The organism is uncultured Roseobacter sp. (assembly GCF_947496515.1).
Taxonomy (GTDB): domain Bacteria; phylum Pseudomonadota; class Alphaproteobacteria; order Rhodobacterales; family Rhodobacteraceae; genus Roseobacter.
On the sequence record NZ_CANMDB010000002.1, the window covers coordinates 623,649 to 735,377 of the forward strand.

Below are 111,729 nucleotides of genomic sequence, written 5' to 3' on the forward strand. Positions count from 1 at the left end.
TAATATATAGCCATGCGCGCCCGCTTGCCAGTTCTACTGTGGTTGGGCGCTCAAGGTGTTTTGCGCCCGGGGCGTCTCGGGGCCGTCTGGGGGGGCCGCGCACGGCGCTTGCGCTGGGGTTTGCCGGGCGGTTTGGGGGCTCTGTCCCCGGGGCTTTCAAGCCCCAGCTGGTCGCGCATCACCCGCGGGCGCACTTCCTCGACGGCGCCCGATTTCAGCTCGCCCAGCTGGAAGGGGCCGTAGCTGATGCGAATGAGGCGGTTCACGCTCAGCCCGATGTCGCCGAGGGCGCGACGAATCTCGCGGTTCTTGCCTTCGCGCAGCCCGATGGTCAGCCAGGCGTTGGCACCTTGCTGGCGGTCCAGCGTCACGGTCATGGGCTGAAAGTGGTCGCCCTCGACCGTCAGCCCGCTGCGCAGGGGGTCCAGTTGCGGATCCGTTGGCCGTCCGTTGACCCGCACCCGGTAGCGGCGCAGCCAGCCGGTCGAGGGCAGTTCCAGCTTGCGCTTGATGCCGCCATCGTTGGTGAGCAGCAAGAGCCCCTCGGAGTTCAGATCGAGCCGCCCGACGCTCATCACCCGGGGCATGTCCTCGGGCAGGGCGGAATAGATCGTGGACCGGCCCTTTTCATCCCGGTCGGTACTGACGAGGCCGGTGGGTTTGTGGAACAGCCACAGGCGTGCGGGATCGCGTGCCGCCAGCGGCTTGCCATCGACGGTGATGCTGTCGGCCTCCGTCACGTTGAGCGCGGGCGAGGTGATCTGCTGGCCGTTCACCGTGACGCGGCCCGCCTCGATCATGCGCTCCGCCTCCCGCCTGCTGGCGACACCGGCGCGGGCAAGCAGTTTGGCGATGCGGTCGCCCTTGGGCGTGGCGGGATCAGGCTTGGACATAGGCCCGCCATAGCTCGTTTGCGGGGCTTGCGAAAGGGCGGGCTTTGCGGGCAACTAGCGGGATGGAATTCAACACCCACATGCAGGCGGCGCTGAGCGAGGCGCGGGCGGCTGCCAAGCGCGGCGAAGTGCCGGTGGGGGCCGTTGTGGTTTCACCCGAGGGCCAGGTGACGGCAAGCGCGGGCAACCGCACCCGGGAATTGTCGGATCCCACCGCCCACGCCGAGATCCTGGCGATCCGCGCTGCCTGCGCTGCCCTGGGCTCGGAACGGTTGACGGGCCACGCGCTCTACGTGACGCTGGAGCCCTGTGCGATGTGCGCTGCCGCCATTTCCGCGGCCCGGATTGCACGGCTTTATTACGGGGCGAGTGATCCCAAATCGGGTGGCGTGGCGCAGGGCGCGCGGGTTTTCGCGCATCCGCAGTGTCATCACGCGCCGGAGGTCTTTGATGGCATCGCCGCCGCGGAATCAGAGGCCTATCTGCGCGCGTTTTTTACAGCACGCCGGTAGAGCAGGTCCCGTGGCAGCTTGGTCAAGCGTGGATCTGGCAGTGGTGCTGCTGGTGCTTTGGGGAGCCTCCCCTCTCGGCGGTGTCAACACTGCCTGCCGGGCGAGGGGCTTGAGTTTTTTTGGCAAAGTGAGGGAGCATTCCGTTGGACTGGATGAGGACGATTGACGGCTATTGCGAGCGGCTGAGCCCGGATTACTGGGCGGAGCCGGTGAACGCGGTTACGAACCTTGCCTTTATCGTCGCGGCGCTCCTCATGTGGCGCCACTGCCGCGGTGACCGGCTGGGCCAGCTGCTCTGTGCGGTGGTCTTTGCCATCGGGGTGGGAAGTTACCTCTTTCATACCCATGCGCAGGTCTGGTCTGCGATGGCCGATGTGATCCCCATCGCGCTTTTTATCCTGATCTACATCTACGCGATGAACCGCGTTGGCTGGGGCCTGCGCCCCTGGCCCGCCGCAGGGCTTGCGGCGCTCTTCATTCCCTATGCCGCCGCGACTGTGCCGCTCTTTCAGATGGTCCCGGGTCTGGGGTCGTCTGCGGGCTACGCGCCGGTCCCGCTGCTCATCCTGATCTACGCGGTGCTGTTGCGCACCCGCGCGCCGCAGCTTGCCCGCGGTCTGGCTATCGGGGCGCTCATATTGATCGTCTCGCTCACCTTCCGCACCATCGATCTGCCGCTGTGTGACGGCTTCCCGCTGGGCACCCATTTCATGTGGCACCTGCTGAACGGGCTGATGCTGGGCTGGATGATCTGGGTTTACCGCACGGGGCGGCTTGGCAAGGCGCCCGCGGCCCGCTAAATGCGAACCCCAGCAGATGAGGAAACCTATGTCCATCGACGAGACCACCGCCGCCCGCGTGGCCAAACTCTCCCGCATCGAGGTCGCCCCCGAGGCGCTGCCCGCGCTGGCCGAAGATTTCAACCGGATCCTGGGCTTTATCGAGCAACTGGGGGAAGTGGATATCGAGGGTGTCGAGCCCATGACCTCCGTCACACCGCAGGTGCTCAAACGCCGGGCGGACGCGGTTACCGATGGCGATCAGCAGGGCAAGGTGCTGGCCAATGCCCCCGACGCGCGCGAAGGCTTCTTTGCGGTACCCAAGGTGGTTGAGTGATGGTGAAACTGAACGAATTGGGTCTGAGTGCGGCCCGCGACGCGCTGCGCAAGGGCGAGACGACCTCAAAGGATCTGACAGAAGCCTGCCTGAGCGCCATTGAAGGTGCCGGGGCGCTCAACGCCTTTGTTCACCACACGCCGGAGCTTGCGCTGGCGCGCGCTGAGGCCGCAGACGCGCGGCTGGCCGCGGGCGATGCCCCCGCCATGTGCGGTTTGCCGATCGGGATCAAGGACCTCTTCTGCACCAAGGGCGTGCCCAGCCAGGCCGGATCGCGGATCCTCGAAGGCTTCCTGCCCGAATACGAATCCACCATCAGCCAGAACCTCGCGGACGCAGGGGCCGTGATGCTGGGCAAGCTCAACATGGACGAATTCGCCATGGGGAGCAGCAACGAGACCTCCGCCTACGGCAATGCCGTGAACCCCTGGCGGCGCGGCAATGACGACGCAGCGCTGACGCCGGGCGGCTCTTCGGGGGGATCGGCCTCCGCCGTCGCGGCAGACCTCTGCCTTGCCGCCACCGGCACCGACACCGGCGGCTCCATCCGGCAACCGGCGGCCTTCACGGGCACCGTGGGCATCAAACCGACCTACGGGCGCTGCTCCCGCTGGGGGATCGTGGCGTTCGCCTCCTCGCTGGATCAGGCAGGCCCGATGACCAAATCGGTGCGCGACGCGGCAATCATGCTGGAGGCGATGTGCGGCCATGACCCCAAGGACAGCACGTCGGCCGATCTGCCCGTGCCTGACTTCGAGGCTGCGCTGACCGGCGACATCCGCGGCAAGACCATCGGCATCCCCCGCGAATACCGCATGGACGGCATGCCAGACGAGATCGAGACGCTCTGGCAGGACGGCATTGCCATGATGAAGGACGCAGGCGCCATCATCACCGATATTTCGCTGCCCCATACCAAATACGCGCTGCCCGCCTATTACGTGATCGCGCCCGCCGAGGCCTCCTCCAACCTCGCGCGCTATGACGGTGTGCGCTACGGCCACCGCGCGAAACTGGCACAGGGCGATGGCATCACCGAGATGTACGAGAAGACCCGCGCCGAAGGTTTTGGGCCGGAGGTCAAACGCCGGGTGATGATCGGCACCTACGTCCTGTCGGCAGGTTTCTATGATGCCTATTACAACCGCGCGCGCCGCGTGCGTGCCCTGATCAAGCGCGATTTCGAGCAGGTCTTCGCCGCAGGTGTCGACGCGATCCTGACCCCTGCCACCCCGTCGGCGGCCTTCGGCCTGGGCGAGATGACGGATGCGGATCCCGTTGCCATGTATCTCAACGATATCTTCACAGTCACGGTGAACCTCGCGGGGCTGCCGGGCATCGCCGTGCCTGCGGGTCTCGACAAGCAGGGGCTTCCGCTGGGATTGCAACTCATCGGACAACCCTGGGCCGAGGCCGATCTGCTGAACTCCGCACAAGTGCTTGAGGAGGCGGCTGGCTTTGTGGCCAAGCCGGGCAAATGGTGGTAACTGACGCCCGCTGACAAAAAATGCGCAAGGGGCCCCCATGACTGCACGACTTTTCCTCTCGGCCACGCTGCTCGCGGCGGTTGGCGCCTGCACAACCCCGATCCCGCTGAGCGGGCCCGACACGGGCTTTGACAACTCCGCCCAGACCCAACAGCAACGCGACGCCGCCCTAAATGGTCTGCAATCCACATTGCCCGTGGGCAGTCCGCTCGATCCGGCCTCGCCCGAGGCGACGGCGGCAGAGACCACGCGCATTCTGGCCGAAACACGCAGCCCCGCGGCCCCCGATCTCGGCCAGCCCCCGATCGAGGCGAGCCCTGCGAACCCCGCACCCGTGACGCTCAACAACCCCGGTATCTCGGATGAGAATGACTTCGACGCGGTCGCCGAGCGCGAGAGCATCGAAAGCGACGCCGCCCGGATCGCCAATAACCGCGCGCAGTACGAAGTGGTGACACCCGAAGCACTGCCCGCGCGGCCCAGCGACGACCAGCCCAACATCGTGGCCTTCGCGCTGTCGACGTCTCATCCCAAAGGTCAAAGCGTCTACGCCCGCGCAGGCTTCGGCGGCTCTACCCGGGCAGAGCGGAACTGCGCGGACTACAGATCCGCCGATCAGGCACAGATCGACTTTCTGGCCCGGGGTGGTCCGACCCGGGATCGCCGCGGCATTGACCCCGACGGCGACGGCTATGCCTGTGGCTGGGATCCCGCGCCCTACCGCGCGGCCTCCGACGGCTGAGACCCATGCGCTGGCAGGCCTCGCCCAACCACGGGCCGCGCCGCGACGGGCTGACGCCCACGATCATCGTGATCCACTACACCGCCATGGCCTCCGCACAGGCGGCCATCACGCGGCTTTGTGACCCTGCAGCAGAGGTTTCCGCGCATTACGTCATCTGCCGCACGGGTGCCGCGACACAACTCATTGCCGAAGAAAGCCGCGCCTGGCACGCGGGGCAGGGCGAATGGCACGGCCAACCGGATATCAACTCGCGATCCATCGGCATCGAACTCGACAACGCAGGCACCCATCCCTTTCCAGAGTCGCAAATGAGCGCCCTTGAAACCCTTCTGCGGGACATCCGCACCCGCTGGCCCATCGCGCCGCACAACATCATCGGCCACTCGGACATGGCTCCGGGCCGCAAATCCGATCCCGGCCCGCGCTTCGACTGGACGCGCCTCGCACGCCAGGGCCTGGCAGCGCGCGCCGGTCAGCACGACGCAGCGCCCGCCACCCCGGCCAGCTTCCGCCGGGCGGCGCGCAGCGCGGGCTTCACCGCCACCGCCGATGACGCCACCCTGCTGGCCGCGGTGCGCCTGCGCTTCCGGCCCCATGCCACGGGCCCGCTCCAGCCGCAGGACATCTCCGCCCTCCCGCGTGTCGACTGACGCGCCGACCTGCTCTTTCATCTTGCCAAATAAACTCATTCCGCAGCGGTGCCCCCATTGACCCCGCCCGCATTTGCACGCACACCCGCACCGCGCGGAAGGTCGGATGACCGCTGCGCCGGGGCGACCCGGCGGGGAGGAAAGTCCGGACTCCGGAAATCAACGGTGCCGGGTAACGCCCGGGCGAGGTAACTCGACGGAAAGCGCCACAGAAATGAAACCACCGCGCCCCGGCGCGGCAAGGGTGAAACGGTGGGGTAAGAGCCCACCGCGCCGGTGGCAACACCGGCGGCATGGCAAGCCCCACCGGGAGCAATGCCAAATAGGGACCGCGCGTCGCAAGACAGGGCCGTTTTCGCCCGAGCAGGTCCGGGTTGGCAGCTAGAGCCCCCCTGGCAACAGCGGGGCAAGAGGAATGGTCATCGAACCGGCAGCAGTGCCGGGGAACAGAATCCGGCTTACAGACCTTCCGCGCACGCCACTCCCAGATGATGGCATTTCCAGTTGACAGTGCCCGCGATCCCGTTAAAAGCCGGGCTTCAGGATTATTTCGGCCTCCGCTCCGCGCGCAGGCACCGCAGGAGACATGACCCATGGCCAAGCCAACCACCATCAAGATCCGCCTGAACTCCTCCGCGGGAACAGGCCATTTCTACGTCACCAAGAAAAACGCCCGTACCATGACCGAAAAGATGGTCGTGCGGAAATATGACCCCGTCGCGCGCAAGCACGTTGAATATAAAGAAGGCAAGATCAAGTAGGATCTGGCCTCACGATCGGGCATACCGGGCCTCGCACTCTGCGCGGCCTTTTTCATCTCTGAGGGAACGCCGTGCAGCGGGTGATGATCCTTGGCGGCCCGGGCTCGGGCAAAAGCACGCTGGCGCGGCGGATGGGCGTGCGCACGGGGCTGCCCGTGCACCACATGGATCATATCCACTGGCTGCCGGGCTGGGCGGAGCGTCCAAAACCCGAAAAGATCGCGATGGCACAGCGCATCGAACGCAGCCCTGCGTGGATATTCGAGGGCGGCCTGTCGGCGACCTATGACCACCGCGCCAGCCGCGCCGATACGCTGGTCTGGCTCGACTTGCCCGTGGGCCTGCGCATGTGGCGCGTGACGTGGCGGCTGATGCGCAATTACGGTCAGCGCAGACCCGATATGGCAGAGGGCTGCCTCGAGACGGTCCACCGCGAGACTTTACCCTTCTACGTCTATATCTGGAGGACGCGTCGCACCCACAGGTCCCGGATCCAGCGCCTGATCGACGCGCATCCGCGGCTCTCGGTGCATCAACTGACATCGCGCGGTGCAGTGGCGCGGTTCATCGCAGGGCTCGGTACCGCTCCCGTCGGCTGAAACGAAAAAGGCCGGCCCCTCTCAGGACCGGCCCCAAACCGTCGATGTAAAAGCGTTATTCGCGATTGCCGAAGAGCGACAGCAGCATCATGAACATGTTGATGAAGTTCAGATAGAGGCTCAGCGCGCCCATGATACCGGACTTCTGCAACCACTCCTGATCGCCATGGTGGGCGTGTGCCAGGTATGTGTTCTTGATGTTCTGCGTGTCATAAGCGGTCAGACCGGCAAAGATCAGAACACCGATGGCCGAAATCGCGAACATGATCGCGGGCGACCCCAGGAAGATGTTGACAATCGACGCAACGACGAGGCCGATCACGCCCATGATCAGGAAGCTACCCCAGCCGGAGATGTCTTTCTTGGTGGTGTATCCCCACAGCGACAGGCCCGCGAAGGCGATCGATGTGATCAGAAAGATCTGGGCAATCGACATGCCCGTGAAGGCCACGAAGATCCACGATATCGACAGACCCATCACCGCCGCAAAGGCGTAGAAGAACGTCTGCGCCGCGGCCGCGGAGAATTTGTTGATCATGGCACTGAAGCCAAAGACCATCGCCAGCGGCGCGAACATCACGATCCAGCCCAGGATATTCGGCTGCAGCGTTACCGGATCACGGAAAATCGCCATCAGTTCCGGCGCTGTGCCCACGGCCCAGGCCACGGCAAAAGTGATCAGCATGCCTATGGACATTGTGCCATAGACTTTATTCATATGGGTACGCAGCCCCTCATCAATCTGGGCGGCGCGGGATCCGGCTGTGGACCGGATTGTATTCACGTCAGCCATTAAAGACCTCCACTCGGCTATTATGCGCGTCAGACGTCCTGCGCGCTCTCTGCGCTGAATATCGGCAGCGCAGAGGGTCTTTTCAAGGTCTTTTGGTCAGCAATGGCCGTCAGAGACGCGATTTCGGCGCATAAATTTGCAGCGAGGACAAAAGCGGCAGCCCCCGGCCTTCAACGCCGAACCCATGTGTCCGGCACATCCCACGCGGGCCGCCGCGCTTCGGCCTGGGCTGCTTCACTGCAAATGCCGATATCCTCCAGCGCGCGGGCATCCAGTCTGGCGAGCGTCTGCCGCGACCGATAAAGGGTCAGATACGTGCGAAAACCGGTGCGAGAGCGGTGCAGGCGCCGCGAAAGCTGTGCGCCCAGAAACTCGGTGAGAACCATGGCTCAATCTCCTTCGTGATATTTGAGTGATCTTTCATCAACGTACTTGATCTATATGCTCAAGCCTGTCTTATATTGAAAACGAATGTTTTTGATCTGATCCATCAGGAGGTGTGATATGCGAAATCTGGACATCACCGTGCTGCGCTCTTTTGTCGCCGTGGCAGACAGCGGCGGCGTCACCCGGGCGGCGGGTTTTCTGCATCTGACGCAATCTGCCGTCTCCATGCAGCTTAAGCGGCTGGAAGAGTTGCTGGATGTCGACCTGCTCGACCGCACCGGGCGCACCATCGCGCTGACCGCGGCGGGAGAGCAGCTGCTGGTCTACGCCCGCCGGATGGTGGCGCTGAACGATGAGGTGGTGGGCCGGCTGACCGACCGACCTTTCGAGGGAGAGATCGTGCTGGGCGTGCCCCATGACATCGTCTACCCGGCCATCCCGCAGGTGCTGAAACAGTTCAATGCCGCCTTTCCGGGGGTGCGCGTACGCCTTGTGTCCTCCTACACCCGCGCGCTGAAGGAGATGTTTGCCCGCGGCGACTGTGATCTGATCCTGACGACCGAGAAAGCGGTGGACCCGGGCGGCGACACGCTGAGCCGCAAGCCGCTGCTGTGGGTCGGGGCGCCCGGCGGCGCGGCCTGGCGGCAGCGGCCCCTGCGGCTGGCCTTTGGCAGCAGCTGCACCTTTCGCCCGCATGTGGTCGAGGCGCTGGATGAGGCGGGTATCCCCTGGGACATTATCGTTGAAACCGAAAGCGACCGGACCATCGAGGCCACGGTCAGCGCCGATCTCGCCGTGCACACCATGATTGAGGGAACCGAGCCGCCGCATCTGGAGCGGATCGAGCATGCAGGCGCGCTGCCACCGCTCTCGCATCAGCTCATCAACCTTTACGGCGCGCGGGTGACCCAGAACGACGTGCATGAAACGCTGGCGCGTTTTTTGTGCCGCGCCTTTTCCGGCGAAGAGGCGCGCCCGCTCAAGATTGCCTGATGTCGCCTCCGGCTGCGGGCAGGAGGGCGCTCATTGGACACCCTCACCGCCCACCGGCGGCTATCCGCCGGTTTCGGTCCCGATCGGCGGATTTCACCTCACGCCGGACACACCGGACGGATCTGCACCTTTTTTGTGGTGATCGTAGCCGGTCGGCGCATGTCATAGGACATAAATCGGGCGCGGGAGCCGCGAGAATCAACTGTAGATTGAGGAAACCAGCCAAAATTTGACCAAATACAAAAAATTTTAACTGAATGGTGATCTCTGAAACAATGTATCAAAAGCACCTGATTTTACAGGGAAAGACGAATGCTGCCGTGCTTTCCGGCACGTCGGTCGTCAGCCTGTTGGTGTTATAATGATTGATCGGGTCCCGTTTTTCACTATTGTTCGGCGGCAAGACGGCGCCGTGCAAATCGCGGCTAGGTTGTATCGCAAACAATCCGACCGCGAGGTCGCCAGCTCTTGATATAGGTACGAGGTAAAAGCAGATGGTCCATGTCGTCGATGTTCACGTAGGCAAGCGGATCCGGCAGCGGCGCTGGCTGGTTGGTATGACACAGCAGAAACTGGCCGAATGCGTCGGGATCAAGTTCCAGCAGATCCAGAAGTATGAGACCGGTGCAAACCGCGTCAGCGCGTCCCGGCTCTGGGACATTGCCGATGCGCTGGAGGTTGATGTGGCGTTCTTCTTCGAAGGGCTCAAGACGGAACCGTCGGCAGAGCCTGCGCAGGACGCCGTTCCAGCGGATATGCTGGGCGACAAGGAAGCGATGGATCTGGTCCGCTCCTATTACGCGATCCCGGAAAATCAGCGCCGTCGGCTTTTTGAGCTGGCGCGGGTGCTCAGCGACGTCGCCTGAGGTCACTTTTCGTCGCATCGTGAGTGGCAGTGCTCTTGCATCCGCTTGAGACGACTGCCACCACACGGTCATGACTCCACGTACTGATCCAACCGGTTGCGCTGCCATTCATCAGGTCGCGCAACAGCTGGCCGATGCGGCCCGCGCCGCCATCCTGCCCTATTTCCGGCAGGCGGGGCTGGCGGCGGAGAACAAGCACAAAGACGGATTCGATCCGGTCACCGAGGCTGACCGCGCGGCGGAGCGTGCCATGCGGGCGATCCTGACCGAGCAGCGCCCGGATGACGCCATCCTGGGCGAGGAATACGGGGCCCGGGCGGGCAGCAGCGGGCTGACCTGGGTGCTCGATCCCATCGATGGCACGCGCGCTTTCATCAGCGGAACACCCACCTGGGGTGTGCTGATCGCGGTCTCCGATGACGATGGGCCGTTCTACGGGATGATCGACCAGCCCTACACGGCGGAACGGTTCGTGGGGTTTGAGCGCCACGCGCGCATGACGGGGCCCTTGGGTGACCGCGATCTGGGCACGCGGAACACCGCACGGCTGGCCGATGCGGTCCTCTTCACCACCTTCCCCGGGGTTGGCACCGGGGCCGAGCGTGCGGCGTTCGAGGCTGTCTCGCAGCGTACCAAACTGACCCGCTACGGGATGGATTGCTACGCCTATGCGTTGCTCGCCTCGGGTCAGATCGATCTGGTGATCGAGGCCGGGCTGCAGGCCTACGACATTCAGGCGCCTATCGCGCTGATCCAGGCCGCCGGCGGCGTGGTAACCAATTGGGAGGGCGGCCCTGCCCATGGGGGAGGGCGCGCGCTCGCCGCCGCCAACCCGGAGATCCACGGCGCAGCGCTTGAGGTGCTGCGCGAGAGCCTGGGATGAGCGCGCTGCTGCTGCGCGGGGCGGACCATCTGGTCACCATGGACGATGCAGACCGGGTGCTGCGCGATGCGGATGTGCTGGTGGAGAACGGCCGGATCGCGGCCATCGGCGCCGATCTCGCGAGCAACGCGCCCGACCTGCCCGTGCTGGACGTTCACGGCTGCCTTGTCACCCCCGGTCTGGTCAACACGCACCACCACCTCTTTCAGTCGCTGACCCGTGCGGTACCTGCCGCACAGGACGCCTTGCTGTTTGACTGGCTGCAAACGCTCTACCCGATCTGGGCGCGGCTGACGCCGGAGCATATCTACACCTCGGCGCAGGTCGGACTGGCGGAGCTTGCGCTGTCGGGCTGCACGCTCAGCAGCGATCACCTCTATCTCTTTCCCAACGGCGCCCGTCTGGATGACACCATCGCGGCGGCGGCGGAACTGGGCCTGCGGTTTCAGCCGACCCGCGGGGCCATGAGCATCGGGCGGTCGCAGGGCGGCCTGCCGCCCGATGATCTGGTGGAGCGGGAGGCGGATATTCTGGAAGACTGCCTGCGCGTCATCGACCGCTTTCACGATGCCGGTGCGGGGTCCATGTGCCGGGTCGGTGTGGCGCCCTGTTCGCCTTTCTCCGTCAGCCGGGAGCTCATGCGCGACGCGGCTCTGCTGGCGCGGGACAAGGGTGTGATGCTGCACACCCATCTGGCCGAGAACGAGGAGGATATCGCCTATTCGCTGGAAACCTTCGGCTGCCGTCCCGGCCAATACGCGCAGGATCTGGGCTGGGTGGGGCGGGATGTCTGGCACGCCCATTGCGTCAAGCTCGATCCGGCCGAGATCGATCTTTTCGCCGCCACAGGTACCGGTGTCGCCCATTGCCCCTGCTCCAACTGCCGTCTGGGCAGCGGCATCGCGCCCGTCACCGCCATGCGTGCGGCAGGGGTGCCGGTGGGCCTAGGCGTGGATGGTTCGGCCAGCAATGACGCGGGCAATCTCGTGGCCGAGGCCCGGCAGGCGATGCTGCTGCAACGCGCCGCCCAGGGCGCCCGCGCCATGCGCCCCATGGCCGCGCTCGAGCTGGCGACCCGCGGTGGCGCGGATGTGCTGGGCAGACCCGAATGCGGGCGCATCGCGGTGGGCTGCCGTGCGGATCTGGCCGTCTGGGACGTGTCGGGCATCGAGACCGCGGGGAGCTGGGACCCGGCGGCGCTTTTGCTTGCCGGACCCACGACCGTGCGCGACCTGATCGTGGAAGGTCGCCAGATCGTGCGGGACGGTCAGCTGACGACGCTCGACATGGGCGCGCTGATCGCCCGGCAAAACCGCATGGTGCAGGCGTTGCGCGCGGCGCTTTAGTACCGGCAGTCACACGCTTTTCTACCAATCGGGCAGAGGGCGACGGCGCCGGAAAGGCCTTCGAAGGCCTTTCGCCTCCGGCAGGTGCTGCGCAGCAGATCAGCCGTCGCGCTGGCGTCGGGTCCCGGCAATCCACACATCGGCAATGGCGCGGTCATCGCCCATCATCAGCGTCGGAAAGACCGCCTCCCAGATCGTCTCCGCCTCCGCCGCTCGCTGCGCGATGGCGGGGGTGGAGGCCAGATCCAGCACCGTCAGATCCGCTTCCATGCCCGGGGCGAGCGTGCCGATACGGTCGTGCAGATGCAGGCTCCGCGCGGAGCCTGTGGTCGCCAGCCAGAGCAGTTGCGCGGGATGCAGGGGCGTGCCGCGCAGCTGGGCGATCTCATAGGCCGCGGCCATGGTCCGCAACATGGAAAACGACGACCCGCCCCCGGTGTCCGTCGCCAGCCCCACCGGGATGCCGCGCGCCGCAACACCCGCCAGATCCATCAGACCCGATCCGATAAAGCTGTTGGAGGTCGGGCAATGGGCCAACGCCGCGCCGGTCTCGGCCAGCCGGTCGATCTCCCGCGGGGTCAGGTGGATAGAGTGGCCGTAAAGCCCGCGCGCCCCCAGCAGCCCGTGCGCCTCATAGGTGTCGAGGTAGTCGCGCGCCTGCGGAAACAGCGTCTCGACCCAGGCGACCTCCGCGCGCTGCTCGCTCAGATGGGTCTGCATCAGACAGCCTGGATGCTCCGACCAGAGCGCGCCCATGGCACTCAGCTGCGCGGGGCTCGAGGTCGGCGAAAACCGCGGTGTGATGGCGTAGCCCGCGCGCCCCCGACCATGCCAGCGCGCGATCAGCGTCTTGCTGTCGTCATAGGCCGATTGCGGCGTATCCAGCAGGCCAGCGGGCGCGTTCCGGTCCATACAGACCTTGCCCGCCACCGTCCGCATACCCCGCGCCGCCGCTGCTTCGAAAAACGCGTCCACGCTGTGGGGGTGGGTCGTCGCAAAGGAGCACATGCTGGTGGTGCCATGATCCAGCGCCAGATCCAGATAGCGCGCGGCAATGGTGCGTGCATAGTCTGGATCCTCCAGCCGCATCTCCTCGGGAAACGTATAGGTGTTCAGCCAGTCGATGAGCTGTTTGCCCCAGCTGGCGATCATCGCGGTCTGCGGATAATGCACGTGGGCGTCGATGAAACCGGGGCAGATCAGGTTCTCCGCGTAGTCCACGACAACCGCCTGGCGGTACCGCCTGCGCAGGTCCTCAGCCGCACCGACCTCGGCGATCCGCCCTGCCTCGATCAATACGCCGCCCGATGGGGTGATGCGCACAGCCTCCTCCCAGGGACCCGTCAGCGGATCGCCCACAGCCTCGAATGTCTGACCGATCAGAAGGGTTTGCGCACTCATGCCACTTGTCTAGGCGTCCGCGCTCCGGGCCACAACGGGCAAACCGCGCAAGATTGTCACCGGAGAAGGCTGCGCCTATGGTCCGGGCAACACGAAAGAGGAGAGGCCCATGACCGAGCAGTCAGCAGAGGTGGCGCGGGACGACGAGGACGACGCCTACCTTCTGGGGCCCAAGGCGATTGCGGCGATCCTTTACGCCGTGGACATCGACGACAGTGCCAAGCTGACGGAGCTCATGGCGCCGCTGCACGCCGCCGACATCGCGGATCTGCTCGAACAGATCAATCCCTTTGACCGGTCCCGGCTCATTCGCCTCTACGGGCGGGAGTTCGACGGCGAAATCCTGTCGGAACTCGACGAAGCGATTCGCGAGGAAGTCATCGCGGTTCTGGCGCCGCAGGTTCTGAACCAGGCCATCCGCGACATGGACAGCGACGATGTGGTCGATCTGGTCGAGGATCTGGAGGACCACCAGCAGGAAGCCATCCTCAAGGCGCTCCCCGATACCGACCGGGTCGCGGTCGAACAGGCGCTCAGCTACCCGGAATACTCCGCCGGTCGCCTGATGCAGCGCGAGGTCGTCATGGCGCCCGAGCACTGGACCGTGGGCACCGCCATCGACCATCTGCGCAGCACACCGGAGGCGCAGCTGCCGGATCAGTTCTACCATATCGTGCTGGTGGACCCGCGGCTGCACCCCATTGGCAACGTCACGTTGGGCAAGCTCATGCGCTCCAAACGCGAGGTACGGCTGAAGGACATTCAGGAAGAGACCTTCCAGATCATCCCCGCCACCCAGGACGAATCGGACGTGGCCTACGCCTTCAACCAGTACCACCTGATCTCCGCCCCCGTGGTCGATGACGAAGACCGCCTGATCGGGGTGATTACCATCGACGACGCCATGGCCGTGCTCGACGAAGAGCACGAAGAAGACATCCTGCGCCTTGCCGGTGTGGGGGAAGGCTCGCTCAGCGACCGGGTGATCGAGACGACCAAGCAGCGCCTGCCGTGGCTCGCCGTCAACCTCGTCACCGCCATCGCCGCCAGCCTCGTGATCGCCCAGTTCGAGGTGGCGATCGCCCAGATCGTGGCGCTGGCGGTGCTGATGCCGATCGTCGCCTCCATGGGCGGCAATGCGGGCACCCAGTCGCTGACCGTGGCGGTGCGCGCCATCGCCACCAAGGACCTGACCGGCGCCAACGTCTGGCGGGTCATCCGGCGCGAAGTGCTGGTGGGGCTGATCAACGGTGTGATCTTTGCGGTCGTCATGGGCGTCGTGGGCCTGATCTGGTTCGGCTCGCCCGCGCTGGGCTACGTGATTGCGGCCGCCATGGTGATCAATCTCGTGGTGGCGGGGCTCGCAGGTACGGTCATCCCGGTGATCCTCGACCGGGTGGGCGTGGACCCGGCCCTTGCCTCGGGCGCCTTTGTGACCACGGTGACGGATGTGGTGGGCTTTTTCGCCTTCCTGGGCCTCGCCGTGATCGTGCTGTTGTGAGCGCAGGGTTTCATCGCGCGTTCACGCGCGTCTTTCGTCATCGCGCGCCTGTGCGCGTCTTTCGTCACAGCGCGACCACGCGTGTTTTCCGCTACTGCGCGCCCGCGCCCCTGTTTCATCATCGCGCGTTCATGAGCGTACCAACCACCTTTCGCCAGTCGGAAGGCCTTTCCGCGTGCTCCGGTGACTGATCTGGCAGAGGCCAAGGCCGCCGCCCGCAAAGCCGGTTTCGCCCGGCGCAAGGCGGCGCATGCAGCCGATCCGGGTACCGGGGCAGGGGTGCTCTCGGGCTTTCTGGCAGGGTTTCGCGGCGTGCCGCTCTCGGGCTACGTGCCCATCCGGACAGAGATTGACCCGCTGCCCGCCATGGCAGAGGCCGCCGCCCATGGCCCCGTGGGCATCCCGGTGATCGACGGCGCGGGGCAGCCCCTGCGCTTTGCCCGCTGGCAGCCCGGAATGGCGCTCATTGATGGTCCTTTTGGCGCGCAAATCCCGCAAACGCCGGACTGGATGGAACCCGAGATCCTGATCCTGCCCCTGGTGGCCTTTGATGCGCACGGTGTCCGCCTGGGCTACGGCGGTGGCTTTTACGACCGCACGCTGGACCGTCTCCGCGCCCGGCGCGCGACACTGGCGGTGGGCTTTGCCTATGCCGCACAGGAGGCCCAACGTCTGCCGCAGGAGCCCACAGACCAGCCGCTCGACTACATCGTCACAGAAGCAGGCGTGTTGGACCTGCAGCATTCCGACTGAGCGGAGACCTGCACCTCTGGCCCCTCGATGGCCCGTCGCACATGGTCTCGGTGCGGAAGGTGATCCCAAGGTCTCCTGCGCGGTTGGGCACTTTCGCCAGCGAGACGACCCCGTGCCGGGTTGACGCCACCATCGGAGAGCTTGTCTGGGCCTCATCTTCCCCCGAACCCTCGCAAAACCACCCGCCGCGCCCGGCTCGGGGCGGTGAGGTGCCCGGAGCAGGCATCGACGCGCCCGACGTCCCGGCATATTCCCGGCGGTCGTGCGGTGTCACGCTGCGCGGGCGGATGTCCGGGCCGGTTTCCTATCGGCGCGCGGTGGCGCACAGATCGTGGTCTCAACCCCGCGGGCTGCAAACAATTCTGCTCCGTTGCCCTTGCCGAGCACCGGGCCGCGCCCTACCCATCCTGAATGAAAATACTTTTCCTCGGGGACGTGATGGGTCGGGCCGGGCGTCGCGCCATCAGCGAGACGCTGCCGCGGCTGCGCAAGGACTGGCGGCTGGATTTCGTCGTGGTCAACGGCGAGAACGCCACCTCCGGCGCCGGGCTGTCGGGGGCGCATGCGCGCACGATGCTGGACGCGGGCGCCGATTGCGTGACGCTGGGCGATCACGCCTTTGATCAGCGCGACATGCTGCAGTTCATCGAGCAGGAACCCCGCGTGATCCGGCCCCTCAACTTCTCCAAGGCCGCACCGGGCAAGGGGGCCCGGCTCTTCACCGCTCGGAACGGGCGCAAGGTGCTGGTCGCGCAGGTGCTGGGGCAGGTCTTCATGAAGCGCCCCTTCGATGATCCCTTCTCGGCGCTGGAGCCGGTGCTCAAGACCCACCCTCTGGGTGGGCAGGCGGCGGCTGCGATCGTGGATGTGCACTGCGAGGCGACCTCGGAAAAGATGGCCATGGGTCATTTCTGCGATGGCCGCGCCAGCCTCGTGGTGGGCACGCATACCCACGTGCCCACGGCGGATGCGATGATCCTGCCGGGCGGCACCGGGTACCTCAGCGATGCGGGGATGTGCGGCGACTATGCCTCCGTCATCGGGATGGACAAGGCAGAGCCCCTGCGCCGCTTCATCACCGGCATGCCGCGCGACCGCTTTCAGCCCGCCACGGGGCCCGTGACCCTCTCCGGTGTCTACGTGGAGACCGACGACCGCACCGGCAAAACCACCCGCATCGAGATGGTGCGCGACGGCGGGTTGTTGCAGCAAAGCGCGCCATGACAGGGATGACACGTCCGGCGGGCGGGGCGGAGCGGCTGATGCTGACGGTGGTGCTGCTGGTGCTGGGAGCAGGCTGGGGCATCACCATGCCGCTCACCAAGATCGCCGTCTCAACAGGCTTTGGCCATTTCGGGCTCATCTTCTGGCAACTGGTGATCGGTGTGGTCTTGATGAGCCTCCTTCTCCTCTTGCGGGGGAAGGGCCTTCCAAGGCCCTTCCAGCGCGGGCCCGGACCGTGGCGCGTCTGGGCCGTGATCGCGCTGGTCGGCACGCTGGTGCCCAACACGGCCTCTTACCAGGCCGCGGTCCATCTGCCCGCAGGGATCATGGCGATCCTTCTGTCAATGATCCCCATGTTCGCCTTCCCTGTGGCGCTCGGCATGGGGCTCGACCGTTTTTCCTGGCGCCGTCTCGGCGGGCTCGTGGCCGGGCTCACCGGTGTTCTGCTCATCGTGGGCCCGGGCGCGCGCATCGCGGGCGATATCCCTGTGTTCTGGGTGGGCGTCGCCCTGATTGCCGGCATGTGCTACGCGATGGAAGGCAACATCGTCGCCAAATGGGGCACCGCCGGGATGGACCCGGTAGAGGTGCTCTGGGGCGCGTCCCTGCTGGGGGCCATCGCCGTGCTGCCGCTGACACTGCTCACGGGCCAGTTCATCCCGCCGGGGGCTCTCAACAGCACCGCCGGTCACGCGCTGATCGGGGCGGCGCTGGCGCACACGGGCGTTTACGCAGGCTACGTCTGGCTGGTGGGGCGCGCGGGCGCCGTCTTTGCGGTGCAGGTTAGCTATTTGGTCACGGGTTTCGGTGTATTCTGGGCAAAACTGATCTTGGATGAAGCTTACGTCGGCGTGATCTGGGCCGCGCTGCTGATGATGTTTGCAGGTCTCTACCTGGTGCAACCGCGCCCCAAGCCCGCGCTTGCCCCGGCCTGAGCGATGCGCAACACTCCCGCCATGCGCGAACAGACCCCAAGGTAGCACCGCACTTGCCCTTCCTGACCGAGCTTTCCCCCAACGCCCCCGCCTTCGCCACCCTCGCGGTGGTGGCGCTGATGTTCGTGATGTTCATGCGCGAAAGCTACCCGACCGAGGTCGTGGCCATTGCGGGTGCGGCGGTGATGCTCACCCTCGGCGTGCTGCCCTACGACGACGCCCTCGCGGTGCTCAGCAACCCCGCCCCCTGGACCATTGCCGCGATGTTCATCGTGATGGGGGCACTGGTGCGCACCGGCGCGCTGGAGGTGCTGACCCAGCTCGCCGAACGCTACGCCAAGACCCACCCCCGCGGCGCTGTCGCTGGCGTGATCCTGTCGGTCATGGGGGCCTCGGCCATTATGAACAATACCCCCGTTGTGGTCGTGATGATCCCGGTCGTGGTCCAGCTGAGCCAGACCCTGGGTGAAAAAGCCTCGAAGTTTCTCATCCCGCTCAGCTATGCGGCGATCATGGGCGGCTCGCTCACGCTGATCGGCACCTCCACCAACCTGCTGGTGGACGGGGTCGCCCGTACGCAAGGGCTGGCGCCCTTCACCATCTTTGAGATCCTGCCTATCGGTCTGGTGGTCTGCGTCTGGGGGCTGATCTACCTCAGCCTCTTCGCCCGCCGCCTGCTGCCCGAGCGCGACAGCATGGCCAACATGCTCTCGGACCGCTCCAAGATGAAGTTCTTCACCGAGGCGGTGATCCCGCCTGACTCAAACCTCATCGGGCGTGAGGTGCTGAGCGTGCAGCTCTTCAAACGCGAGGGTGTGCGGCTCATCGACGTCGTCCGGGGCGACGCCTCTCTGCGCCGCAACCTCCAGGGGGTCGAGCTTCAGCTGGGCGACCGCGTGGTGCTGCGGACCCAGATGACCGAACTGCTCAGCCTGCAGGCCAACAAGGAACTCAAGCGCGTCGATCAGGTCTCGGCGGTGGAAACCACCACCGTCGAAGTGCTCATCACCCCCGGCTGCCGCATGATCGGTCGCAGCCTGGGCGCGCTGCGGCTGCGGCGGCGCTACGGCGTCTATCCGCTGGCGGTGCACCGGCGCAATCAGAACATCGGGCGGCAGCTTGATGATCTGATCGTCCGGGTGGGCGACACCCTGCTGCTCGAAGGCGCGCCTGCCGATATTCAACGGCTCGCGGCAGACATGGACATGGTCGATGTCTCCCACCCTTCCGCGCGCGCCTTCCGGCGCAGCCATGCGCCCATCGCGGTGCTGGCGCTGGCTGGGATCGTCACCCTTGCCGCCTTCAACGTGGCGCCGATCCTGCTGCTGGCGATCCTTGCCGTGGCGCTGGTGCTGGTGACGGGCTGCATTGACGCGGATGAGGCGTTCTCCTTCGTGGATGGCCGCCTGCTGGCGCTCATCTTCGCGATGCTGTCGGTGGGTGCCGCGCTGCAGAACTCGGGCGCTGTCGCACTCATCGTCGATGCGGTCTCGCCCACGCTTCAGACGATGCCGCCCTGGCTGGTGGTGCTGGTCGTCTTCCTGATGACCTCCACCTTCACCGAGATCGTCTCCAACAATGCCGTGGCGGTGATCATGACACCGCTGGCCATTGGTCTGGCCGCCGCACTCGGCCTCGACCCGCGGCCTCTGGTGGTCGCTGTGATGATCGCCGCCTCCTGCGCCTTTGCCACGCCGATCGGTTACCAGACGAATACGCTGGTCTACGGCCCGGGTGGGTACCGGTTTACGGATTTCATGCGCGTGGGCATTCCGCTCAACCTCAGTATGGGGGTGATCTCCTCGCTGACCATCCCTCTGATCTGGCCGCTTTGACGCCCCCGTTGACGCTCTATGCCGCTATGCAGCAATTGCAATGCAGCATTGCCGTGTTTACGCTTGTTTCTTAGGGGTTTGTTCATATTTTCGGTCGTATCAGAACGCATGGTTCTGAGGAAAGGAGTGGCTTATGAACACTGTGATAGCACGACTGAAGGACGCGGCCGAGAAGCGGGCGCAGTTCAACCGCACCTATAACGAGCTGCGGTTCATGCCACGCGAAACGGCGATTGATCTGGGGATGTTCCCGGAAGACGCCTATCATGTGGCGTACGCCCACGTCTACGGACGCTAAGGCGATACCGGCGCAGAAACGCGCCACGAGTTTCCCAGGCCCGCGGCTGGTACCGAAAGGTTAAAACCAGTGCGCGGGCCTTTTATGTTTCGGGCCAGTGACCACGCCCTGCGCGATCCCGTGGCCCGGGCGCGCAACGGGGCAGCAGCGCGGGAAAGGCCTTCGAAGGCCTTTGGCCCAGCGGCGCGCGCCGCACCGGTTCTGGGCGTTCGCACAGCACAGGGGTCGTTAGGAAACCGCATCGTCCGCTGCGTTACCGCGGCGCCCACCGCGACAAACACCGACGTCATACCGACGCAATACCGACGTGGTACCGACACGCGGTTTCGCTTCGGAATAAGGCCCGATGCCGCGATAGGGCGATTCGCCCCGCGGCGGTCCGCCAGCCGTTGCGCGTCCGTACCGGTTACAAAGGCCACACGATCAGGATCATCGGGATGGAGACCGCGACCACGATGATTTCCAGCGGCAACCCCATGCGCCAGTAGTCGCCAAACCGGTACCCGCCGGGCCCCAGGATGAGCGTATTGTTCTTGTGCCCGATGGGCGTCAGGAAGGCCGAGGAGGCCGCCACCGCCACGGCCATCAGAAAGGGGTCCGGCGAGACCTCAAGGCTCTGCGCCATCTGGATGCCCACGGGCGCTGCGACGATGGTCGTGGCGGTATTATTGAGCACGTCCGACAGCGTCATGGTCACCACCATCAGCACCGTGAGCACCGCCCAGGCGGGCAAGCCGTCGGTCCAGCCTACCAGCGCACCCGCAATCAGCTCTGTCCCGCCGGAGCTTTCCAGCGCCGCACCCAGCGGGATCATGGAGCCCAGCAGCACCACTACCGGCCAGTTGATATGATCGTAAAGTTCCGCCAGCGGCACGATCCGGGCCAGCACATAGGCCACGACCACCAGCCCCAGAGCGATGGGCAGATAGAGCAGCCCCAGGCTCGCCGCCACCACGGCACCGGCAAAGAGCCCGATGGCCAGCCACACCTTGCGGTTCTCCGTCACCGCCAACCCCCTGTCCGCCAGCGGCAAACACCCCAGCCAGTCAGTGACGTCCGGCCCGGTGTCGCGCGGCACCAGCAACAGCAGGATATCGCCCGCCTCCACGCGCGTCTTGCGCAGGTGGTGCGTCATCCGTTTGCCCTGCCGCGAGATGCCCAGAAGAACCGTGCGCTGGCGCCAGGCAAGACCGATGGATTGCGCAGTCTTGCCGGTAATGCGAGAGACCTCCGGCACGACAACCTCAATAATTTCAACGCCTTCTCCGTCAGCGCGCAGGGCCTCCTCGCGCTTGGCCTCCGCCACGGCCAGATCCAGACTGGTGCGAAACTCATCCAGCGCATCCGGCGTGGCCTCCAGCACCAGCGCGTCGCCCGCCCGCAGAACGGTATTGCGCGACTGGCCGTAGCGCCGCTTGCCGTCGCGAATGAGACCGAGGATCGCCACATCCGCGCGTTCCGCAGGCTCGATCAGTTCGGCCACCCGTTTGCCGATCTGCTTGCTCTCTTCGGGCAAGATCAGCTCCGCGATATACTGCGCGAGATCCGCCTCCGTCACCGTTGGTGCCTCTCTCTGCGGGATCAGCCGCCAGCCGATGAGGGCCACGAAAAGCAGCCCCGCGCCTGCCGCAGCCAGACCCACCGGCGCGAAATCGAACATCGCGAACGGTGCGCCGAGAGAATCTTCACGAATGGTGGCGATGATGATGTTGGGCGGCGTGCCGATCAGCGTGGCCATGCCACCCAGAATCGTCGCGAAACTCAGCGGCATCAGGCTCAGCCCCGCGGGCCGCGCCGCCTTGCGGGCGGTCTGGATGTCCACCGGCATCAGCAGGGCGAGGGCCGCCACATTGTTCATAAAGGCCGAGAGCACACCGCCGATGGCCCCCATCAGCGCGATATGCGCGCCAAGCGAGCGGGAGGCATCCACCAGCGTCCGGGTGATCAGGAACACCGCACCCGACCGCACCAGACCGGCGGAGACCACCAGCACGAGGGCCACGACCAGCGTGGCCGGATGGCCGAAGCCCGCAAAGGCTTCCGCACTGGGGACCACGCCCAGCACCACCGCGATCATCAGCGCGGAAAACGCCACGATATCATAGCGAAACCGCCCCCAGAGCAGCAGGCCAAAGACCGCCGCAAAGAGCGTGAAGAGAATAATCTGGTCGGATGTCACTGGCTCGGTCCTCGCCCTTGATTTCGCGATGTGTTTTGCCTCAAGTGCCGTTATGTCGGATTTGAGCTTTTTAATCACCAACGGATTTTTTGTGGCTCTGGAGGCTGCGGGCAGGCTCGGCCCGCGTGCCGCCTCGCGGATGAAGCTGCGGATTTTCGGGCTCAACCGCTATCTGCGCGGGGTGGAGCATAGCTGGCGCAATCCCGACCATCTGCGGTGGAGCCATGTGGATCAGGCACGCCACACGCGGGCCGGCTATCCCCCCGCCGAATTCGGCGCTTTTTTGGCAGAGCTGGAAAAACACTTGCTGTTTCAGTCGGTTGATCGGCTCAAGGATGCGGATCCGGAGGGGTACTTCGCGCTCTTTCAGGCGCGCCGCTTCGATCTTGCCTGCGTTGTGCTCTACACGGAGGTGCCGGACAGGCGCATGGCCTTCGTGTCGGTGGGCACCCCGGCAGAAGGTGCGCGCAAGCTGGCCGGGCTGCGACAGGCCGGTGCGGCGCGCATGCTGATCGCGCAGGTGCGGGCGTTGCCCAAACCCGCGGCCTCCCGTCCGCCGCACCCTTGACAGACGGCACCTCGCCGCTTAGATGTTGCTTTGCAAGACAACAGTTTTCGATCATCGACGGTGACGACAGATCAGGAGACGCACCAATGACCGATACACAGACCAACGCAGGTGCCGCGCGGCGCGGCCGCAAAGCACCGGCCGCCCGGCGGCCCGCCCGGACCACGCAAACGGCCGCCGTGCCCATTGCCCTGGTGGAAGAGACCGGCTTTGACGCCGCGTTCGAGGCGCTGGACCCGGCGGAGAAACATGCGGTCTTTCGCGATGTGGGCGAGGAACTGGCGCGGACGCTCGGCGCCGATGTGATCGCGCGGATGCTGAACGGCTCGGACCTCAGCCTGCGGGAGATCGGCGCGCAATCGGGTTTTGACCACACCGCGCTGTCGCGGATCGCACGGGGGCAGTCCAAGACCGGACCCACCCTGTGGAAGATCTTTGCGCTGGCCGAGGCGCTCGGCTACCGGATCGAGTTGAACGCCGTCAAGAAGTGACGCTGCTTCCGCTGATCTCGGATGCGCTTATTCTGGGCCCGGCCATCTGGGCCTGTTCCTACCTGCTGCGCTCGCGCTGGTACGAGCGCGAAGCCCACCGGCTGGAACAAACCGGTGCCGATGCTCAGAGCATCCAGCTCAAGCGCGAGGAAGCGCGCTATTTCCAGGATTTCGCCCGGGTCATGCCCAACTGGATGCTGGGGGCGCTGACGCTGGGCCTGGCGCTGCGGGCCATCCTGATCGCGCGCGGTTTCCTTGCCGCATAGCCCCGAGGGGTTGAGCGCGCGCAGCCACGCGGATACATAGCTCCAAACATTACGACATGAATGGAGGATCCCCATGGCCGGGCACTCAAAATGGGCGAACATCCAGCACCGCAAGGGCCGTCAGGACGCCGTGCGCGCCAAGCTTTTTTCCAAGCTCAGCAAGGAAATAACCGTCGCCGCCAAGATGGGCGACCCCGATCCCGAAAAGAACCCGCGCCTGCGCCTCGCCGTGAAAGAGGCCAAATCGCAGTCCATGCCCAAGGACAATATCGACCGTGCCATCAGCAAGGCCACGGGGGGTGACGGGGATGACTACGAAGAGATCCGTTACGAGGGCTACGGCCCCAACGGCGTGGCGGTGATCGTCGAGGCGATGACCGACAACCGCAACCGCACCGCCTCCACCGTCCGCTCCACCTTTACCAAGAACGGCGGCAATCTGGGCGAGACCGGTTCCGTCGGGTTCATGTTCGACCGCAAGGGCGAGGTGAGCTACCCGGCCAGCGCTGGTGATGCCGATACGGTCATGATGGCCGCCATCGAGGCCGGTGCAGAAGATGTGGAAAGCGGCGAGGACGGCCATGTGATCTGGTGCGCGGACACGGATCTGAATGATGTGGCCACTGCGCTTGAGGGCGAGCTGGGCGAATCCGAGTCCACCAAGCTGGTCTGGCGTCCCACCACCACGACCGAGATGGACCTGGAGGCGATGCAAAAGCTGATGCGGCTGATCGAAGCGCTGGAAGACGATGACGATGTGCAGCGCGTCACGACAAATTTCGAGGCCAGCGACGAGGTGATGGCAGCGCTCTAGCCGCTGTCACCGATGTCGCCGCGGCTTAGCGCGGGCTGCTGCACTCCTGCCCGAAAAGGCTGCGCGCGAAACAACCCCAGCCCTGCGCACCCAAGGGATCCTTAGATTGCGTGCTGCGGTTGATGCGCTTCATCAGGTGGTTGATGTCCGTCAGCTTGCGATCGGCACCGCTGCCGCCTGCCTGACTTTGAACGGACAGGATCTTTTTCTGAGTCTGAAGCGCCGCTTCGATCAGTTCGATATCTTGGGCCGTCAAGTCGAGTTGGTGAGCATTGTTGAGCATGTCATCGCATCCCTGCTGTGTGCTACTCTATATGGGATCCGCACAGTTTTAAGCAAATGATCGGGCATGAGATTTCCGTTACCATATGTTTCTGGTTAACGGCGCCGGGAAGGGCTCTGGATGAGCCGCGCTTTCGCTGCCTCCCTGACGGCGCGGGTCAGGGGTGTCAGCGCAGCACCCATCAGACGGCTGGTCTGCCAGTAGAGCGGCACATCGAGCGGTCGGTCCGGCAGCACGGCGACCAGCCTGCCATAGGCAAGATGGTCACCGACAAGCTCGGCCGGGTTCAGCCCCCAGCCAAGGCTGGCGCAGGCGGCGTCCACAAAGGCGTGGGTGGAGGGCAGCTGATGCGCAGGCGGTGTCAGGCGGGCCCTCGTCTGGTCGGTGATCCAGCGGTGTTGCAGCGTGTCCTTGCTGTTGAATGTCAGAAGCGGCGCCCGTGCGAGCGTGTCCACAGTGACCCCGTCTGAGAACCAGCGCTCCATGAATGCCGGGCTCGCGGTCGCCACGTAACGCAGGGCACCCAAGGCAACGCAACTGCACCCCGATACCGCTTGCGGCTGGCCTGTGACCGCCGCACTGACCGCGCCGCGCCGAAGCCAGTCGGTCGAGGTGTCCTGATCGTCGATCACAAGCTCGAACAAGACGTCCGGCGTCTGGCCAAGTGCTGGCACGATCCACGTGGCCAGGCTGTCCGCATTGACCGCAACCCGCACCCGGGCAGGCTCCAGATCGCTCGCGGGGGCGAGATCGCGCAGCACCTGCGCCTCTATCAGGGTCAAGTCGTCAGCATGGCGGGCCAGCCGCGCCCCCGTATCTGTGGCCGCGCAGGGCTGACCCCGGATGATCAGCGCGGTGCCCATGCGCTCCTCCAGCGCTTTGATCCGCTGAGATACCGCCGACGCAGTCACCCCAAGATGCGCCGCCGCCAGATCAAAGCTGCCATGCCGCACGATAGCGGCCAGCGCAGCCAGCTGTGCCGGGTCAAGCTGCATCGGGGTTCCGCCTGCGGCTGGTGTGGTACTGTCCATCATGGCCGGGAGCCAACCCTGATACTGTCGCGAGGTCAGCGCCGCTGCCAGCCATCGGGGATGACCCGTCCAGTGGACATAGTCGACGGAGAGGCTGGCCGTGGAGAGGCAGCATTTGGCTGTCCTCCGGTGCATGCCTCACTCCCTTTGGCAGTAAGCCACGCTGATGGGCGGAACCCGCCATCTTGGGCCACAGAGTGCGTTTCTCCGGCGAGCCGATTGATCCTGCCGTGTCCGATCTCCTGTGTCTCTCGCCGGTTGCGTGCATTAGTACTACTTATCCAATACAAGATGTTTTAATTTGAGTAAGCCTCGGGTCTCCCCTAGTCAACGGCGCATCCCTGAAGGAGTGCGCGCGTGTTTGACGCTTTTCTGCCCGGTTTTCTGCTCAGCCTCTCGCTGATCATCGCCATCGGTGCCCAGAACGCCTTTGTCCTGCGGCAGGGGCTGCGGCGGCGTCATGTGTTCTGGGTCTGCCTGACCTGCGGTCTGTCCGACGCGCTGCTGATCGCGGGAGGCGTGGCCGGGTTCGGCGCGCTGGCGGAAAAGCTGCCGTGGTTCGAGGTCGCCATGCGCTACGGTGGGGCAGGGTTCCTGCTTTGGTACGGGTGGCGGAATGCACGCTCCGCCTGGGTGGGGGGCCAAAGCCTCGACACGGATGATACCGGGGGCAGGGCGCTTTTTCCGACACTGCTCACGCTCCTGGCGATCACCTTTCTCAACCCGCATGTATATCTTGATACGGTGGTGCTGATCGGGTCGATCTCGGCGCAATATGAGGACCGTTTGTCCTTTGGCGCAGGTGCTGTGCTGGCCAGCGTGACATTTTTCTTTGTGCTTGGATACGGGGCGCGGCTGCTGGCGCCGCTCTTTGCCCGACCGCTCAGCTGGCGCGTGCTGGATGCGCTGATCGCACTGACCATGTGGGCCATCGCCGCCGGGTTGCTGCTGGACTGAGATCCTGCTGCCCAATACCGGGATCGGTCCTGCCGGGACAAAACCGGACCCGGGGGTCCGCTGCCCCTTGCGGTCAGCAGCGAAAACCTGTGTCTATGCGCCATGGTCACCCGCACACCTCACCGCCCTGTCGCAGGCATCGCCTGGATGCTGCTGACGGGTCTGTGTTTTATCAGCGTGACGGCGTTGGTGAAATACATGGGCACGCGGATCCCGCCCGCTGAATCCGCTTTTCTGCGCTACATGATGGGGCTGGTGTTTCTGCTGCCCGCCATCGGCGCGCTGCGCGAGGCGCGGCTGACACAGCGGCAGTGGAAGATCTTTGGGCTGCGGGGCTTCATGCATGGAATTGGTGTGATCCTGTGGTTCTATGCCATGGCGCGGATCCCCATCGCGGATGTAACGGCGATGAACTATCTCGCGCCGATCTACGTCACCATCGGGGCGGCGCTCTTTCTGGGAGAGCGGCTGGCGTTTCGCCGGATCGCCGCGGTGCTTGCAGCCCTTCTGGGCGCGTTCCTGATCCTGCGCCCGGGCTTTCGCGAGGTCAGCACCGGTCATCTGGCCATGCTTGGCACCGCCATTGCCTTTGGTGGATCCTACCTGACGGCCAAGATCCTCGCCGATGAGGTGAAACCTGCGGTCGTGGTGGCGCTGCTGTCCGTCGTTGTCACCGTGGTACTGGCGCCCTTTGCTCTGATGAACTGGGTCACGCCGACGCTGCCTGAGCTTGGACTTCTTTTCGCCGTCGCCTGCTTTGCGACAGCGGGGCACTACACCATGACGCTGGCATTTGCGGCGGCCCCGCTGACCGTCACACAGCCTGTCACTCTTACACAGCTGATCTGGGCGGTGTTGCTGGGCTATCTCGTTTTTGATGAGGCGGTTGATATCTGGGTGGTTCTGGGCGGGCTGGTGATTGTCGGTTCGGTGGTCTTTATCACTCTGCGGGAAGCGGCGCTCAAGCGGGGCGAAACCACCCCGCCGGTGCACGCGACAAAGGGATGAGTTTTTATTGATTGACTGATCAATAAAAAACCGGCTACCACATGCGGCACCAGATTGAGGAGCCGCAAATGCCAAAACTCGGGATGGAACCCATTCGCCGCACCGCTCTGGTCGAGGCGACGATCGCCGAGCTGGCGAGCAAAGGCTCCCTGGATGTGACCGTCGGCCAGATAGCCAAACGCGCGGGTATGTCGAGCGCGCTGGCGCATCATTATTTCGGCGGCAAGGATCAGATCTTTCTGGCGGCCATGCGGCAGATCCTGCGTGATTTCGGGATCGAAGTGCGCCGGGGCCTGCGCACGGCGCGCACTCCGCAGGCGCGGGCAGTCGCGGTGATCGAAGCCAGTTTTTCGCCCAATTGCTTTTCGCCCGAGACCGTCAGCGCCTGGATGACACTCTATGCCCAGGCGCAGACCAATGGCGAGATGCTGCGGCTGCTGCGTCTCTACCAGCGCAGGCTGGCGTCGAACCTGCGCCACGCGCTGCGTCCGCTGACACCCGAGGCCGAAGACTGCGCCGAAACGCTGGCAGCACTCATCGACGGGCTCTATCTGCGCGCGGCGCTCTCGCGCTCTCACAGCCCCGATGCGGCACGGCGCACGGCCCTGCAAACGCTCGAAACACTACTGGAGGTGCGCCCGTGACCCGGCCCAATATCCTCATCCTGATGGTCGATCAGCTCAACGGGACGCTCTTTCCCGACGGTCCGGCCGATTGGCTGCACGCGCCCAATCTCAAGGCACTGGCCGCGCGCTCGACCCGCTTTGCCAACAGCTACACCGCCTCGCCGCTTTGCGCGCCGGGACGTGCGGCGTTCATGTCGGGTCAGCTGCCGTCGGCCACCGGGGTCTATGACAACGCGGCGGAGTTTCCCTCCTCCGTCCCCACCTATGCCCACCACCTGCGCCGCGCGGGCTATCAGACCTGCCTTGCGGGCAAGATGCATTTCGTCGGCCCCGACCAGCTGCACGGGTTCGAGGAGCGGCTGACGACCGACATCTACCCGGCGGATTTCGGGTGGACGCCCGACTACCGCAAACCGGGCGAGCGGATCGACTGGTGGTATCACAACATGGGGTCGGTCACCGGTGCGGGCGTGGCCGAGATCTCCAACCAGATGGAGTATGACGATGAGGTCGCCTACAACGCCACCCGCAAGATCTATGACCTTGCACGCGGGACCGATGCGCGGCCCTGGTGCCTGACGGTCAGCTTTACCCATCCGCATGATCCCTACGTGGCGCGGCAGAAGTACTGGGACCTCTACGAGGCGTGCGACCACCTGCTGCCTGAGGTTCCGGCGATGGCGTATGAGGATCAGGACCCGCACAGCCAGCGTATTTTCGACGCCAACGACTGGCGCAGTTTCGACATCACGGAAGAGGATATCCGCCGCTCACGCCGGGCCTATTTCGCCAACATCAGCTATCTCGATGACAAGATCGGTGAGATCCTGCGGACACTGGAGGATACCCGACAAGAGGCGATTATCCTTTTTGTCTCCGACCACGGCGACATGCTGGGCGAGCGGGGGCTCTGGTTCAAGATGTCCTTTTACGAAGGCTCCGCCCGCGTGCCCTTGATGATCTCGGCCCCGCAGATGACGCCCGGTCTGCAGACTACGCCTGTCTCTACCATCGACGTCTACCCGACGCTCTGTGATCTGGCGGGCGTATCGATGGAGGAGGTCATGCCATGGACCACCGGGCAGTCGCTGGTGCCCATGGGTCAGGGGACAGAGCGCACCGAGCCGGTGGCCATCGAATACGCGGCGGAGGCTTCTTACGCGCCCATGGTCTCGCTCCGCTACGGCAAGTGGAAGTACAACCGCTGCGCGCTGGATCCCGATCAGCTGTTCGATATGGAGGCTGATCCACACGAGCTGCGCAACCTGGCTGAGGTGCCGGATCATCAGGGGACATGCGCACAGCTGCGGGCCAAGTCAGAAGCCCGCTGGGATCTGGAGGCCTTCGATGCGGATGTGCGCAAAAGCCAAGCGCGCCGCTGGGTTGTCTACGATGCCTTGCGGCAGGGTGGGTATTACCCGTGGGACTACCAGCCGCTGCGCGATGCCTCCGAGCAGTACATGCGCAACCACATGGATCTGAACGTGCTGGAAAACAGCAAGCGCGCGCCCAAGGGCGACTGATCCTCCTTCTTTTTATCCTACGACATCTCCGCCGGAGGCTTCATGACCTATTCAACCCAACCCACCGCCAGCCATTTCATCAACGGCGCCTATGTCGAGGACACAAGCGGCACCCCCATCGACGTGATCTACCCCGCGACGGGCGACAAGATCGCGACGGTGCATGCGGCAACGCCTGCGATCATCGAACAGGCGATCGAGAGCGCGCGCGCGGCGCAGGCCGAATGGGCGGCCCTGACCGGCACCGAACGTGGTCGCATTCTGCGCCGCGCCGCCGATATGATGCGCGCGCGCAATCACGATCTGTCGGTGCTGGAGACGTTCGATACCGGTAAACCCTATAGCGAGACCAGCGTGGCTGATGCCACCAGCGGGGCCGACGCGCTGGAATATTACGGCGGCATGGCCGCGACCCTGACCGGGGAGCACATCCAGCTTGGCGAGGACTGGGTCTATACCCGGCGCGAACCGCTGGGTGTCTGTGTCGGTATCGGTGCGTGGAACTACCCCACGCAAATCGCCTGCTGGAAAGGCGCGCCCGCGTTGGCCTGCGGCAACACGATGATCTTCAAACCGTCCGAGAGCACGCCGCTTTGTGCCTTGAAAGTGGCCGAGATCCTGCATGAGGCGGGTCTGCCCGCGGGTGTCTATAACGTGGTGCAGGGTCTGGGCGAGGTAGGTTCCAGCCTTGTCACGGATGCCCGCGTCGACAAAGTGTCGCTGACGGGTTCCGTGCCTACCGGTCGCAAGGTCTACGCGGCGGCGGCGGCAGGTATGAAACACGTGACCATGGAGCTGGGCGGGAAATCCCCCCTGATCGTTTTCGAGGACGCGGATATCGAAAATGCGGTCAGCGGCGCGATCCTGGGGAATTTCTATTCCTCCGGTCAGGTCTGCTCCAACGGCACGCGGGTCTTTGTGCATGCCTCGATCAAGGAAGCCTTTCTGGATCGGCTGAGTACGCGGCTGCGTGCAGCGGTGATTGGCGATCCGATGGAGCCAGAGACGAGCTTTGGCCCCATGGTGTCGGAGCGTCAGATGCAGATCGTGCTGGACTACATCGCGAAAGGGCAGGCTGAGGGCGCGCGGCTGGTGACAGGCGGTGCCCGGCTGGATCGTCCAGGATTCTTCGTTTCGCCGACGGTTTTTGCGGATGTGACCGACGATATGGTCATCGCGCGCGAGGAGATCTTTGGTCCGGTCATGGCGGTGCTGGATTTCGAGACCGAAGCGGATGTGATGGCCCGCGCGAACGCCACGGAGTTCGGGCTGGCGGCGGGCGTCTTCACACGGGATCTTGCGCGCGCCCACCGGGTCGCGGCGGGGTTCGAGGCGGGGACCTGTTTCATCAACAGCTACAACGACGCGCCGGTGGAGGCCCCCTTTGGCGGTGTCAAAGCCTCTGGCGTGGGGCGTGAGAACGCACGAGCGGCGATCGAGCACTACAGCCAGTTGAAGTCGGTCTACGTGCGCATGGGCGATCTGGAAGCGCCATTTTAACCCATTTGATCCAAAGGAGCGCTGACGCGCACGCCATTTTTCAGGCGCGTGCCGCGCGGCGCAGCTGCAAAGGTATGTCAGAGTGATGCAAGCGGATTTCGTGATTGTCGGTGCAGGCAGTGCCGGATGTGCCATGGCCTACCGCCTCAGTGCGGCGGGGGCGTCGGTGATCGTGATCGAGTACGGCGGGACGGACGCGGGGCCTTTCATTCAGATGCCCGCGGCGCTGTCGTATCCGATGAACATGAAACGGTACGACTGGGGCTATATGTCCGAGCCGGAGCCGCATCTGAACGGGCGCCGTCTGGCCTGTCCGCGCGGCAAGGTGATTGGCGGGTCGTCTAGCATCAACGGCATGGTCTATGTGCGGGGCCATCCGATGGATTTCGATCATTGGGCAGAGCAGGGGGCGGATGGCTGGTCCTTTGCCGATGTGCTGCCTTACTTCAAGCGGATGGAGAATTGGCACGATGCCGGTCAGGGCGGCGATCCGGCCTGGCGCGGGTCGGACGGACCGCTGCACGTGAGCCGCGGGCCACGGGAGAACCCGCTGTATCACGCGTTCGTAGAGGCCGGGCGGCAGGCAGGCTACCAGACCACGCAGGACTACAACGGCGCGCAACAGGAGGGTTTTGGCCCGATGGAACAGACCGTCTGGCAGGGGCGGCGCTGGTCTGCGGCCAATGCCTACCTGCGGCCTGCGATGAAAACCGGGCGCTGCGAGATCGTGAACGGTCTCGCCACCCGCGTCATGATCGAGGACGGTCAGGCCCGCGGGGTCGAGATCCGCCGTGGTGGGCGGACGCTGATGATCCATGCCAACCGCGAAGTGGTGCTGGCTGCGTCCTCCATCAATTCGCCCAAGCTGCTGATGTTGTCAGGGATCGGGCCGGCAGCGCATCTGGCAGAGCACGGGATCGAGGTCATCGCGGACCGTCCGGGTGTCGGCCAGAACCTGCAGGATCATCTGGAGCTTTATCTGCAGATGGCCGCCAGCCAGCCGATCACGCTCTACAAGCACTGGAACCTGCTATCCAAGGCCGTCATCGGCGCGCAATGGCTGTTTCTCAAGAAGGGTTTTGGCACGTCGAACCAGTTCGAGAGTGCGGGGTTCATCCGGTCACAAGCGGGCGTGCCGTACCCGGATATCCAGTTTCACTTCCTGCCGCTGGCGGTGCGCTACGACGGCAAGGTCGCCGCAGAAGGCCACGGGTTTCAGGCGCATGTGGGGCCCATGCGCTCGCCCTCGCGGGGCGCGGTCTCGCTCGCGTCCGCTGATCCGGCCGCCGCACCGCGGATCTTTTTCAACTACATGTCCACGGAGCAGGATTGGACAGATTTCCGCCGCTGCATCCGGTTGACGCGCGAGATCTTTGCGCAAGAGGCCTTCAAGCCCTTCGTGCGGCACGAGATCCAGCCGGGGGAGGCGTTGCAGTCGGACGATGCGCTCGATGGTTTCGTCGCAGAGCATGCAGAGAGCGCCTATCACCCCTGCGGGACCTGCCGGATGGGGCGGGCGGAGGACGTCCATGCGGTGGTCGATCCTCAGGCGCGGGTGATCGGCGTGGACCGGCTGCGGGTGGCGGACAGCAGCGTGTTTCCGCGGATCACCAATGGCAACCTCAATGCGCCGTCGATCATGGTCGGTGAAAAAGTATCGGATCACCTGCTGGGTCGTGATGCGCTTGCCCCGGCCAATGATGCGCCCTGGATCCATCCGGCCTGGGCGACAGCGCAGCGTTAAAAGATCGGTAACTTTGGTTAACGAATTGCCTTGTTTGAGGGGTGAGTCTCCGTCACACCCGAACCATGCGCGTGGTGTCATTCTGGCTGAGCTTGGTGCTTTTGACCCTCGGCGGACCGGTTTGGTCCGACCCGATTGTGTCGGGTGTCGTGCGCGTCGTGGATGGTGATGGCTTCTACGTGGGCGCGGTTGAGGTCCGTCTTTTCGGGATTGACGCGCCGGAGCTTGGTCAGACCTGCACAACGGAACAGGGTGTGACGTGGCGCTGCGGGAGGTGGGTTCGCGAGCGCGTGGCGCAGCGGTTCGAAGGGCGGGTTGCCAACTGTTCGTTGGTGACCACGGACCGCTATGGACGTGCCGTCGCCCGCTGTCGCGTTGGCGGGCAGGACGTGTCGGAAACACTGGTGCTGGAAGGACTGGCATTTGCCTACCGGACGTATTCTGATGACTACGTGCTTGCGGAAAAGCGGGCCGCCGTTCGGGATGCCGGGCTCCATGCTCACCGGGTTCAGCAGCCATCATGGTATCGCGCGACACGGGCGAAAGGGCGGATCCCGCTGGACCCGGATTGCTGGATAAAGGGGAACATCTCTGCCAGCGGAGAGCATATTTTTCACGTGCCCGGCCAGCGCTTCTACGAAAGAACGGGTATCCGCCATGACAAGGGTGAGCAGTGGTTTTGCTCGGGTGAAGAGGCACGGGCCGCGGGGTGGCGCGCGGCACGGCACTAAAGGCAGGGCTTTCTTCGGCGTCCGGGCCAGTCTCGACGGCGAGTGCCAGGCGACGAACGACGTGACGAGGGAAAGCTCCGCGCTCGGGGGAGCGTCTTGGCAGCCTTTGAGGCTGCGTCACGGTTTTGGTCGGCTTACCAAGGGTGGGCACGTTTGGCATATGGCCAAGAGCATCGCTCGGGCGTCGGGTTGGGCAGGGACAGCAGGGCAGCAGTTCAGTCTGACGCGGCCCTACGCGAAAGACATGAAAAGAGGGTGAGCCACCATACCCTATCATTCAGCCATTTCAGCACGGATCAATGAGGGCCTTGCACGGTGAATTCTGTCCGTGTCCTGTCTCATTCCCGTCGATGCCCCAGAACAAACGCGCGCTGACCGACAGTGCTGATCGGGACGTCGAACCAGACCCATCTGTGAGGCCACCGATGTGTTCGGCGATTGCGGTCGGCGGGGCGTATGCCTCAGCCCACCTGATACGGCAACAGACCGCGCAGGTTGGTGTCTACATGGAGTTTGCGCTCCAGAGGGGGCAGGGCGCGCTGATGGCAATTGGCGCGCTCGCAGATGCGACAGGAGATCCCGATTGGCTCAAATGCACCGTCACGGCTCAGATCCATGCCATCCGCGTAGACGAGATCTTTGGCATGGCGGACCTCGCACCCCAGGGCGATGGCATATCGGCGCACAGGCGCACCGAAACGCCCCGATGATTTCGACACGTCGCGCGCAAGGTTGATGTAGCGCACGCCATCGGGTGTTTCGGCCAGTTGCCGCAGGAAACGTCCCGGCAGCTCAAACGCGCGGTGCACATTCCACAACGGACAGGCGCCGCCAAACCGTGCGAACTGCAGCCGGGTGGCCGAATGGCGTTTGGTGATGGTCCCCGCCTGATCGACCCGCACAAAGAAGAAGGGAATGCCCTTGGCCCCCGGTCGCTGTAGGGTAGAGAGCCGGTGCGCCACCTGTTCGATGGACGCGCCAAAGTGTCCGGCGAGCGCTTCGACATCGTGGCGGCAGGCGCGCGCTGCCGCGTGAAAGCTGGCATACGGCATCAGCGCGGCACCGGCGAAGTAGTTGGCCAGCCCGATCTTGGCGATGGCGCGGGCCTCTGAGGTATGAAAGCGCGCCAGATCCAAGGTTGCCTCCAGCAACGGATCCTGCTTGACGAGCGCGACCTGCAGCAACAACTGGAAGGTCTGGCTTTCGGGTGGAGCGCGGCGCGAGAGCACCAACTGCCGCGTGTCGGGATCAAAACGGCGCAGATCGTCCGTGTCCTCGAACGTTACAGTGACCCCGGCATTGCCGAGGGTCGAGACGGCGGCGACACGGATGTTCCGATGCCCACCCTCCTTGGTCGCGAAATGCTCCGCCGCGCGGTCCACGGCATCGATGTAGTTGTCACAGTAGTGAAAGAAATCGCGCACCTCTTCCCACGGGCTGGGTGTGGCGCGCGCATCCTCTCGACCCAGTGCCTCGTCCAGTGAGGCGAGACGTTCCTGCATCTGGCGATAGCTGCGGTGTAGCTCCAGAAATGCGTGGGCGAGGGCCGGGGCATTCGAGGCCGCGAGCCGAAGATCCGCCAGCGGCGGCAAGGCATCGGCAAACAGCGGATCGGCAATGGCCTCCCGCATGTCGCTGACCAGCCGCTCGCTGTCGCCGGTACTCAGCTCCGTCACGTCGAGCCCGAATTCCTGCGCCAGTGCCAGCACCACCGTGGTGGAGACGGGGCGGTTGTTGTTTTCCATCTGGTTGAGGTAGGGCAGCGATACGCCAAGCTTGGCGGCAAAGTCTTTTTGCGTATGCCCCAACCGGGTACGCAATTCGCGCAGCTTGGCACCGGCATAGAGTTTCTGTGTCGCCATTTGCCGTCCCGTCACCGTAGTTTGCAAATTTGCAGAATCGAAGGGATGATTTGCAAATACCGTTCTACGATGCCGCAACTGTGGTTAACAGACGGTTTGACCAAGGCAAAAAATCATATGGGGATCGGGCGAATGCGCCAGCGCGTCCCAGCGGACGCCGGCTCAGGCGCGTTCGGCGTATTCCATGGTTTCGGTGTTGACGACAATATCCTCGTCCTGCCCTACGAAAGGCGGCACCATCACCTTGATCCCGTTGTCCAGAACCGCGGGCTTGAACGAGTTTGCCGCCGTCTGGCCTTTTACCACCGGCTCGGTTTCGACGATCTTGCAGACGACCTTTTGCGGCAAGGTCGCGTTGAGCGCTTCGTCTTCGTAAAACTCCACGACGAGGGTCATGCCGTCCTGCAGAAAGGGCCGCCGCTCACCCAAAAGCTCGGCGGGCAACTGCACCTGCTCGTAGGTCTCCGTATCCATGACGATCAGCATGCCCGCGTCTTCGTACAGAAATTGCTGGTCCTTTTGCTCCAACCGAACCCGCTCAACCTTGTCAGCGCTGCGGAACCGTTCGTTCAGCTTGGAGCCGTTGCGCAGGTTTCGCATCTCTACCTGGGCAAAGGCGCCCCCTTTGCCCGGTTTCACGTGATCGACCTTTACTGCGGCCCACAGCCCACCGTTATGCTCCAGCACATTGCCGGGGCGAATTTCGTTTCCGTTGACTTTGGGCATGGGCGCCTACCGTGGCAAAAAGGTTGATGATTTCCTAACGCCCCCTATATCGTTGCCGATGGAGCGTGACAAGACAGGCAAAAACGGACCGAAACGGCGTTTCGCCATGCATTACATGCATACGAACTATGCAGTTATGGGGTATCCGAATCGTGTGAAGTCCGTCATAACGATCGCCACGCCCGAAAGACAAGAGCAAGAATAAAGGAAAGGACGACGAATGAATGACTTCGTTGACGGCACAGCCTTCAATAACGAGCAAGGCAACCGTGCACGTAAACTTTTCGCAGCCGTGGTACTGGCTGCTTTAGACGACGCCATTGCGGATGACAAGAAATACGGCAACGGCCCCGAGCAGATCGCCCGCTGGGCACGCTCGCGCGATGGGCGCGAAGTGCTAAGCTGTGCAGGCATCGACCCCAACGAGCGGGTCGTCACAGGCTTGATGGATTTCGTCGGCAAAGGGGTTCGGACCTCGGTCGCGCTGTCGCGCGAAGAATCCGAGCGTCGCAATGCCGCGCAACAGGCTGAAGCTGCCTGATACTACCCTCTTTCGATTTACAGAAAAGCATGCCCCTTGAGGCGTGCTTTTTTGTGTCAGCCGTCCACGAAGAAAAAGAGCCATTGCCTGACCACCCATAACTCAGCCATGAGCAGGATGGCTGCGGCGATGCTCAGCGTCCAGCCGAGCTGCCGGTACCAAAGGCTGATGGCTGCCAAGGAGGCAGCGATTGCCTCGACCGGACCCAGCCACATCGCGCCATGGTCCCTGTCCCAATAGCTGAGCGGGCTTTCGAAAATCCAGTCCGACAGCGGCCAGAAATGCGGGCGCCCGTCATCGTGGTGGAGCGGGAAATCCAGCGCAAGATGCAGAAGGGCTGCGCCTGTCAGGGCAATGGCCCAAGGTGCGCCGCGCCAGATGGCGATGCCGAGCAGGACCCCCCAGAGCACGAAGGAGTTGTCGATGGCAAAGACCGTTTGCCAGGCGTCCGAAAAATAGAGCTCATCAAAAACGATCTGAGGAGGTATCTGCCAGATGATCAGCGCGCCACCGGCCAGCAGGTAAAGCGACAGATCCGGCAACAGCGCGCCCGCAAAGGCCGCCCAGACCACGGCCCGGTTGGCAGGACGCGCCATGGCGGCAGCGCCGATCAGCAAATGCGCGGGTGTGTTCATCTTTGCTCCTTTTCCTCGGCGCGATCATGCGGCAGGTTGGCCCCAACAGGAAGGGAAAGCTGCCATGGCGCGCGCCATCATGATCCAGGGCACAGGCAGCAATGTGGGCAAATCCATGATTGTCGCAGGTCTTGCGCGGGCCTGCGTGCGGCGCGGGATGTCTGTGCGGCCGTTCAAGCCGCAGAACATGTCGAACAATGCCGCTGTGACGATTGATGGTGGCGAGATCGGGCGAGCGCAGGCACTGCAGGCGCGTGCGGCCGGGATTGCGCCGCATACGGATATGAACCCGGTCCTGCTCAAGCCGCAGTCCAGCACCGGTGCGCAGATCATCGTGCAGGGTCAGGTGTTCGGCCATCAGGAGGCCCGTGTCTTCGGGTCGGCCAAGGATCAGCTGATGCCCTATGTGCTGGAGAGTTTCCATCGGCTCGCCGATGGGTGTGATCTAGTGCTGGTCGAAGGCGCAGGCAGCCCGGCGGAGACCAACCTGCGCCCGCGCGACATTGCCAATATGGGGTTCGCACACGCGGCAGGCGTGCCGGTTGTGCTGATGGGAGATATCGACCGTGGTGGCGTGATTGCGCAGGTTGTGGGCACTCAGGTGGTGCTGGGTGAGTCCGATCAGGACATGATAAAAGCATTCATGATCAATAAGTTTCGAGGTGATATTAAGCTTTTTGATGAAGGGCGTGATGATATTTGCGCGCGGACGGGCTGGCCCTGTTTGGGGGTACTGCCGTGGTTTCAGCAGGCAGGCAAACTACCGGCGGAGGATATTGCAGATCTGCCTGCGCGGGCGCGTTCAGAGGGCAAGGGGGTTCGTATCGTTGTGCCGCAGCTGCCACGGCTGTCAAACTTCGATGATCTTGACCCGCTGGTGGCAGAACCCGCGGTGGAGCTGATCGTCGCACCGCCCGGTGCGCCCCTGCCACTTGCGGATGTCATCCTGCTGGGTGGCAGCAAGGCAACCCTGACTGATCTGGATGCCCTGCGCGCGCAAGGCTGGGATATCGACATTGCGGCCCATGTCCGCCGCGGCGGCCACGTCCTTGGCCTGTGCGGTGGCTACCAGATGCTGGGCCGGACCATTGCGGACCCTGACGGTTTGGAAGGGCCCGCGCGCACGGCAGCGGGGCTTGGTCATCTCGACGTCGAGACAGTGCTGGCGCCGCGCAAGACCTTGGCCTTGAGCACGGCGGTGCATGCGGCCAGCGGTGCATCGGTGGCCGGGTACGAGATCCACATGGGGCAGACCGATGGTCCGGATTGCACCAACGGGTGGTTGCAGACCTCAGCAGGCCTTGCCGGGGCGAGTGCTCTCAGCGGTCAGATCCTCGGATGTTACATGCACGGTATCTTCACCTCGGACAATTTTCGCGCCGCCTGGCTGGCAAGCCTCGGACAAGTGGCGCAGACCGCCTACGATGCCGAGGTGGAACACACGCTGGACGCGTTGACGGCCCATCTCGAAGACCACATGGACCTTGATGCGTTGCTGGCTCTGGCCACACCGGTTGGTCCGCGGGGCTGAAGGCGTAAGCGCGCGCTACTCCATGTCGCGGGTGGCCATCATGCGGCGGATTTCCTGCCGAACCAGCTTGCGCACGTTCAAAGTGATGCGATCCCCCAAGTGGCCGCGCAATTCTTCTCGGACGATCTCGGCCACCAGGTCCCGCAGGGCTGCTTCGTCAATGACGTCTTCCTCTTCGTCAGAGGCGGAGGTCTTTATGGCCATCGTATCTTCGGTCGCCGCAGAAGGCGCATCAGGCTCTGACGGCAGCGGCGCGGGCGCGCTCTCCTCGGGCTGCTGCGCTGGCACAGTTTCGGCTTCAACTGCGGTATCCGGTTCCAGGCGCAACACATCCGGCGTTTCAACACGCTGTTTTGCGGACAACAGCAGCCGGTCGCCCGCGGGGCTGACGTCGCCCGCTGCCTTTTGCTGATCGCGCTGTTCGGCCACCAGCCGCCTGACGGACGACAGGACGTCATTCACTTCCGCATCTGAGGTCGGCTTGGCCATCTGGTGAACCGTTTTCCTTGCTGGCCGCTCATGGCCCGGTGCTTGTGACCCGCGGGCCTAGTCGGCCTGCAGCGCGCGCAGCACGCGATCAAGCTTCTGGCCCTGACGGGAGATCGGCACCGGAGCATCCTTGACCAGATCGTAATAGGCGCTCGGATCATATTGCTGCACGTTCAGCGCCAGATCGCGGGTGGTCAGGCGGCCCGTGGCTTGCAAGACATCGTAGGCCGCCAGATAGAGATCCGCCTGCGCTGAAATGCGTGAGGTTTCCGCGTCCAGCAGCTCCTGCTCGGCGTCCAGCACATCCAATGTGGTCCGCGCGCCCAAGGTGGCTTCCTCGCGCACACCTTCAAAGGCGATGCGGGCCGCGCGGATCCGCTCTTCGGTCGCTTGCAGGCTGGCGCGCTGCGCGGTGAGCGCGGCGTAGGCAGCACCCACATCCTGAGAAATCCGTCGCTGCACGTTGATCAGATTGCCCCGCTGCGCATCCCGCGATGCCATGGCAGAGCGGATTGCCGAGGAGAGCGCCCCGCCGCGGTAAATCGGCCCGCTGAGCTGCAGCCCGATGTTGCCGGACCGTGTGAAATTGCTGCTGTCGAGGTTTTCGGTGTAGCTGAGCGAGCCATCGGCAGACAGCGATGGGTTCAGCGATGCCTTGGCCCGCATGATGTTCAGTTCTGCCGCGGCGACCTGGTGCTGTGCTGCGCGCAGGTCGGGGTGGCTCTGGATGGCGCGCGCGCGCGCGGTCTCGATGTTGTTGTCGAGTTGCGGCAAGCGGGGCGGGGGGGCAAGCGCACCCGGTACATTGCCGGTCACGCTGCGGTATTCCTCGACGGCGGTCATCAGATCGCCTTGGGCCGTTGCCAAACCACTGCGCGCCTCCGCCAGGCTCGCCTCCGCCTGCGAGACATCCGTGCGGGTGACTTCGCCCACTTCAAACCGGTCCTGAGCAGCGCGGAGTTCCTGGGTCAGCAGTCGCAGGTTGTTCTGACGCAGCGAGACGAATTCCCGACTGGCGACCACGTTGAGGTAGGCCAGCACCGCGCGGCGCAGCACTTCCTGCTCAAGGCTGATCAACTGCTGGCGCGTGGCAAGGACCGTTTCCTTTGCCGCATCGACGCCCAGCGACGTTGCCCCGAAATCATAGAGCAGCAGCGAGGCGGTCAACTGTGCCGTGGCGTTGGTGGATTCAAGATTGGAGGTGCTCGCCGTTCCCGTCAGCGTGCTGGTCGACCGCCTGTCACCGAAGTCCCGTTGCAGGCTGGCGCTATAGTTCAGGATGGGCCTGAGCGCTGAGACCGCGGTGGCGACATCTTCATCGGCGGCACGCAGTAGCGCACGGTTCTGTTGCAGCAGGCCGCTGGTCTTGTAGGCTGCAACCAGCGCATCGGCGAGCGTTTCGGACTGCGCCGACTGGGTCGCGAGGGCTAGCGCCAGTCCTGCGGATGCGATCAATCTGGCGGCCTTGCGCCGGGTTCGTCTGACTGTCTTCGGTAGGGCCATTTTGTTGCCTCTTTCCATGGTCGCCCTGCTCGGGCCTCTGTTCAGTTATAATTCGAAAGCGGGTTCCTCGGCAAAACCGGGGAGCACAGGCGCACCTGCGTTGAATGCCATGCGCCAGGAGATCCGGCCATCCTGTTTCAGACCGACCCGCACTTCGCCCAGTGCGCCTTGCATGAACAGGCAGGCCACGCGGCCCCCCTCCTTGATCTGTTTTTCCAAAGCCGCAGGCAGATGGTGCGCACCACCTTCGATCACCACGACATCGTAAGGACCATGCTGGGGCGCACCCTCCGTCAGCGGACCTTGATGAACGATCACGTTGTCTGCCCCGGCCTCGGCCAGTGCCTCCTGGGCATCACCTGCCAGCGCCTCGTCCTGCTCTACCGCGACGACGGCCTCTGCCATATGTGCAATCACGGCGGAGGAATAGCCGAGCGCTGCGCCCACATCGAGCACCAGTTCATCATTTCCGATATCGAGTGCATCCAGCATCTTGGCGAGCGTGCGGGGCTCCAGAATGACCCTGCCGTCGCCGATATCGAGGTTCTCACCAAGGTAGGCCGCCTCACGCTGTGCGGTGGGAACGAACTGCTCCCGCGGGACGGTGAGCATGGCGTCGATGATCGGAAACTTGGTGACGTCAGAGGGCCTGACCTGCGTATCCACCATCATCGTCCGCCGTGCGGCAAAATCGGTCATGTCGCTGAACCCGTCCGTATCGTTTTGCTAGATTACGCTGTGCCACATCCGCCCGGCCCGAGCAACGCCGATGCGCTTGAATTTGCCGCAATGTGGCACTTGCAGCACCGTTTGTAATCCGTTAGCTGTGCGGCTGGACCACAAAGGCGAGTTGGCGGAGTGGTGACGCAGCGGATTGCAAATCCGTGTACACCGGTTCGATTCCGGTACTCGCCTCCATTTAAAGTCAATGACTTAGCCCATTTTTAGCGATAGCGGCAACGCGTGTCTAAATATTCTGTTTTTGTTCCGTTCCTTCTCGCCTCGCGGAAACCGGCCTTTCTCAGCTTGATTGGCGCAAGGATTCCGCTGCGCACTCTAAAGAAAAGAAAGGGAGCGGTTCGAGCGACTTGTTGATCGAACCATTGACCGCCGTGGCTGCTCACCTGGTTGCAGCGCAGCTAAAACCAGGTGAGCGGACACGGTCTTTTCGGGGTGACGTTATCAGCGGCGGAGCCGCCAGCTTTCTGCTGTGTTCCGGGCGGCGCGCTCTTGCGCGCAGTCCGCCGCCTTATCGGCGGACTAGCCCCTCGTCGATCTTCCGTGTCGCTCACTGGTCTCAGCACGGCTTGCCATTCGCATCACGCGCTGGCCAAGAGCATAATTTCGACACAGATCGACAACACCCGACGCCGACAACCGCGTACCCCCAAGCGGCTTGTTCGGCGAGCCCACATGACCCCCCCCCTTTGGCTATTCAGCTATTTATGCATTTAGTGACAACACCTCCGGTTTTCCGGGGCCTACACCGGGCGCAAAGTGATCCAACAAAAGTTCAAAAAGGGGATTCATCCGACGGCCTACATGGGATGCATTGAAACGATGCAGTGGATGATCTCGTCGCGTAAAAACAAACTGATAGAGCGTAAAGACTGGCTCGACGGAATATGGGCCGCTGCTCAAACTCACAGCGCATTGGAGATGTGCTCAACATGCGTTGGTCGCATATCGAAGATGGGGCGTTCTTCGTCAAACAGAGCAAAACGAAGAAAGAACTCTGGGTGCCAATCCTGCCCGAGCGTCAAGCAGCACTGGATGGTGCCAGCCGTCTTTCGGTGTTTGTCCTAACGAATGAGCGCGGAACCAACTGTTGGTCCTACAGAGGCGCATCAGCGGCTGTCAGACGCATCAGAGAGCGTATCGGGGCATTGCCTACTATTCATGGCTGGCCCGACAACGCCGCCTGCGAGCTTCTGAAAGCGGGTTGCGGTGACGATCTGATTGGCGCTGTGACCGGGCAAAGCCCTGCAATGGTCCAGCACTACACCCGCAAGGTGCGTCAGCGTCTCAGAGCCGTCCAAGCACAGCAGATGCGGACTGAGCAGAACCGCCTCTGACCTCCTTGTTGAACCGCTGTATGAATTGACCAAAGCCCGCTGCGAAGCCGGTGAGTTTCATCGCGCGGTTGAAACGCTCTATGATCGGATGGATGTGCTAGCTCTCTCGTCCAGCGACTATGGCCTCCTGGGGCTGGCAACGAAAGCCCCATGCCCAAGGCCGGTTCAGATGGCAAAAGTAGGTTGCCGTGGCTAGTCCGGAGTGGTTTCGTGCAGCGCGACTGACAATACACCCAGCAGCACATCTCGATAGAGAAAGAAACCGGTTTCCAGTTCTGGCAGATTGTCGGGGAGTGACAGATCCTCTGGCACACTAAGATCAGCGGATTTCAGCAGTCGTTTCAACGTGTCGGCAAGGTCGCTTGGAACAACTTCGGGGATGTCCCCGTCCAGCATGAAGTCTTCGAATTCAAGCAGGTCAAACATCACCTGGCCGAATTTGTAGAGCGGATGCGGCTCCAGCAGTGTGAGCCACTTTTGTGCACGCACGGCATCATTGCGCCGGAACAGAACCCCGAGACGCGCCAAAGCACATGCCACACCGCGCATGCTGTCACTCAGCGGAACAAGCTTTGCGAGCAGGGCCGCGTCAGCTTTTGGAAGATCATCGAAAGAGAGCGCCATTACAAAGCCCGTGTCGTGACGTAGTTGGAGACTTGTCTCAAAACCGCCTTGCCGGGCGTTTCCGGTATCCATTTCAGATCCGCCTCGAATTTCTTCACCCCCGCATTTGCGAGCCGGTCTGCATGAGCGATGCTATAGGCGATGGAGTCCTCCTTTTGCATGGCCGCAAGCATTTCCAGCGCATAGTCAAAAGGTTTCTCAAGTCGTGGCAGGGCGTTGATCTCTGTCATGCGTTTTCGGGTGGCGTTGTCACACTCCCTGAAGAGATGGATCATCATCACCGTTCGCTTTCCTTCGAGAAGATCGCCAAGCGCTTCCTTGCCGTAGACCTCGGTCTCGCCAATGAGATTTAGAATGTCATCCTGTATTTGAAACGCGATCCCGGTCAGACGGAGGGGTTCGTTCAGGCGGTCCAGCAATGCCGGTTCCGTCACACCCGCGGCCACGGCGCCAATACGGCAGGGCGACATGCACGTGTACCAGCCGGTTTTCTTTGTGCTCATCCGCGAGTAGTCGGCGTCACGGGATGGGACAAAGTTGCGACGGATCCAGCCAAGCTCCACTGCTTGCCCCTCGACTGTCTCGCGACACATGTGCAGGATTTCATGGATGATCCCCAGGGTGCGCGCCAGACCGATGGTCGCTAGGTTGGACAGGGCCATATCCACGGCAAAAAGGTGCATCGCGTCGCCCGTGTTCACGGCCAGACCGATCCCGTGGGCTTCGTGCAGCGTTGGCAGACCGCGTCTGTGGGTGGATTCGTCGGCGATGTCATCATGGACAAGAAAGCCGTTGTGAAACATCTCCAGCGCCGAGGCCGCGCGGACGGCATCATCCAGCCGTCCCCCCAGGGCAAGGCAGGTCGCGATCACCAGCGTGGGCCGTAGCCCTTTGCCCTCGCGCTGAACATAGTCCGTCATCAACGCATAGAGGTCTTTTTGCGGCGGCTTTTTGGGAATGATGCTCAGGATGTCGTCGACGACGAGCTTTTTGCACCGGTCCATCGTGACCATCAGGTCATTGTCGAAAATGTCCCGAGTGGCCTGCCAGCTTTCAGCCTCCCGCCCGTTCCAGAGCGACCGCGCCGGTGCAAGAACCGGTTCGTCGCGCGCCAGCATCTCCTGTTGCGCGGGGTGCCGCCGGTCGAGCCAGTCAAGCGCGGGCCAGCCTGCGTGATCCCAGTAGGCTGCACCGCGCGCCCGGGTCACGGGGACCTGCTCTGCCGCGCCGGACCAAAGCGCGCGCGTCTGATCTCTGTAGGCGCTCCAGATGGCCTGAACGCTGCGCAGGCCCGACGCGCGTTGCGACAGCAGTTTGAAACAGCGCCAGACCGCCAACAAGTCTTCCCGGGTGCCGCGCATGTCCAGACTACGTTCCAGCGCCTGCTCGGACGGGCGCTGTGCCGCGTCAAACAACAGGTTCAACGTCCGGCGGTCAAAATGAACTTCGACATCACCAACGTCTTCGTCCTGTGCCGGTATGACATCCAGGGTGCTTTGCCGTGCCTGCATCAGCGAGGCTGTGCCATCGCCAAAGACAAGGTGCAGGCGAATCTCACCCAACTCACGCGCGGCGGCGGCAATGATGGCTGGCGCGCGCTTTGACAGCGCTGCTACGGTATCCGCCAGGACATCCCCGCCGCTAATCGACATGCGCGCCTCCCGAGAATTCCACGATCCCCCGTGTCTCGACCGCGAAGCGGCGGCCGTTGACGGACCCCTCCAGCAAGCACGCACCGACGACCTCATGCACGGAAAACGGATGCAGGCTGGTTTCCGAGGGGATCACGATCCGTACCGCCCAGTCCGCGTCAAAATCGAGAACCACGTGATCGTCGCCTTGCCGGGCGATAATCGCGAGCCTGCGGGGAATGGGTGACATCGCGCCTGTGCCCAGGAGGGTGGCCAAAGGCGGCGCTGTGCTGATCCGGTCACGATCCAACTCACCTCGCACCGCGAAACTGACATTGCGGCGCGGAAAGTGGCGTATCATTCGACCGCGATGCCACAGCATCATGGAGGCCGTCGCCTCGCGGCAGTCGGCCTCGGGCCGGATGAAAGTAAACACGCAAGCCCACTCGGGCGGCTCGTCGGGGTCGGCGCCCAGATCATTGGCAAAGCCAAAGACCCATTCGCCCAGATCGGGCCAGCCCCACCGCCCCCGCACCCGTTCATGGTAGCCAACCAGATCGACAGATTGTTCCGTGTCGGTGGTCCATGTGCCCTTTGCCAGCACGCCCGTTTCTGATTGCCACCGCAGATGCTGATGGTTCGCAAAAAAGGCGCATTGGCTGGTGCAATTCCGGCTGGTGCGCTGCAGTTCAAGCGCCACTGCGGGGGATCCATTGGCCGAGGTGATGGTCAGGGACTGGGGCGCGCGGTGCGCATGGGGGCGTGAAAACGCGCTCCATGGTGGCCGCTCCGTTCGGGCATTGAACTGGCTGGAGTGCCAGGGTCCATCGCCATCGTGCAACAGCAGGATGGTCGCGAAACGCTCGGTCCCCGGAGGCTCGTTTTCGCCGGGGCCCAACCATGAACTATTGGCGACCAGCGCCTTTTTCCCATCCCTTGACAGAAACGCATAATGAAGCCAGCGGCGGTCGATCGGATCGTTCAGGGGCGTGTCTGGAAATGGGCCCGCAGGCCCCAGTCCGAGCCGTGGTTTTGCGAGGCGGTTGGTGTACTCAAAGGAGGTCACGCAGGCTCCGGTTCTTCAAATTGGTACTCAAATCTATGAAGTTATGGTATCATAGAGTGTGTTTTTTGCAGCACGATTTGAATTGTACGTTTTCATTTGTCCCCTGCGCCGAGCCTTTTGGCGTCATTGAAAGGGTAGATCATGGCCAAGAAGGATACCCAGCCTGCTGCCGGAAAAAGTGGTAAGAAAAAGTCGGTAAAGGCCACCGAAACCAAACCCAAAAACGACGAAAAGCCCGGGTCCTACGACCCTCCCGCGCAGGCGAAAACGTCTCCATTGAATTCGCTTACCGGCGCAAGCCGGGTCGTACCTGTCCTGCGGCCAAATACTGCTGAAATCATCACGATCACGTCGCACCGCGAGTTGGCGGTCCGGTCAAAAGACATTGAAGCCCGCGTTGCCGAAAGCCCCGAATTCAGCGTCATGTTCTTGGCCAATCCCGTGCTGGCGCTGGAGGCTTACGGCATCAAGCTGTCCCGCGAGTTGCAACACCATGTTTTGAGCTCTCTGCGGCATCCGCCGGTCTTGCGCAAAAGACGCGAAGCGCTCGAAGCGCGCCTGGAGGAAGAACTGGGCGAGACGGCACAGCCGACAACGCCTGAATGGATGGCCAATCTGGTCTTTGAGATACGCAAGATGGAACCGCGCCAGATCGGCAAGCGGGAACCCGCCTATCGCGCGCCCTTGAACGCGGCGTCCATCGAACGCTTGCAAAAGGCCCGGCCGAAAGGCGCCTCCCGCTACGGCTCTGACAAGCGTTTGCCGGTCCGTTTTACACTGCAGCTCGAAAAGCCCCGCTCGGCCATTCGGCGTATGGATCTGGACGCAGATGTTCCGGCACTCAAGAAAGCGACGCGAAAGCCTGCGCGCCTGTCGGTCGAGGAGGCGTGGTTTTACAAGGACGACCCGATTGTGCGTGACGCGGTCGAGCTGGGTCAGATCATGCAGCGTGGCTTTCCCTTTCGGACGCCTGCCGAATTCCGCAAGCTTGAAGCCGCCGAGACCGTGGACGGCTTCCGTCGCTTCATCCGCAACGTCCGGGTCAAACAGGTCAAAGCCCGATGAGCAACACGTCAAACTTTGACTATTGCGTGCAGTTCGGGATCGAGGCGATCCGCGAGATCTTTCACCTGGCGCTCAAGAACGAAGATATTTTTCCGCATAACTTGCCCCCCATATTGCGCGACTTTGGCGGTCACGCGGCGACCGTTCAGGTGCGTTTGCTGGATGATGCGGACGATCCCGCGGATCTCTCCTTTCAGGACGAAAAACACATCCTGTTCGACCTGCCAATCGAGATCCAGATTGAAACACCGGATGCGCCGGACCCGGAACTCAGCCAGGTGACGCTGAAATCGACCGTTCAGGCACCGGGTCGAGTGGCAAGTTGGCCGGTGGATGGTGAAGACCAGCTCGGCGTTGAATTTTCCGGCATCTCGGCCAGCGACGTTCAGGTTCCCGCACTGACCGGGTTGCCTGCTTTGGATGCCGGACGGTTCGAGGCCGCGCTGCACACGGCCTATGTGAACCTGCCGACGCGCGTCTTCGCTCTCGGGCCGAATGTTCTGACGATCTATGACGGCACCCGAGACCCGGCGTTGCTGCCGCCAAATGCGCCCGGCGATCCCGAAATCAGTGCCACGCTGGAGACGCATGACGGCACCCAATACCTTCGGGTCAGCTTGCCGCTCCACGCCAGTGTGCCCTCTGCTTTTGGCTTCGACGCTTACGGCACAGCGACCTTCTGGCGCGAGGTGCAGCAAGGCGAGGGGACGGTGCGCGTCCTCATCGGGACGGAACCGGACGAAGAGACGCTTGCGACGCAGATCGACTTTGACACGTCGAGCCTGGCAGAAGGGGCCGTTGTCGCGCAGCTGACGCCCTTGCTGGTGGGGCGGTTGGGCGATTTTGGCACCATCGAGGAACCGTGGTTTGATCAGGCGGCGGCGGTCAGCCTTCTTCAGGCGGAGACGGCCGCCTACCTGCAACCTTTGCGGTTTCCGATGTATACGCCGTCGTCGGGTGATGACACCGTGACGCTGGCCACGCCGGTGGGGTTCTTGCTGGTGGCAACCGAAACCTTCGCGATCTTGATGAACCGCCGAACCGGCACCGAGGCGGATGATACCATCCCGGATGACTTTCGCGACAGCGAGGATCTGGCGCTTGCGCTCAGCCGCACGGTGCTGGACGAAACCATCGCGCAGGCCATCGCGGATGAGTTCCCGGGTCTCTCCGATAGCGGAGAACGCATTGAAACGGACGAAGGTGACGCAACGCTTCAATCTTTGAGCGTGACCCCCTCGGACCCCGGCACGCATGATGAGAGCGAAGGCCACTTGTGGATCAACGGTGAGGCGGAGGTTCATATTGATTGCTGGCCGGACCCGGATATCAGTTTCGATGGGCCGATTTTTCTGCGCCTTGAAACGGTTGAAACCGACACGGAATGCAGCGCGACCTTCAAGGCAGAAATGGGAGACTTCGACGCCGGTCAAAGCTGTTGCGATGTGTTTGTCGATCTCATCATTCCGATTGTCGGATGGATCATGCTGGGCGTGATCGAAAACATGATCGACAAGGTCGGCGGTGAACTGGCCGAAGATTTTGCCGATGCGCAGGAACGTCAGATGCAGCCGATCCCGAATTTCGTGGTGGGCGTCGCGGAGCTTCAGGCCTGTCTGGAGGCGTGTCTGACCTCAAGCCAGGGATTGGTCTTGCCGGGCAAGCTTCGGATCAGACGCGAAGGGTTGAGTTTTGAAGATTTGGAAGCGGGGGGCCGTTTGCCGCGCCCTTGAACGGATCAAACGATAGGAGAGTATCATGCCGACAGTGAGAGGGTTCGTCGAAAAGCTGGGGGTAGGCCGCGCGGGTCTGGTCGAGGCGAGTGTCATCCAACCCAACGATGCAAGAGCCACCTACACAATTGCTGATCTGGATGCAGATCCTGAGCGTTTCAATGAACGGCTGTCGAAACTGGCCATCTTGCGCGATGCGATGGACCGCGCCGAACCGGTGGAGATCGACTTTACGCCGGATGACAATGACGGCCGGTCCATCGAAGCGGTGATGCGGATCACGCGGGACGCCTTGCGGAACGCCCAGGCGTCTGCTGTGACCAGCGGCGTCATTGCCGTTCTAGGCGTGCAGCAACAGATCGAGACCGAGGCGCATCGCGAGGCAGTGGACCGCGTTGGGATGTTTCTGCTCACAGGCGGGGATCCGGTGTACTGTCAGATCAACCTGCAAGGGCCCGAGCGTGGTACTGCGCAGGCCATGTTCGAGGTGGCAAGCGCAGCCTACGCCGTCGGGGATGTGGTCACGGTCGCCTATGACACACAGAGAGGTGATATCCGCAGCATTGTCAGGGAGCATGGCCAAGGCGTTTCCGGCGCGGAACCCCAACCAGCCTTCTCCGCCTTCGTGGAAGAGATCGGTCACACGCAAATGCAAGGGCTGATGCGGGTGGACATCACGACTGCGCCAGATTTCCAGGGCGATGGTAACATCGTGCCGCCGGTCCCCTTTACGCCCGAACGGCGGACCTTGGGTGTGATCTATCAATCCGCTGAATATAAACTCTTGGAGGCGGCCCTACGCGACAAGCTGCGGGTTGAGCTGATGACGACAAGACCTCCGCAGGAGGGGGACGACGATGGGCTGGACGATTTACCGCGGGATGACGCACCGGCGGACCGCGACGATACCGCCAGCATCGAAGACCGCGACACGGGCCGCCTGAACATGGCGCGGTTCGCTGCCGCCATGGATACCCCGGGCCGCTCCACGCTTGCGTCGGAACGGCGCCTGCCCCAAGATGACCGGTCGGACATTTACATGCTGCGCGGTGTCATCCTTCAGCATGCGCTTTGCTCGGCCACACGACCCGTCTGGATCGAGGTCAACCGCCGCGCGCTCGACGTGGGACCGGATGCGGAGTGCGTCGAGGGTCTGCCCTCCAACGACATGCGGCCCCAGACCCTGCGCGATCTGAACCTGCCCTATCAGGCAGCGTGGATCGGCCATGGCTGCTTCAATCACGGTGTGTACCGCCTTCAGGTCGACACCGATCGCGAGATCACCATTCTGGTCGACGGCGAGGAGATATGCCTGCACCGCGACGACCGGCAGGGGGTCATTTTCGGTCATGCCTGTCTTGAGGGCGATCATACCGTGCAGGTCGTCTTCAAAAATTGGCAGTGCAGCGCGAAATTTGATATTGATGTCTACAGGATCAGGTAACAGGAGAGTTCGATGGCTGAAGCAGATGCCGACAAAGAGGCAGCCCGCCACCTTGTGGTAAGCCAGCCCTGCAAGGAAACCTATGCTCTGTCCGGCAGTGAAGAGCGCGCCCCGATCCGCCACCGGGTGGCTGGTGACGTCGTGCACAGAACCGACGAGCCTGTGGTGCATATGCACCTGTGGAACGAGGAGTGCGTCGGCAAACTGGACCATCAGGTGCACGTCAATGCGGACAAGGATAACCCGGTGAATGTCGCGCACCGTTTTCCCGACACCCATGCCCAGACCCACCAGATGCAGACGTCTCTGGCAGAGCCCGTGCATCACGCGTTGCAGATGCGGACACCCTTGCAGGTCCGTTTTTGCAACAGCTGGCAGGTCGCGTCGGACTACTCGGTTCAAGTCGGCTTGCGCGGCCGTCCGTTCCTCGACATCCGCCTGACCGGTGCGACAGTGGCAACGCCTCAGTCTTGCCCAGAGGATGAAAAGCCTGGACGCGACAAGGGATGAGCGATGAAAAGCAAAGTGCCAGTGCAGCGGCGGGGGCGCTGATCGACAGCGCGTTGAAACTGTCTGCATCCGTCGCACAGGTCGTCGCAGAAGCGGCAACCGGCAAGCCTCAGACCGCGCACCCCGGTGACACGCCGTTACAGACCATCGTTCGACATGGCACGACGGCAGCGACCGGCATCGTGTCAACGGTCGCCAGTGCAGCCCGGACGAACGCGCCGGAGACTGACGCCCCCCGCAGCGCGGGCGCCGTGCCATCCGTTTCTGCCGGTGCTGTTTTGCGGGTCCCCCTGTCCGTTGACAATCCGACTACTGATACCATGTCGGATCTCAGCCCGATTTTGACGGAACTGGTCCATGCAGGCAGCGACGATGCTGAAGGGTGGGACGTGAGCTTTGATCCCGCAGTGCTGACCGTAGCGCCACAAGATTTCGAAAAACTGGTCGTGCGGGTGACCGTTCCCGACCACGCTCCGGAAGGTCCCGCATCCGCAAGCTTCTCTTTGGGGGAGGGCGCGGCTCCCGTGACAATCCGCTTTACCGTTCTGCCGGGTTAGGCGTTGGCGATCGCCGTTCTTTGATCCCGGGGCGCCAGCACCTGATCGGTCAGATCCGTGCCAATCTTCACGCCAATGGCGACCGCGTCAAACCCCAGATCGACCACCCGGTGGGTCGAGTTGCGAAAGCTGTTGACAGTCGGGTAGCCGCGCACTTCCTTCAGCACCTCGGCCGAAACCGTGCGGTCGCGTAGATCTTCCGCCAGAGACACGGCAAAAGACAGCTCTTCGGCCGCAAACTCGCCAATTGAAAGCCCGGTATCACGGACACGGTTGGCAAGCTCCCGGGCCGAGGCACGGACATTTTCGAGACCTGTCACGCGCGCACGCTCTGGCGTTTGATCGGTTTCTGCTTTGATATCTTGAGGCATGGGACATCCTTTCGCTGCGCAAAGCATACCAGATTCTGCCGCGCATGTAACACGGGGATTTTCAGGGCGTGTTTTTGGTATCGTTTGCAGCCTCGCCCATTCTGCGGCATCTTGCGCTCAGCGCTGATGATGACCCACCAAAGGTCTGTGCTGACCGATGGTTCTACTGGTGGGTCTCGCAAAGGTCATCTTGACTGCTATCGGGTCTGCGAGGGTGCAACGGGAAAACGATCGCCGATCACCCCAGTGAGGGAGATGGGTCGGACTTGACCTGTCATTCGCGCTTACCCCCTCAGTTGGGCATTGCGCTGTCAAAATGATCTTGGGATGTAGTCACTCATAGAGATGAAATGTAATCCTGTACCTCCGTGGCACCCAAAACCGGTTGCGCGTCATGAAGCACACGACACTTCAGCTCATGACGTGATCCGTTCGGAACAGGTCTTTTGACCGGGCGGGCATGCTCCAAGCTTATTCTTGACTATTTTACTTTGCTTTGCCTTCGGGCTCGATTAAGAAGGTGTGGTAAACCACCAGAAAAACGGAGACTGCCATGTCGTTCCAGGAACGCATCGTGGGCTTCGCAGGTGCTATAGCAGCCAGCGCGTTTTTTATCGCACCAGCAACTGACGCTCATGCAGAAGCTCTGACACTCACGGACATCGCCGGGCGGGAAGTCACGCTTCCTGAAATGCCCGACAAGATCATCCTGGGGGAGGGGCGCATGATGTATGCGGTCGCACCTTTGACGGATGGCAACCCCTTCGGAAAGGTTGTGGGCTGGAAGGATGACCTGATCCTCTATGATCCTGACGCCTTCCGCAAGTTTGAGGCAGCTTACCCGGAAGATACCGCCAGAATGATCAATTTCGGCAATCCCTATGTAGGCGACTTCAGCATTGAGGCAGTTCTGGAGGCCGGCGCCGATCTGGTGCTGCTGGACCTTGGCAATCTCTTCAAGGCCGAAGACACCGGCTTGATTGAGAATTTGGACAAGGCGGGCGTCGCCACCGTGTTCATCGACTTTCGCCAGAACCCCACGGAAAATGCCATTCCGTCCATGCTCATCCTGGGTCGATTGCTGGGCGAAGAGAAAGCCGCCGCAGAATTCATTGATTTCTACATCGCTGAAATGCGCAAAGTGAGCAATGTCGTTCAAAGTCTGCCGGTGGATGAGAAACCGCTTGTTTTCGTAGAAAACGCAGCGGGATGGCAGGCTGACTTTTGTTGCTGGACCTTCGGCAGTTTCAACTATGGCCGCTTTGTCGAACTTGCCGGGGGGGTCAATTACGGCTCCACCAAGTTTCAGGGGTATCAGACCGAAGTGAACCTTGAAGGTGTGATCGCAGCCGATCCCGACGTGATTATCGGCACCGGCGCAAACTGGGCAGAAGCCAAACCAGAAGTGACCGCGACACTACTGGGCTATGACGCGAACGCTGAGGAAAATGCGAAACGGATCTCTGCTCTGGCAGAGCGCACCGGGTTCAAGGATCTGCGAGCGGTGAAAGAGGGCAAGATGCACTCGATCTACCACCAGTTCTACAACTCTCCCTACCATTTCATCGCGATCCAGCAGATCGCGAAATGGCTGCATCCCGACGAGTTTGAGGAGCTTGATCCGCAGGCGACATTCGATGAGTTGCACGCGCGGTTCATGCCCTATGACAACTCAGGTCAGTTCTGGCTCACCGTGAACTGAGCGATTGTCGGCCCGGTGTCAGCCCGGGCCGCACGCCCTCCCTCAGATTGAGCATGCCATGACAGATCAGACCGCCCCGTCGCCAACGGCGCAGGATATTGTTGCCGGGTATCGCCGCCGCTCGGCGCGCCGTCTGACACTGGTCGTGGGTGCCGCGGTCGTTCTTCTAGCCACCGTGACAACCGATGTCATTACCGGCCCTGCGGATCTGGGGTTTTGGCGAACCTTGCAAGTGATCCTGCAGCCTTCGGTGGCCAGCGTTCAGGAAGACGTCATCATCTGGGACTTGCGTTTGCCGACAGCCCTCATGGCGGTTGTCGTCGGTGCGATGCTCGGCATCGCTGGGGCCGAAATGCAGACGATCCTCAACAATCCCCTGGCGGATCCATTTACCCTGGGTCTGTCATCGGCTGCGAGCTTTGGCGCCGCGCTGGCCATCGTCCTGGGATGGTCCGTGATCCCGGGTGTCGGCGGCCTCTTCGTGACGGTGAATGCCTTTGTCGTCGCGATGCTGACGTCGCTTGCCCTCTTTGGATTTACCCGCCTGCGCGGTGTGACGCCCGAGGCGATGATCCTCGTGGGGATCGCGCTGCTGTTCACCTTCAACGCGCTGCTCGCTTTTCTTCAGTACGGTGCGTCCGAGCTGCAACTGGCTCAGATCATCTTCTGGCAGTTGGGATCGCTGGCCCGTGCATCCTGGATGAAGGTGGGCATCTGCCTTTTTGTGCTCTTGCTGGTTTTGCCTTACTTTCTCAGCCGGTCCTGGGCGCTAACTGCACTGCGTATGGGGGAGGAAAAGGCAGCAGCCCTGGGCGTCAATGTCCCACTGTTGCGTCTCGGCGTTCTGGCGGGGGTCTCCCTTTTGTCTGCCGTTGCCGTCTCCTTTGTGGGTGCGGTGGCGTTTGTCGGGCTCGTTGGCCCGCATATTGCGCGGATGATCGTTGGCGAAGACCAGCGTGGCTTTCTCCCGCTGTCCGCGCTGGCTGGCGCGTTGATCCTGTCGGGCACGTCGATCGCGTCCAAAGCCATCACGCCGGGGGTGGTCTATCCGATCGGCATGATCACCTCTCTGATCGGGATTCCGTTCTTTGTTTCGCTGATCCTCAGCCAACCGAAAAGGCATTGGCAATGACCCGGCTGTACACCGCCAATCTGTCTTTTGCCTACGGAATGAGACGCATCTTGAATGACGTGACACTTGCTCCTTTGGTGGCGGGCAAGCTGACGGCGTTGATCGGACCGAATGCCTCCGGCAAATCGACCCTCTTCAAGGTCATCGCTGGTCTGCTCAGGCCCGTCAGCGGTCAGGTTTTTCTGGGCGACACCGATCTGGCGGATCTCGGGGCCCGCGATCGGCTGTCCCGCATCCGGTTCATGCCGCAGTTCTTCGCTGCCAACGCCGCGCTGACCGTGTTCGATGTGGTGATGATGGCTCAGAAACAGCTTCAGGGGTGGCGGGTCACATCGGATGATATGAACCATGTGGCCAAAGCATTGCAGAGCGGTGGGATTGGTCACTTGGCCGACGCCTACGTCAGCGAACTCTCGGGCGGGCAGTCTCAGATGGTGTCCTGCGTCCAGGCCCTGATCCGTCCTGCGGACGTCTATCTTTTCGATGAGCCGACATCGGCACTGGATCTGCATCATCAACTCGCTGTTCTGTCACGCATTCGGTCCGCCGTCACGACCCGGGGTGCGGTCGGCATTGTCGCACTTCATGACCTGAACCTTGCGGCCCGCTTTGCGGACCATCTGATACTGATCGGTCAGGGCAGGCTTCTGGCCGAGGGTGCTCCCCGCGATGTGCTCTACAGCGCTGAGCTTGGCGAGGCCTATGGCGTCGATATCACCATCACCAAAGGACCAAGAGAGGATCTAACAGTTCATGCTTACGCGCCGTAACTTTACATTTGCACTCGCTGCTTCGGCAGGCGCAGCGTCCGTCGCCTACGCAAAAACAGCCTATGGGTCACCGGTGTCGCATGGTGTGATGATGCTGAATGCCGATTGTAGTGATGCCAATGTGCTCAATGTTTTTGAGCCCGCGATCATCCGCGTTCAACCCGGTGATATGGTGACCTTCATACCCTCTGACAGCGGTCATAACACGGCCTCAAAACGCGGGATGATCCCGGACGGCGCGGACCCATGGAACAGTACGGTGGACGAAAGACTGACGATCACACCGACTGTGCCCGGCATCTACGGATATCTTTGCTTGCCGCACTATGAAATGGGGATGGTCGGGGTGATTGTCGTTGGTGATGACCTGTCAAGTTTGGAAGCGGTCAAAAAGGCGCGCCACCCCGGTCATGCCCGCAAGGCATTTCGAATGCTCCTTGAGCAGTTGGATACATAGCGCCTGTGAGTCATGGGTGAAGCCATCTCACCGGGGACTTTTTGCGCAGCTGTTGTAGCGGCGATTGCGAAGTCTGCCCGTTTACGAACTGGTCTCGTCCCCGGGCCGAGTGACTTGGCAGCCCGCCAGCCAGAGGTGTTTCGACGACCCGCCTCAGAGGGCCTGCCGTCGGAGAACACAATGGACTGGTTGCAGGTGTTCCGCTGATTTCTAGGCGAAGAGGCTTGTGCTGAGCGAATCCTCTGATCCAAGAGACTTTCCGCGAAACAGGCTGGTCTTTGGCGGGGTGCCTTTCCGTTGGCGACAAGGCGGGTGCGAATGATCCTGCAAAAAGATGCTGGCGGCTCTAGAACTCAGACCATCCCTCATCAAGTTCAGGTTCGGGTTGTTCTTGACCGGTTGGCTTTAGCTGTGGTTGCGATACGGCTGCTGTTTTTGCCGGGGCACTGCCGTTCTGCGCCCGTGCGGGTGCCGGCTGCTCGTTTAGCTCAGATGTCTTGAAATCATTTGCGAGCTTTGCCAGTGCTTTTGCGGAGTCGGCAAGGGAGTAGCTGGCTGCCGTGGTTTCCTCAAACATGGCGGCATTTTTCTGGGTTGCGCTGTCAATTTCGGTTACGGCGAGATTCACGTTGGCAATGCCGTCCGCCTGCTGGCGCGCGGACTGCGCAATCTGGGAGACATGACCGGCGGCCTCGTCGATCGACGATGACATTTTCTGGATGGCAGACCCGGTTTCGCCCACAAGGCCAACACCGCGCGCAACTTGATCAGAGCTGCTTTTGATCAGCTTCTCGATTTCATCTGCCGATTTGGCGGCCTGACCTGCAAGCGCGCGAACCTCGGAGGCGACCACACTGAAACCGCGCCCGGATTCGCCAGCCCGCGCAGCCTCGACCCCCGCATTCAATGCCAAGAGATTTGTCTGAAAAGCGATGCGGTTGATGACGTCGACGGTCTCCGTGATCTGCGTCGAGAACGCGGCGATCTCATCCATGGCCGCGATGGCGTTCTGTACCGCTTCTTCGCTTTCGCGCGCATTGTCGATTGCGGAGGTGACAAGTTTATGGGCGTTTTCTGCCCCATCGGCCGCGGATTTCACGGACACGGTCAGTTCCTCAACCGCCGCCGAGGTCTCTTCAAGGCTGGCGGCAGTTTTCTCCGTGCGGTTGGAAAGATCCGCCGCCGCCGCAGAGATATCCTCGGAGTCGCGCAGAACATCGGCAGCGCTACTGGTGATCTGGACCATCGCCTTTTCAAACTGTTCCGCGGTCGAATTGGTATCCCGCTGAAGGTCAGCGAACGCGCCTTTGAAATCCCCGGTCATGCGGATACGAAGATTGGCGCTCGCAAGCTCCTGCAGAACCGAGCATGCGGATTTTAGGCCGCTGTCAACCGTGCCGAGCAGCGCATTGACCCCGGTCTTGACGTCGTCGAGAGACTTTTCGCCGAACTCCTGCGTGATCCGCTGGCCAAAATCACCCGCTTTCGCGGCGCCGATCACCTTCTCGAGCTCCATCTCCAGTGCACGAGATCTTTCAGCTCTGGCATCGGCGCGCTCCTTCTCTTCGCGCGCGTGTTCTGCCTCGGTTGCTGCCTGCTTCTCCTTTGCAAGCTGTGCCTCTTTTTCAGCCTCCGCAGCTTCAGCCTTGGCCTTCTCCTGGGCGGCGCGGAGCTCTTCGGATTTGAGCGCGTTATCACGGAAGACCGCCAACGCACCTGCCATCTGGCCGATCTCATTCTTGGTCGAACCCGTTTCTATGTCGATGTCCATTTGACCATCCGCCAGGGCACGCATGTTCTCTGTCATACGGCCGATTGGGTCTGTGATGGACCGAATGACGAGAAGCGTCGATACGAGACACAGAACAACGCTCGCCAGCGTTGCAATCAAAAAGAACAAGCGTGAGCGATCTGCCGCAGCAACGGCTTGTCGTGCGCCGCTAGTCGTTTCCTGAATGGTTGTGTTGCTGGCTGATTGCGCGATCTCGATGACTTCGAGGAACACCCGGTCTGCGCTGTTGATCATCACAGTGCCGGTGACGGGTTCGATCGCCAACATTTCCAGCGCACCGGTGCTGGCACTCAGATATTCGCGGACCTTTTCGTTGGTGAGCGCGGTGATGGATCCTTCAGGCGCGACGGCGGCGAACTCATAGGCGGATGCCAAACGCTTCAGTGCTTCGTCTGCTTTGGCAAATTGATTGTCCATCGGCTCACCTTGCAAGCCGGTATTGACCAGCGCGCTGGTGCGCACAACTTCGAGATGCGCGCCCTGCAACATGGAGTAGGTTTGCGAGATCTCTGCCAGTTGCGGAATGGTCTCCTCCGCCGTCTGGTCAAGCTTTTCCGTGAGGTTCAGAATTGCGTGGCGGGCAATCAACGCACTGCCGATCAGGGCGAGCGCGGCAATCGCAACGATCATCAACCCTTTGTGCCGAAGCTTCATCTGTTGAAAAAACTTGCCCATCAAACGCACCTTATTGCAGCTGGTAATTGTGTTCTGGCCCGGCGCTCAATGCACCGGACCAGCGTCTCATAAGGACAAATCAGCCCTTGTAGATGCCGACGCCCGCATAGTAGTCGCCAAAGCGCATGATGTGGGTGGATTTTGCTTCCATGTTGCCGGTCGCGGGGTTTGGCCAGTGATAGTCAACCCAACCTTCGCCCGAGCTGCGCGCGACTTCGTTCATTTCAGCAATAAAGGCGTTGCCGTTGGCATCGGTCAGGCCGCTCAGATCACGACCGACGAGCGCTGCGTTGACGCCATGCGCGACAAAATTGCCGTCGATTTCGCTGACGAAAACATACAGGTCGCGGTCGTGAAAATCGGCGTTCGATTTGTCCGACACCGCTGCAATCAGCGCGTCGATGCCTTCCGCCTCATAAAGCGCCACGGCGCGCTCCAGCATGGCAGTTGCTTCTTCGGCTGTGCCTTGTTCAGAAGCGGCCGCCATAAAGGGGGCGATGGTGATCGCCAGCATCAAAAAGAACTTTTTAATCATATCACGTGGTCTCCGTTGTTCAGGACTGGAGCGGTGATGAACGCAAGGTGTAAACAAAACCCAAATATCGAGGCTGAATGCGCCGGTAGAGCGAGCTATCCGACTTAAAAATCGCTACAATATGAATGAAGCCGCGAGCCAAATGGAAGCGCCCTGCACCTCTTATCCCGGCCGAACGCTCGGGCGCTGCTGTCTTGCGCAACATGGCACCGCAAATGGGTGCTTCAACCGGGGCCATTCCGTCGATGTGGCATGTCGGTCAGCAGGCGCGCAGCCAACGGTGCGCCGATGATCACGATGAAGATCCGAAGGACGTGGTGGGCCACGACGAATGCCATATCCGCGCCAACGATCAGCGCCAGCACGGTCAGTTCTGCCTGACCGCCGGGGGCAAAAGCCAGCAACGTTTCCAGCCCGGGCGCGAGGCCCAGACCATAGACCGTTTCAACCACGATCAGTGTCAGGATGATCAACAGGATGCAAAAACCCAGACTTGCAGTCAGATCACGTCTGATCTCGGCCAGTGTCACGCCAGTATACTTGCAGCCGATGCTCATACCGATCACGAATTGTGCGGCCCAGATCACTTCGGCTGGCGGACGGTGGTGCAGCCCGCCTGACACGGTGATCGCAGCCGTCACGATAAGGGGGCCGAGAATGGCGGCACCAAACAGACCAATCCGACGCGCACCCCACCAGCCGAAAACCGCGCAGAGCACCATAATGACCAGCGCATCTACCGGAATTTCGCCGATGGGCCGACCCGGCGGGTTTGTAAGGTCCGCCTCCCAGATACCTTGGATGAGGAAGGGAAGGGTGGCGACAATCACCAGCAGTCGTGTTGCGTGGATCAGTGACAGTGTGCGGACGTTTGCGCCCGCCTCCTGGCCAAACAGCACCATGTCCTGAAGGCCGCCGGGCATGGCCGCATAGTAGGCCGTGGGAAGGTCGTAGCCGCACAGGCGCCGAAAGTAAGGGACACCGATCAGCCCGACGGCCATGACCATAAGCGGTACCATCAGCAGAGTGGGCCACATGGCAGGCAGGCTGACCAGGACGGCGGGTGTCAGGCTGGCGCCCACAGCGACCCCGAGCACCGTGCGCATGGCTTCGTTCACCGGAGCGATTGCCGCCATGCGCAGCCCGCCGAGGGCTGCCAGAAGGCAGGCGCCGATCGGTCCGAGGAGCCACGGCAGCGGGAGGTTCAACACGTGAAAGAACAGCACGCCCGACAGGGCAACCGATATGGCGGTGAGCACCCCGATCACGCAGGTATTCTCGGTTGCTCTAGAGGAGGCCGTCCCGCCGCAGTTGCTCCTTCGTGGATCAAACGATCTTCGGCTTTCGAATACGCGGCGCAGAGACTGGAGTGCTTGGCCGCTCTTGTCAGGGTGTGGACGGCGCTGGACGCGGTGGGTGTGCGGGCCCGATGGGTCGGCAGGTCGGAATGGACGGCCAACCGGGTGTCCGAGGGCAGGCTATGGCCTCTTTTGGGATATGTACGAGGGCTGACACGGCAGAGAGCGCAAGGCCAGCGCCCACCGTTGAGCCGATCAAGCGCCGGCCCGTCCTGCGCACTGCTCAGTGTCCGCGGATGCCGCAGAACAGGCAGTCTTTCGTCCATCTCCGAGACGAGTGGAGCGCATCTTACGAGACAGCGGCGCTGTCTTTCCCGATGTTCCGATCCGGTGTCATAGTTAAAAAGGGGGCGAATTTTCCGGCGTAGATGGCGATCAGATGAAATCCGCTCCCTGACCGCACGGACCCCACCGAAATTACGGCACGGCGTCACGACACAGGCCGTGTCTTTGCGGGAGGTGATTGCTCGGGACAGACTTGCCCCCTTGATCCGGCTGGGCATGGGCAATGTGATGACCCATCCTTAACCGGCCGTTGGGCCAGTGTAAAACGCAACGCCGTTCCACCTGCCACGTGGCAGTTCCGACCGGCTTGTCCCGAATGAAATCCCAATGGAGCGGGCGAGGCGATTCGAACGCCCGACCCTAACCTTGGCAAGGTTATGCTCTACCCCTGAGCTACGCCCGCTTCCTTGGGTGAGCCGGGAGATACCTGCGCCGGGGTCTGCCTGCAAGTGAAAAATCCCCTGCCTCCGCAAAAAACCCGCTGCCGGAGCCGGGCATCAGCCGTGCGTCTCGATCAGGTCCCAGCGATTGCCGAAAGGATCGCGGAACACCGCCACCGTACCATAGGGCTCATGGCGCGGAGCCTCCTCAAAGACGATACCGCGGGCCTGAAGTGCCGCATGATCGCGGGCAAAGTCATCCGTCTCCAGAAAGAGCCAGACGCGGCCCGCACCCTGATTGCCGATGGCGGCGCGCTGCCGGTCGGTATCTGCGCGGGCCAGCACGATGCGCAGCTGTCCGCCCGGTGCGGTCACCGTGACCCATCGTTTGCGGCCCTGGTCGATGTCCTCGCTGAGCGTGAAGCCGAGCGTACCGCAGAAAAAGGCGATGCCGGCCTCGTAATCGGGCACGATAATGGACAGGGCGGCGAGATGCACGGGGCGCGGTCTCCGGTCTTAGAGGACGAGATCGTTGTCCCGCTCTTCCTCGCGGGTTTCATCATGGGTGGCAAGCGCGATGCCAAAGGTCAGGATCCCGACGCGGCCCGCCGTCATCAGCGCCACGACGATGAGCTTGCCCAGATCCGACAGATCGCCGGTGATCCCCATGCTGAGCCCAACGGTGCCGAGCGCCGAGATCACCTCGAACATCACCTGCTCAAAGGGTTTGCCCGCCTCCGTGAGCAGCAGCAGGAACAGCGCCACCGCCAGCAGCACCAGATAGTAGCTCAGGCTCGCGGTCGCGTTCTGCAGCCGCTGGAGCGGGATATCACGCTTGAAAAAGCGGATGCGGTCCCGCCCCTTGGTTGTCGATCGTACCAGCCCGATCAAGGCCGCAAAGGAGGTCGTCTTGAGCCCGCCGCCCGTGCCCGCAGGTGAGGCGCCGATGATCATTAGGAAAAAGAACACGACCAGCACGGCATGGCTCAGCGCGCCGATAGGGTAGGTGTTGAACCCCACGGTGGTCGAGGCGGTCATCACCTGAAAGAAGGCAGTCAGCAGCCGTTCGGAGGGGGGCAGGGCGGCGATGCCTGGCTCCACCACCATGACGATCAGAGTGCCTATGAGCAAAAACAGCAGTGTCATGCGCATGATCACCTTGCTGGTGAACCCCAGATGCGGCGCACGCCCGGACAGCGTGCGCGAGGCATCCACCACGATCAAAAATCCCATGGCGCCCAGGATGCTGAGCGCACTGATCGTCAGGGTGATGCCTGCGTGCGCGCTGAAACTTTCAAAGCTGTTGGAAAAGAGGCTAAAGCCCGCTGTGCAGAACGCAGACACCGAATGAAAGATCGCACTCCACAAGGGGTTTTCCACCTCCTGCTGGCGAAACAGCAGATAGAGAATGGCCGCCCCCACTGCCTCGCAGATAAAGGTGAACCGGACGACGGAGCGGATGAAGGTCCTCGGTTTGACGTCCTCGGGCAAGTTGAAGGCCTTGCGTGTGGCCTCCCGGCGCAGGCGGCTGATCCGGTCCTGCGTTGTCAGCACGATGAAGGAGCCCACGGTCATGTACCCCAGCCCGCCAAGCTGGATCAGCAGCAGGATCACCAACTCGCCGAAAAAGCTGTAGCTGGCGCCGGGATTGACCGACACCAGCCCCGTGGTGGAGACCGCGGATGCGGAGATAAACAGGTTGTCGAGAGCGGGCACCGGCACCGCCTGCGCCCAGGGCAGGCTGAGCAGTGCCCAGCCGAGGATGATGTAGCTCAGATATCCCATCAGCAGCAGCTTGGCCGGATTGGTCTGCACCAACACCGCCCGCAGCCGGAGCAGCCGCATCTTCAGCGTCGGATTTTTGCGCTGCGCCTTGGCCTTGTCGGTATCTTTCTCGCCTGCCACAGGGCATTCCTCGATCGGGAAAGTCGATGCGGCCAATGGTTCAATAGCCGCAGTATGCGAACTAGTATGATCGGCCCGTCATTCGAGTTCGACAAGCAGGTCTTTTGCGTCAATCTGGCCGCCGGGGCTCACGTGGACGGCCTTGACGGTGGCATCGCGCTCCGCATGAATGCCCGTTTCCATCTTCATCGCCTCAATGGTCAGCAACAGATCACCTGCCTTGACCTTGGCTCCGGCCTGGGCGGCGACGGAGGCCACCACACCCGGCATTGGCGCGCCGATATGATCCGCGTTGCCGGTTTCCGCTTTCGGACGCTGGGTTGTGCTGGCCTTGACCAGCCGGTTCGGCACGCGGATCACCCGCGGCTGACCGTTGAGCTCAAAGAACACCCGAACCTCGCCATCGGGACTGGTCTCGCCCACGGCCTGCAATCGGATCTCCAGCGTCTTGCCAGGGTCGATCTCAGCCGAGATTTCCTCGCCCGGCTCCATCCCGTAAAAGAATGTCTTGGTGGGCAGGGTGCGCACGGGCCCGTAGGTCCGGTGACGGCCCATGTAGTCGAGGAAGACCTTGGGATACATCAGATAGCCTGACAGATCCTCATCATCGAGGCTGCGGCCCTCCATCGCGTCGGAGGCTTCTTGCCGCAGCGCCTCCAGATCGGCGGGGGGCAGGTGTTTGCCGGGCCGTTCGGTATTGGGGGCTTCATCCTTCAGCACCTTGCGCAGGATACCATCGGGGAAACCGCCGGGTGGCTGGCCCAGATCGCCGCGCATCATGCCAATGACGCTGTCAGGAAAGGACACCTCCGTGCCCGGGTTTTCCACATCGGCGCGGGTCAGCCCCTGGCTAACCATCATCAGGGCCATGTCACCGACCACTTTTGAGGACGGCGTGACCTTGACGATATCGCCGAACATCTGGTTCACATCCGCATAGGTGCGCGCCACCTGCGGCCAGCGGTCCTCCAACCCCAGTGACGCTGCCTGCGCCTTGAGATTGGTGAACTGACCGCCCGGCATCTCGTGCAGATAAACCTCGGACGACGGCGCCTGCATGCCGGTTTCAAAGGCGGCGTATTGCCCGCGCACTTCTTCCCAATAGTCCGAAATCTCACGCACTGCCTGCATCGACAGGCCAGTGTCGCGGTCGGTATGGCGCAGCGCCTCCACCACCGATCCCAGCGTGGCTTGCGAGGTATTGCCGGAGAGCGCGTCCATCGCGCAGTCGACAGCATCCACACCCGCTTCGCTGGCCGCGAGGATCGTGGCACAGGCGACGCCCGCAGTGTCATGGGTGTGGAAGTGGATGGGCAGCCCCACCTCGGATTTCAGTGCACGCACAAGGCTGCGCGCGGCAGCGGGTTTGAGCAGCCCGGCCATATCCTTCAGACCCAGCACATGGGCGCCTGCCTCGCGCAGCGCCACGCCCATTTCGACATAGTATTTCAGGTTGTACTTGGCGCGGTCCGGGTCGTTGATGTCCCCCGTGTAGCAGATCGTGCCCTCGCAGATCTTGTCGTTCTCGATCACCGCATCCATGGCGACGCGCATGTTCTCGACCCAGTTGAGGCTGTCGAAGACGCGGAACACATCGACGCCGGTGCCCGCCGCGACCCGCACGAACTCCTGCACCACATTGTCGGGGTAGTTGGTATAGCCAACACCGTTGCTGCCGCGCAGCAGCATCTGGGTCATCACGTTGGGCATTGCGGCCCGCAGATCGCGCAGGCGTTGCCACGGGCACTCCTGCAGAAAGCGGTAGGCCACGTCGAAGGTTGCACCGCCCCAGCACTCCACACTGAACAGCTGTGGCAGGTTTGCTGCATAGGCAGGGGCCACCTTAATCATGTCGAGGCTGCGCATCCGGGTGGCGAGCAGGCTCTGATGCCCGTCACGCATGGTCGTGTCGGTGATCAAGAGCGCGCGCTGTTGCTTCATCCAGTCAGCGACGGCCTGCGGACCCTTTTGTTCGAGCAGGTTCCGCGTCCCCATCATCGGCTCCGCCTTGAGCGCGGGCGGGCGCGGATCCTTCACATGGGCACCGGGGCGCGGGTGGTCCTTGGTCTCCGGATGGCCGTTGACGGTCACATCCGCGATATAAGTCAGCACCTTGGTGCCCCGGTCGCGCCGACGCGAGAACTGAAACAACTCCGGCGTCTCGTCGATGAACTTGGTGTGGTAGGTATCGTTGAGGAAGGTCGGGTGCTTGAGCAGGTTTTCCACAAAAGCAATGTTCGTGGAGACGCCCCTGATCCGGAATTCGCGCAAGGCCCGGTCCATACGCGCAATCGATGCCTCCGGCGTTTGCGCCTTGGCGGTGACCTTGACGAGCAGACTGTCGTAATAGCGCGTGATCACCCCGCCGGAATAGGCCGTCCCCCCATCAAGGCGGATCCCCATACCGGTCGCTTCGCGAAAGGCGGTAATGCGCCCGTAGTCCGGGATGAAGTTGTTCTGCGGATCCTCGGTGGTGATCCGCGTCTGCAGAGCGTGACCGTTGAGCTTCACGTCCTCTTGCGTGGGTTTGCCGGTGGCTTCGGCAATTGTCTTGCCTTCGGCGATCAGGATCTGGGCCTGCACGATGTCGATGCCCGTCACCTCCTCAGTAACGGTATGTTCGACCTGGACCCGCGGATTGACCTCAATGAAATAGAACTTGTCATCGGCCATATCCATCAGGAATTCGACGGTACCCGCGCATTCGTAATTGACGTGTTTGCAAATTTTGTAGCCTAGTTTGCAAACTTCTTCCCGTTGTTTTTCAGTGAGATACGGAGCGGGCGCGCGTTCGACCACCTTCTGGTTGCGCCGCTGAACCGAGCAATCCCGCTCAAACAGGTGGTACATGCCACTATGCTTGTCACCAAGGATTTGTACCTCCACGTGGCGGGCGCGCTGGATCATCTTTTCGAGATACCCTTCGCCGTTGCCAAAGGCGGCTTCGGCCTCGCGCCGGCCCTCCAGCACTTTCTCTTCCACGTCGGCCTCGCCCAGGATCGGGCGCATGCCGCGCCCGCCGCCACCCCAGGAGGCTTTGAGCATCAGCGGATAGCCGATCTCGGCTGCCTCCTTGCGGATGGCCTTCATGTCGTCGCCCAGCACTTCCGTTGCCGGGATCACCGGCACACCAGCCTCGACAGCCACCCGGCGGGCGGAGGCTTTGTCACCCAAGGCGCGCATGGTTTCGGCCCGGGGACCGATGAAGGTGATGCCGTTCTGATCGCAGGCATCCACGAAATCGGGGTTCTCGGACAGCAGGCCGTAGCCGGGGTGGATCGCATCCGCGCCGCTGGCCTTGGCCACCCGGATCATCTCGTCAATGGACAGATAGGCTGCGACCGGCCCCAACCCCTCGCCGATGCGGTAGGCCTCATCCGCCTTGAACCGGTGCAGGCCCAGCTTGTCCTCCTCGGCGTAGACAGCAACCGTCTTTTTGCCCATTTCATTGGCCGCCCGCATGATGCGAATAGCGATCTCGCCGCGGTTGGCGATCAGGATCTTGCGGAAATCGGGCATGGGCAGGTCACTTTCTGTAGTCAGTGGCGCCTGTGTAAGAAGAATGCAGGCGCGCGTAAACGCGTAGTATTGGGTATGTCGCGGGTGCTGCAGCGCAGCATGTTCGCTGCGATTTGTAAAGACCTCGCTCTCAGTCCAGCGTGAAGGGGGCGGGCAGATCGGTCATGGTGCGCGCGCCCAACTGTCCCATGTTGGCGGTGAGATCCTTGCGCAGGATGTCGATCAGGTGGTCGATCCCGGCCGGGCCCAACGCCGCCAGCGCTGCATGAAAGGCGCGCCCGAGCATGGTGAAATCCGCGCCGAGGGCAAAGGCCCGCAGGATGTCGAGCCCGCCCTCGATCCCGGAATCGAAGATGATGGGCAGCGTCGTTGCGGCACGCACCTGCGGCAGCGCGTCAATGGCTGCCGGTGCTGCATCAAACTGCCGGCCTGCGTGGTTGGACACCCAGATGGCATCGACGCCCGCACCCTCGGCCCGCCGCGCATCCTCGGGGCGCAAGATGCCCTTGAGCACGAAAGGTCCGTTCCAAGCCGCGCGCAGCCACGCCACATAGTCCCAATCCGGTGACGTGCGCAGCAGGTAGCCCACATGCGCCGTGGACGATAGCGCGGTGCTGGTCTCAGCGGCGTATTTTTCCAGCGTGCGCATCCGCGGCAGCCCGCGGCGCGCCATCCCGACGGCCCAGGCCGGTCGGGCGACGATCTGCGCCATCAGCCGGGGTGTCAGCCGCGGCGGCAGTGTGAGGCCAGAGCGGGTTTGACGCTCCCGACGCGAGGCCACCGGCACATCTACTGTCAGCACCAGCACCTTGAACCCCGCGTCGCGGGCGCGGCTCAGCATGTCGGTGCGGATGGCCTCATCGCGCGGCGGATACATCTGAAACCACGCCTCCGGCCCGAGATGCGGCGCGATGTCCTCAGGTGACTGCGTGGCCACAGTGGACAGGCCATAGGGGATGCCCGCGCGCGCGGCGGCGCTGGCCAGATGCCCCTCTGCGCCCGGCCACATGAGCCCGGACATGCCGACCGGGGCGATGCCGAAGGGCAAAGCAAGCGGGCTGCCCAGCAACTCGGTACAAAGATCCGGCTCGAACTCGCCGTGCAGGACCGATGGCATCAACCCGATCCGGTCAAGCCGCGCCCGGTTGCGCGCCTTGGTCGCCTCACTGCCCGTGGCACTGTCGAGATATTCCCAAACGAATTTCGGCATGCGCCGCCGCGCCTTGCGGCGCAGATCAGACAGGGCAGGGTAGCGGGCGTGCAGATCCATGGCGCGTTGGTGGCTCAGATCCGTGCGCTTGTCCACATACCGTTAAGACGCGGTCCGCCGCCCCCAGAGGTCGTATTCTCCTGCCTCCTCGACTTCGACCGTGACGATGTCGCCCGGCTTCAGCGCCTCGAAACCTTCATCGATAAAGAGGTTGCCGTCGATCTCGGGCGCGTCCGACTTGGTGCGGCAGGTCGCAGCCTCTGCATCAACCTCGTCCACGATCACGTCCAGCCGGTGTCCCACCTTGGCTGCAAGCTTTGCAGCCGAGATCCGCTGCGCGGTCTCCATGAAACGCTCCCAGCGGTCCTGCTTGACCTCCGCCGGCAGGTGATCGGGCAACGCATTGGACCGCGCGCCCGCCACGTTTTCGTACTGAAAACAGCCGACGCGGTCGAGTTGCGCCTCTTCCAGCCAGTCCAGCAGGGTCTGAAACTCCGCCTCTGTCTCGCCGGGGTAGCCCACGATAAAGGTGGAGCGCAGGGTCAGATCCGGGCAGATCGCGCGCCAGGCGGCAATCTCGCCGAGGGTTTTCGCCGCTGCCGCGGGACGTGCCATGCGGCGCAGGACATCGGGATGCGCGTGCTGGAAAGGGATATCCAGATAGGGCAGCACCAGACCGTCGGCCATCAGCGGAATGAGCTGTCGCACATGCGGATAGGGGTAGACGTAATGCAGCCGCACCCAAGCCCCGAACCTACCCAGATCGCGGGCGAGGTCGGTAATATGGGCCCGGTGGCCGCGGTCCTCGGCGTGCCTGATGTCGACACCGTAGGCCGAGGTGTCTTGGCTGATCACCAGCAGCTCGCGCACGCCGCTCTCCACCAGCTTTTCAGCTTCGCGCAGGACCGCATGGGCAGGCCGTGACTGGAGGCGACCACGCATGTCAGGGATAATGCAGAACTTGCACTTATGATTGCAACCCTCTGAAATCTTGAGGTAACTGAAGTGCCGCGGTGTCAGGCTGACACCGGAGGCGGGCAGCAGGTCGACAAAGGGATCGGGGCTCGGCGGGACCGCCGCATGTACGGCGTCCAGCACCTGCTCGTACTGGTGCGGCCCGGTCACCGCCATGACTTGAGGGTGCGCGCCGGTGATATACTCCGGCTCTGCCCCCAGACATCCCGTGACAATCACCCGCCCGTTTTCCTGCAACGCTTCGCCGATGGCGCCCAGGCTTTCCGCCTTGGCGCTGTCCAGAAAGCCGCAGGTGTTGACGATCACCGCCTCGGCACCCGCATAGTCCGGCGAGATCGCGTAGCCTTCTGCACGCAGCCGGGTCAGGATCCGTTCGCTATCCACCAGCGCCTTGGGGCAGCCCAGCGACACCATGCCAATGGTCGGCTGACCGGTGCGGTGAGCCGTCCGATCCGTGCGACCGTCAAGCCGGGCGGCGGGCGCCAGATCAGGGCGCAGATGGGGTGGGTTTGTGCTCATGACCTGCGCTATAGTGGAGTTGAGACGCCCCGGAAAGGGGTGCTGGCCGAGGAGGGCATGCACGTGAAATGGATCATCCGTCTGCTGGGGCTGGGTGTTGTGATCGCGATCGTCGCGATTGCGGCGCTGTTCTTCCTGCCAGCCGAGCGCATCGCGCGCCTTGCGACCGACCAGCTGCAAAGCGCCACGGGACGCACCGTTTCCATCAGCGGGGACGTTGGGCTGACCTTTTGGCCGGTGCTTGGCATCCGCGCCGCCGGTCTGGAGATCGGAAATGCCGATTGGGCAGAGCAGGGCCCCTTGCTGCAAGCTGCCAGTGTCGCCATCGGGATCGATGCGATGGCACTTTTGGGCGGCGATATTCGCATCACCAATATCGAAGCCGAAAGCCCCATGGTGCGCCTGGAACAGCGCAGCGACGGCCAGGTCAGTTGGGAAATCGGTAACAGCGCCGAGGCCACCCCGACCCAAAATGCGCCCACATCGGTGCAACCGGCCAGGACTGCGCAATCCATCACCGTCCAACGGTTGGCCATCACCGATGCCAGTCTGATCTACGCTGCCGCCGGCAGTGATCCGGTGGTCTTCGATCAGGTTGATCTGACATTGGATTGGCCGGAGGCCCAAGGTGCCGCGACGATCACAGCCCGGCTGCGACCGGCGGCAACGCCCGTTTCTGTCGAGGTGGTGATCGATGGTTTTGCGGGTTTCATCGCGGGAGAGACGCAAACCTTGCGCGCCGCGGTATCCACCGACGCGGGGCGTATCGCCTTGGACGGGAGAGGCAGCGCGGATGGCGCAGTCGCCGGGGATCTGACGTTGAGCACGGGCGATACCAATGCGTTTCTGCGCGCACTCGGGATGCCGGGAGCGGATTTGCCGCCAGATCTCGGGGGGCAGATTGATCTCAGTACCGCGCTGACGGTGACCGCGGAGCGTGCTGTTTCCCTGCGCGATCTTGTAGTGTCTCTTGGTCGGAACCGCATCAGTGGTGCTGCGGATTTGAACTTGAAGGATGTGCCTCAGCTCAACGCTCAACTGGATATCGGTGATTTTGTCCTGCCATCTGCGTCAGCGCCCACGGCGAGTTCCGGTGGCGGGGGTGGCGGACAGGCTGGCACCGGCAGCAGCAGCCAGAGCGGTTGGCCTACAGCGGCCATCGACGCGAGCGCATTGGGTACTTTCAACGGCGAGATCGCCTTAACCGCCAATAGTATTGACCTCGGCCAGTTTGACCTCGGCGCGACGCGTGCTTTGCTGCGGAACGACAATTCGCGGATGGTGTTCGAGCTGCGCGATGTAGCCGCCTACGGTGGCGATCTGACGGGGACCTTCGTGATCAATAATCGCAGCGGCCTGTCGGTCGGTGGTGATCTGACGGCGACCGGGATCGAGATGCAGCCGCTGTTGACCGATGCTGCGGATCTGACGCGGCTGACGGGCACCGGGGCGGTTCAGATGTCCTTTCTGGGGGTCGGTGCCAGCGTAGATGCGATCATGAAGTCGCTGTCGGGAAAAGGGTCGCTGCAGATCGGGCGTGGCACCATCCTTGGGATCGACCTCGACCGGTTGATGCGCTCAGGGGATGTGGGAAGTGGCACTACAGTGTTTGACAGCCTTACCGGATCCTGGACGATTGCCGCGGGGACGCTGCAGAACAACGATTTGCTGCTCCAGTTGAAGAGCTATCAGGCATCGGGTGCGGGTGCGGTGGGGCTCGGCAGCCAGACCGTTGACTACACGGTGACGCCGATCGCCTTGCGTGCGAACAGCGGGCAGGGAGTGTCCATCCCGGTGCGGTTTACCGGGCCGTGGTCCAATATTTCGATCCGCCCGGATGTCGAAGCCGCACTGAAGGCAGAGATAGACGAGAAGGCCAAGGAGCTTGAAGAGCGTGCCAAGGAAAAGCTGAACGAACGGCTGGGTGTTTCGCCTGTTGACGGACGGTCAACGGGCGATGCGGTGAAGGATGAATTGAACGACCGGCTGCTCAAAAAGCTCTTTGATTGACGTCTGTGGCCCGTGGGGGCGCCGGCTTTTTGGCCGATAACACGTTTTCGCGAAACAATGCGCCATGGTACCGCCGGACGAGGATTGCCGGGGATCGATGTAATCCGCCCGTGGCGTCCCGCGATGCAACGTTCCTTAGGGTTGCTGTTGCCCGCCTGGGCAAGAGTTGACCCGTTATGATGACCGGTCTGAAATTGATGACAGATCTGGGGATCACTGGGCTACTGGCCACATCGGTTGAAAAGATCAGTCATCAGTGCTCTGCCTGCGGGTTTGGAGATGTGGCCGTCGCTGGCGTGCTTAGGCCTGACGGTTTGCAATCAGGGCGTCCGACCTTTCGAAGATGAGTCATCATGATCGCATGGCGCTTCGGACCGAGCGGGCGAGCTGTACTAGGGGCAGATTTCAACCGCCCAGAGCCTCCGCGAACCGTTGAAAATGCCCTTCGGTTGCAGTTGCGTTCTGTACCCGCGCGCGAGGTCTCATAGTCTTTGGTTCGCGAGAGATCCTGGCGGAGACCGTGCTTGCCGGGCGTTGGTACCGGCTAAGCTCGGGTTTTGAGAGATCAGAGAGCGGCTGATGTCTTGGCCGGACGTCTGATCGAGATCAGAAATCCCGAATGTCAGATCTCCAAAGGCCGTGATTTCGCGATCTCGTCAAGCGCCATCAGCGTTTCAAGGAGGTCGGGCATCTGATCGAGGTGGATCATATTGGGTCCATCGCTGGGCGCGTTGTCAGGGTCGTCGTGGGTCTCGATGAAAACTGCTGCAACACCGACAGCAACTGCCGCGCGCGCCATGACGGGAGCGAATTCGCGCTGCCCGCCGGAAGAGCCTCCCCGCCCCCCCGGTTGCTGCACGGAATGCGTGGCGTCCATCACGACCGGATAGCCCGTCGCGGCCATCTGCGGCAGGGCCCGCATGTCTGCCACGAGGGTATTATAGCCAAAGCTGGTGCCCCGTTCGGTCAGCAAGATCCGCTTGTTTCCGGTCGATTCGATCTTGGTGACGATATTGCCCATTTCCCAGGGCGCCAGAAACTGCCCCTTTTTGACATTGATCACAGCACCCGTCTCGCCCGCGGCCAGCAGCATGTCGGTCTGGCGGCACAGAAACGCGGGGATCTGCAGAATGTCCGCTGCCTCGGCCGCGATCGCGCATTGCGCTTCGGTGTGAACGTCCGTCAGGACCGGCACCTCGTTTGCCCGACCGACCGACTCGAGCGCCTTTAGCCCCGCCTCCAGCCCCATGCCGCGTTTGCCGGACAGGGACGTGCGGTTGGCCTTGTCATAGGATGCCTTAAAGACGTACTGCGCGCCCACTGCAGCGCAGGCTTCTTTCATCCTGCCGGCGATCATCTGTGCGTGATCTTCGCTTTCGAGCTGACACGGACCGGCGATCACCGTGAGGGGGCGATCGTTCCCGATCGTCAGATTGCCGACGGAGATTTGGGTCATGTCAGTTGGTCACTTGCTCGCGAAGTATGGAGGCTGTGAGCGAGACCATCAGGTAGATGCCACCGAAGATCAAGAAGGCAACAAGCGTATTTTCGAACTTGCGCGGATAGCTCGGCTCCTCCGAGGGCACCGGTTCCACGCTGACCGTCAGATAGCGGACCTGTCGGTTGGCTTCCATCCGGGTCTGTTCCATCTGCTGCAGCGCTGACTGGAGCAACATGTCTCGGGTCACCAGATCGGCCTGCGCCATCTGGATCCGCACGTTCAGCTGCGCCAGCGAATTCTCTCCGGCGCTGGCGTCTGTCATCCGCGCGTTCAGGGTGGCGAGCTGTGCGTTCAACCGGTCAACATCCGCCTGTGCGCCATCGACCCGCGCCTGGTTGGGGCGTGCGTTGTCCAATAGGGCCGCCAGTTCCAGTTCCTTTTCGAGCAACTGCAGCTCGATTTGATTGATCTGGCCGCGCAACCCCACGATCACGGCCTCAGGATCAAGGGTATCGCCCTGTAGCTGCAAGGTCACCAGCGCCTGCTGCGCCGCGCGCCGTTCCGCCTCAGCCTGCTCGAAACTGGTGCGGGCATCGGCCATCTGATCGTCGCGCTTCTGCGCGCTCAGCCCGTTGACGCTTTCTTCGGCGTAGGTGATGAGGGCCTCGCTGAAGGCGGCACTTATCTGCGGATCTGCGGCAATCACCTCCATCCGGACCATGCCTTCGGTCGGGTCATAACCCACTTTGACCGCTTTGCGGTAGGTATCAAAGGCCTCTTCATTCGAGGCATCCGGCGCCAGTCTTTGCAAGGGGTCGATGATGTCTTGCGAGAAATGAGAGACAAACCCGATCTCTTCGTCCAGTCGCAGCATTGCCGGTTTTGACAGCAGGAATGCCTGAACGGCGATACTGTCAGAAGAGGTCGCGAACTGGGTGCCGGAGAGCAACCCGCCAATCCCGCCGCCGCCCGCGGTGCTGTCAGCCTGCAGGATCAGGAATTCCGACTGCGTGGCGTACATTGGCGTCGCCACTGAGTAGAAATACCATCCGGCAAGGGCCGTTGGCAGCCCGATGAAACAGGCCAGCCGCAGCAACAAGGTCACCAGCTTGCGCCTGCGCCTGCGCGCTATGTCCAGCTGGATTTGTGCAATCTGACGTTCGCGCATCTCAGCCGGGCTGAGGATTTCAGTCGAGGGTACGCCGCCTTCGCTGGTTTTGCGTGTCTGGGGCAGCTGGATACGCCCGTCCGCGTCTTTTGAGGCGTGCTTGTCAGCGGTGTTGGCCGTGTTTGGGTCGCCGTCTTCGGAGGGGGCGACCAGCGCCAGTACCGCGTTCCGCTGGAAAGGATCAATCCCCTTTTCGCGCAGCAGGCGGACTGCATCGGCATCCGACTTTGGGTTGAGGCCATTCCTCGCCGCGATCCGCCGCGCCATCCGCAACTGCCGCGCTGTCAGCTCTTCGTTCGCGACAACTTTTGGATTTGACGTAGTCGCTTCGGGATCAGCCTCGTCAGCCGGGTCGGGTATATGCTCCTGAGATATTTGTGCTTTCGGGTCAGGTGGCAGCTGAGCCTGAGCTTCTTCGTCAGCCTGCGTCTCGGCCGATAAGGCGGTTTCCGGCTGCGCCTTGGGTGGCGTCCCTTCAGCCTCTTCCGGCGAAACCTCGGATTGGGTGTCCTCTGTTTCGGGCGCGTCCGCTACAGCCGCGTCGCGCTCTGCACGTGCTTCCGCACTCATCCGGCGTATGCGAAACTTTCTAGCTGTCGGTTTCGTAGTCATAAAGCCGTTTCGCTTCTTCCAGCGTATCAAACATGTGCAACTGACCGTTCAGCAGAACGCCAGCGGAATGCGCAAATCTCTCCAGCACGCGCGGTCGGTGCGAGACGACGATGATGGTGGTGGTGCGCAGCCGTTCTTCCAGGACGGCACCGGCCTTGCGGTTGAACTCCGCATCGGTGGAATTCGGCATCCCCTCGTCGATGAGATACATGTCAAAATCCAGCGCCAGCATCAGCGCAAAGGAGAACCGCGCCCGCATGCCCGTGGAATAGGTGCCCACCGGTTGGTCAAAGTACTCCTCCAACCCGCAGAGCCAGCGACAGAAGCTTTCCACGTAGTCCGGATCAAGCCCGTAGAGCCGCGCGATATAGCGCGCGTTTTCCATGGCAGAGACCTTACCCACGACGCCGCCCATGAACCCCAGCGGAAAGGAGATATTGCACCCGCGCCGGATTTCGCCCTCGTCAGCTTTCTCCAGACCCGCCATCATGTTGATCAGCGTGGTCTTGCCGGTGCCGTTGGGCGCGAGAATGCCCAGTGACTGACCCAGTTCGACCCGGAAAGACACCCGGTCGAGGATCACCTTATGCTGGGTGCCCGTCCAAAAGGACTTCGAGACATTTTCGAAAGACAGCATCACTGCTCCGACTGTTGCGAACCGATCAGGGGCCGGTTGTCCCCTCAGATCGGACCGGTCCGCTTGGGCCATAGGACATCCGACATAATTATGTCTTAATTAGAGACAAAACCCTCGCCGGGGGCAAGTCTGTCGCGCGGCACGGGACGGTTTCTGCGCGTATTCCCGCGACTGGGGCGTTGATCATCGGCCCTGCCCACGAAAACACGGTACCGGTTTGATGCGCGCAAGGGTCTTTGCTGCAGGGATTGCTGCCAGCCCTTTCCGCCGTTGCATCAACGAGCTAGATGGCACAGCATGACTGATCTGCGCGATGCCTTGCGGCACTGTACCCTTTGCCAAGACCGTTTCGCGGCGACAGCGACAGCCCATGCTCCGCGGCCCGTGGTCTGGTTTGAACCGCAGGCGCGCGTTCTGATTGCAGGGCAGGCCCCGGGCATGCGGGTGCATCTGTCGGGGCGTCCCTTCACCGACCCATCCGGTGACCGGTTGCGCGACTGGCTCGGACTGGACCAGGAGACGTTCTACGATCAGAGCCGTATCGCCATCGTGCCCATGGCTTTCTGCTTTCCGGGGTATGATGCACGCGGATCCGATCTGCCGCCGCCTCCGGTCTGTTCGGCAAGCTGGCGCGAGGGGGTGCTGGCGATGCTGGATCAGGTGCGGTTGACCATTCTGGTGGGCAGCTACGCGGCGCGCTATCATCTGGGCAGAAAAATGTCCCTTACAGCAGCGGCTCGGGACTGGCGCCCCCGCGGCGATGATCTTTTTGTGCTGCCGCATCCCAGCTGGCGCAACAACGCCTGGCTCAAGAAAAACCCCTGGTTTGCGCAGGATGTCCTGCCGCGTCTGCGCACCCGCGTCCAAGAGGTCCTGGCATGAGCAGCAGAACCCCCATCGACGACGCCCATGCTGCCATGGCTGCCGACCCGGAAGACGCGCAGGCCCGGCTGAGGTTCTACGATCGCCTGTCACAGGCCGAGCTGTTCTTGATGCTCAAGCAGGAGGCAGGCGAGGATGATCAGATCACGCCAGAGGTCTTCGATCTGGGGGAGGCGCGCTATGTACTGGTTTTTGATCGTGAAGAACGGCTCGCCCGCTTTGCGGGCCAGACCACGCCCTATGTGGGGCTGTCGGGACGCAGCATCGCGGGCATGCTGGACCGGCAGGGGCTGGGTGTCGCGCTGAACCCTGACGTGGCCCCCTCGGCGATCCTGTTGCCGGAGACGGCGGTATCCTGGCTTGCGTCAACGCTTGAACACGGGCCCGCCGAGGTCGAGGCGGCCATTGAGGAGGTGCATCCGCCCACCGGGTTGCCCGACACCCTGTTGACCGCGCTGGATGGCAAGCTTGCCAGCGCCACCGGGCTCGCGGCCTGCGCCTATCTGGTGCGCGCGCATTATGCAGGCGGCGGGCGAGGGCATCTTCTGGGCTTTGTCGACGCGCTGCCCCGGGCTCATACCGCATTGGCACGGGCAGCGTCCGAGGCGCTTACCTTCTCGGGTATCGACGCGGGCGCCATGGATGTGGGCTTTTTCGGCGGGAACGATCCTGTCACCGACCGTCTGGCACAGGTCGGTCTGCGGTTCGATCTGCCGCAACCGCCAGAGGCGGATCTTCTGGTCCCCAAGCCTCCGGGCAGCGATCCCGACAAGCCGCCCCGGCTGCGGTAGCCTGGTTGCATCACACCGTGATCACGGCAAACCGGCCCGATGTCACAAGCGCGCGAGAGTTGGTGACAGTGGGTCCCCAGCCCGCGTGCGGCAGTCTACATCTGCGGCATACCGCGCAGCAGTATCGCACCGCGTCGCGCTCAATTGACCCAAGAAGGAGACCGCCATGAACCGCTTTACCCTCAAGATCGCCAGTGCCGCGATTGCGCTGACCACCGCCTCCGCAGCATTTGCGGGCGATCAGTATATCGACCCCACAGGCTATGCGGTTTCAGGCTACGACGTCGTGGCCTACTTCGACCTGGAGCAAAACGCCGTGGGCTCCGCTCAACCCGCAGCAGTGCCCGGCGACAAGGACATCACGGCCACCTACAACGGGGCAACATTCGCTTTCGCCTCTGAGGCCAACAAAGAGAAGTTCGAGGCCAATCCCGAGGCCTACGCGCCTCAATACGACGGCCATTGCGCCTACGGCGTTGCCAAGGGCGGCAAGGTCCCCGGCAACCCGAACCTGTGGCGCATCGTGGACGGCAAGCTCTATCTCAACATCACCGAGAACGTGGTGGGCTTCTGGGAAGAGGACATCCCCGGCAACCTGCAGCTGTCGTCCAGCAACTGGGTCGATATCGAAGCGACACCTGCCTCTGATCGTGTGATCCCGCAGTTTGAAAGCTCGGCACCCGTCCAGTAACGGGCCTACCCGCACGTGTCTGACCCCTTCCCCCCCGGGTCTGACCAACGCCCCCCGGCACGTTTGTCGCGCCGGGGGGTTCTTGCGTTGAGCGCGATCACATGCGTCACCGGTGTCGCGATCTCCGCGCGCTGGTACAACATATGGGCCGCAACCGGTGCCGATGCGCTCAGCGCGCCGGATGCACACCGCGCGGCGATCTCCGGCGCGGTGCTTCTCGTCGATATCCGCAGGCCGGATGAATGGGCCCGTACCGGCGTGGGCGAGGGTGCGCTGCCCCTCGACATGCGGCAGCGGGCGTTCACCGATCTGCTGAGCGACGCGGTTGATGGTGATCATAGCCGCGCCATAGCACTCATCTGCGCCCGTGGTGTTCGGTCGCGGGGCATGGCGGGCCGCTTGCGTGCGGCAGGGTTCACCCGCATCATTGACGTGCCCGAGGGCATGCTGGGTTCGGGTGCGGGACCCGGGTGGATCAAGCGCGGCCTGCCGCTGCGCAAGGAAGGATAAGATGAAGCAGTTTCTCGCCGCTGTCGCAGCGTTGTGCCTGACCTTGCCCACCGGTGCCTTGGCCAACTGTGGCGCGTCCGAGGATGCGTGCGAGGTCGCCGGTGGCAGCTATCACGCACGCCTGCCTGAGGGGCCCATCAAAGGCGCGATCCTCTACCTGCATGGCTTTGGCGGATCGGGCGAAGGGGCGTTGCGCTCGCGAGGCTGGAGCCGCACGGCGCTGGCACGCGGCTATGCGGTGATCGCCCCGGACGGGCTGCCCATCGCAGAGGGCCGCGGTCGTGGTTGGTCGTTCATTCCGGGCAGGCCCGAACGGCGGGATGAAACGGTTTTCCTGCAGGCGGTCCGCGATGACGCCGCTGCGCGCTTCGGTTTTGAGCCGGGTGCGGTGATCCTGGCGGGGTTTTCCGTCGGTGGTTCCATGACTTCTTATATGGCGTGCCGCGCACCACAGAGCTTTACCGCCTACGCCCCGGTGGCGGGCGGTTTCTGGCGTCCGCACCCGACAAGTTGCGCCGGTCCCGTGCGGCTGTTGCACACCCACGGCTGGTCCGACAGTACGGTTCCCTTGGAGGGCCGGGTGCTGCGCGGGCAGGATGCCCGCGATCCCGAAGCGCTGATGCAGGGAGACATCCCCTACACGCTCGCCATGTGGCGTGAGGTGAATGGCTGCTACCAGTTGCGTGCGGACCGCTTCGTCACGCAAGGTGCCTTCCTGCGGCGGGCCTGGGATCGCTGCGCCGATGATACCGCGCTGGAGTTTGCGCTTTTCCCCGGCGGGCATGTGGTGCCGGAGGGCTGGGCCGACATGATGCTGGACTGGTACGAGGGGCTCTGAGCCGCACGGGGGCTGTCACCCCCGCGGCATATTCAGAATGCTCCGCAGGCGCGACCGCTCGTCGCGTGCCCGCGCGACAATAGCTGGCTCGCGGACCGTATGCGGGCTGGGCATGCCGAGACCAGAGGGCAGCACGCTGGGCACGCGCCATGCGCTCATCGCGGACAGTGGCACCGCCAGATAGAGGCTGACCGCGATTGGCAGTAACCACAGCGAAACGAGCCCGGCCAACAGCCCCGTCAGCAAAAGAATGCCTAGCACCGTCTCCACCCAATGAAAGCGGATCAGGGTGCTGACCGGATAAGCCTCGCCCTGTCGCGCCTGCGCGGACCAGCCCGAGGAGCGACCCAAGAGCGCGCGCATTACCGCGCGGGTCTGCTGGATCATCATGATCGGCGCGTAGGCGATGGAGAGCAGGATCTCCACCGCGAAGGCTGTCAGGAACGCGCCCCGCCCGCCATAGACCCGGGTCGCCTTGGGGTGTGCTGCTATGATCCCGGCACCCACCAGCTTGGGCATCAGCAGCATCACATACATGACGATCAGAAAGACGGCGGAATCGATGTGGCTCATCTCCGGCGGCCAATCGGGAAAGAGGGGATTGCTCTCGTTGAAATACCGCACCACGTTCGTCTCCGCATCGACGCCCAGCAGGGACCAGATCACCAGCAGCACAAACCATGCAGGCGAGAGCAGGTAGCTGACCGCGCCGTGAAAGAGGTGAAAGCGCGAGACCGGATGCAGGCCCTTGGTCCCGAGCAGGCGGAGGTGTTGAAGATTGCCCCGGCACCAGCGCTGGTCGCGCAGCACATAGTCGATGAGCGTCCCGGGGGGCTCTTCGAAGCTGCCTGACACCCGCGGCAAAAAGCGGACCTGCCACCCGGCGCGGCGCAGCAGACCTGCTTCGACGAAATCATGGCTCAGGATCAACTCGGATTTGCCCCGCCTGCCGCGCAGATGCGGCAACCCGGCGGAGGCAGCAAAGGCCCGGGTGCGAATGATCGCGTTGTGACCCCAGTAATTGCCCTCGGTCCGTGCCCATTTCGCCAGCCCCTCGGCAAGCAGCCAGCCGTAGGCGATGTTGGAGAACTGCTGAAACCGGGCGAAAAGCGTGTCCGCCCCGATCAGCATCGGAAAACTCTGAATGAGCCCCGCACCCGGATCGAGGCTGAGCTCATCGGCCAGACGCTCAATCGCGCGGCCCGTCATCAGGCTATCTGCATCCAGCACCAGCATCGCCTCGTAGGCCGCTCCCCAGCCGGTGATCCAATCCACCAGATTGCCGACTTTGCGGTCGGTGTTGGTGGCACGGCGGCGGTAGTAGACGGGAATGCCGCCGGGGGCGGAGGCGGCCAGGACCCGGTAGGCGTGTTCCTCTTCGGCGGCGATCTGCGCGTCGCGCGTGTCCGACAGCACAAAGAGCGTGTAGCGATGCGGCCCGCTGCGACGTGCCAGATCGACCAGCATCGCCGTGGCATTGCCGAAAACGTCGCTGGGGTTTTCGTTATAGATCGGCACCAGCAAGGCGATGTCGAGCGCGCCCGCGACACCGGCGGGTCGTGCGTCCGACTGACCGCGGGCGAGCAGGCCAGCAATCGCCACGCCTACGGTGCTTACCGACAGGCTGACCCAGATAAAGGTGGCACCGATCAGGGACAGCAACACCCATTCCAGTGCACTCATCCCCATCTCGGACAGCCAGCCATAAAGCGCGGCAACAAGCAGGCCGGTGCCCAGCAGGGCCGGCACGAAAAGCGCTGCGCGCCATGCGAGGGTGCGCGCGGGGCTCTGCGTGGGTGCTGCGCGCTGTGCAAGGGGTGGTGCGGCCAGATCCTGTGCCCGCATCTGCAACGGCGCGCGGCGCGGCATCGGAGGCAAATTCGGGTCTGTCCTGATGTGCGTCACGACGCGGTCCACCTGTATAGCCAAACCTCGCTGAGTGGCGCACCGTCTACACGCAACTGCGCGCGGAACTCGATGGCTGTCTCTTCCTGCGGGTCAAAGGTGAACGCCAGACGCGGCCCGTTGGTTTCAGGGTTTCTTTGCACCAATCCGGGGGTGAGCGATCCTCCGCCGCTGCGCAGGACGATGTCCAGCCGCGACAGATCTTCGGGCACCAGGGCACCGTCCTCAAAGTCGATGGTGACGACCTTGCCCCCCTCGGGTCGTGCGCCGATCGCTGTACTCAGCACGCGGAGCGGCATGTCGGTGCGCGGGGCAGGATCATCGCCCCAATCCATGCGGTAGCGCATCCGGTGACTGCTGCCCGCGGGGATCACCGCCTCGGGCCGCCAGTAGGCCACGATATTGTCGTAGATCTCCAGATCGGCAGGGATCTCCACCAGCGTGACCGACCCTGCACCCCAATCCTCTTCCGGCATGATCCAGAGCGACGGGCGCTTGTGATAGAGCGCCTCCAGATCGGCGTAGTCGCGGAAGTTGCGGGGCCGCTGCATCAGGCCAAAGCCGCGCGGCCCCTCATCCACGAATGCGCTGATCTGCAAGGTGACCGGGTTGCCGAGCGGTCGCCACAGGGTTTCGCCCGCCCCATTGTGGATGAGCAGCCCGTCGCTGTCATGGACCGCGGGCCTGAAATCATCAAAGCGCTGGCGCATGGTCTCGTCAAAGAGAAACATCGACGTTAGCGGGGCGATGCCCACATGGGCCAGATCGGTGCGTGCGAAAACCTCCGCCGAGACCGACATCCGCAGCGTATCGCCCGGGGTGATGTCAAAGCGGTAGACGCCCGTGCAACTGGGACTGTCGAGCAGTGCGTGCAAGACCACCGAGGGCGCGCCGGTCTGAGGTGTCTCCAGCCAGAAGGCGATGAAATCGGGGAACTCCTCGCCCTCGGGGTCGGCGGTCTTGAGCGCCAGCCCCCGCGCCGACAACCCGTAGGTCTCACCCGTGCCGATGCCGCGAAAGTAGCTCGCGCCCTGAAACACCGCGTATTCCTGAAAGATGTCGGCGGTCTCCAGTTCGGCACGCAGGCGCAGGCCGGAGTATCCCAGCGTATCGTCGATCTCCACGTCTGGAAATTTGTCCGTGCTGTCGAACACAGCCATGTCAAAGACCAGCGGTCGGGCGCTGCCGCCCTCCACCACGTGGATCTCGACCGGTTGCGGAAAGTAGAGACCGGGGGGGAACACATCGACCCGCTGCGGTCGTGTCGTATCCTGCCAGAGCGCATTGCGCCCGTCGAACCAGATCTTGCGATACTGATCGTAGCTGAGGTTGCGCCAGCTTTCGGGCACCTGCTGCCGGGGCGTGTAGTCCCATTCGGCAAGTGCAGCCGCGCGGGCGCGCACCGTCTCTGCATCGAACGGCTCTGCGGCGCCCAGTTGCAGCCCCGGTTCTGCAGCAAAACTCGCCTGTGGTACCGCCGCCAGTGCTGCGAGCGATTTCAAAACATCACGCCGGATCATGATTACACCGCTTTCTTGCGCCAGGGCTGGGATTTGTACCAGCCTGCGCCGTATGCTGTCAGGACCAATACGCCCATCCCGGTGAGGTTGACGGCCACGACGGTCCAGGTGTCGCGCCCGATGTTGTCCATGACAAAACCGCTGACCCGCGCCAGAAACATGCTGGTGATAAAGACGGCAAGCGATTGTTGTCCGACCTTGAGGATCAGGGCCAGGATCCCGCGCCAGAGCCGCGCGAGCAGTCCTGCCCCTTCGGCCAGTAGCCGCGCGCCCTTGTCGCCTGCCGCAACCCAGCACAGGTAGGCCAGAGCCAGGAAATGCACGTAGCGCAGCAAACCAAAGTCTGATTTTGCGATCAGGGGTCGGTTGGCGAGGCGCCAGTCCCGCGCCCAGTCAAATCCGAACTCGCGGATGCCGATGTTGGACAGCGGCACGTTGATCAGCACAAGCGCGGCGGCAAGCCCGATTAGCAATGGTGTTACGGGCGGTTTGGGTAACCAGCCCCGCATGAAGGCAAAGCCGGTGAAGAAGATGAGCTGCCAGCCGAACGGATTGAAGAACCACTGCCGGTCGGACCAGGGCTCTGCCGGCAGGGCCAGATGCCAGGCCTCCAGCCCCAAAAGTGCCATCAGCGGGCCTTGGGCCATGATCCACATGCCGACAATGAATGCACCTGCCACGGCCACATGGAGCCGGGCCAGCGCCATCACCACCGGCATCATCACCAGCACGACCATATACATCGGCAGAATGTCGAAATAATTCGGCACGTATGTGAGGGTCAGCAGGCCTACCAGCTGCGGTCCCGGCTCCTCGAAGAACTTCCACAGGTTGAGCGTGCCGATGTATTCGGTCTCGTAGAGGCCGGTCATGTCGATGGCGGCCAGAAAGGTCGCAACGGCAAAAAAGAGCCCGATGTGCGCCCAGTAGACCTGCCAGACGCGGAAACTGACGCGGGCGGACCCGAGGCGCCAGCCGACCGTGTCGTAGGCCCGACCGAAGGCGATGGCCGAGGCCATGCCCGAGCAGAACACGAAGATTTCTGTGGCGTCGGAAAAGCCCCACCGCGCGGGGATCCAGGAGGTAAAGAAGTTCCCGGGCGTGTGGGCGAAGAGGATGATGAACATCGCGATGCCGCGAAAGAAATCAAGCCGCAGGTCACGTTGGCGGGCGGGCGCCTTGGGCTGTGCGCCTCCGACCGCGGAGGGGGCCGAGATATGGGTTGGGTCTGCAAGTGTCATGACCGGTCTCTACGTCGAACAAAAGGCAGTGTCATCAGCAACTTGGCGCTACTGCGCGGGGATCCGCCGTGCCGCCTCGATACTGGCGAGCCGTGTTTCGGTGTAGCGATCAGGCCGCTGCGCGCGCCGCGCCAGACGGTCAAGCAAAATGGCCTCGGTGCGGCTGTATTCTCCGGCCCGCAGGCCCGCGTCGATGGTCAGCCGTTCAAACACATCGCGCTGCGCGTGGCTGCCGCCGATGGTCTGCATTGCGGGGCGGGCTGCGGCGAGATCGGCGAAGGCCGCGTCATAGCGTCCTTCGGCAAAGGCGTTCAGACCCGAGAGCGCGGCCACGCCGGGATCAGCATAGCGCTGCGGCATCTCGCCCTGCTTGGCGGCATCGCGGGCAAAGCGCGCAACCATCTGCGCCTTGGCGTCCGGTCGGTCGGCCCCGGTCAGCGCCAGCATGTAATGAAGATCGGCAAAGACCACGCAGCCATCCTCCGTGCGTCGCTCGGACAGATCCGCCAGCTCTTCCCAGCGGCGGCCGACATCTATGCCCTCCAATTCCAACCGGGTCAGCAGCGAGGTCGCGTTGGAGATGTCGCGGTAATCATCGGTCTTGTCAGCGCGGATCTGCGCGTCATAGAGGCCAAGGGCCACGTCCAACTCGCCCCGGTCGAGATGCAGCAGCGCCTTGTGCCACCAGACGTGATAGCGAAAGTTATTGCAATGATCCCAGGCGCTTCGGTTTTCCTCGATCAGCGAAATGCCCAGATCGGGCCGCGCTGTCATGTCATAGACATGCGCGATGGCATGCAGCCCCCAGGCGTCATCGGAGGCAAGTGCCAGCCCTTCGCGGCCCACGGCCTCTGCGCGCGCGTAATCCCCGGTTTCCTCCAGCGTGAAGGCGTGACACCCCAGCAGATAGCCGCGACAGGCGTGATCCGCCCTATGCGCCTCCAGCACCCGCTCCACCGAGCGGCGCATGCCGACCGCATCGCCCAGAATAAAACGGATGGCGTGGCTCACCTTGGCCGACAGTGTGTCCTGGGGTGTTTCGGTCAGGCACGCCTCCATCGCTGCAATGGCGGCGGAGGGTTGACCGGCCAACCAGCGATCAAGCGCGTCTACCCAATGTTCTTCCCGCGATGACAAAGGAGCGGCGAGGCGTGCGGCGCGTGCTGCGGTGGCAGCCTCCTGCGCGGTCCGAACCAGTTCCGGGCGCCCCATCATGAGCGAAAAGAGACCCCGCGCCGCATGCCCCATGGCGAAACCCGGCTCCTGTTGCAGCACCGCACCGAGATGCCCGGGCGTCGCCGTACCGTGGGCCAGAAACGCGCGCGTCATGGCGTTCCATTCGGTCAGCGTGTCTTGGCTGGAGAGGGAAACGGGAGCGTTACAGATATCATACATCATCGAAGGTTCGCCTTTATCAACTTGGGTGCCTGCTGTCTTACCTGCAATATTTGTCTGCGCGCAGCCCGTCGGCCAGTGCTACACGCCAACGTGACTGCATGTGTGGGAATAAAGGCTGATATTTCACTATCCTGCGGAAAAATCGGCGAAAATAAGCCGATATTTCAGCGGTGTTTCAGTCCCGCTTGGCAAGGTGCTCCAGGATCTCGGCGATTTTGTCCGTGTCCTGGCCAAAGCGAGGCGGCGCATGGCGGTAGCGCACGGGTGTGCGGGAGAACTTCAGCGGATTGCCCAGCAGCTGGACCGCACCGTCGCGGATGCCCTCGGCTGGCACGGTGACCACCGCATCGCGGGCCTGCGCCTGATCCGACCGCAGGGCGGCATCCACCGTATGGATAGGGCCCGCGGGGACCTTGACCGCATGACATCGCGCCAGAACCTCCGCAGCGGGAACATCGGTCAGAGCCTCGGCGATGGCCGCTGTCAGCGCCACGCGGTTCTCGATCCGCGCGAGGTTGGTGCGGTAATCATCGCTCGCGGCCAGATCGGCCAGCCCGAAGGCATCGCACAACCGTGCGAATTGTGCGTCGTTGCCCACCGCAAGCAGCACGTGGCCGTCCGCACAGGCAAAGGCATCGTAGGGCACGATGTTGGGATGCGCGTTGCCGCGTCGCTCCGGCACTTGACCCGAGGTGAGGAAGTTCGTCCCTTCGTTGATCAGCCAGGCCATCTGGCTGTCCACCAGCGCAAGGTCGATATGTTGCCCGTGTCCCGTCTGGTCCCGGTGGCGCAGCGCCGCGAGGATCCCGATGGTCGCATACATGCCGCACATCACATCAGCGATGCCCACGCCCACCTTGTTCGGTGGCCCGTCCGGCTGGCCGGTCAGCGACATGATCCCGCCGAAGCCCTGCGCCATCAGGTCATAGCCCGGCTGCGCGCTGTTGGGTCCGGTCTGCCCGAACCCCGAGATCGAGCAATAGACCAACCCGGGATGTGCTGCGAGCAACGTCGCATGATCCAGACCGTATTTGACCAGACCGCCGGGCTTGTAGTTCTCGATCACCACATCGGCGCGGGCGGCAAGCTCGCGCACCGTCCTCTGACCTTCGTCGCTGGACAGATCGACCGAGATCGAGCGCTTGTTGCGATTGGCGGCCATGAAATAGGCCGACAGGTCCGAGGCGCTGCCATCTTCATTGCGCGCATAATGCGGCCCCCAACTGCGCGTATCATCGCCACCGGTCCTGGGATTTTCCACCTTGATGACCAAAGCGCCGAGATCGCCCAGCATCTGCGTGGCGGTCGGGCCTGCCAGAATGCGGCTGAGGTCCAGCACCACCAGACCGTCGAGCGCCATCGGGCTGTCAGATGAGCCCATCATAGGCCCCCCGGTCGATGATCGCGGCAATGACGGTGAAATGCTTGGCAACCCGCGCCGCCTGCAGTGCTTCGTGCAATTCGCGGCGGCTGGTGACGGTGTGGCCCGCCCCACCCATGGCAATGCCCATGCCCGCCACGTCATGGCGCGCGAAATCGACACCGCGATTCTTCATCTGGCGCGAACGTTGCTTGAGCTCGATCAGCGACAGGGACGCATCGACAAACACCACGATGATGGGGCCGATGCCCAGTTCTGCGGCGGTGGTCAGCTCGCCCGCGACCATCAGGAAACCCGCATCGCCGCAGAAACCGACCACCGTGCGTTCCGGGCTGGCCAGTTTCGCACCCATGGCCAGCGGCACCGCACAGCCCATGGTGCAGAGCGCCGTTGATTGCGTCAGCGCGCGGGGCTCGTAGCAAGACCACATCTGGCTGAGCAGGATCCTATGCGCGCCGCTATCCACCGTCGCCAGCGCGTCGCGTGGCAGGACCTTGCGGCAGGTGTCTATGATGGCGGCAGCGCCCCACTCCTCATCCATCGGGAAGGCCGCGGCAAGGGCCGTCCGGGTGGCGTCGATCTGACCGTCCGTCCAGGTTTTCTGCGCGTCCACCCCCTCGGAAATCGCGGCGAGGCTCGCTGCGCAATCGGCAATGATGTTGATCCCGGCCTGATGCATGTAGTGGTGATTTGGCTCGGCGGTGATGTCGATGACGCGCTGTTGCGCGGGCTGCCAGACATCGCGCCAGCCGACCCGCATCTCGATCGGATCATAGCCGACGCACAGGATCAGATCCGCGCTCTGCACGAAGGGCAAAAGATGGGTGTCCGCCAGCGGCGACAGGCCCGCCCCGCCCAGAGAGAGCGGATGGTCCTCCGGCAGCAACCCCTTTGCCTTGTATGTGGTGATCACCGGCACGCCGTAGGTTTCGGCAAAGTGCTGCACGGCAGCGCCTGCGTCTTCGTTCATCGCATCCAGCCCGAGGATCATCACAGGGCGCCGCGCGTCACCGAGCCATGCGCGGGCAGTCTCCAGATCTGCCCCGGTGGGTGCGGTCGGGGCCGCGGGGATACGGGATGGCGGCGTCTCGGCCGCAATCTGCGCATCTGCCACGCTGATCGGCACGTCGATATGCACAGGTCCGGCGCGCCCCTCGGTCGCGATGGCCACGGCCTTGTCCGCGATGATATGCGCCGCACCCGGGACCAGCGAAAACGTCGCCTTGGTGATGGGACGGAAAACCGCCTGCTGGTCGAGCACCTGATGGGTATAGCTTTGCGCCTCATCCGCATCGACAGCACCGGCCAGCACAATCATCGGCACGCGGTCCTGATGCGCATTTGCTACCGCGTTCACGCCGTTGAGCGCGCCGGGCCCAACGGTCGCGACCAGAATTCCCGGAGCCCCGGTGCGGTGGTAAACGCCTTCTGCCATAAAGGCGGCGGCATTTTCGTGCTTGGCGAGCACGAAGTGAATGCCTGCCTCCTCCAGCGCGTCAATCAGCGTGAGAACCTCGCCCCCCGGCATCCCGAAGGCATGACGGCATCCAGCGGCATAGAGCCTGCGGGCCAGCGCGTCAGCGGCGCGGATCGTTGGCGAAGTCTTCATCAGCCTGTCCCCCCTGTTATCGACGGGTCATACCCACTGCCGCGGCGCGCGCAACTCACCATTGCGTCCGACATGGCCTCGGGCAGCGGTGTTACCGGCGGCGGTCGCGGCGCGACGACATGGGCTGAAACGCCACGCCGACATGCGCCTCGCAATAGGGTTTGCCCTGCTGAACCGGCAAGCCGCAGAACCAGAAATCCTCTGTCGCCGGATCGCCGACGGGCCATTTACACGTTCTTTCCGTCAGCTCCATCAGCGACAGGCGCTTGGCCTTTTTCTCGATCTCGGAGACTTTGGCCAGTGCTTCCGGGCTGATCTCATTGGCCGACGGCTGCGGTGGCAGCGGCTGGCCTGCTGGAATGATCTGCTTGCGCGCGGGCAGCTTGGGCGCAGGTGGCTCCGGCTCGGCCTTTGCGACCGCTTCGGCGGGCTTGGGGGCGGGCTTTTCCTTGACCTCTGCCTTAGCGGCGGGTTTGGGTTTGGGGTCCGGTTTCGCTGTCGCGGAGGCGGTCGCGCGGTTCGACAGACCCAGACGGTGCACCTTGCCGATGACAGCGTTGCGGGTCACGCCCCCCAACTCTTTCGCGATCTGACTGGCGGATTGGCCCTCGCCCCACATCTTCTTGAGCAGTTCCACACGTTCGTCCGTCCACGACATCGGCTATTCCCCAATTCAAAAGCGGTCCTGCCGGTGGCGGACCGCTTCTTTTTTCTCAACATCGTGTATTTTAGTCACTGGGGGCTGAGTTACAAGCGCTGACCTGTGTCTGTTTGGCAAACTTCCCGTCACGCCAGGCCAGAAGCGCACCGCCCGACAGGATAATACCCGCACCGAGCACCGTGATGTAATCGGGGATCTGGGCAAAAAAGGCGATATCGTAAAGGCAGGCAAAGACCAGCGTGCCGTAGCTGAAGGGCGCGACAAAGCTCGCATCCGCGCGCGCCATCGCATTGACAAAGCAGGCCTGCGCGGTCGCCATGCAAAAGCCGAGCGCCACCAGAGCGCCCCATTGCGCCAAAGAAGGTGGTGCCCACACAGCGACTACCGCGACGCTCGCGATCACCATCCCGAGGGTATTGTTCAGAAGCAGCACCTGTATGGGCGCCTCGCGACCCGAGAGTTTCTTGATGAAGATGAGTTCAACCCCCAGCATGACCGCGCCACCGAGCGCCAGCAGGCTGGCCAGTTGAAAGCTTTCCGGTGTGGGGCGCAGCAACAGCAGCGCCCCCGCCAGCGCGAGAAGGGCGGCGGACCAGCGCACCCGGCCCACCCGTTCGCCCAAAAGCGGGATGGCCAGCATCATCGCAAACACCGGGTTGAGAAAAACGATGGCGGTGGCGTCGGCCAGCGGGATGAACGTGACGGCGGCGAACATCAGTGTCACACCGCCCCAACCGAAGACCGTCCGTGCGATGTGCAATGGCCAGTGGGGGCGCGTCAGGCGGGGCCGGATCAGTGCGACCACGGCGACGATGGCGACCCAGGCAAAGACAAAGCGACCGTGGCTGACCTGCAGCGGATGCAGCGCCGGGCCCAATGTGTCGCCGCCCAGAAGCTTCGCCAGCAGCGTGGTTCCGGCGATAAAGGCGGTCGCCGCGATCATCAACGCCACCGCAAGCGCCGGATTATGGGATTTCGGTTGAAACATCGCCGTCCTCTATGGTCGCGTCGTGGCAAAGGCACAAGGTGGCAAAAACCGCTTTGCACAGGCGGCGCTATGCGTTACTCAACCGGCATGGAAAAATGCGCGATCCGACAAGGCCGACGACACACCGCCCTCTAGGCGCAACCCTCTGGGTTGTGCTGTCTTTCGCGCTTTTCCACCATCCTTTCAAAATTGTTGACCTGCCTGCCGCGCTGTTGCACCTGTTGTACTTCGTGACAGCGCCTTTCGAAAAGGAGGATCCGATGATCCCGACCATTTTGCCGACCTACGCGCGCGCGCCCTTCAGCTTCGTCAAGGGCGAGGGCACCTGGCTGATCGAGGCGGACGGGCGACGTTTCCTCGATCTGGGTGCGGGTATTGCGGTGAATGCGCTCGGTCATGCACACCCCGCGCTGGTGACGGCATTGACCGAACAGGCCCAAGCGCTCTGGCATACGTCCAACCTCTACCAGATCCCCAAACAGCAGGAACTGGCGGACAAGCTGACCAGCCTGAGCTTTGCCGACACGGTGTTTTTTACCAACTCCGGCACGGAGGCCTGCGAACTGGCGGTCAAGATGGCGCGCAAGTACGGGTTCGAAAAAGACGCGCCGGAAAAGACCGATATCATCACCTTCTCAGGCTCCTTCCATGGCCGGTCCGCCGCCGGCATCGCCGCAGCGGGATCGGAGAAAATGACCAGGGGGTTCGGCCCGCTTCTGCCGGGATTTACCCATGTGCCCTTTGGCGATCATGATGCGCTGAATGCTGCGATCACGGAGACGACAGTCGCCATTCTGATCGAACCGGTGCAGGGCGAGGGCGGTATCCGCCCGGTGCCGGACGTCTGCCTGAAAGGACTGCGGGCGCTTTGCGACGAGAAGGGGCTGCTGCTGATCCTAGACGAAGTGCAGTGCGGTGTGGGCCGGACCGGCAAGCTCTTTGCCCATGAATGGGCCGGGATTACGCCCGACATCATGATGGTGGCCAAGGGCATCGGGGGCGGTTTCCCTATCGGTGCGGTGCTGGCCACCGAAGAGGCTGCCAGCGGTATGACCCTGGGCACTCACGGGTCAACCTACGGCGGTAACCCTCTGGGATGTGCTGTGGGGTGCGCCGTGCTCGATCATGTGGCCCGGCCTGACTTTCTGGCGGATGTCAGCCGCAAGGCTGGGATGCTGCGCCAGAAACTCGAAGGGTTGATCGCCGCGCACGGGGATATCTTCGAAGAAGTGCGCGGCACCGGGCTGATGCTGGGCCTGCGGTGCAAGGCGGCCAATGGCGATGTGGTGCAGGCAGGATACGACCAGCAATTGCTGACCGTGGGCGCTGCGGACAATGTAGTGCGCTTGCTGCCGCCGCTGACCATTGCCGAGGATGAGATTGCCGAGGCGGTCACCCGGTTGGAGGCCGCCGCACGCAGTCTTTCCGCCGCCTGATCACTCCCTTTTACAGAGCGAATGCCATGAACCATTTTCTTGATATCCACCTGACCGATCCCGGCCATCTTCGCCAGATCATCGACAGCGCCGCACAGATGAAGGAGGCCAGGCTGGGCAGGCCCCGCGGCGCCAGTGACGATGATCTGCCGCTCAAAGACCGCATGGTCGCGCTGATATTCGAAAAACCCTCGACCCGCACGCGCGTCTCCTTCGATCTTGGGGTCCGGCAGATGGGGGGGCAGACCATGGTTCTGTCGGGCTCGGACATGCAGTTGGGGCACGGCGAGACCATTGCCGACACCGCCCGGGTGCTGAGCCGCTACGTGGATCTCATCATGATCCGTACCTTTGACGAGGCCGTGCTGACCGAGATGGCGGAGTTCGCGACGGTTCCGGTGATCAATGGGCTGACCGACCGCACGCACCCTTGCCAGATCATGGCCGATGTCATGACCTTTGAGGAACATCGCGGGCCGATCCGCGACAGAAAGGTCGTCTGGTGCGGCGACGGCAACAATGTCTGCGCATCCTTTCTGCACGCGGCGGGTCAGTTCGGTTTTGACATGACTTTTGCCGGGCCGCCGACCCTCGATCCCGAGCAGGAGTTCGTCGAGTTTGCCCGTGCCCGTGGCTCTGATATCGTGATCGAGAGGGATCCGGCCAAGGCGGTTGCCGGCGCTGATCTGGTGGTCACGGATACCTGGGTGTCGATGCACGACGCGCAGTCGGCGCGGGAGCGGCGGCACAACCAGTTGCGCCCCTACCGGGTCGACGAGGCCTTGATGTCAAAGGCAAAACCGGACGCGCTCTTCATGCATTGTTTGCCCGCGCACCGCGATGACGAGGCTACATCGGCAGTCATGGATGGCCCGCATTCCGTGATCTTCGATGAGGCCGAGAACCGCTTGCACGCGCAAAAGGCGATCCTGCGCTGGTGCCTCGAAGTCTAACCGGTGCGGCGTCTGCCGCCCGGTTTGCCTGCCCTACCAGTCAGGGCCAGACCAGCGCCACAGTGATCGTTGAAACCTGCTGGTCGCTTGCTGCATTGAAAAGACTGCAGCACGGACCACCACAGGTGTCGGCCAAGATCGGTTGCGTCATTCAAGTCGATGCTGAACTGTCAGCGCGTCTCACATCACTGCGTTGGCGGTTTGACCGATCCTCTGATCGGATTTTCCAACAGGCACTTTTCGGGCCAAGCCTTCGGACGTCTTCGCGGAAATTGAAGGTTTTCCGCGAAGGTGGCCGTGAACGGAATGTCTCGACTATCACAGCGCGCGCAACAGCGCCTGCAACTGGGGTTCCTGAACGCGGCTGGCAGCCTCTGCGGGGCTGAACCACCGGCGACTGCGCTGGTGATCTTCCGGGTAGCTATCCGCCAGGCTTTCCACCTTGGCCAGATAAACCTTTGCCTGAACGGGTGTGATCTCACCCTGTTTGCGCCGTTTTTCGTAGTCGTAAGAGCCGATAGGGTCCTCTTCTACAGAGGCTGCGCGCACGCCAGCCTCTTCCCAGGCTTCCTGCAAGGCTGCTTCCGCATCGCTGAGCCCTTTGATGGGCCAACCCTTCGGCACGATCCACCGGCCCGTCCCACGGCTCGTCACCAGAAGGACCTCGTCACCCTCAGACGTCCGGCGCAGGCACACGGCAGCCACTTGACGTTCGCGCACCGGGCCGAGAAACAGCCGGAGTGCATCGTCAAAGTGTGATTTCATATATGCGATCATGAGAAGCGCAATACGCCTTTTGCCTGGAATTTCATCAATACACCAAATTTCCCCGAGATTTCAACTCGCTGGATCTGGGGATAACTCAAGGGTCGTCTTATTGACGCCAGCCTAGGAGCAAAGTTCGAATTTTCTGTAAACAGGATCACAAACGATGTGTCTTTTGCGCGGCTCAGATCTCGTGCGCGGGATTACCTGCCACACGCGCGCCAGCCACCACATCCCGCGTGACGACGGAGCCTGCACCGACAATCGCCCCCGCGCCGATTGTGACACCCGGCAACACGATCACCCCGCCGCCGATCCAGACATCCGGGCCGATGGTAATGGGCAGTCCGCGTTCGATGCCCGCGCGCCGTTTCGCCACGTCGCGGTGATGATCGGCGCAGTAGAGATGCACGTTGGGGCCGAGCATGCTCCGCGCGCCGATGCTGACCGGACCGCTGTCAAGAATGACGGCACCGGCATTGATAAAGACACCGTCCTCCAGCACCGTATTGCAGCCATATGAGCAATGAAATGGCGCCTCGATCAGGCATTGCTGGCCCACCGATTTCAGGAGCGCGGCAAGTTCCGGGGCTATGCCGCTCCGCGCATCGGGCCGCGTGGTGTTATGGGCATGAACAGCCTGACGCGCGGCCATGCGCAGCGCGTCATAAGCAGGTGTCAGTGCATTATACCAGTCGCCGCTGGTCATTTCCTCGATGGGGTCGCGGGACATATCAGGCCTTTCTCGGTTTGGCGCGGAGCGTCGGGTCGGCCAGGGTCGGGTCTTCGGGCCAGGGGTGGCGCGGGTAGCGGCCGCGCATGTCCTTGCGTACGTCCGCATAGGAAGAGGCCCAGAAACCCGGCAGATCTTCGGTCACCTGCAAGGGCCGCTGTGCAGGCGACAGCAGTGTTAACTGCAAGGGGATGCCAGTGACGCGCGGATGCGCCGTGACACCGAAGAGCTCTTGCAGGCGCAGGGCGATACGCGGCTGACCGGTCGTGTAGTCAATGGGGACCTTCCGACCCAACGGCGTGACGAAATGCGCCGGTGCGGCCTGGTCCAGCGCCTGCGTCTGATCCCAGCTCAGCCGGGCCCGCAGGGCGGGCAAGAGGTCGAACCGTTTCCAGTCATCGGCGGTCTTCACGCCCGTCAGATGCGGCAGCAACCACTCGTCGAGGGTCTGCATCAACCGGTCTTCGGTGAAGTCGGGGAAGGTTGCGTCCACCGCCTGCATCAGCCGCGCGCGGGCCAGAAAGAGCGCGGCAGGCTTGCCAGGCAGGAGCCCCAGCTGACGCACGCCATCCAGCATGGCGCGGGCCACATCGTCGGCGGGGGCGTCCGACCAGATGCGATCCTCCAGCACCAGCCCGCCGAAACGTTCCTGACGCCGGGCGTGGACACGGCCTTCGCGCCGGGACCACTCACAGATATCGTGCCAGGCAATCTGCTCCGGAAAGGTGGCGCGCAGATCCGACTGCGACAGGGCGATCGCCTGACGGATGCGCGCCTCGCGCGGGTCACCGTCGAGATCGGTGGCCACCAGCAGGGGCGCGCTCGCGAGCGTGTCCGCCTGCGGCAATACCGCCCCCTTGCCACCGGAGAGCAGGAAACGGGCCGCTTCGCCCGGACGGCGGGCACCGATCCGGTCAGGGTAGGCGAGTGCTGCCAGAATGCTCGGGTCATCCGGTCCGTCGCCGCGGGACAGGCGCACAAGCCGTTTGGCATCCTCGCGGATCCGGGCCAGCTTCGGGCGGTGCGGTGCCAGCCCATACGCGCGCTCAAAGGCGCCGGGGTCGCGGGCGGCGGCCAGACGCAGGCTCAGATCAGCAGGCGCGCCGCGCAGGATGTCGCGTTCCGACAAAAGGGCGGCCAGCAAAGGCGCGCCCTGCCCACCGGACACCACCATATGGGCCAGTCGCGGATGCAGCGGCAGGGCGGCGAGCCGCTTGCCGTGCTCGGTGATCCGGCCATCCGGTGCAACTGCGCCCAGCATTCGCAGCACATCCTCGGCCTCGCGCAGCCTTCCTGCATGGGGCGGTGTAACGAAGGGCAGGGCGTCTGCCGGTGCCCCCCAGAGCGCAAGCTCCAGCGCCAGCCCTGTCAGATCGCCGACGTCGATCTCGGCGGGGGGATGGGATGGCAAGGCGCCGTCCTCCCCGCGGGTCCACAGCTTGTAGCATGCACCGCTCTCGATGCGCCCGGCGCGGCCCGCGCGCTGCTTGGCCTCGGCGCGGCTGACCACGGTGGTGATGAGCCGGGACATTCCGCTGGAGGGGTCGAACTCCGCCCGGCGGGCGCGGCCTGCGTCAACGACGATGCTGATCCCTTCGATTGTCAGCGAGGTTTCGGCGATGGCCGTGGCCAGCACCACCTTGCGGCCCGCGCGGACAGGTTCGATAGCCGCGCGCTGATCCGCAAAGGGCATGGCTCCATAGAGCCGGTGCACGGTCACCTCCGGTGGCAGATGCGGGCGCAGCGCGGCCTCGGTCCGGCGAATTTCGGCCTCGCCGGGCAGAAAGACCAATGCGCTGCCGGGCGCTTGGGCCAGCGCCTGCAGGGTCAGGTCCGCGACCGCCCGTTCCAGCGCTTGGGTCTTTGGTACCGGGCGCGGCAGCCAGTGCGGTGTCACCTCATAGCTGCGGCCCTCGGATGTCAGCACCGGTGCCTGCATCAAATCCGCGACCGGGCCTGCATCGAGCGTTGCCGACATGGACACCAGCAACAGGTCGTCGCGCAGCGCCCCCGCCACCTCGAGCGCAAGTGCCAGCCCCAGATCGGCGTTGAGCGAACGTTCGTGGAATTCGTCAAAGAGGATCGCACCCACGCCCGGCAGATCGGGCTGCGACTGAATGAGCCGCGTCAGGATGCCTTCGGTGACGACCTCGATGCGGGTCGCGGCGCTGGTTTTCGACGCGCCGCGGATCCGGTAGCCCACGCGCTTGCCAACCGGTTCACCCAGCGTTGCCGCCATCCGCTCGGCGGCGGCGCGGGCGGCCAGACGGCGTGGCTCCAGCATGAGGATCTTGCCGGGTGTCAGCGCCGCCTCCAGCATGGCGAGCGGCACGCGGGTCGTCTTGCCCGCACCGGGCGGCGCCTGCAGGACCAGTCGGCCTGTTTCGCGCAGGTGGGCGATGGCCTGCGGCAGCACGGCGTCGATGGGCAGGGAAGGGTGCATGGCCCCGGGTGTAGCGAAAACGGCGGGAGCCGCCAAGCACTGGACATTTGCGCGGGCCTGCCGGACAACCAAGAGCGAGAGAGAGGGGAGTGCGCCGCATGGATATCGCCGATCTGGCCCGCCGTGTCGCGGACGGTGAACGCCGTGCCTTGGCGCGTGCGATCACGCTGGTGGAAAGCGCGCGCGCCGATCACCGCGATCAGGCCGCCGCCCTGCTGGACGCCTTGCCCAAGGGGCGCGAGGCGCTGCGCGTCGGGCTATCGGGCACGCCGGGCGTGGGCAAATCCACGTTCGTGGAGAGCTTTGGCATGATGCTGGTGGAGCAGGGCCTGAAGGTGGCGGTGCTGGCGGTTGATCCGTCCTCGACCCGGTCGGGCGGCTCGATCCTGGGGGACAAGACACGGATGGACCGGCTGGCGCGCACGCCGCAGGCCTTCATCCGCCCCTCGCCCAGTCAGACGCATCTGGGCGGTGTCGCGCGCCGGTCGCGTGAGGCGGTGGCGCTCTGCGAGGCTGCGGGCTTCGACGTGGTGCTGATCGAGACGGTCGGTGTCGGACAGTCCGAGACGGTGGTGTCGCATATGTCGGATCTCTTTTTGCTGCTGTTGGCGCCAGCGGGCGGGGACGAGCTGCAGGGCGTCAAGCGCGGGATCATGGAGATCGCGGATATTATCGTCATCAACAAGGCCGACGGCGATCTGCGATCTGCCGCCACGCGCACCTGTGCAGATTACGCCGGTGCGCTGCGCTTGCTGCGCAAACGGCCCCAGGACCCGGAGGGGTTTCCCAAGGCGATGATGGTCTCCGCCATGGAAGGCACGGGACTGGACGAGGTCTGGCAGGAGATGACTGCACTGGCGGATTGGCGCAAGGCCGGAGAGATCTGGGCCCGCGTGCGGGCGGATCAGGCGCTCTACTGGCTGCGCGAAGAGATCCGCAACGCGCTGCTCTCAAAGCTGGAGACGCCCGCAGCAAAGCGCAAGCTGAGCCGTCTGGGCGAGGCTGTGGCGAGCGGCGAGACAGCACCCGCCGCCGCCGCGGCCGCGTTTCTGGCGGAACTGGACGGGCAGACGGAATGAAATCCGGGAAATCGGGTGCTCCGGGTTGACCGCCCGGGCGATTCCAACTAAAGCCAGCGAACCAATTTTCGGGGCGCGGCGCAGGCCGTCCCCTGTTGTTGCCCGCCGGAGCGCCGGTGCGGTACCCAGATAAAGGATAAACCCATGTCGCGCGTTTGCGAATTGACCGGAAAAGGCCCGATGACGGGCAATAACGTCAGCCACGCCAACAACAAGACCCGTCGGCGTTTCCTGCCGAACCTGAACGATGTGTCGCTGCAGTCCGAAGCACTGGGCCGCTCGTTCAAGTTCCGCATCTCCGCCGCCGCTCTGCGGACGGTGGATCACCGTGGCGGGCTGGACAAGTTCCTGGCAAAAGCCAAAGACAGCGAGCTGTCGCCGAACGCGCTGAAGGTCAAGAAGGCCATCGCCAAATCCTCGGACACGGCAGACGCGCTGAGCTGATCCGCGATATATCGGACGTGACGAACCCTGCCCATCCGGGCGGGGTTTTTACGTTTGGTCTGCCAGAAGCTGATCGACCCACTTGGGCAGGGTCTCAGAAGCCGAGCCAAGCACGATCTCGTCGAACTGGCTGCCGACGTCCGAGCGTTCGAGATTGAATTCGATGGTACGCGCGCCCGCTCGCCGCGCCTCTGCTACGAATCCCGCCGCAGGATAGACATTGCCCGAGGTGCCGATGCTGGCGAAGATGTCTGCCGTGGCCAGATGCTCAAAAATCTCATCCATCTCGTAGGGCATCTCCCCGAACCAGACGATATCGGGCCGGGCCGCGGGCGCGCCACAGGAGGGACAGGCATCGCCGGGCGCCATGACAAGCGGCGCCTCCCACCGGTGATCGCAGGCCGCACAGAGCGCTGATGTCAGCGACCCGTGCATGTGCATTACCTTCCGGCTGCCCGCCCGCTCGTGCAGGTCGTCCACATTCTGGGTGATGACCACGACCTCACCATAGAACTTGCTCTCCAAATCGGCGAGCGCCCTGTGCCCCGCGTTTGCCGTGGCCTCTGCCGCCTGCGCACGTCGGGCGTTGTAGAAATCCACCACCAGCTTGGGATCGCGGGCAAAACCTTCGGGCGTGGCGACATCCTCGATGCGGTGCTGCGCCCAAAGCCCCCCTTCGGCCCGGAAGGTGCCCAGCCCGCTTTCGGCGGAGATACCCGCGCCGGTCAGAATGACGATTTTTTTCATGGCTCCCCCGTTCGCCTCGGGATGATTTGTGACCCCATGCGGGCCAACTGTCAAAGGGGCTCTGACACCTGCAGCTGACCGGCAAGAAAGGGTAGGGCCGCCAGCGCGGGGTCAACCATATGGGTCTGGAGAAGCCGCCGCATGGTGCGCGCCACATTGCTGGGGACATCGCCCGCCCAGTCTGCGCTGGCCAGCAGCACAATCTGCCGGCTGAAGGCATCGCCCGGCAGGGCATGGCCCGCAAGCGCGTCATGGAACCGGTGCGCGCGCATGTACCCCAACGGCGTCGTAATGGTCCAGCCGATGCCCCGCGCAACCATCGCCATCAGCGCCAGATGGCTGCCGATTTCAAACCGTGCGGGATAGGGAGCCAGTGCGGCGCCTCTTTGGGCATCGATCTGTGACTGGATGAGCTGCCCTGCGTCATAGCGCAGGTAAGGCAGGCCGCCCGGGTCTGGCAGGGCACCCGGGGTTACCGTCATGTCCCGCGGCGCCACCAGTAGAAACGGGTCGCGCGCCAGCGGATGCGCCACCGCCCCGTCCAGCGGTGCACCCGTCGTCGCTGAGATCGCCAGATGCAGCTGCCTGTCAGTCATCGCCTGCAACAGATCGTTGCTGGAGGCGGTGATCATCCGGAAGCGGCAGCCCGTCAGACTGTCGGCGAGCATCGTGGCAAGTCGCGGCGTCAGGCTGTCGTCGAAGTCATCGATGATCCCGATGGAAAGCGCCTCGACATGCGCCAGATCCATCACGGTCATCTCGCTCTGTGCCAGCCGCAGTTCGGCCAGTGCGGCCTCCGCCCGGCGCAGGAAATGTGTGCCCGCAGGGGTCAGTTGCATCGGCCTGCGGCTGTGGTCAATCAACTCGGCATTCAGCGCGCTTTCGAGGTTGCGCATCTGTTGGCTGATGGCGGGCTGGCTGAGGCCAAGCTGTGCGGATGTCTGCGCCACCGACCCGTTGCGCGCCAACGTCTCGAAGACTTCAAGCCCGCGCAAGGTGATCCCCTTGATCATCAACGGTCCTTCTCTTGTGTTTTCGACCAGCTTCAGAAAAATGGGGCGCGCGTCAAGAAAATCAGGGGATGATACCACCCGAATTTCAAAAACCTGAAATGACAGGTGACCTCTTGCACCGCTCGCCCAATTGGCGGAGCCTGCGGTGGCACCCCAACCAAGGATACGTCATGATCGTCGCGACCGCTGCCTACCCTCTGGATGTGCTGAGCTCCTGGTCGCAGTATGAGGACAAGCTGAGCGGCTGGGTTGCGGAGGCGGCGGGGCAGGGCGCGCACCTGGCGGCCTTTCCCGAATACGGCGCCATGGAACTGGCCACACTGGCCGGTTTGCAGGTTGCAGGAGATCTTGAGCAGTCGCTCCACGCCGTCTCGGACCGGCTGGAGGAGGCAGACGCGCTCCACCGGCGTCTGGCCGACGCTCACGACCTCCATATCCTCGCAGCCTCCGGGCCTGCCGCGACAGAGGCGCGGCCCGTGAACCGCGCGCGGCTCTTTGCGCCGGGTGGCGCTGTCGGGGTGCAGGACAAACAAATCATGACGCGGTTCGAAAGGGATGTCTGGCGTGTACGGGGGGGCGACCCTCTGCAGATATTTGACACGGCTCTGGGGCGGATTGGCGTGCTGATCTGCTATGACGCGGAGTATCCTCTGCTGGGCCGCGCGCTGAGCGCGTGTGACATGATCCTCGTGCCGTCCTGCACCGAGGCGCTCTCGGGCTATTGGCGCGTGCGGATCGGTGCCATGGCGCGCGCACTGGAAAATCAGTGCGTGACGGTGATGGCGTCACTGACGGGGCGGGCGGACTGGTCCGAAGCGGTTGATATCACCACCGGCGCGGGGGGGGTTTTTGGCCCGCCCGATACGGGGTTCCCGGCCACCGGCGTCTTGGCAGAGGGGGTGCTGGGTGCGCCCGGCTGGACCTACGCCGAGGTGGATCTGGCGCGTATCGCCCATGTGCGCACCGATGGCGTCGTGCTGAACCGCACACATTGGGACGAGCAGACAGGCCGCGACGGGGCGCCAGCAATTGTCTCTTTACGCTGAATCCCCCTTGAAAACGGCTGCGAATGCGCGCATTTAAGCGGCGTCCGCGCAATGGCGGCACGCAACGAAGGAGAAACCATGGCCAAGGAAGATACGCTCGAATTTCCCGGTGTCGTAAAGGAGCTCCTGCCAAATGCGACGTTTCGGGTCGAGCTGGAAAACGGCCATGAGATCATCGCACATACGGCAGGAAAAATGCGCAAGAACCGCATCCGCGTTCTGGCGGGTGACAAGGTTCAGGTAGAGATGACGCCTTATGATCTGACAAAGGGTCGGATCAACTACCGCTTCAAGTAAGCCATTGTTTATTCTGGGGTCCGGGTCGCCGCGCCGCAAGGAATTGCTGGCGCAAATCGGCATTGTGCCGGACACAATCCGCGCGCCCGATATCAACGAAGACCCGCTGCCCGGCGAGTTGCCACGTCCCTACTGCCGCCGGATCACTCGTGGCAAGCTGGCGGCGATTGAGGCGGGCCCATCGGATGTGGTGCTCTGTGCCGATACGACCGTGGGTCTCGGGCGCCGGATCCTCGGCAAACCGGCCGACGCTGCCGAAGCGGCTGCGTTCCTGCGGTTGCTTTCGGGGCGGCGCCACCGGGTTATCACGGCTGTGGCCGTGCGGCGCGGCGCGGAAATCTGGGAGCGGGATGTCGTGAGCACGGTGCGTATGAAATCCATCTCAGACGAGGAACTGCAAGGTTATCTGAGCACCGGCGACTGGCAGGGCAAGGCGGGTGGCTACGGCATCCAGGGGCCGGCCGGTGCGCTTATCCCATGGATCAGCGGGTCTTTCACCGGCATCGTCGGTCTGCCCCTGACAGAGACAGCCGGGCTGTTGCGCGCAGCCGGGGTGCCGATCTTCAAAGACGCATCATGAAGGGACGCAGCATCCTGCTCGACCATCTGGACGGCCGCGAGGCCGCCGCGCTCATGGTCGATGGCCAGTTGGAAGATCTGCTGATCGACGCCGATCTGCCGCGCCCGGGCACGGTCTACCGCGCGGTGGCCGACAGGCCCGTGAAGGGGCAGGGTGGCATGTTTCTCAAGACACCCGATGGCGCGGCCTTTCTGCGTCAGGTCAAAGGCTTGTCGCCCGGTCAGCATCTGCTGGTGCAGGTCACCGGCTACGCTGAGCCCGGCAAGGCCTTGCCCGTCACGCAGAAGCTGCTCTTCAAAAGTCGCTACGCCATCGTCACACCCGACGCGCCGGGCCGGAACATCAGCCGCAGCATCAAGGATGAAGCCGAGCGCGACCGGCTGCTGGAGATCGCTCATGATATCATGGGCGACGCTGAACCGGGGCTGATCCTGCGGTCCTCCTGTATGGGGGCGGACGAAGATGCCATCGGCGAGGACATCGCGCAAATGCTGGATCTCGCCACCCAGATTGCTGCCGATGACGCCGACAAGATGGATCTGTTGGTCGAGGGGGACGGGCCCCACACGCTCGCCTGGCGCGATTGGACGGACCCGGCGGAGGTTGTCCGAAACAACGGGTGTTTTGCCGACCACGGCGTACTGGACGCGTTGGACCGGGTGCGCCGCGCCGAGGTGCCGCTGGTCGGTGGCGCGGGGTTTTTTGTGGAGCCGACGCGCGCGTTGGTCGCTGTCGATGTGAATACCGGTACCGATGCCTCCCTCGCCGCCGGGATCAAGGCCAACCTTGCCTGTGCCGAGGCACTGCCCCGGGCGCTGCGCCTGCGCGGTCTGGGCGGGCAGATCGTCCTGGATCTGGCGCCCATGCCGAAAAAGGAGCGTCGCGGGTTCGAGACAGCGCTGCGGCACAGCTTCCGGGGCGATGACATCGACACGGCGCTGGTCGGCTGGACGCCGCTGGGCCACTTCGAGCTTCAGCGCAAACGGGCGCGGCTGCCACTGACGGAGGTGCTGGGATGAGCTGTCCGATCTGCGGCGCGGAGACCGCGCGCCAGACGCGGCCTTTCTGCTCCAAACGGTGCGCCGACCGCGATCTGGCCCGCTGGCTGAACGGCAGCTACGCCGTGCCGTCGCGCGATCCCGAAGACGCCGAGACCCTCGAAGATGCACTGGAAGAGGCCGCGCGTAAGGCTCAACCACCCGACCGTGCGCATTGACGGACCATCGGCCTCGTCCTAGCGGGCCGCATATGGACAAACGCGGGTCACGCCAAGGCATCAACGAGCGCCCTCTTTTTCAGGCAACGTAAGCCGCGCAACCCGTGGAGATCGTCAGTGCTTCGCAAAAAGGCAGCTGTACGCCCCACAGCCCGGACACGTTGATGGCTACAAATCGAAGGTTGGCAGCTGGTCGAAGGCCGCGCGCAGGGCGTCACCCCATCCGGCGGAGATGCTCTGGTACACCGGGTCGTCCTGTTCAATGCGACGGTCGAGCCGGGGGACAAAGCTGTTGGTCTCATAGACCATCAGATCGAACGGTGGCGCCACCGACAGATTGGACCGCACGGTCGAATCAAAGGACACAAGCAACAGCTTTACTGCCTCCTCAAAGGGCATATGCGGCGCATAGGCGCGCACCAGAATGGGCCGCCCGTATTTCGTCTCGCCGATCTGAAAGAAGGGTGTCTCCTCTGTCACCTCGATGAAGTTGCCTTCCGGGTAGATCAGGAACATCGTGGCAGGGCTGCCCTTGATCTGACCCCCCACGATAACCGTCGCCTGAAACGCACCATCGCCGCTTTGCCCGGCGGGTGCGCTGTCGGCAATCACCTCCTTCAGCGTAGCACCGACCAGACGCGCCACCTGAAACATCGAGGGCGCGTGCAGGATCGAGGGATCGCGCTCTCCCACCGCTTTCACGCGCTCTTCGATGAGGCTGACGAGCGCTTGGGTCGTGGCGAGGTTTCCGGCGGTCATCAGGGTGATCAACCGCTCACCCGGAACCTGCCAGTGAAACATCTTGCGCGTCTGCGCAAAATTGTCGACGCCCGCGTTGGTGCGGGTATCGGACATAAAGACAAGCCCCTGATCAAGGCGCAGGCCGACGCAATAAGTCATTTGATGATCGTTCCGGTTTCTGTCCTTGGGTCGGCGGCAGGCTTACTGCTGTATCTGCAACGATACAATCATCGTTTCGTCGGAACTTCCCTGTCGCAGCCCGGAAATAGGGGCCGCCTGCCGGTAATCGAGCCCGTGCGCCAGCCGAACGTAGCGCGCATCCGGACTGATGCCGTTGGAGACGTCGAAGCCCACCCAGCCCAGATCGTCCAGATGCGCCTCGGCCCACGCATGGCTCGCGTCCTGATCCACGCGGTCATCCATCATCAGATAGCCCGATACGTAGCGCGCGGGCAGGCCCGCTACCCGGGCTGCCGCCACGAACATCTGTGCGTGGTCCTGACAAACACCACTGCCCCCCATCAACGCAGCCTCCGCAGTGGTTTCTGCATAGGTCTCCCCGATCTTGTAGGGCGCTGCAATCAGGATCGAGGCAGAGAGCGCATGCAGCGCCGAGAGCATGTCGGGCGCATCGGCGAGCGGCGCTGCCAGCGCCCTGATCCCCTCACCGGCCTGCGTCGACGGTGTGGACTTGCGGTAAAACCACAGCGGACCGGGACCGTAGATCTTGCCCAGCACGCCGGCGGTGTCGACGGTTTCTACCTCGCCTGCGGCGGTGATGCTGACCTGCTGTGTGCCGGGTTCGACACTGACCAGATGCACCTGCGCGCCATTGTGATCGCGGTACTGGGTTTCGATCTTGCCGCCCTCGACTGTCAGCTCCCAACGGCGCACATCCTGCTGGGCCAGCGTCGGCGGTGTCAGCCGCAACTGTTGCAGCGCGTAATCGACCGGTGCGTCATAGTCGTAGCGTGTGGTGTGATTGATGGTGAGCAACATGACAAACCTGCCTTATCCGATGAAGCGGAAGTCGTTTTCTATCTGCGCGCCGAGCGTGTTGTTGTCGCGAATGAATTCGGTGATTACCTCATGCAGCCCCTGTTCGAAGACCGTCGTGATGTCGAGCGATTTGAGGCGTCCGCGCAGTTTGTCCGCCAGGTCGTGACAGGGGTGGCGGGTCTCGTATTCCTCTTCGAGATAGCGCAGGTTTTCGGTAGTCTGTTTGACACAAAAGGCGAGCGACCGGGGCAGGCGCCGGTCAAAGATGAGAAAATCCGCGATGGCCGTCGCGGTCATGTCCTGCTCGTCCAGCCAGCGAAAGCAGCGATGCGCAGAGACGGAGCGCAGGATCATCTCCCACTGGACATTGTCCAGCGACGAGCCCACGGCAGAGGCCGACGGCAGCAGCGTGTAGTATTTCACGTCGATGATGCGGGCCGTGTTGTCCGCACGCTCGATAAAGGTCCCGATGCGGGCGAAATCGTAGATGTCGTTACGCAGCATGGTGCCGTGAAGCGCACCGCGCACCAGCGCGCTCTGTTTTCGGATGGTGGCAAGCACGCCGGGCAGTTCCACCGGGCTCACCGGCGCCTTGAGCAGGTCCGACAGTGTCATCCACGTATCGTTCACCGCTTCCCAAACCTCGGTGGTCAGCGCCGTGCGCACCAGCCGCGCATTGTCCCGCGCGGCCTTCATCACCGAGACCACACTGGAGGGATTGTCGCCGTCGCGCAGCAACCAGTCCATCACCTGTGTGTCCGTGTAGGTGTCGTATTTTTCGTCGTACAGGGTCCGCGACCCGGAGGTCGTCAGCACCGAGCGCCATTCGGATTCCGCGTCCGACGACCGTGTCAGCGCCATGCGGAACCCCGCCTCCAGCAATCGCGCTGTATTTTCACTCCGCTCCAGAAACCGGAACATCCAGTAGAGGCCGCCTGCGGTTTTTCCCAGCATCTCAGTCCTCCAGCACCCAGGTGTCTTTGGTCCCGCCGCCCTGGCTGGAGTTCACCACCAGCGAGCCTTCGGTCAGCGCCACGCGGGTCAGCCCGCCGGGCGTGATATTGACCCCGTCTGGTGAGACCAGCACGAAGGGCCGCAAGTCCACGTGCCGTGGCGCAAGTCCCCGGTCCACGAAGATCGGCACGGTGGAGAGCGACAGCGTCGGCTGCGCGATGTAGCTGGCGGGGTTGGCTTCCAGCTTTTTGCGGAAGGCGGCAATTTCCGTCTTGCTCGCCGCCGGCCCCACCAGCATGCCGTAGCCGCCCGAGCCGTGCACCTCCTTGACCACCAGATCGGCGAGGTTGTCGAGCACGTATTTCAGCGCTTCCGGCTCCGCGCAGCGGTGGGTTTCCACGTTGCGCAGGATAGCCTTTTCGCCGGTATAGAACTCCACGATCTCGGGCATATAGGAATAGATCGCCTTGTCATCCGCGATCCCCGCGCCGGGGGCGTTGGCGATGGTGATCCCACCCGCGCGGTAGACATCCATAATCCCCGGCACGCCCAGCATGCTGTCAGGGTTGAAGCTTAGCGGATCGAGGAAATCATCGTCGATCCGCCGGTAGAGCACGTCGATGACCCGGTAGCCGCGCGTCGTGCGCATGGCGATGCGGCCGTCTACCACCCGCAGATCGTGTCCCTCCACGAGTTCCGCCCCCATCTGATCGGCGAGAAACGAGTGCTCGAAATAGGCGGAGTTATGAATGCCCGGCGTCAGCACCGCGACCCGTGGTTTGCCGGTGCAGGCAGGCGGGGCCGATGCCGCCAGAGAGCGGCGCAGGTTCTTGGGATAGTCACTCACCGGTTGCACGCGGATCTTGCTGAAAAGCTCCGGGAACATCTGCAGCATCGTTTCGCGGTTCTCCAGCATGTAGGAGACACCCGAGGGTGTGCGCGCATTGTCCTCCAGCACGAAGAAATCGCCAGCGCCCGTCCGCACGATATCGGTCCCGACGATATGGGTGTAGATATTGCCGGGCGGGGTAAAGCCCATCATCTGCGGCAGGAAGGCCTCGTTATGGGCTATCAGGTGTTTTGGCACACGTCCTGCGCGCAGGATCTCCTGCCGGTTGTAGATATCCCAGATAAAGGCATTGATTGCGCGCACGCGCTGGTCGATGCCCTTGGAGAGTTTCGTCCATTCGCGGTGCGACAGGATGCGCGGCACCAGATCGAACGGGATCAGCCGTTCCTGCGCCTCCGACTGGCCATAGACGTTAAAGGTGATACCCGTGCGCCGAAAAAAGGCTTCCGCCTCGCGTGATTTCGATTCCAGACGGGCGGGATCCTGAGCGGTGAACCAGGCGTTGTAGCCGGTGTAGGGTGACGTGACAGAGCCATCAGGCCGTTGCATTTCGTCATAAGCTTTGGGCGTATTCGTCATGTGCTAAGCATAACGGGGCGGGTTGCGCGCACAACCAGTTCGCAGCTCAGGCGTCTAATGGGCTGAAATATATTGATAACTGCCCTTTCCTTGGGCGATCACGCCCATGAAGCGAAGGGCCGGTGTTGTTGCTGTTGAGCCTCTCGGAACCGGTCGTTTGGGGATGTCTTGGCAGATGGGACGACTGATGCGATCCGGTGGATCGCAATTCCCAAAAAGGCACTGGACAGCCTCGCGTCAAAACCCTAGAACCCGCTCACCCAGCCGACGCAACGGCGTTCCCTGCCCGGGTAGCTCAGGGGTAGAGCAGTGGATTGAAAATCCTCGTGTCGGTGGTTCGATTCCGCCCCCGGGCACCAACAAAATCAAAGCGCTAGCAGTGATAAGAAAACGCCCAAAAGGGCGTTGTCTCGTTTTTGTCTCGTATTATCGAGCAAGCTACTGAGCAAGACGCTCATGTATCTCAGGTTGTTGTTGGATGATCTGACTGGCTACACGGTCGCAGTAGTGGTCATAGACCCGCATGATAATGCTATCGGGTTTCGCAAATAAGTCTTCTCTAAGGAGAGACCCTTCAATCAAGTGCTCGTCGCCATTGAGGGTGTAGCGAGCGATGTATCGGCGGGTAGTCGTATTCATATCATCGTTGTATTCGACAACTGCACATTTCATCGAGTTGTCCTCGATGGTGTAAGAGCGGACGATGGATTTCGCGACTTCGTCACGAACGCGATCGTACATATCGGTCACCTTGTCGGGGGAGATTGTCTTCTCAATCTCTTTGGTAACCGCTACGACCTTACTCTCGGTCTTGTAGTTTGTTGTGTTGAACATGGTTGTTGCTTGTTGAGCAAACCAAAACCCTGAGCGCTTTGCGAGTACTCAGGGTTTTGGTCGCAAAGCTGATAAATGAAGCTCGCGCTTCGGTAGCATTGTACCTCTTTGTCTCAACTTTGTCTCGTTATCTAGGACGTAAGGTGTTGATAACCTAAGCATTTAATTTTGGGGGTAGAATTGGGGGTATCCACGAGAATGTTTTTTCCACTTGTCTTTCAGATAGTGGAAATTATCCAATGAAAACAACAGACTCCTGATGTCTTGAAAATCCTCGTGTCGGTGGTTCGATTCCGCCCCCGGCACCATTTAGATCTATTGAAATCAAATGGATGGGTGGCATAGGAAGTTAATTGGCTGACGAGGATTCGGCCTTGGGTATCATATGGGTAGCGTTTTGACGCCGTTTCTCGCGCCGCCAAGTTAGTTTGGCCCTTTGCGCTCACAGCCTGCGGAGTCTGTCGCTGCATTGCAGCTTCCCTAAAGCGGACCTCTTCGGAAGGCGTCGAGCGAGCTTCACCTATCACTCCCTAACCAATGCGATAACGTTATCAAGGACCTGCGCTGGTTGCCTATTGGGCCCATGCGCTGTTCGTCGGACCACATCAACAAAAGCCCACTCGTTGTCAGAAGCTGCATATCCAAGGGCAGCCAAGTCCTCTTCCAGTGTGTGATAGCGATGATCTGCCTTATTCCATGACCATGGGGCCGCAGACCCATGCGTGACGATCAGCAACATGCCGCCAGATGCAAGCTGGTCAAATGCCTGCGCAAAGACTGTCGCTTCGGGAAGTCGAACGGCGTTTGCAGGAACATCGCCGAGATGAGGTCGAAACGACCGTCGGGAAACGACATTGCCAAATCGTGGCGTGCAAAGGATATCCGATCTGACACGCCTGATTCCGCAGCGTTGGCCGCTGCGATGTCCAGGGCAGCTTGCGCAATGTCGACCGCAACGACGTCCCAATCTTGCTGCGCGAGCCAGATTGCATCATCGCCTTTGGCGCAGCCCAGATCCAGTGCGCGACCTGGCGTGCGATCAGTTGCGAAACGTTCGAGCATTGCGGACGGCTGACCTCGTGTCTGACGGCCCGCACCGCGATAGAGGCCTTCCCAGAAATCTTGCGGAGACTGTCCAGCTGTTGGTTGCATCATGTTTCCCCTTCTTTTTCTTGAAAGATCGCCCCCAGGCCGCACAGCACGCTAGCCAGCGCAAAGACTGCGCCCGGAAAGAGCAGTGCTGCCGATGCGGCGTCGCTGGTGGCATCCGATGTGTTTCCGAAATAGAGGCCACCAACGATTGCGATGCTCAGCGTAATGCCAATCTGTTGCGCCGTCTGAAGCATCCCCGACGCCGCCCCGGCCACATCGTTTGGCACTTGAGCGAGTGCGCCCGACATCAATGCGACGTTGCTCAGCCCCATGCCGCACCCGACCAGCGCGAGAGGTATCAACAGAACTGGTGCCGAAATGTTATCGCCGGTTTGCGCATATACGATAACGATCAGCACGATGCCCCCGCATGTCAGAATTGAGCCGATGCTCGGCAAAGTCCACGGGTTTGCCGGGCTCCACCGTCCTGCGACAGCCGCCCCGGCGACAGCAAAGATCGGATGCGCGGCCAGCGCCATGGCCACCTCTCCGGGTGACAGTTGAGGTCCGGTTTGCAATGCGATCGCCAGAAGAAAGGGAACACCTGCAATGCCGGAAAAGACCAACAGGATCATGGACGCTCGCCGCAGAAACGGGTCGGACCTCAACAGTCCCGATGGCAGAAGTGGCTCAGTCTTGTCGGACACTCTGTTGCGCTGGGTATAGACAACGTAGGCCAAGAGCAGGACGCTTGCCGGAGGCAATACCACAATCCATGCCGGCCACCCCTGAGCCCGCCCCTGCACGGCTGCGAAGACAAGACCTGTCACAGCGAGGGCAACCAATAATCCATTCCGAACATCGATCCTCTTTGAAGAGCCGCTGTGATCCGGCGACAGGAAAGAAACCACGATCAACGAAGATAGAATGCAGGGCGGGACGACCAACAGGTAAACTGCGCGCCACCCCAAACCAAACAGATCAATTGTCAGGATCGCATCGCCGATGATCGGGCCCGCAACAGCACCCAACGCGCTGACCATGCCGAAGTAGCCCACAGCGCGCCGCCGCTGGTCGGATGGCAGGATCACCTGGGTAAGCGCCAGAACCTGCGGCATCATCGTCGCGGCTCCGACACCCTGAAGAACGCGTGCAGCAATCAGCACGTTTATACTCTGCGCCGTTCCTGCGCCCAGACCGCCAAGTGCAAAACCCGCGACACCAAACAGGAACAGCCTGCGTCGCCCCAAGGCATCACCAAATCGGCCAAGCGGCAGAAGGAGCGATGCGAGCGGCACCAAGTACGCCAGCAGAATCCACTGTGATTGCACATCCGTTGCCTGAAGATCAGCTGCGATACTCGGCACCGCGAGGTTGACCACCGTGACGTCCATCAGCGTGACGAACGCCGCAAGCAAAAGAGCCCAGACAGCTGTCCACTGCGCGCCAGTGGCATGCCATTGGTCTGATTGCGGGTTGGACAAGGAGGCTCCAGTTCGATCAAGTCACGTGATCTATATTGTCACGTGACTTGCAATGTCAATCTCACGTGCTGACAATTGTCACGAGAAGCAGGATGAGATACAGTTGACCACATGAGAACAGACAACAGGCTCCCCCGTGTCCTGCACATCTTGCTTCATCTCGATGAGATTGATGAGCCGGTGACGTCTGAGCGCATGGGCGAGATGTTTGGTATGGATGCCTCTCTAGTGCGTCGCACTATGGGCGGCCTGCGGAAACATGGGCTTGTGGCGTCGATTAAGGGGCACGGCGGTGGATGGCACCTACAGCGCCCGACGGCCGAGATCAGCCTTTTGGAAGTCTACACCGCACTCGGCTCACCAAACGTCTTTGCGATCGGCGCGCCAGAGCCTTCCTCACCTTGCCTGCTGGAACACGTGGCAACCGACGCAACTAGAGCCGCTTTGGCGGCCGCACGTCGCTTATTCGAGGAGGAGCTTAAAGGCGTGTCCGTGGCAGACTTGGCCCATCGAGTGAAGACATAGTTTCTCTCTTAAGTTCACGCTGCAGGCCCCTAAAGAAACTCATTCGCTAAGGTCGGCCCAAAGCGGACTTCCAGAATGCTGTCGTGATGCTGCGATCGCAATCCGCACAGCCGCCATTCGTCGGAGCCCCACTATCGGTCCCTGCTCGGATAATGGGTTGCAGACTGTTGAGTAGAACTCAACCTCACGCCAAAGTACGTAACGAGGGTATACTTTGGGGTTTGTGCGCTTGGTCGAAACAACTGGAACGGGTAGAGTCTAAGTAGTATCAATTGTTGGAACTCTTATGGCAAAAATTAGACCCTTCTCGATTTACTTGCTCAAAGAAGGCTTCGATCACGCAAACTCATTGAAGCAAGACCACAGCCTAGAAGAAGCAGAAGCGGCAGATTTGCCGGACAATGCCCGCCTCTTCATTCTGGACACGCCGCCACGACCGCCGTGGTGGCGTTCATACTTCGGCATTGAGCAAGAGCTGCATCAAGCATCGAAGGGTGCGCTGGTCTTTCTCGAAATAGGAGGCAGGAACTTTGCTATCTCGTTCGGACATGTCTACCACCATTTGAACGACTACTCATACGAGTATGACTTCGGTCTGCGAGTAACTCTCAATAGCCTTGACCCCGCCGAGCTTAAGAGCGCCGACATGGTTTCTCCTGGCACAGCACGCCGCAAGCGAACACAAGTCGCAATTTCCACCGACCTTACGTTCTTAGACTTCGACGGAAACACCGAGATTATCAGAAGTCTTACCGGTAAGGTAAAAGAAGAATACGTTGAGATTTTTAAGAACGCCACAGGTTCAACATCTCTGAAGATTGGAATTAAGGCACAACCAAGCCAACTTCCCGAGATTTGCCAATCCCTTTTGGACCTCTACGAGAGCACAGCATACCAGGAAACGTTTCCAAACATCCAAAACATTTCACCGGTCAAAGATCCCAAAAAGATCGATGGTCTAAATCAGATGCTCGTGGATGCATTCAACGAAAAGTCCGACGAGTTGGTTCTGGCAATACCAGAAATTGTCGACTATCAGGGCGACAAGACTTGCTGCTTTTTTCGCGCCGAAGGCAAAACCAGCGAAATATTTCCAGACATTACGATTGAAGCGCTTTGGGAATTTTTAGACGAGCACAACATCTCACCAGTCAACGCCCAGGCGTTCCGTCAATACCAACTTATTCTATGTGACGTCGAAGGGAGTCCCGGGCGCGCATATACCGTTATGCGTTCTCTTGTTTATGAGACAGCATTCGCTGAGGACGCGGCCATATTCCATATTGATCCTCCCCCACTGGAGTGGTCCTCCGCTATGTTTAGGAAAACGGAGGAATACCATGGCAAACAAGCGACCAAA

106 protein-coding genes, 3 tRNA genes and 1 other RNA gene are annotated in these 111,729 nt (G+C 62.8%); 61 read left to right on the forward strand and 49 right to left on the reverse strand.

The genetic code is table 11. The annotated features are described in order from the left end of the window. Positions 1–50: 50 nt before the first annotated feature. On the reverse strand, positions 51–893 hold the full coding sequence (locus Q1A53_RS06615; protein ID WP_299964224.1) for a pseudouridine synthase: 843 nt from the start codon (positions 891–893) through the stop codon (positions 51–53). A 62-nt stretch (positions 894–955) separates the two neighbouring features. Between Q1A53_RS06615 and Q1A53_RS06620 the strand changes: the two genes are divergently transcribed. The 9 genes from Q1A53_RS06620 to Q1A53_RS06660 all read left to right on the forward strand — a co-directional run bounded on the left by Q1A53_RS06620 (position 956) and on the right by Q1A53_RS06660 (position 6,763). After that, entirely contained in the window at positions 956–1,405 is a 450-nt protein-coding gene (locus Q1A53_RS06620) for a nucleoside deaminase (protein ID WP_299964226.1), read from the forward strand. A gap of 143 nt (positions 1,406–1,548) precedes the next feature. Next, entirely contained in the window at positions 1,549–2,205 is a 657-nt protein-coding gene (locus tag Q1A53_RS06625) for a ceramidase domain-containing protein (protein WP_299964228.1), read from the forward strand. 28 nt (positions 2,206–2,233) lie between these two features. Further along, complete coding sequence (gene gatC / locus Q1A53_RS06630; protein ID WP_299964231.1) at positions 2,234–2,521, forward strand: Asp-tRNA(Asn)/Glu-tRNA(Gln) amidotransferase subunit GatC; 288 nt, start codon at positions 2,234–2,236, stop codon at positions 2,519–2,521. After that, positions 2,521–4,008, forward strand: a complete 1,488-nt coding sequence (gatA, locus tag Q1A53_RS06635; RefSeq protein ID WP_299964233.1) for an Asp-tRNA(Asn)/Glu-tRNA(Gln) amidotransferase subunit GatA — start codon at positions 2,521–2,523, stop codon at positions 4,006–4,008. Before gatC ends, gatA begins: the two co-directional genes overlap by 1 nt. A gap of 37 nt (positions 4,009–4,045) precedes the next feature. Next, the gene (locus Q1A53_RS06640) at positions 4,046–4,750 is read left to right on the forward strand and encodes a hypothetical protein (RefSeq protein ID WP_299964235.1); all 705 of its coding nucleotides are present in this window, start codon (positions 4,046–4,048) and stop codon (positions 4,748–4,750) included. Positions 4,751–4,755: 5 nt separating this feature from the next. After that, positions 4,756–5,403 carry an N-acetylmuramoyl-L-alanine amidase gene (locus Q1A53_RS06645; RefSeq protein ID WP_299964237.1) on the forward strand — a complete coding sequence of 216 codons (648 nt, stop codon included), beginning with the start codon at positions 4,756–4,758 and terminating at the stop codon, positions 5,401–5,403. Positions 5,404–5,497: 94 nt separating this feature from the next. Beyond that, positions 5,498–5,880: RNase P RNA component class A (rnpB, locus tag Q1A53_RS06650), an RNA gene on the forward strand. Positions 5,881–5,996: 116 nt separating this feature from the next. Next, positions 5,997–6,164, forward strand: coding sequence for a 50S ribosomal protein L33 (gene rpmG / locus Q1A53_RS06655; RefSeq protein WP_011454349.1), 168 nt, complete (start codon positions 5,997–5,999; stop codon positions 6,162–6,164). A gap of 71 nt (positions 6,165–6,235) precedes the next feature. Then, positions 6,236–6,763, forward strand: coding sequence for an AAA family ATPase (locus tag Q1A53_RS06660; RefSeq protein WP_299964240.1), 528 nt, complete (start codon positions 6,236–6,238; stop codon positions 6,761–6,763). A 55-nt stretch (positions 6,764–6,818) separates the two neighbouring features. Here the strand turns inward: Q1A53_RS06660 and Q1A53_RS06665 are convergent, their stop codons facing one another. Next, positions 6,819–7,556: a Bax inhibitor-1/YccA family protein gene (locus Q1A53_RS06665; RefSeq protein ID WP_299964243.1), complete on the reverse strand. Its 738-nt coding sequence runs from the start codon at positions 7,554–7,556 to the stop codon at positions 6,819–6,821. Positions 7,557–7,726: 170 nt separating this feature from the next. Continuing rightward, complete coding sequence (locus Q1A53_RS06670; RefSeq protein WP_299964246.1) at positions 7,727–7,942, reverse strand: hypothetical protein; 216 nt, start codon at positions 7,940–7,942, stop codon at positions 7,727–7,729. 118 nt (positions 7,943–8,060) lie between these two features. Between Q1A53_RS06670 and Q1A53_RS06675 the strand changes: the two genes are divergently transcribed. From Q1A53_RS06675 to Q1A53_RS06690, 4 genes are all read left to right on the forward strand, one after another. Then, positions 8,061–8,936, forward strand: a complete 876-nt coding sequence (locus tag Q1A53_RS06675) for a LysR family transcriptional regulator (protein WP_299964248.1) — start codon at positions 8,061–8,063, stop codon at positions 8,934–8,936. Positions 8,937–9,430: 494 nt separating this feature from the next. After that, the gene (locus tag Q1A53_RS06680) at positions 9,431–9,802 is read left to right on the forward strand and encodes a helix-turn-helix transcriptional regulator (RefSeq protein WP_299964251.1); all 372 of its coding nucleotides are present in this window, start codon (positions 9,431–9,433) and stop codon (positions 9,800–9,802) included. 70 nt (positions 9,803–9,872) lie between these two features. Next, the gene (hisN, locus tag Q1A53_RS06685) at positions 9,873–10,685 is read left to right on the forward strand and encodes a histidinol-phosphatase (protein ID WP_299964254.1); all 813 of its coding nucleotides are present in this window, start codon (positions 9,873–9,875) and stop codon (positions 10,683–10,685) included. Beyond that, complete coding sequence (locus Q1A53_RS06690) at positions 10,682–12,031, forward strand: 8-oxoguanine deaminase (protein WP_299964257.1); 1,350 nt, start codon at positions 10,682–10,684, stop codon at positions 12,029–12,031. The genes hisN and Q1A53_RS06690 overlap by 4 nt, the downstream gene beginning before the upstream one ends. A gap of 99 nt (positions 12,032–12,130) precedes the next feature. Here the strand turns inward: Q1A53_RS06690 and guaD are convergent, their stop codons facing one another. Beyond that, positions 12,131–13,432: a guanine deaminase gene (gene guaD, locus Q1A53_RS06695; protein WP_299964259.1), complete on the reverse strand. Its 1,302-nt coding sequence runs from the start codon at positions 13,430–13,432 to the stop codon at positions 12,131–12,133. Between the two features lie 109 nt (positions 13,433–13,541). On the opposite strand from guaD, the gene mgtE reads away from it, so the two are divergent. The 6 genes from mgtE (at position 13,542) to Q1A53_RS06725 (ending at position 19,978) form a co-directional block, all read left to right on the forward strand. Further along, positions 13,542–14,933, forward strand: coding sequence for a magnesium transporter (mgtE, locus tag Q1A53_RS06700; RefSeq protein WP_299964261.1), 1,392 nt, complete (start codon positions 13,542–13,544; stop codon positions 14,931–14,933). Between the two features lie 183 nt (positions 14,934–15,116). Further along, positions 15,117–15,686 (forward strand): 5-formyltetrahydrofolate cyclo-ligase, encoded by a 570-nt coding sequence (locus Q1A53_RS06705; protein WP_299964263.1) that lies wholly within the window; start codon positions 15,117–15,119, stop codon positions 15,684–15,686. Positions 15,687–16,097: 411 nt separating this feature from the next. Next, positions 16,098–16,910 (forward strand): TIGR00282 family metallophosphoesterase, encoded by an 813-nt coding sequence (locus Q1A53_RS06710; RefSeq protein ID WP_299964265.1) that lies wholly within the window; start codon positions 16,098–16,100, stop codon positions 16,908–16,910. Beyond that, the gene (locus Q1A53_RS06715) at positions 16,907–17,845 is read left to right on the forward strand and encodes a DMT family transporter (protein ID WP_299964267.1); all 939 of its coding nucleotides are present in this window, start codon (positions 16,907–16,909) and stop codon (positions 17,843–17,845) included. Before Q1A53_RS06710 ends, Q1A53_RS06715 begins: the two co-directional genes overlap by 4 nt. 119 nt (positions 17,846–17,964) lie before the next feature. Beyond that, entirely contained in the window at positions 17,965–19,680 is a 1,716-nt protein-coding gene (locus tag Q1A53_RS06720) for an SLC13 family permease (RefSeq protein WP_366872456.1), read from the forward strand. 133 nt (positions 19,681–19,813) lie between these two features. Further along, positions 19,814–19,978 (forward strand): hypothetical protein, encoded by a 165-nt coding sequence (locus tag Q1A53_RS06725; RefSeq protein ID WP_299964269.1) that lies wholly within the window; start codon positions 19,814–19,816, stop codon positions 19,976–19,978. Between the two features lie 406 nt (positions 19,979–20,384). Here Q1A53_RS06725 and Q1A53_RS06730 read toward each other — a convergent pair whose 3' ends face one another. Next, positions 20,385–22,157 carry an SLC13 family permease gene (locus tag Q1A53_RS06730; RefSeq protein ID WP_299964271.1) on the reverse strand — a complete coding sequence of 591 codons (1,773 nt, stop codon included), beginning with the start codon at positions 22,155–22,157 and terminating at the stop codon, positions 20,385–20,387. A gap of 52 nt (positions 22,158–22,209) precedes the next feature. Here Q1A53_RS06730 and Q1A53_RS06735 point away from each other — a divergent pair, with 52 nt between their 5' ends. From Q1A53_RS06735 to Q1A53_RS06750, 4 genes are all read left to right on the forward strand, one after another. Then, complete coding sequence (locus Q1A53_RS06735; RefSeq protein ID WP_299964274.1) at positions 22,210–22,725, forward strand: hypothetical protein; 516 nt, start codon at positions 22,210–22,212, stop codon at positions 22,723–22,725. Positions 22,726–22,811: 86 nt separating this feature from the next. Beyond that, positions 22,812–23,216, forward strand: a complete 405-nt coding sequence (locus tag Q1A53_RS06740) for a helix-turn-helix domain-containing protein (RefSeq protein ID WP_299964276.1) — start codon at positions 22,812–22,814, stop codon at positions 23,214–23,216. Beyond that, entirely contained in the window at positions 23,213–23,482 is a 270-nt protein-coding gene (locus tag Q1A53_RS06745) for a hypothetical protein (protein ID WP_299964278.1), read from the forward strand. Before Q1A53_RS06740 ends, Q1A53_RS06745 begins: the two co-directional genes overlap by 4 nt. A 73-nt stretch (positions 23,483–23,555) precedes the next feature. After that, positions 23,556–24,296: a YebC/PmpR family DNA-binding transcriptional regulator gene (locus Q1A53_RS06750; protein WP_299964280.1), complete on the forward strand. Its 741-nt coding sequence runs from the start codon at positions 23,556–23,558 to the stop codon at positions 24,294–24,296. A 25-nt stretch (positions 24,297–24,321) separates the two neighbouring features. Here the strand turns inward: Q1A53_RS06750 and Q1A53_RS06755 are convergent, their stop codons facing one another. Both Q1A53_RS06755 and Q1A53_RS06760 read right to left on the reverse strand, forming a co-directional pair. Continuing rightward, entirely contained in the window at positions 24,322–24,579 is a 258-nt protein-coding gene (locus Q1A53_RS06755; protein WP_299964282.1) for a hypothetical protein, read from the reverse strand. A gap of 95 nt (positions 24,580–24,674) precedes the next feature. After that, positions 24,675–25,745 (reverse strand): LysR family transcriptional regulator ArgP, encoded by a 1,071-nt coding sequence (locus tag Q1A53_RS06760; RefSeq protein WP_366872433.1) that lies wholly within the window; start codon positions 25,743–25,745, stop codon positions 24,675–24,677. Positions 25,746–25,967: 222 nt separating this feature from the next. Between Q1A53_RS06760 and Q1A53_RS06765 the strand changes: the two genes are divergently transcribed. The 7 genes from Q1A53_RS06765 to Q1A53_RS06795 all read left to right on the forward strand — a co-directional run bounded on the left by Q1A53_RS06765 (position 25,968) and on the right by Q1A53_RS06795 (position 33,699). Then, positions 25,968–26,567, forward strand: coding sequence for a LysE/ArgO family amino acid transporter (locus tag Q1A53_RS06765; protein WP_299964285.1), 600 nt, complete (start codon positions 25,968–25,970; stop codon positions 26,565–26,567). 102 nt (positions 26,568–26,669) lie between these two features. Then, positions 26,670–27,575, forward strand: a complete 906-nt coding sequence (locus tag Q1A53_RS06770) for a DMT family transporter (protein ID WP_299964287.1) — start codon at positions 26,670–26,672, stop codon at positions 27,573–27,575. A gap of 68 nt (positions 27,576–27,643) precedes the next feature. After that, positions 27,644–28,219 carry a transcriptional regulator BetI gene (betI, locus tag Q1A53_RS06775; RefSeq protein WP_299964289.1) on the forward strand — a complete coding sequence of 192 codons (576 nt, stop codon included), beginning with the start codon at positions 27,644–27,646 and terminating at the stop codon, positions 28,217–28,219. Then, the gene (gene betC, locus Q1A53_RS06780; RefSeq protein WP_299964291.1) at positions 28,216–29,724 is read left to right on the forward strand and encodes a choline-sulfatase; all 1,509 of its coding nucleotides are present in this window, start codon (positions 28,216–28,218) and stop codon (positions 29,722–29,724) included. Before betI ends, betC begins: the two co-directional genes overlap by 4 nt. Positions 29,725–29,766: 42 nt before the next feature. Beyond that, on the forward strand, positions 29,767–31,224 hold the full coding sequence (betB, locus tag Q1A53_RS06785; RefSeq protein WP_299964293.1) for a betaine-aldehyde dehydrogenase: 1,458 nt from the start codon (positions 29,767–29,769) through the stop codon (positions 31,222–31,224). 85 nt (positions 31,225–31,309) lie between these two features. Then, positions 31,310–32,968: a choline dehydrogenase gene (gene betA / locus Q1A53_RS06790; protein WP_299964487.1), complete on the forward strand. Its 1,659-nt coding sequence runs from the start codon at positions 31,310–31,312 to the stop codon at positions 32,966–32,968. Positions 32,969–33,033: 65 nt separating this feature from the next. Beyond that, positions 33,034–33,699, forward strand: coding sequence for a thermonuclease family protein (locus Q1A53_RS06795; RefSeq protein WP_299964295.1), 666 nt, complete (start codon positions 33,034–33,036; stop codon positions 33,697–33,699). A 461-nt stretch (positions 33,700–34,160) separates the two neighbouring features. On the opposite strand, the gene Q1A53_RS06800 is transcribed toward Q1A53_RS06795, so the two are convergent. Continuing rightward, complete coding sequence (locus tag Q1A53_RS06800) at positions 34,161–35,561, reverse strand: short-chain fatty acyl-CoA regulator family protein (RefSeq protein ID WP_299964297.1); 1,401 nt, start codon at positions 35,559–35,561, stop codon at positions 34,161–34,163. Positions 35,562–35,723: 162 nt separating this feature from the next. Next, on the reverse strand, positions 35,724–36,287 hold the full coding sequence (gene efp / locus Q1A53_RS06805) for an elongation factor P (RefSeq protein WP_299964299.1): 564 nt from the start codon (positions 36,285–36,287) through the stop codon (positions 35,724–35,726). A 220-nt stretch (positions 36,288–36,507) separates the two neighbouring features. Between efp and Q1A53_RS06810 the strand changes: the two genes are divergently transcribed. Then, positions 36,508–36,828 (forward strand): DUF6280 family protein, encoded by a 321-nt coding sequence (locus Q1A53_RS06810; RefSeq protein ID WP_299964301.1) that lies wholly within the window; start codon positions 36,508–36,510, stop codon positions 36,826–36,828. 56 nt (positions 36,829–36,884) lie between these two features. On the opposite strand, the gene Q1A53_RS06815 is transcribed toward Q1A53_RS06810, so the two are convergent. After that, the gene (locus Q1A53_RS06815; RefSeq protein WP_299964302.1) at positions 36,885–37,463 is read right to left on the reverse strand and encodes a cobalamin biosynthesis protein CobQ; all 579 of its coding nucleotides are present in this window, start codon (positions 37,461–37,463) and stop codon (positions 36,885–36,887) included. A gap of 64 nt (positions 37,464–37,527) precedes the next feature. On the opposite strand from Q1A53_RS06815, the gene Q1A53_RS06820 reads away from it, so the two are divergent. After that, on the forward strand, positions 37,528–38,994 hold the full coding sequence (locus tag Q1A53_RS06820) for a cobyric acid synthase (RefSeq protein WP_299964303.1): 1,467 nt from the start codon (positions 37,528–37,530) through the stop codon (positions 38,992–38,994). Positions 38,995–39,009: 15 nt separating this feature from the next. Here the strand turns inward: Q1A53_RS06820 and Q1A53_RS06825 are convergent, their stop codons facing one another. From Q1A53_RS06825 to Q1A53_RS06835, 3 genes are read right to left on the reverse strand one after another with little or no spacing between them, the layout of a single operon-like run. After that, on the reverse strand, positions 39,010–39,483 hold the full coding sequence (locus tag Q1A53_RS06825) for a hypothetical protein (protein WP_299964304.1): 474 nt from the start codon (positions 39,481–39,483) through the stop codon (positions 39,010–39,012). Positions 39,484–39,540: 57 nt separating this feature from the next. After that, positions 39,541–40,986, reverse strand: coding sequence for a TolC family outer membrane protein (locus Q1A53_RS06830; protein WP_299964305.1), 1,446 nt, complete (start codon positions 40,984–40,986; stop codon positions 39,541–39,543). Between the two features lie 45 nt (positions 40,987–41,031). Then, positions 41,032–41,685: a protein-L-isoaspartate O-methyltransferase gene (locus tag Q1A53_RS06835; RefSeq protein WP_299964306.1), complete on the reverse strand. Its 654-nt coding sequence runs from the start codon at positions 41,683–41,685 to the stop codon at positions 41,032–41,034. A 145-nt stretch (positions 41,686–41,830) separates the two neighbouring features. Between Q1A53_RS06835 and Q1A53_RS06840 the strand changes: the two genes are divergently transcribed. Both Q1A53_RS06840 and Q1A53_RS06845 read left to right on the forward strand, forming a co-directional pair. Next, positions 41,831–41,904: transfer RNA gene (locus tag Q1A53_RS06840), tRNA-Cys, on the forward strand. A 707-nt stretch (positions 41,905–42,611) separates the two neighbouring features. After that, the gene (locus Q1A53_RS06845) at positions 42,612–43,061 is read left to right on the forward strand and encodes a tyrosine-type recombinase/integrase (RefSeq protein WP_366872437.1); all 450 of its coding nucleotides are present in this window, start codon (positions 42,612–42,614) and stop codon (positions 43,059–43,061) included. 192 nt (positions 43,062–43,253) lie between these two features. Here Q1A53_RS06845 and Q1A53_RS06850 read toward each other — a convergent pair whose 3' ends face one another. From Q1A53_RS06850 to Q1A53_RS06860, 3 genes are read right to left on the reverse strand one after another with little or no spacing between them, the layout of a single operon-like run. Beyond that, positions 43,254–43,685 carry a hypothetical protein gene (locus Q1A53_RS06850; RefSeq protein ID WP_299964308.1) on the reverse strand — a complete coding sequence of 144 codons (432 nt, stop codon included), beginning with the start codon at positions 43,683–43,685 and terminating at the stop codon, positions 43,254–43,256. Then, positions 43,685–45,337 carry a polyprenyl synthetase family protein gene (locus Q1A53_RS06855; RefSeq protein ID WP_299964309.1) on the reverse strand — a complete coding sequence of 551 codons (1,653 nt, stop codon included), beginning with the start codon at positions 45,335–45,337 and terminating at the stop codon, positions 43,685–43,687. The genes Q1A53_RS06850 and Q1A53_RS06855 overlap by 1 nt, the downstream gene beginning before the upstream one ends. Next, entirely contained in the window at positions 45,327–46,382 is a 1,056-nt protein-coding gene (locus Q1A53_RS06860; protein WP_299964310.1) for a hypothetical protein, read from the reverse strand. The genes Q1A53_RS06855 and Q1A53_RS06860 overlap by 11 nt, the downstream gene beginning before the upstream one ends. Positions 46,383–46,523: 141 nt before the next feature. On the opposite strand from Q1A53_RS06860, the gene Q1A53_RS06865 reads away from it, so the two are divergent. The 5 genes from Q1A53_RS06865 to Q1A53_RS06885 are packed head-to-tail and all read left to right on the forward strand — an operon-like array spanning position 46,524 to position 51,691. After that, positions 46,524–47,447 carry a hypothetical protein gene (locus tag Q1A53_RS06865; protein WP_299964311.1) on the forward strand — a complete coding sequence of 308 codons (924 nt, stop codon included), beginning with the start codon at positions 46,524–46,526 and terminating at the stop codon, positions 47,445–47,447. Further along, positions 47,444–49,180, forward strand: a complete 1,737-nt coding sequence (locus Q1A53_RS06870) for a hypothetical protein (RefSeq protein ID WP_299964312.1) — start codon at positions 47,444–47,446, stop codon at positions 49,178–49,180. The genes Q1A53_RS06865 and Q1A53_RS06870 overlap by 4 nt, the downstream gene beginning before the upstream one ends. Before the next feature lie 25 nt (positions 49,181–49,205). Then, on the forward strand, positions 49,206–50,624 hold the full coding sequence (locus Q1A53_RS06875; RefSeq protein WP_299964313.1) for a hypothetical protein: 1,419 nt from the start codon (positions 49,206–49,208) through the stop codon (positions 50,622–50,624). A 12-nt stretch (positions 50,625–50,636) separates the two neighbouring features. Continuing rightward, a complete protein-coding gene (locus tag Q1A53_RS06880) occupies positions 50,637–51,134 on the forward strand; it encodes a hypothetical protein (protein WP_299964314.1) in 498 nt (165 codons plus the stop codon). After that, entirely contained in the window at positions 51,131–51,691 is a 561-nt protein-coding gene (locus tag Q1A53_RS06885) for a hypothetical protein (RefSeq protein ID WP_299964315.1), read from the forward strand. The genes Q1A53_RS06880 and Q1A53_RS06885 overlap by 4 nt, the downstream gene beginning before the upstream one ends. Here Q1A53_RS06885 and Q1A53_RS06890 read toward each other — a convergent pair. After that, the gene (locus tag Q1A53_RS06890; protein ID WP_299964316.1) at positions 51,688–52,062 is read right to left on the reverse strand and encodes a hypothetical protein; all 375 of its coding nucleotides are present in this window, start codon (positions 52,060–52,062) and stop codon (positions 51,688–51,690) included. The two genes, Q1A53_RS06885 and Q1A53_RS06890, sit on opposite strands and share 4 nt — an antisense overlap. Before the next feature lie 553 nt (positions 52,063–52,615). Here Q1A53_RS06890 and Q1A53_RS06895 point away from each other — a divergent pair. The 4 genes from Q1A53_RS06895 to Q1A53_RS06910 are packed head-to-tail and all read left to right on the forward strand — an operon-like array spanning position 52,616 to position 56,123. Further along, positions 52,616–53,764 carry an ABC transporter substrate-binding protein gene (locus Q1A53_RS06895; RefSeq protein ID WP_299964317.1) on the forward strand — a complete coding sequence of 383 codons (1,149 nt, stop codon included), beginning with the start codon at positions 52,616–52,618 and terminating at the stop codon, positions 53,762–53,764. Positions 53,765–53,822: 58 nt separating this feature from the next. Then, the gene (locus Q1A53_RS06900) at positions 53,823–54,896 is read left to right on the forward strand and encodes an iron ABC transporter permease (RefSeq protein WP_299964318.1); all 1,074 of its coding nucleotides are present in this window, start codon (positions 53,823–53,825) and stop codon (positions 54,894–54,896) included. Next, the gene (locus Q1A53_RS06905; protein WP_299964319.1) at positions 54,893–55,666 is read left to right on the forward strand and encodes an ABC transporter ATP-binding protein; all 774 of its coding nucleotides are present in this window, start codon (positions 54,893–54,895) and stop codon (positions 55,664–55,666) included. The genes Q1A53_RS06900 and Q1A53_RS06905 overlap by 4 nt, the downstream gene beginning before the upstream one ends. Continuing rightward, entirely contained in the window at positions 55,650–56,123 is a 474-nt protein-coding gene (locus Q1A53_RS06910; RefSeq protein ID WP_299964320.1) for a pseudoazurin, read from the forward strand. Before Q1A53_RS06905 ends, Q1A53_RS06910 begins: the two co-directional genes overlap by 17 nt. 346 nt (positions 56,124–56,469) lie before the next feature. On the opposite strand, the gene Q1A53_RS06915 is transcribed toward Q1A53_RS06910, so the two are convergent. The 9 genes from Q1A53_RS06915 to rimO form a co-directional block, all read right to left on the reverse strand. Continuing rightward, a complete protein-coding gene (locus Q1A53_RS06915; RefSeq protein WP_299964321.1) occupies positions 56,470–58,590 on the reverse strand; it encodes a HAMP domain-containing methyl-accepting chemotaxis protein in 2,121 nt (706 codons plus the stop codon). Between the two features lie 79 nt (positions 58,591–58,669). After that, on the reverse strand, positions 58,670–59,104 hold the full coding sequence (locus Q1A53_RS06920; protein WP_299964322.1) for a cache domain-containing protein: 435 nt from the start codon (positions 59,102–59,104) through the stop codon (positions 58,670–58,672). 245 nt (positions 59,105–59,349) lie between these two features. After that, the gene (locus Q1A53_RS06925) at positions 59,350–60,393 is read right to left on the reverse strand and encodes an AbrB family transcriptional regulator (protein WP_299964323.1); all 1,044 of its coding nucleotides are present in this window, start codon (positions 60,391–60,393) and stop codon (positions 59,350–59,352) included. Positions 60,394–61,096: 703 nt separating this feature from the next. Further along, positions 61,097–61,171 (reverse strand) — tRNA-Gly (locus Q1A53_RS06930). A gap of 94 nt (positions 61,172–61,265) precedes the next feature. After that, a complete protein-coding gene (locus tag Q1A53_RS06935) occupies positions 61,266–61,646 on the reverse strand; it encodes a VOC family protein (RefSeq protein ID WP_299964325.1) in 381 nt (126 codons plus the stop codon). Positions 61,647–61,664: 18 nt separating this feature from the next. Beyond that, the gene (locus Q1A53_RS06940; protein WP_299964327.1) at positions 61,665–63,053 is read right to left on the reverse strand and encodes a potassium transporter TrkG; all 1,389 of its coding nucleotides are present in this window, start codon (positions 63,051–63,053) and stop codon (positions 61,665–61,667) included. Between the two features lie 78 nt (positions 63,054–63,131). Beyond that, on the reverse strand, positions 63,132–66,572 hold the full coding sequence (locus Q1A53_RS06945; RefSeq protein ID WP_299964329.1) for a pyruvate carboxylase: 3,441 nt from the start codon (positions 66,570–66,572) through the stop codon (positions 63,132–63,134). A gap of 130 nt (positions 66,573–66,702) precedes the next feature. After that, positions 66,703–67,842, reverse strand: a complete 1,140-nt coding sequence (locus Q1A53_RS06950; protein WP_299964330.1) for an alpha-hydroxy acid oxidase — start codon at positions 67,840–67,842, stop codon at positions 66,703–66,705. A gap of 42 nt (positions 67,843–67,884) precedes the next feature. Next, positions 67,885–69,276, reverse strand: coding sequence for a 30S ribosomal protein S12 methylthiotransferase RimO (gene rimO / locus Q1A53_RS06955; RefSeq protein ID WP_299964331.1), 1,392 nt, complete (start codon positions 69,274–69,276; stop codon positions 67,885–67,887). 57 nt (positions 69,277–69,333) lie between these two features. Here rimO and Q1A53_RS06960 point away from each other — a divergent pair, with 57 nt between their 5' ends. Continuing rightward, entirely contained in the window at positions 69,334–71,286 is a 1,953-nt protein-coding gene (locus Q1A53_RS06960) for an AsmA family protein (protein WP_299964490.1), read from the forward strand. A gap of 622 nt (positions 71,287–71,908) precedes the next feature. On the opposite strand, the gene kdsA is transcribed toward Q1A53_RS06960, so the two are convergent. From kdsA to Q1A53_RS06975, 3 genes are read right to left on the reverse strand one after another with little or no spacing between them, the layout of a single operon-like run. Beyond that, a complete protein-coding gene (gene kdsA / locus Q1A53_RS06965; RefSeq protein WP_299964332.1) occupies positions 71,909–72,742 on the reverse strand; it encodes a 3-deoxy-8-phosphooctulonate synthase in 834 nt (277 codons plus the stop codon). Position 72,743: 1 nt separating this feature from the next. Further along, on the reverse strand, positions 72,744–74,507 hold the full coding sequence (locus tag Q1A53_RS06970; protein WP_299964334.1) for a capsule biosynthesis protein: 1,764 nt from the start codon (positions 74,505–74,507) through the stop codon (positions 72,744–72,746). Further along, positions 74,485–75,144 carry an ATP-binding cassette domain-containing protein gene (locus Q1A53_RS06975; RefSeq protein ID WP_299964336.1) on the reverse strand — a complete coding sequence of 220 codons (660 nt, stop codon included), beginning with the start codon at positions 75,142–75,144 and terminating at the stop codon, positions 74,485–74,487. The genes Q1A53_RS06970 and Q1A53_RS06975 overlap by 23 nt, the downstream gene beginning before the upstream one ends. A 297-nt stretch (positions 75,145–75,441) precedes the next feature. Between Q1A53_RS06975 and Q1A53_RS06980 the strand changes: the two genes are divergently transcribed. The 5 genes from Q1A53_RS06980 to Q1A53_RS07000 all read left to right on the forward strand — a co-directional run bounded on the left by Q1A53_RS06980 (position 75,442) and on the right by Q1A53_RS07000 (position 78,856). Further along, the gene (locus Q1A53_RS06980; RefSeq protein WP_299964338.1) at positions 75,442–76,026 is read left to right on the forward strand and encodes a uracil-DNA glycosylase family protein; all 585 of its coding nucleotides are present in this window, start codon (positions 75,442–75,444) and stop codon (positions 76,024–76,026) included. Then, complete coding sequence (locus Q1A53_RS06985) at positions 76,023–76,817, forward strand: SseB family protein (protein ID WP_299964339.1); 795 nt, start codon at positions 76,023–76,025, stop codon at positions 76,815–76,817. The genes Q1A53_RS06980 and Q1A53_RS06985 overlap by 4 nt, the downstream gene beginning before the upstream one ends. 166 nt (positions 76,818–76,983) lie before the next feature. Further along, positions 76,984–77,508: a YHS domain-containing (seleno)protein gene (locus Q1A53_RS06990; RefSeq protein ID WP_299964340.1), complete on the forward strand. Its 525-nt coding sequence runs from the start codon at positions 76,984–76,986 to the stop codon at positions 77,506–77,508. Positions 77,509–77,595: 87 nt separating this feature from the next. Next, the gene (locus Q1A53_RS06995; protein ID WP_299964341.1) at positions 77,596–78,018 is read left to right on the forward strand and encodes a rhodanese-like domain-containing protein; all 423 of its coding nucleotides are present in this window, start codon (positions 77,596–77,598) and stop codon (positions 78,016–78,018) included. A gap of 1 nt (position 78,019) precedes the next feature. Further along, positions 78,020–78,856 carry an alpha/beta fold hydrolase gene (locus tag Q1A53_RS07000; RefSeq protein ID WP_299964342.1) on the forward strand — a complete coding sequence of 279 codons (837 nt, stop codon included), beginning with the start codon at positions 78,020–78,022 and terminating at the stop codon, positions 78,854–78,856. A gap of 15 nt (positions 78,857–78,871) precedes the next feature. On the opposite strand, the gene mdoH is transcribed toward Q1A53_RS07000, so the two are convergent. From mdoH to Q1A53_RS07040, 8 genes are all read right to left on the reverse strand, one after another. Continuing rightward, positions 78,872–80,725, reverse strand: a complete 1,854-nt coding sequence (gene mdoH, locus Q1A53_RS07005) for a glucans biosynthesis glucosyltransferase MdoH (RefSeq protein WP_299964344.1) — start codon at positions 80,723–80,725, stop codon at positions 78,872–78,874. A gap of 32 nt (positions 80,726–80,757) precedes the next feature. Beyond that, complete coding sequence (locus tag Q1A53_RS07010) at positions 80,758–82,281, reverse strand: glucan biosynthesis protein G (protein WP_299964347.1); 1,524 nt, start codon at positions 82,279–82,281, stop codon at positions 80,758–80,760. A 2-nt stretch (positions 82,282–82,283) separates the two neighbouring features. After that, a complete protein-coding gene (locus Q1A53_RS07015) occupies positions 82,284–83,522 on the reverse strand; it encodes an OpgC family protein (RefSeq protein ID WP_299964349.1) in 1,239 nt (412 codons plus the stop codon). Between the two features lie 48 nt (positions 83,523–83,570). Continuing rightward, the gene (locus tag Q1A53_RS07020; RefSeq protein WP_299964351.1) at positions 83,571–84,920 is read right to left on the reverse strand and encodes a tetratricopeptide repeat protein; all 1,350 of its coding nucleotides are present in this window, start codon (positions 84,918–84,920) and stop codon (positions 83,571–83,573) included. Between the two features lie 175 nt (positions 84,921–85,095). Continuing rightward, positions 85,096–86,304 carry a CoA transferase gene (locus tag Q1A53_RS07025; RefSeq protein WP_299964353.1) on the reverse strand — a complete coding sequence of 403 codons (1,209 nt, stop codon included), beginning with the start codon at positions 86,302–86,304 and terminating at the stop codon, positions 85,096–85,098. Next, on the reverse strand, positions 86,288–87,910 hold the full coding sequence (locus tag Q1A53_RS07030) for a thiamine pyrophosphate-binding protein (RefSeq protein ID WP_299964356.1): 1,623 nt from the start codon (positions 87,908–87,910) through the stop codon (positions 86,288–86,290). Before Q1A53_RS07030 ends, Q1A53_RS07025 begins: the two co-directional genes overlap by 17 nt. 91 nt (positions 87,911–88,001) lie before the next feature. After that, entirely contained in the window at positions 88,002–88,568 is a 567-nt protein-coding gene (locus Q1A53_RS07035; protein WP_299964359.1) for a GcrA family cell cycle regulator, read from the reverse strand. Between the two features lie 70 nt (positions 88,569–88,638). Continuing rightward, positions 88,639–89,559 carry a DMT family transporter gene (locus tag Q1A53_RS07040; RefSeq protein WP_299964361.1) on the reverse strand — a complete coding sequence of 307 codons (921 nt, stop codon included), beginning with the start codon at positions 89,557–89,559 and terminating at the stop codon, positions 88,639–88,641. 260 nt (positions 89,560–89,819) lie between these two features. Between Q1A53_RS07040 and Q1A53_RS07045 the strand changes: the two genes are divergently transcribed. Then, on the forward strand, positions 89,820–90,995 hold the full coding sequence (locus Q1A53_RS07045; RefSeq protein ID WP_299964365.1) for an aspartate aminotransferase family protein: 1,176 nt from the start codon (positions 89,820–89,822) through the stop codon (positions 90,993–90,995). Positions 90,996–91,021: 26 nt separating this feature from the next. Further along, positions 91,022–91,948, forward strand: a complete 927-nt coding sequence (gene argF / locus Q1A53_RS07050; RefSeq protein WP_299964368.1) for an ornithine carbamoyltransferase — start codon at positions 91,022–91,024, stop codon at positions 91,946–91,948. A gap of 318 nt (positions 91,949–92,266) precedes the next feature. Here argF and Q1A53_RS07055 read toward each other — a convergent pair whose 3' ends face one another. From Q1A53_RS07055 to hrpB, 3 genes are all read right to left on the reverse strand, one after another. Next, positions 92,267–92,713 carry an NUDIX hydrolase gene (locus Q1A53_RS07055; RefSeq protein ID WP_299964371.1) on the reverse strand — a complete coding sequence of 149 codons (447 nt, stop codon included), beginning with the start codon at positions 92,711–92,713 and terminating at the stop codon, positions 92,267–92,269. 184 nt (positions 92,714–92,897) lie between these two features. Next, positions 92,898–93,446, reverse strand: a complete 549-nt coding sequence (locus Q1A53_RS07060) for a sugar O-acetyltransferase (RefSeq protein WP_299964374.1) — start codon at positions 93,444–93,446, stop codon at positions 92,898–92,900. Position 93,447: 1 nt separating this feature from the next. Then, complete coding sequence (gene hrpB / locus Q1A53_RS07065) at positions 93,448–95,889, reverse strand: ATP-dependent helicase HrpB (RefSeq protein ID WP_299964376.1); 2,442 nt, start codon at positions 95,887–95,889, stop codon at positions 93,448–93,450. A gap of 98 nt (positions 95,890–95,987) precedes the next feature. Here hrpB and meaB point away from each other — a divergent pair, with 98 nt between their 5' ends. Together meaB and rpmB are read left to right on the forward strand one after the other, a co-directional pair. After that, positions 95,988–96,968 (forward strand): methylmalonyl Co-A mutase-associated GTPase MeaB, encoded by a 981-nt coding sequence (gene meaB / locus Q1A53_RS07070; protein ID WP_299964379.1) that lies wholly within the window; start codon positions 95,988–95,990, stop codon positions 96,966–96,968. A 144-nt stretch (positions 96,969–97,112) separates the two neighbouring features. Then, a complete protein-coding gene (gene rpmB / locus Q1A53_RS07075) occupies positions 97,113–97,412 on the forward strand; it encodes a 50S ribosomal protein L28 (RefSeq protein WP_299964382.1) in 300 nt (99 codons plus the stop codon). A gap of 48 nt (positions 97,413–97,460) precedes the next feature. Here rpmB and Q1A53_RS07080 read toward each other — a convergent pair whose 3' ends face one another. Further along, entirely contained in the window at positions 97,461–98,159 is a 699-nt protein-coding gene (locus Q1A53_RS07080; RefSeq protein WP_299964385.1) for an NAD-dependent deacylase, read from the reverse strand. Between the two features lie 50 nt (positions 98,160–98,209). Further along, positions 98,210–99,175, reverse strand: a complete 966-nt coding sequence (locus Q1A53_RS07085; RefSeq protein WP_299964492.1) for a LysR family transcriptional regulator — start codon at positions 99,173–99,175, stop codon at positions 98,210–98,212. A gap of 167 nt (positions 99,176–99,342) precedes the next feature. On the opposite strand from Q1A53_RS07085, the gene Q1A53_RS07090 reads away from it, so the two are divergent. The 5 genes from Q1A53_RS07090 (at position 99,343) to yacG (ending at position 102,311) form a co-directional block, all read left to right on the forward strand. Next, on the forward strand, positions 99,343–100,218 hold the full coding sequence (locus tag Q1A53_RS07090; RefSeq protein ID WP_299964388.1) for a carbon-nitrogen hydrolase family protein: 876 nt from the start codon (positions 99,343–99,345) through the stop codon (positions 100,216–100,218). A 78-nt stretch (positions 100,219–100,296) separates the two neighbouring features. After that, positions 100,297–100,515 carry a translation initiation factor IF-1 gene (gene infA / locus Q1A53_RS07095; protein WP_005978431.1) on the forward strand — a complete coding sequence of 73 codons (219 nt, stop codon included), beginning with the start codon at positions 100,297–100,299 and terminating at the stop codon, positions 100,513–100,515. 4 nt (positions 100,516–100,519) lie between these two features. Beyond that, entirely contained in the window at positions 100,520–101,095 is a 576-nt protein-coding gene (locus Q1A53_RS07100) for a nucleoside triphosphate pyrophosphatase (RefSeq protein ID WP_299964390.1), read from the forward strand. Then, a complete protein-coding gene (locus tag Q1A53_RS07105) occupies positions 101,092–102,114 on the forward strand; it encodes a ribonuclease E/G (RefSeq protein WP_299964392.1) in 1,023 nt (340 codons plus the stop codon). The genes Q1A53_RS07100 and Q1A53_RS07105 overlap by 4 nt, the downstream gene beginning before the upstream one ends. Beyond that, positions 102,111–102,311: a DNA gyrase inhibitor YacG gene (gene yacG, locus Q1A53_RS07110; RefSeq protein WP_299964395.1), complete on the forward strand. Its 201-nt coding sequence runs from the start codon at positions 102,111–102,113 to the stop codon at positions 102,309–102,311. Before Q1A53_RS07105 ends, yacG begins: the two co-directional genes overlap by 4 nt. A gap of 168 nt (positions 102,312–102,479) precedes the next feature. Here the strand turns inward: yacG and Q1A53_RS07115 are convergent, their stop codons facing one another. Genes Q1A53_RS07115 through Q1A53_RS07130 form a run of 4 tightly spaced genes read right to left on the reverse strand, consistent with a single transcriptional unit; the run spans position 102,480 to position 106,404 of the window. Next, positions 102,480–103,211 (reverse strand): proteasome-type protease, encoded by a 732-nt coding sequence (locus tag Q1A53_RS07115; RefSeq protein WP_299964397.1) that lies wholly within the window; start codon positions 103,209–103,211, stop codon positions 102,480–102,482. A gap of 42 nt (positions 103,212–103,253) precedes the next feature. Then, positions 103,254–104,051, reverse strand: a complete 798-nt coding sequence (locus tag Q1A53_RS07120) for a transglutaminase family protein (protein ID WP_299964400.1) — start codon at positions 104,049–104,051, stop codon at positions 103,254–103,256. A 12-nt stretch (positions 104,052–104,063) separates the two neighbouring features. After that, a complete protein-coding gene (locus Q1A53_RS07125; protein ID WP_299964403.1) occupies positions 104,064–105,005 on the reverse strand; it encodes an alpha-E domain-containing protein in 942 nt (313 codons plus the stop codon). Position 105,006: 1 nt separating this feature from the next. Further along, on the reverse strand, positions 105,007–106,404 hold the full coding sequence (locus Q1A53_RS07130) for a circularly permuted type 2 ATP-grasp protein (protein WP_299964406.1): 1,398 nt from the start codon (positions 106,402–106,404) through the stop codon (positions 105,007–105,009). A gap of 314 nt (positions 106,405–106,718) precedes the next feature. Here Q1A53_RS07130 and Q1A53_RS07135 point away from each other — a divergent pair. After that, positions 106,719–106,793: transfer RNA gene (locus Q1A53_RS07135), tRNA-Phe, on the forward strand. A gap of 79 nt (positions 106,794–106,872) precedes the next feature. On the opposite strand, the gene Q1A53_RS07140 is transcribed toward Q1A53_RS07135, so the two are convergent. From Q1A53_RS07140 to Q1A53_RS07150, 3 genes are all read right to left on the reverse strand, one after another. Continuing rightward, positions 106,873–107,268 (reverse strand): hypothetical protein, encoded by a 396-nt coding sequence (locus Q1A53_RS07140; RefSeq protein ID WP_299964408.1) that lies wholly within the window; start codon positions 107,266–107,268, stop codon positions 106,873–106,875. Between the two features lie 729 nt (positions 107,269–107,997). After that, on the reverse strand, positions 107,998–108,423 hold the full coding sequence (locus Q1A53_RS07145; RefSeq protein WP_299964410.1) for a methyltransferase domain-containing protein: 426 nt from the start codon (positions 108,421–108,423) through the stop codon (positions 107,998–108,000). Next, positions 108,420–109,844 carry an MFS transporter gene (locus Q1A53_RS07150; protein WP_299964412.1) on the reverse strand — a complete coding sequence of 475 codons (1,425 nt, stop codon included), beginning with the start codon at positions 109,842–109,844 and terminating at the stop codon, positions 108,420–108,422. Before Q1A53_RS07150 ends, Q1A53_RS07145 begins: the two co-directional genes overlap by 4 nt. A 111-nt stretch (positions 109,845–109,955) precedes the next feature. Here Q1A53_RS07150 and Q1A53_RS07155 point away from each other — a divergent pair, with 111 nt between their 5' ends. Beyond that, a complete protein-coding gene (locus tag Q1A53_RS07155) occupies positions 109,956–110,369 on the forward strand; it encodes an Rrf2 family transcriptional regulator (protein WP_299964414.1) in 414 nt (137 codons plus the stop codon). A gap of 286 nt (positions 110,370–110,655) precedes the next feature. Then, positions 110,656–111,729, forward strand: a 1,074-nt coding sequence (locus Q1A53_RS07160) for a DUF6119 family protein (RefSeq protein WP_299964417.1), incomplete at its 3' end; no start/stop codon positions are given.

Excerpts from the sequence above, each read along its gene's own strand:
- Q1A53_RS06835 (WP_299964306.1), bottom strand. The coding sequence starts at position 41,685 with ATGACCGATTTTGCCGCACGGCGGACGATGATGGTGGATACGCAGGTC.
- Q1A53_RS06855 (WP_299964309.1), bottom strand. The coding sequence starts at position 45,337 with ATGTCGATTAGCGGCGGGGATGTCCTGGCGGATACCGTAGCAGCGCTG.
- Q1A53_RS07040 (WP_299964361.1), bottom strand. The coding sequence starts at position 89,559 with ATGTTTCAACCGAAATCCCATAATCCGGCGCTTGCGGTGGCGTTGATG.
- Q1A53_RS06945 (WP_299964329.1), bottom strand. The coding sequence starts at position 66,572 with ATGCCCGATTTCCGCAAGATCCTGATCGCCAACCGCGGCGAGATCGCT.
- Q1A53_RS07030 (WP_299964356.1), bottom strand. The coding sequence starts at position 87,910 with ATGAAGACTTCGCCAACGATCCGCGCCGCTGACGCGCTGGCCCGCAGG.
- Q1A53_RS06825 (WP_299964304.1), bottom strand. The coding sequence starts at position 39,483 with ATGGCCAAGCCGACCTCAGATGCGGAAGTGAATGACGTCCTGTCGTCC.
- rpmG (WP_011454349.1), top strand. The coding sequence starts at position 5,997 with ATGGCCAAGCCAACCACCATCAAGATCCGCCTGAACTCCTCCGCGGGA.
- meaB (WP_299964379.1), top strand. The coding sequence starts at position 95,988 with ATGGATATCGCCGATCTGGCCCGCCGTGTCGCGGACGGTGAACGCCGT.
- Q1A53_RS06880 (WP_299964314.1), top strand. The coding sequence starts at position 50,637 with ATGGCTGAAGCAGATGCCGACAAAGAGGCAGCCCGCCACCTTGTGGTA.
- Q1A53_RS06770 (WP_299964287.1), top strand. The coding sequence starts at position 26,670 with ATGGTCACCCGCACACCTCACCGCCCTGTCGCAGGCATCGCCTGGATG.
- Q1A53_RS06970 (WP_299964334.1), bottom strand. The coding sequence starts at position 74,507 with ATGACTACGAAACCGACAGCTAGAAAGTTTCGCATACGCCGGATGAGT.
- Q1A53_RS06710 (WP_299964265.1), top strand. The coding sequence starts at position 16,098 with ATGAAAATACTTTTCCTCGGGGACGTGATGGGTCGGGCCGGGCGTCGC.
- gatC (WP_299964231.1), top strand. The coding sequence starts at position 2,234 with ATGTCCATCGACGAGACCACCGCCGCCCGCGTGGCCAAACTCTCCCGC.
- Q1A53_RS06690 (WP_299964257.1), top strand. The coding sequence starts at position 10,682 with ATGAGCGCGCTGCTGCTGCGCGGGGCGGACCATCTGGTCACCATGGAC.
- Q1A53_RS07130 (WP_299964406.1), bottom strand. The coding sequence starts at position 106,404 with ATGCAACGGCCTGATGGCTCTGTCACGTCACCCTACACCGGCTACAAC.
- efp (WP_299964299.1), bottom strand. The coding sequence starts at position 36,287 with ATGCCCAAAGTCAACGGAAACGAAATTCGCCCCGGCAATGTGCTGGAG.
- Q1A53_RS07015 (WP_299964349.1), bottom strand. The coding sequence starts at position 83,522 with ATGACACTTGCAGACCCAACCCATATCTCGGCCCCCTCCGCGGTCGGA.
- yacG (WP_299964395.1), top strand. The coding sequence starts at position 102,111 with ATGAGCTGTCCGATCTGCGGCGCGGAGACCGCGCGCCAGACGCGGCCT.
- Q1A53_RS06905 (WP_299964319.1), top strand. The coding sequence starts at position 54,893 with ATGACCCGGCTGTACACCGCCAATCTGTCTTTTGCCTACGGAATGAGA.
- Q1A53_RS06670 (WP_299964246.1), bottom strand. The coding sequence starts at position 7,942 with ATGGTTCTCACCGAGTTTCTGGGCGCACAGCTTTCGCGGCGCCTGCAC.
- Q1A53_RS06980 (WP_299964338.1), top strand. The coding sequence starts at position 75,442 with ATGACTGATCTGCGCGATGCCTTGCGGCACTGTACCCTTTGCCAAGAC.
- Q1A53_RS06820 (WP_299964303.1), top strand. The coding sequence starts at position 37,528 with ATGGCGCGCGCCATCATGATCCAGGGCACAGGCAGCAATGTGGGCAAA.
- Q1A53_RS07115 (WP_299964397.1), bottom strand. The coding sequence starts at position 103,211 with ATGACTTATTGCGTCGGCCTGCGCCTTGATCAGGGGCTTGTCTTTATG.
- Q1A53_RS06920 (WP_299964322.1), bottom strand. The coding sequence starts at position 59,104 with ATGCTGGCGATCACCATCGCCCCCTTTATGGCGGCCGCTTCTGAACAA.
- Q1A53_RS07000 (WP_299964342.1), top strand. The coding sequence starts at position 78,020 with ATGAAGCAGTTTCTCGCCGCTGTCGCAGCGTTGTGCCTGACCTTGCCC.
- betI (WP_299964289.1), top strand. The coding sequence starts at position 27,644 with ATGCCAAAACTCGGGATGGAACCCATTCGCCGCACCGCTCTGGTCGAG.
- Q1A53_RS07035 (WP_299964359.1), bottom strand. The coding sequence starts at position 88,568 with ATGTCGTGGACGGACGAACGTGTGGAACTGCTCAAGAAGATGTGGGGC.
- Q1A53_RS06680 (WP_299964251.1), top strand. The coding sequence starts at position 9,431 with ATGGTCCATGTCGTCGATGTTCACGTAGGCAAGCGGATCCGGCAGCGG.
- Q1A53_RS06895 (WP_299964317.1), top strand. The coding sequence starts at position 52,616 with ATGTCGTTCCAGGAACGCATCGTGGGCTTCGCAGGTGCTATAGCAGCC.
- Q1A53_RS07080 (WP_299964385.1), bottom strand. The coding sequence starts at position 98,159 with ATGAAAAAAATCGTCATTCTGACCGGCGCGGGTATCTCCGCCGAAAGC.
- Q1A53_RS06750 (WP_299964280.1), top strand. The coding sequence starts at position 23,556 with ATGGCCGGGCACTCAAAATGGGCGAACATCCAGCACCGCAAGGGCCGT.
- mgtE (WP_299964261.1), top strand. The coding sequence starts at position 13,542 with ATGACCGAGCAGTCAGCAGAGGTGGCGCGGGACGACGAGGACGACGCC.
- Q1A53_RS06725 (WP_299964269.1), top strand. The coding sequence starts at position 19,814 with ATGAACACTGTGATAGCACGACTGAAGGACGCGGCCGAGAAGCGGGCG.
- Q1A53_RS06875 (WP_299964313.1), top strand. The coding sequence starts at position 49,206 with ATGCCGACAGTGAGAGGGTTCGTCGAAAAGCTGGGGGTAGGCCGCGCG.
- betB (WP_299964293.1), top strand. The coding sequence starts at position 29,767 with ATGACCTATTCAACCCAACCCACCGCCAGCCATTTCATCAACGGCGCC.
- Q1A53_RS06795 (WP_299964295.1), top strand. The coding sequence starts at position 33,034 with ATGCGCGTGGTGTCATTCTGGCTGAGCTTGGTGCTTTTGACCCTCGGC.
- rpmB (WP_299964382.1), top strand. The coding sequence starts at position 97,113 with ATGTCGCGCGTTTGCGAATTGACCGGAAAAGGCCCGATGACGGGCAAT.
- Q1A53_RS07105 (WP_299964392.1), top strand. The coding sequence starts at position 101,092 with ATGAAGGGACGCAGCATCCTGCTCGACCATCTGGACGGCCGCGAGGCC.
- Q1A53_RS06990 (WP_299964340.1), top strand. The coding sequence starts at position 76,984 with ATGAACCGCTTTACCCTCAAGATCGCCAGTGCCGCGATTGCGCTGACC.
- betA (WP_299964487.1), top strand. The coding sequence starts at position 31,310 with ATGCAAGCGGATTTCGTGATTGTCGGTGCAGGCAGTGCCGGATGTGCC.
- Q1A53_RS06615 (WP_299964224.1), bottom strand. The coding sequence starts at position 893 with ATGTCCAAGCCTGATCCCGCCACGCCCAAGGGCGACCGCATCGCCAAA.
- Q1A53_RS06640 (WP_299964235.1), top strand. The coding sequence starts at position 4,046 with ATGACTGCACGACTTTTCCTCTCGGCCACGCTGCTCGCGGCGGTTGGC.
- Q1A53_RS06910 (WP_299964320.1), top strand. The coding sequence starts at position 55,650 with ATGCTTACGCGCCGTAACTTTACATTTGCACTCGCTGCTTCGGCAGGC.
- Q1A53_RS06760 (WP_366872433.1), bottom strand. The coding sequence starts at position 25,745 with ATGCACCGGAGGACAGCCAAATGCTGCCTCTCCACGGCCAGCCTCTCC.
- infA (WP_005978431.1), top strand. The coding sequence starts at position 100,297 with ATGGCCAAGGAAGATACGCTCGAATTTCCCGGTGTCGTAAAGGAGCTC.
- argF (WP_299964368.1), top strand. The coding sequence starts at position 91,022 with ATGAACCATTTTCTTGATATCCACCTGACCGATCCCGGCCATCTTCGC.
- Q1A53_RS06950 (WP_299964330.1), bottom strand. The coding sequence starts at position 67,842 with ATGGATCTGCACGCCCGCTACCCTGCCCTGTCTGATCTGCGCCGCAAG.
- Q1A53_RS06735 (WP_299964274.1), top strand. The coding sequence starts at position 22,210 with ATGTCGGATTTGAGCTTTTTAATCACCAACGGATTTTTTGTGGCTCTG.
- Q1A53_RS06800 (WP_299964297.1), bottom strand. The coding sequence starts at position 35,561 with ATGGCGACACAGAAACTCTATGCCGGTGCCAAGCTGCGCGAATTGCGT.
- Q1A53_RS06915 (WP_299964321.1), bottom strand. The coding sequence starts at position 58,590 with ATGGGCAAGTTTTTTCAACAGATGAAGCTTCGGCACAAAGGGTTGATG.
- Q1A53_RS06755 (WP_299964282.1), bottom strand. The coding sequence starts at position 24,579 with ATGCTCAACAATGCTCACCAACTCGACTTGACGGCCCAAGATATCGAA.
- rimO (WP_299964331.1), bottom strand. The coding sequence starts at position 69,276 with ATGAGCACAAACCCACCCCATCTGCGCCCTGATCTGGCGCCCGCCGCC.
- Q1A53_RS07140 (WP_299964408.1), bottom strand. The coding sequence starts at position 107,268 with ATGTTCAACACAACAAACTACAAGACCGAGAGTAAGGTCGTAGCGGTT.
- Q1A53_RS06985 (WP_299964339.1), top strand. The coding sequence starts at position 76,023 with ATGAGCAGCAGAACCCCCATCGACGACGCCCATGCTGCCATGGCTGCC.
- Q1A53_RS06845 (WP_366872437.1), top strand. The coding sequence starts at position 42,612 with ATGGGCCGCTGCTCAAACTCACAGCGCATTGGAGATGTGCTCAACATG.
- Q1A53_RS07025 (WP_299964353.1), bottom strand. The coding sequence starts at position 86,304 with ATGATGGGCTCATCTGACAGCCCGATGGCGCTCGACGGTCTGGTGGTG.
- Q1A53_RS06715 (WP_299964267.1), top strand. The coding sequence starts at position 16,907 with ATGACAGGGATGACACGTCCGGCGGGCGGGGCGGAGCGGCTGATGCTG.
- Q1A53_RS07090 (WP_299964388.1), top strand. The coding sequence starts at position 99,343 with ATGATCGTCGCGACCGCTGCCTACCCTCTGGATGTGCTGAGCTCCTGG.
- Q1A53_RS06740 (WP_299964276.1), top strand. The coding sequence starts at position 22,812 with ATGACCGATACACAGACCAACGCAGGTGCCGCGCGGCGCGGCCGCAAA.
- Q1A53_RS06620 (WP_299964226.1), top strand. The coding sequence starts at position 956 with ATGGAATTCAACACCCACATGCAGGCGGCGCTGAGCGAGGCGCGGGCG.
- Q1A53_RS07010 (WP_299964347.1), bottom strand. The coding sequence starts at position 82,281 with ATGATCCGGCGTGATGTTTTGAAATCGCTCGCAGCACTGGCGGCGGTA.
- guaD (WP_299964259.1), bottom strand. The coding sequence starts at position 13,432 with ATGAGTGCGCAAACCCTTCTGATCGGTCAGACATTCGAGGCTGTGGGC.
- Q1A53_RS07145 (WP_299964410.1), bottom strand. The coding sequence starts at position 108,423 with ATGATGCAACCAACAGCTGGACAGTCTCCGCAAGATTTCTGGGAAGGC.
- Q1A53_RS06675 (WP_299964248.1), top strand. The coding sequence starts at position 8,061 with ATGCGAAATCTGGACATCACCGTGCTGCGCTCTTTTGTCGCCGTGGCA.
- Q1A53_RS07055 (WP_299964371.1), bottom strand. The coding sequence starts at position 92,713 with ATGAAATCACACTTTGACGATGCACTCCGGCTGTTTCTCGGCCCGGTG.
- Q1A53_RS07045 (WP_299964365.1), top strand. The coding sequence starts at position 89,820 with ATGATCCCGACCATTTTGCCGACCTACGCGCGCGCGCCCTTCAGCTTC.
- mdoH (WP_299964344.1), bottom strand. The coding sequence starts at position 80,725 with ATGCCGCGCCGCGCGCCGTTGCAGATGCGGGCACAGGATCTGGCCGCA.
- Q1A53_RS06890 (WP_299964316.1), bottom strand. The coding sequence starts at position 52,062 with ATGCCTCAAGATATCAAAGCAGAAACCGATCAAACGCCAGAGCGTGCG.
- Q1A53_RS06900 (WP_299964318.1), top strand. The coding sequence starts at position 53,823 with ATGACAGATCAGACCGCCCCGTCGCCAACGGCGCAGGATATTGTTGCC.
- Q1A53_RS06645 (WP_299964237.1), top strand. The coding sequence starts at position 4,756 with ATGCGCTGGCAGGCCTCGCCCAACCACGGGCCGCGCCGCGACGGGCTG.
- Q1A53_RS07060 (WP_299964374.1), bottom strand. The coding sequence starts at position 93,446 with ATGTCCCGCGACCCCATCGAGGAAATGACCAGCGGCGACTGGTATAAT.
- Q1A53_RS06810 (WP_299964301.1), top strand. The coding sequence starts at position 36,508 with ATGAATGACTTCGTTGACGGCACAGCCTTCAATAACGAGCAAGGCAAC.
- Q1A53_RS06960 (WP_299964490.1), top strand. The coding sequence starts at position 69,334 with ATGCACGTGAAATGGATCATCCGTCTGCTGGGGCTGGGTGTTGTGATC.
- Q1A53_RS06885 (WP_299964315.1), top strand. The coding sequence starts at position 51,131 with ATGAGCGATGAAAAGCAAAGTGCCAGTGCAGCGGCGGGGGCGCTGATC.
- Q1A53_RS07020 (WP_299964351.1), bottom strand. The coding sequence starts at position 84,920 with ATGATGTATGATATCTGTAACGCTCCCGTTTCCCTCTCCAGCCAAGAC.
- Q1A53_RS06865 (WP_299964311.1), top strand. The coding sequence starts at position 46,524 with ATGGCCAAGAAGGATACCCAGCCTGCTGCCGGAAAAAGTGGTAAGAAA.
- Q1A53_RS06975 (WP_299964336.1), bottom strand. The coding sequence starts at position 75,144 with ATGCTGTCTTTCGAAAATGTCTCGAAGTCCTTTTGGACGGGCACCCAG.
- Q1A53_RS07120 (WP_299964400.1), bottom strand. The coding sequence starts at position 104,051 with ATGTTGCTCACCATCAATCACACCACACGCTACGACTATGACGCACCG.
- Q1A53_RS06830 (WP_299964305.1), bottom strand. The coding sequence starts at position 40,986 with ATGGCCCTACCGAAGACAGTCAGACGAACCCGGCGCAAGGCCGCCAGA.
- Q1A53_RS06665 (WP_299964243.1), bottom strand. The coding sequence starts at position 7,556 with ATGGCTGACGTGAATACAATCCGGTCCACAGCCGGATCCCGCGCCGCC.
- Q1A53_RS06815 (WP_299964302.1), bottom strand. The coding sequence starts at position 37,463 with ATGAACACACCCGCGCATTTGCTGATCGGCGCTGCCGCCATGGCGCGT.
- Q1A53_RS07125 (WP_299964403.1), bottom strand. The coding sequence starts at position 105,005 with ATGCTGGGAAAAACCGCAGGCGGCCTCTACTGGATGTTCCGGTTTCTG.
- kdsA (WP_299964332.1), bottom strand. The coding sequence starts at position 72,742 with ATGACCCAAATCTCCGTCGGCAATCTGACGATCGGGAACGATCGCCCC.
- hrpB (WP_299964376.1), bottom strand. The coding sequence starts at position 95,889 with ATGCACCCTTCCCTGCCCATCGACGCCGTGCTGCCGCAGGCCATCGCC.
- Q1A53_RS06720 (WP_366872456.1), top strand. The coding sequence starts at position 17,965 with ATGTTCGTGATGTTCATGCGCGAAAGCTACCCGACCGAGGTCGTGGCC.
- Q1A53_RS06850 (WP_299964308.1), bottom strand. The coding sequence starts at position 43,685 with ATGGCGCTCTCTTTCGATGATCTTCCAAAAGCTGACGCGGCCCTGCTC.
- gatA (WP_299964233.1), top strand. The coding sequence starts at position 2,521 with ATGGTGAAACTGAACGAATTGGGTCTGAGTGCGGCCCGCGACGCGCTG.
- Q1A53_RS06870 (WP_299964312.1), top strand. The coding sequence starts at position 47,444 with ATGAGCAACACGTCAAACTTTGACTATTGCGTGCAGTTCGGGATCGAG.
- Q1A53_RS07155 (WP_299964414.1), top strand. The coding sequence starts at position 109,956 with ATGAGAACAGACAACAGGCTCCCCCGTGTCCTGCACATCTTGCTTCAT.
- hisN (WP_299964254.1), top strand. The coding sequence starts at position 9,873 with ATGACTCCACGTACTGATCCAACCGGTTGCGCTGCCATTCATCAGGTC.